A 111,782-nucleotide genomic window follows, 5' to 3' on the forward strand; every position below is an offset into this window, starting at 1 on the left:
AGTTGATCACGTGAGTCGATTACCGCGCTTATCGCTCGATCTCTTTCCCGATCCAGTTCACTAAAAATGGCTCTTGTGGACGATGCCGATGCTGATTTGTCCGTGGAACCGAGAATGGCATTGTCCGCAGAACCTTCGACCGCGGCACGGAACCGATCAACGGCAACTTCCAAGTCGCTCACAATTTTCAAGGCCGCGGTCCGGACATCGCTGTCTGCGGGCGAAATAGCCTTATCCAAGGCGGGTCTCAGCGTATTGGGCTCCAGAAATGATGGTGCTAAATCAGACGATCCGTCCAAAAAGAAAGTGACCGCCGTTATCGTCGCAATTACTGGCATATCATAACTCCAAGCTGGTTCCCAAAGCGACTAAGTCTGCCTTTTCGTACAAAATTTCAGCAACTTCCGGCCAGTAGTCTTCCGGGACTGCTGCCTGCAATTGCCCCTGCAATACCAGCAGGTTATCGCGTTGCGAACGGCGTTCGGTGTCATATCTGTCTGAAACAGCTACCAACTTGGAACGTTTTACAGAGCGGTTGGCGGACAACCGGTTGAATTCTTCAATAAAGGCCGCGTGCGCCTGGATCATCAGTGTTGAATTCGCCTCAATCTCCCGGGCGACCTGAACCAGATCTGAGCCATCATAAGAAGGTATCCGTTCCAACGCGGCTGTGAGCTCAGAATTTATGTCGCCGATCGAACTACTGCGGTCGAACGGGGCACAACTTGAGATGCAACAAAGAGAAGCAGCAGCGGCCAGATTGATAAAATCTCGCCTCGACAGAGAGGCATTGCAGGTAGCTGCCATCGTGTTTCCCCCTGATCTGTGATCCACCTATTTTTAGATCGCGTCCTTTGTTGCCGTGCTCACTGAAGACGGCCCAATCTTCAGAAAACACTCAGGTATTCAATACATCCGCGAGCCATGCTGGATAATGAGCCGCGCAAGACTGCCTAAATCTTAATCGTTCCACAATGACATTTAAATGTTAGGATGTGAGGCACTGCTTTTCAGACAATTTTATCAATAGGGGGGAAATACGATGGCACCTAATCGGCGCGACTTCATGAAAACTGTTCCAGCAATTGGGGCCGCGTTTGCGGTAAGTCCTACTTTTTTGTCGGAAGAAGCAGCAGCACAAACCACATCGACAGCCGCGCCATTAGAAGGCCACTTTCACCCTAAAGGAAAAGCACCGTCCGAGCACACGCTCAAAATCCTGGCCGAAGCGAAAGAAACACTGCCTTTCTCAGACACTCAGGACTTTGACGAAGTTGCCAAGGGTTTCATTGCCCAGATGCCGGAGCCACAGATCATGGCGGATGCGGGGAATGTTGCCTGGGACCGGGGTGCATTTGATTTCATCGACGAGCAAGACGAGTACGACAGTATCCACCCGTCATTGATGCGTATCAGCAAGCTGAACCAGAACTATGGTCTGTACGAGGTAATACCCGGCATCTATCAGGTGCGCGGGTTTGATTTGTCCGACATCTCATTCGTGCGCGGCAAAACGGGTTGGATCGCCATTGACCCACTGGTTTCGGCCGAAACGGCGCGAGCCGCATGGGAATTGTTCTCGGAACACAAAGGCGAAGGGTTGCCGATTACAGCCGTGATCTATTCACATTCCCATGGCGATCACTGGGCAGGAGTTCGCGGCATCGTTTCGCAGGAGGACGTCGATTCCGGGAATGTCGAAATCATTGCTCCGCGCGATTTCATGGAACACACAATTTCCGAAAACGTGTTCGCGGGCAACGCAATGAACCGCCGGCTATTTTACCAATATGGTCTGTTGTTGCCCGTGGCCCCGCATGGGTTCGTCAATCAGGGTCTCGGCAAGCGCGTTTCAGCAGGTGCCACTGGCCTGATCGCGCCAACCCGGATTGTCGAGGACGACATCGAAGAGTTCGAAGTCGACGGCGTGCGGATGATCTTCCAGAACACACCTAACACTGAAGCGCCGTCTGAGATGAATACTTACATCCCAGACATGAAGGCCCTGTGGATGGCAGAAAACGTGACGGCCACGTTGCACAACATTTATACATTGCGCGGCGCGCCGGTACGTGATGCCCTTCGATGGTCAAAATACATCTCTCGTGCCCTGTTCCTGTTCGGGCAAGAGGCAGACGTCATGTTCGCTTCGCACCATTGGCCGCGCTGGGGCAATGACCGCGTGCAGCAGGTTCTGAGAGATCAGCGCGACCTTTATGCCCATATGAATAACCAGACCCTGCATCTGGCCAATCAGGGCGTGACGATTAACCAGATACATCACCACTATGAACCGTCACAGGGTTTGCAGCAGACATGGCATACACGTGGCTATCACGGCTCACCTCAGCACAATTCGCGCGGCGTTGTTCAGCGGTTCCTTGGATTCTGGGATTGCAATCCCGCGACCCTGATACCGTTAGAACCAGAAGCTTCCGCTCCGCTTTACGTCGAGATGATGGGCGGCAAAGATCCAATTATGGCCAAGGGTTTGGAACTGCACAATGCAGGGCAATATTTCGAAGCGTCCGAGATTCTGAACAAACTGTTCCTGTCGGATCCATCAGATCAGGAAGTAAAAGATTTGTTAGCCGACGTTTACGAACAGCTTGGCTACCAGCAAGAGAACCCGGGCCTGCGGAACAGCTTCCTGTCCGGTGCCTATGAACTTCGCTCAGGCATCCCCACCGGTGAAACGGCCGACACGTCCAGCCCAGAGGTGATACGCGCGATGTCGACTGAGCTCTTCCTTGATTTCCTTGCGATCAAGATGGACAGCCGCAAGGCCGAAGGCATCGAGTTTACGATGAACCTCAGCACGCCCGACAATGGTGAGATGTTTGCGATCGAACTGGCCAAGGCAACACTCACAAATGTCGAAGGTTTCGCCTTCGATGAGCCAGATCTGACTCTGACCTTGAACCGATCCGATCTGGAACTTGTTATGACCGGAGAGGCTGATTTTGAGGATTTGCTGGCCGACGGTCGCGCGACGGCTGATGGTGACGTCAGCGTTCTGATCAAACTCGCTGGCGCCATGGTTGAGTTCGATCCTCTGTTCGAAGTTTTGCCTGGCACAAGTACCGGTCCAACTGAGGTAGCAGAGGCCGAGCCGTTGCAGGCAGTGACTGGTCAGGTCGTTATCGAATGATGTTTTGCGCGGGTCCTTTCGGACCCGCGTTACCCACTTTTACACTCCAATACGATTTTGACGATGTAATCCAAAACACCCGAGGAGACTTTGATGGCTGATCTTGTTGTTCTTTCATTTGATGGTGTCGACAGTGCAGATGCTGTTTTGACAAAACTACGACAACTCAAAAAACAGGAATTGATCGACCTGCTGGATGCCTGCGTGGTTGTGCGGCCCGAAGAGGGAGACATACACATTAAGCAGTCAGTGAACATGACCCGAATTGGCGCCAGTACCGGCCTGAGCACCGGTGCAATAGTGGGTATGTTGGCTGGTATTCTTGTTCTCAACCCACTCGCGGGCATGGCCGTGGGCGGTTTGGCTGGGGCGGCAATGGGCGCGCTTGGCGGATCCCTTTCCGACTACGGCATCAATGATGATTTCATCAAAGAACTGGGCGAGACCATCCAGCCAAATTCATCGGCTCTGTTTCTGCTTGTCGCCAAGGCCACACCGGACAAAGTGATCGCCGAGATAGAACAATACGACCCGAAGATACTTCAGACGTCCCTATCGCAGGAACAAGAAGACAAACTCCGCGAAGCGCTCGCCGCTGCGCATAGCCAGTGATTTTTGATAGAGATCGGTTGCCAAGCCAAAGTGTGGACGACCTTCTTGAAATCATAGGGTTTAGGTTGGGAGCACTGCAATATGGTAGGCGAATCCGCGAATTGGCATGGGGAAAACACCGGGCGCGTCGCAGATGCGCTCGTCAAGCTTGGCCAGATCGGTTTCTGGGTTCAGCTGGTTTTTTTGATCATTGTCGTTGTACTGGGCAGCGTTGTCCTTGGCGTTGTCGGAGGTGGCGCAGGCGTGGGCAACGTGTTGTCCTTCTTGGGTTTGATCCTGCCCGCTTTCACCACATTTTGGTGTTGGCATTATTTGTCTTTGGGACGAAAGCTGAAAGAGACTGGAGATGACCCGTCAGCCGCCCGGCTTCAAAGTCGCGTGTGGATCGGCGTTTGGGTCGGAACGATCGGCGCTGTTCTGACAATCGTGTCACTGTTCGGAGCCGCATTTGCGCTTCTGGTCACAATGCTGGCCAACCCTCAAGTCGGCTTGCAGATATCCGCAGCTGAAACTGGTGTCAGCCCCTACACGATTTCGGCGGTCGATGCAGTCAGCATCATGACCCTACTTTTGACGCTAACCGCTGAGTTGCTTGTTGTAGCGATTTCTTTGCGTATCGTTTTCCTGATCTCTCGTTCTTTGGGAGGAGAGGATGCCTGAAACCTCTAATAAGGGAACAGCATTGGAGCGATGATCACCGCGACAGTGCCGGTCAGTATTGTGAGCGGCACACCGAGTTTGAGGAAGTCAGCAAAACTATACCCCCCGGGTGCAACGACCAATGTGACTACAGGTGTTGAGATCGGAGTCGAAAAAGACGCGGATGCAGCGATCAGAACACACAGCGCAACTGGGTATGGCGAAATCCCAAGTGCTTCGGCGGCTGAAATAGCAATCGGCGCAACAAGTACCGCAGAGGCAGTATTGGATAGGACTAAGCCCAATAGGGCCGTTAAAACAAAGATCGCCGCCATGACTGCGCGCGGACTGGCTTCTCCGACAAGGTAAAGCAGTTGGTCAACGATTATGTCCGATCCGCCCGTAGCCTGCAGCGCGTCAGCAAGTGGCAACATCCCGGCGATAAGAACGAGGCTTGGAAGCTTTACGGCGCGATAGGCGTCTTCGGCGGACAGAGTGCGAAGCAAGACTGCCGCTACCGCGGCCATCAGTACTGCAGTAGTTATTGAGACGAGTTCTGAAACCGTCAGGGCAACCATCGTGACCATGATGGCAATCGCAGCCCAAAAACCCTTAGCTGCTGGTGGGACGGATGTCCGCTCATTTGGGAACGACAGAAGCACCAACATATCATGCCTTTCAACCGCACGATCCAAGTCTTCCCATGATCCGGCAAGCATAAGGCGATCGCCTGATTGCAAAACTGTAGTATTGGGGTTTTCGACGGGCTCGCTGTTTCTCACCAGGCCAACTATCTCAATCCCTTTGGTTTCGAACCCGGGTGCATCATGCATTTGTCGACCAATCACAGCAGCTTCGGGGTGGATCAATACATCCGCGAGACCCAACTGATCGATCCAAACAGCGCTTGATTTCTGAAAACCCAAAGTTTTGGCAAACAACGCATTGGTTGATAACTCCGCCAGTGCGTCTTGGGCTCCTCGAATGAAAACTATGTCACCCGGTAGCAGTTCCATACCTTCACGAAACATGGCTGCAAGGTACTTTCCTTTGGCGCCAGGCCTCAGTCGAACGAGTATTGCCGTGCCACTTCCCGTCAGCTTGTCAACGTCCTCTGAGAGTACCTTGCCAGTGACCCTGAAAGTCGCGGAATGTACATCCAATCCAAAGGTTTCCCACATACCTGCAAGCGTCGTTCCGGAAATTGCGAACTCTTGCTCATCAGGGGTAGACTTGGTCTTCAACCGGTAGCGACCCCAAAACAAAACAAACAGGACTGCAACAACCAGAACCGACGCACCGATCAGAAAAAAGGAAAACAAACCGAAAGGTTGGTATCCCTGCGCCACCAACTCATCACTTACGACAAGGTTCGGAGGCGTGGCGATCAGGGTCAGCATGCCACTTATCAACGCGGCATAGGACATTGGCATCAAAAAACGAGCCTTGTCGTTTGCCGTTTCTTGAGCAATTCGCAGAATGACCGGTATGAAAATTGCGACGACGGCTGTAGAGCTCATAACGCTCCCCAGAAGCGCCGTGCTGATCATTATGAGCACCAGCAATCCAGTTTCACCACGACCACCGTGCCGCATGATGGCGTCCCCAACTGCGCGAGCAACGCCGGTTCTATCCAACATTTCGCCCAGCACAAGAAGGCAGGCGACAAGGATCACAACGCTGTTCCCAAAGCCCGATAGGCTCTCCCCAATCGTCAGCGTGCCGCTGAGGGCAAGCGCAAGAACAACTATCAAGGCAACGAAGTCATAGCGAACACGGTTGCTTGCCATCAGCACACCCGCGACGGCGATCAGAGCGAACACAAATCCGGCTTCATTCGTCATTATTTTACCCCCTTCAAACGATAGGGCGTCTATTCATGCGTGCAAATTTCAGGTGGTCGCGTCAGCCATATCCACGCCTGCTTCCCGCAGCAGTTCAAACTTCACAGCCGTTGCACTGACCTGTCGATAAAAGGCAATCAGCTGCCGCGTTGGGCCCTGAAGACGTGTCAAACCTACGGTGGCGGCGACGACTGTGCCGACATCCGTATTGCCTTCCAGGACCTGCCAACCGCCCACGACAAGAACACCCACCGTCCCGGCTCCGTTAATGGCGCTGAGTACAAATTTCGAAGACAGCTTCCAGACGAATATCCGGGAGCGGGTATCGTAGATCTCGTCAAATTTAGGAGTGATCTCCGTGGCCGAGCGATCAGGGTCAACAAGCCAGTTTGTGGCTTTGCGTAATGTGTGAACTCTGTCTGACACAAGGGAGTTTACACGCGTCTGGACGAGAAGAACGATAAACACCTGAGGGATAATCATACCGATTGCAATCAGCCCCAGAGAGGGTTGATTGGCTGCAATATATCCAACAATCACAACGAGGGTTCCGGCTTGTACGATGGGTTCAGACAAGGCGCTACCGGAGAACTTTCCTACTTGTTCCGCTTCGGCCGACACCATTGTTGCTTTGGCACCATAGGCAACTTTCTCGGAACCCTCTGGGTTTTCGCGAGACAGATTGCAAATACGCTTGCGCAGCTTGCGGATCATGTCCTCGCCAAGGACGCTCGAAAGATACCCCAGCACCCATTTCAGCGCGAGGCTGAGGGTTATCACCGCGCCCATAGCAGCACCAAGCCACAGCAAGCCTCCGGGGCTTATGTTCTTTTCGGTCAGACCGTTCACGATTTCCTTCTGGTAGTTCAGTGGAAACGCCGCCAGAGCGGCAATGGCCAGAGACAGCAAGATGTTGACCACCTGACGATGTCCCGTTGTTCTCAAGATAGATTTGTAAAATTCGATCACTCGATCCCCCAAAATCCAAGAGCACCTTTGCTTGAAGGTGCGGGTGCATTGTTGTGACTGCACCCTAACACTCAATCCAATCTGAATATAAATCTACCTTTTCTCCGGCCTAAGCGACTACGTTTGTGACGCTCGGCTTCAGGAGTAAACAGATGAGTGCAACACATACAGTGGGAATTGAGAGTGGCCGCTGAAGTCCAATCCTGGAGCAGCGTAGCTGCATTAAATAGTCGAGAGATCTCGAGCACGATTTGTAGGATTAGCCGAATTTCAGGTTGACCAAAATCTGAGATTAGTACGAACGTCGGCTCTTGATCAGCTGCAACGTAGCATGTGATTACACTTTGTATGTCCGGTTTGGGCCGTTGTCACACATCCCGACAAACTGACTTATCGGAAGCTTTGTCCGCATCTCGGAAGTCACCATGCTTGGAATTGAAGGTCTGGTTTGGGCTGGATGCGGGCCTATGCATTGATAGTGCGGATGGACGCAAAGTCCGCAAAGAGGTCATTCTCTGAATTCTGCTGAACAGCAGCATTGAGCTCAAAGCGGACACAATGGTATCAGTTTCCAAGAAAAATTGAGGTGCCGTAAATCAGCGTTACACTTACTCGTGCAAGCCGGCCAAACGCAGAGACGCGCAGTCTTTCTCCAATCGTACTATATCAGAGAAAAGCTGAGTTTTCGCCCAATCCGATATGGAAAATTGAGGACGGTTTTTCATCACATTCCGTGCTTCATCGCGAGCGGCCTCAAGGTTCTCCGACTCTACATGGACGAGTACGAGGTCGAGGTGACCAAAGCCTTCTACCCTTTGACCATATCCGGTGACAGCTTCCTTGGCTTCCTCGTATTGACCGTCAAGTCAAAGGACTAAACCCAGAACGCCTGCATACCAACCTGGGTAGTGAGGGTTCAAGGTAGTGGCTTGCCGCGCCACGCGGATAGCTTCTTTTGCCTGTCCATTGAATGCGAATGTAATCGACAACCTTGCAGCCAAATCTGCATGGTTTGGATTTAGCTCCAGTGCTTCATTGAACTTCTCTATAGCCGACACAAGCTTGCCATCTATTGCATCCGCGAAACCTGCAATTGCGTAAGCCTCTGGGTTATAGCTGTCTATTTCCAGAGCACGCCGAACGCATTCACGTGCCTCTGCCAGCTCAGCACTTCGGTCTGTTACAAAGCCGCGCCTTGCTTCGACAATACAAATGAACCCCAAATTACAATGTGGCGCAGAGCAGTTAGGATCAAGAGAAATTGCCTTTTGCGCAAACCGGTGAGCGTCGGCCTGTGCTTCCTTTTTTATTCTGCGCGAAGCCTCCACGGCTTGCAATTGAGCAGTTCAGGCATCCAGATTTTTAGCCCCCGAACCTCTGAAACGGGCCATCTCACCCACCAAGAGCTCGACTTGAAGCTCGGTTGCTATCCTGAGGGCAATTTCATCTTGAACTTCGAATACGTCTTCTATGAGGCGATCATACCGGTCTGCCCAAATGTGCATTCCGGACTTCGCATCGATTTGCTGAGCAGTAATCCGCACACGATTACCGTTTTGGCGAACACTTCCCTCGAGAACAAGATCGACGCCCTGTTCCAGTCCGACCTATTTCACGTCCACCGAGCGCCCTTTGTAGACGAAAGCAGAATTGCGCGCGACGACCAGTAAGTTCGGCAGTTTTGACAGAGTGGTGATGACCTCTTCGGTAATGCCATCGGCAAAAAATTCCTGATCGGGGTCAGAAGAAAGACGGTCAAAGGGTAGGACACCGATCAGCAATGACTTCGAGTGAATAGCCGGCGTCAAGCGCGGTGGAGCGAAGCCAGGTGGCGACCATTGGAATACTTCAACTGGCGACGACGCGTTCTTAAACTGCCGTGCTCCAGCGCGGTGAAATTGCTCAGCGAGCCTCTCGCCAAGGCTGCGATAGACTACGTTGGAAATTAACACGGCCTCTTCGTTGGAAGCTTCTTGTAACCGAGCGGCAATATTGATGCCATCTCCGAAAATATCTTCTTCGTCGAATACGACATCTCCCAAATGAACACCTACTCGCAGCTTAAGTGAAGACTGAGCTGACACTTGGCTTTGTAGATCGAGGGCGCATCGCACAGCGTTCGAGACCGAGTTAAACTCGACTATCCATCCATCGCCCATCCTCTTTACGATATTGCCGCGATGATCACTAACCAATGGATCGAATAACTCTCGACGCAGGACACGGAGTTCGCTGAGAGTTTTGTACTCATCCGCCTTTATCTGGCCCGAGTAGTTTACTACGTTGGCCGAAAGTACTGCGGAAAGTCTACGGTCTCCGCCACGTCGGGGGTGATTTTAGTGTCCAGCAAGTTCCTCTGCGCCTCGACGCGCTGGCGCGCGTCCTTGAGGCCGAAAGAGGGATAGGAGCCCAAGGTCATCTCACGCTGCTTACCATCGACCCTGTAGCGCCAGACCCATTTCTTGCCGCCTTTCGGGTGAACGATCAGCGTCAAGCCACCGCCATCTGCCAGCTTGATCTTTTGTCGCCGGATTTCGCGGCCTTGATTTGTTTGTCAGTCAGTTTGGTCATCTTGCATACTTTCTCACTGGCGAACCCCACACAGACCCCCACAATGGGACCTCTGGCAGAGCCCGAGTTTCCTTGGGGGTGAGAAAGACTGGCACGTCAAAGGCCTTGTTTACAAAGCCGTGTGACTGCGAGTGAATTCGAACTGAGGAGAAAAATGGTGGAGCCTAGGGGAGTCGAACCCCTGACCTCTTGCATGCCATGCAAGCGCTCTCCCAACTGAGCTAAGGCCCCTTCCAAGTACTGCCGAAGCAGTGGGCGGACGTTTATGAGACAGCGCGCACGAGTGCAAGAGCAAATTTTGAATTTTGCGAAAAACTAGGCGCCGTCTCTCGCAACGAAAAAGGGCGACCACTGGCCGCCCCCGTATCGGATCAGTTTTCGTCTTCCGACGACATGTCCTTGATGTCGTCCAGCGAAACATCATCATTGCTGTCGTCGTCATCATCCAGCAGATCGTCATCCAGATCGACGTCGACATTGTCGTCATCATCCAGAACCAGATCATCCTCGGATGCGTTTTCGCGCGCTTTCTTGGTTGCCGCATCTTCGGCATCGGCGGCGATCATCCGGCTCTTGCCGGTTTCAAGTTCCACGATCTCGCCCGTGTAGGGGCTGACGATCGGGTCTTTGTTCAGGTCATAAAACCGCTTACCGGTGGTCGGACAAACGCGCTTTACGCCCCATTCTTCCTTGGGCATGTCAAATCCCCTTGATATCAGGTGAGTCGTCTAAAAGATTCAGTTCACCTGCCACAGGCGGCGGGTGCTGTCAAAGCCTTTGCGCGGAAGAGGACGGGATATGGGGGAACACGCTTTGCCGGGCAGGCCGCCAGTGCCGCTGACGCTGCGCAAATCCTCGCGGGCGCGACGGATCAGTCTGCGGATTTCCCAATTGGACGGACGAGTTACCCTGACTTATCCAAACGGCGTGCCCGAAGTCGAGGCGTTGAACTTCGCGCGTAGCAAGGAAGATTGGATCCGCCAGAATCTGGCGGGCCAGCCCGAGAGGGAGGACGTTCGCGTCGGCGGCCTGATCCCTGTCGAAGGCGTTGAACGCCGAATCGTCCCGGCAACCCGACGGCGCGTTCAGTTGGGCGCGGACACGGTGGCCGTCCCAGCAGGGGCTGAGGGGCGTCGATTGGCCCGCTTCCTCAAAGAACTTGCGCGGGATCGTTTGAGCGAGGCCTGTGATGACTACGCCGCCATTCTGGGCCGGTCCTACACGACCCTGTCACTGCGGGACACGCGGTCGCGCTGGGGGTCCTGCAGTTCCCACGGGGGGCTGATGTTCTCGTGGCGCTTGATTCTCGCCCCGCCTGAAGTTCTGCACTATGTCGCTGCGCATGAGGTGGCGCATCTGGCCGAGATGAACCACTCGCCGGCCTTCTGGGCACAGGTGGAGCGTATATTCGGCCCATATGATACCCCGCGTCGCTGGCTTAGGGACAATGGAGCCGTGTTGCATCGCTTCCGATTTGACTCACCAGCGAGTTGACGTCACCGAATTTTGTGATCACATGAGGGCATGATAACGACACGGCCCACGGACTCGAGTATCGCAACGCATGATCGGGTCTATCGCACCCTGAGATCGCGCATCCTGCACGGAGAGATTGCGCCGGGCGAGGCTTTGACCCTCAGGGGAATCGGCAAGGAATTTGACGTCTCGATGACGCCGGCGCGCGAAGCGGTGCGCCGGTTGGCGGCTGAGGGGGCTTTGTTTCTCTCCTCGTCGGGGCGCGTCTCGACGCCTGAGCTGACAAATGACCGGATTGAAGAGCTGGCAGCCCTGAGGGCGCTGTTGGAGGTTGAGTTGGCCAGCCGTGCTTTGCCTCGCGCGCACATGGCGCTGATCGACCGGTTGCAGAGCATCAATATGAACGTCGCCGAGATGGTGACCAAGCGCGATGCAGTGGGCTATATCCGGACAAACCTGGAATTTCACCGAACGCTCTATCTGCGCGCTCAGGCGCCTGCGATGTTGGCCATGGCGGAAACCGTTTGGCTACAGCTTGGGCCGACCATGCGTGCGCTTTATGGCCGTTTGCGGCGAACAGAGCCGCCGCATTACCATAAGCTGATCATCGCTGCGTTGAAAGCGGGGGACGAGCCGGGCCTGCGCCTCGCGGTTCGCTCGGACGTGACGCAGGGCTTGCGGTTGCTGGTCAGTTAGATCGCTTTGCGTTGATTTGAATCGAAATACGCTGCCTCTTCCTAAGGTCGAACGCGCATTTCGATGGCCTTGCTTCAGGTAAACGCAAAACGCTTTAGGCGGCCAATTGCCGAACGGCCTTTTTGGCTGTCGCTCTGATCGGTCGTTCTGGTTTGCTGGCGCGGACTGCGCTACGCTAAGGCAAATCACAAACCAGAGCAGATTTCAGCCATGATCAATAGACGCAGTTTTTCACTCGGCCTCGGTGCGGCATTTTTGGCGGCGTGCAGTGATGCGACCACTCCGGCGCGCGCGCCTGCATCCAGAATGCAGCCTGTTTCCAATGCGGGCTATGATGCCTGGGTGGCAGGTTTCAAATCCCGCGCTTCTTCGCAGGGCATCTCACAATCCACGCTGAACCGCGCGTTTCAGGGGGCAGGGTATCTGCCCGGCGTGATCGAACGGGACCGCAATCAGGTCGAGTTCAAACGCTCGCTTGAGGACTATCTGGCCATCGCCGCCTCGGATGAGCGGATCAGCACCGGCAAACAGATGCTGCAACGCCACAACGGCGTTCTGTCGCAGATTGAGGCGCAATACGGCGTCGACAAAGAGGTCGTTGTGGCCGTCTGGGGGCTGGAAAGCCGCTATGGCGCGCGCCGCGGTGATGTGCCGGTGATATCGGCAACCTCGACCTTGGCCTATGACGGGCGGCGCGGTGCGTTTTTCGAAAAGCAACTGATCGCGGCCTTGCAGATCATTCAAGCGGGCGACACATCGGCGGACAACATGACCGGCAGCTGGGCTGGCGCGATGGGGCATACGCAGTTCATTCCGACCTCGTATCTGGCCTATGCGGTCGATTTCACCGGCGATGGGCGGCGCGATATCTGGTCCGAGGATCCGTCGGACTCACTGGCTTCAACTGCTGCCTATCTGTCGCGCGCTGGTTGGGTGCGGGGTCAGCCCTGGGGCGGAGAGGTCGGTACCGTTTCCGGAACGCCCGTTGCGGTCTTGCAGCCTCAGGTGCCGGGGCCAAAGATCGCCGTGTTCCGCAATTTCAACGTGATCAAGCGCTACAATAACTCGGACAGCTATGCGATCGGCGTGGGCCATCTTTCCGACAGGATCGCCGGCGGCGCGCCGTTCAAGGCGTCGTTTGGGCCGGATGAAACAGGGCTCACGCTGGAAGATCGTAAAGAGCTGCAACGCCGCCTGACCTCGGCCGGGTTCGATACCGAAGGCGCGGACGGGGTGATCGGCAAGAAATCTGAGGCTGCGATCAGCGGCTATCAGCGCGCCAATGGTCTGCCGGTCACCGGCAAGCCTTCGGTTGAGCTGTTGCGCCGGTTGGGCGGCTGACGGTTTACGCCGCCAGCCCTTTTAAGCCGATATCCAGGAACTTCTGACGGCGGTCCTTGATCAGAGCCGCCGCATCCTTACCGTCCAGCTCTTTCAGCATGGCGCCGATGGCGGCACGGACCGATTCAATCGCGGCCGGACGATCCCGATGCGCCCCGCCTTTGGGCTCGGTGATGATGCGGTCGCAAACACCTAGCTTGTAAAGGTCCTGCGCGGTCAGGCGCAGCGCCTCAGCGGCCTCGCGCATCTTCTCGGCATCTTTCCACAGGATCGAGGCGCAGCCTTCGGGTGAGATCACCGAATAGACCGAATGCTCCAGCATCGCGACGCGGTTCGCGGTGGCAAAGGCCACAGCCCCGCCAGAGCCACCTTCGCCGATGATGACCGAAACCAGAGGCACGCCGATTTTCAGACACATCTCGGTCGACCGGGCAATCGCTTCGGACTGACCGCGTTCCTCAGCACCCTTGCCGGGATAGGCCCCGGCGGTGTCAATCAGGGTCACGACCGGTAGACCAAATCGCCCGGCCATCTCCATCAGGCGGACGGCTTTGCGGTATCCTTCGGGGCGGGCCATGCCGAAATTCCGTTCGATGCGCGATTTGGTATCCGAACCTTTTTCATGCCCGATCACCATCACCGGCTGGTCGTTGAACCGGGCCAGCCCGCCTATCACCGCCAGATCGTCGGCAAAGTTGCGATCTCCGGCCAGCGGAGTGAACTCGGTGAACAGTTCCTTCACATAGTCCTGACAATGGGGCCGTTCGGGGTGGCGGGCGACCTGACATTTCCGCCAGGGGGTCAGATCGGCATACAGCTCATCCAGCAGCTTGGCGGCCTTGGCGTCCAGAGCCGAGGCTTCTTCGGCCACATCCATCTCTTCATTGGCGCGGGCCAGGGCGCGCAGCTCTTCTGCTTTGCCTTCGATCTCGGCCAGCGGTTTTTCGAAATCCAGATACTGGGTCATGACGCCTCTCAACGCGGAAGTTCCCTGCTATATGACGTGTGGTCGCTTGGGATGCAACTCAGCAAGATTTGTGAGAGGCGATTATGCGACCACGATTGGGCAGAGAGAAGGAAGGGATGCCAAATGGCAACCAGTTACGAGGACCGCATCCTGCGGGTGCTGACCTATATCCACGATCACCCCGATGGGGATCTGTCACTGGATGCGCTGGCCGATGTCGCCGCGATGTCGCGGTTTCATTGGCACCGCGTTTTCCGCGCATTGACGGGCGAGACCTGCGCCCAAGCGGTGCGTCGTATACGGCTGCACCGTGCTGCGGTCCAACTGGTCCGGTCAGACAGCTCGGTGTCGCAGGTTGCGCATTCCGTTGGCTACCCCAACCCGAACTCTTTCATCCGGGCCTTTACCGAGGCCTATGGCAACAGTCCTGCCGCCTTCCGCAAGGCCGGTCAGTTTCTGCCAGCCCATCCAAACTTCAAAACCGGAGGATATCCGATGCATCCCGTGACCACCCGAACCGAACCCGCCCGCCGCGTGATCGCCTTGCCGCACAAAGGCGCATATTCCGAAATTGGCAAAAGCTTTGAAGCGTTCGGCGCACTGTGCGAATCCCGTCAGCTTTGGCCGCAGGTTGGCCCTGTGCTTGGTATCTACTTTGACAGCCCGGATGAGGTGCCAGAGGATCAGTTGCGCAGCTATGCCGGGGCCGAATTCCGTGGGGAAGGTACCCCCGATGGGATGGAGGACGTGCAGATCTCCGGGGGAAAGACGGCGGTGTTAACTTACAAGGGACCCTATTCTGGCTTGGAGGCCGCCTACCACAGTCTTTTTGGAAACTGGCTGCCTGAATCAGGGCAAGAGCCCGCAGATCGACCCTGCTACGAGATCTACCTCAACGATCCGCGCGACACTGCGCCCGAGGATCTGTTGACCGAGATTTGCCTGCCCCTGAAGTGATCAGCTCGGCCACAACACCGGATAGAGCGAGGCCACTAGCAGGGCCGCCATTGTCCAGTTAAACACCACCAACCGGCGCGGATTCGTCAGGACCCGCGCCATTTGTTGCCCCAGAACCGTCCAGGTACTGACTGAGGGCAAGTTGACCGCTCCGAACACAAGCGCAACGATGATGATGACATTGAGGGTCTGACTCGGTGCATAAGCCGTTGTCGCGGTCAACGCCATCGCCCAGGCCTTTGGGTTGACCCATTGAAAGGCGGCGGCCTGCAGAAAGCTCATCGGCGTCCCCACATCCGCGCCTTTCTCGGCCGGTGCGGCATGCGCGATCTTCCACGCCAGATACAGCAGGTAAATGACCGAGGCGACTTTCAGCATCGTGTAGCTGGCTGGATATTGGTTGAACATCTGCACCAGACCCGCGCCAACAAGCAGAACCATGAATGTAAAGCCAAGACCGATCCCCAGCATATGCGGGATCGTGCGGCGAAAGCCGAAATTGGCGCCAGATGCCATCAGCATCAGGTTGTTCGGTCCCGGTGTAATGGACGAGACGAAGGCAAAGGCGATCAGGGCCAGAAGGATGTCGTAGGTCATGCGGGGGATATTTACCCCAAATGGTGCAAATGAAATTGCGTTATTGTGCGTGAATGATCTAGTTTGACAACTAATGACTAAATTGGATCGAATAAACCGCGAAATATTGCGTGAACTCTCATCGGATGGGCGCATTAGTAATCTTGAGCTTGCGGATCGTGTCGGGCTATCTCCCTCGGCCTGTTTGCGCCGCGTGCAAGAGTTGGAGAAGGCCGGAGTCATCACCGGATACCGCGCTGTTCTGGACCCGACCGCGCTGGGTAAGGGTTTTGTCGCCTATATCGGCGTTGGTCTGGGAGAGCATACAAAGGCAGCTCAGGAAGGCTTTGAACGGGCCTTGCAACGCGCGCCCGAAGTGGTTGAATGCCACAATATCACCGGTACAATAGAATATCTGTTGCGCGTGGAATGCGCGGACCTTCCTTCGTACAAGATTTTTCACACCGATGTGCTGGGAACACTGCCCCATGTCACTTCGATCACGTCATATGTGGTCATGGGTTCGCCCAAGGATTTGCGGAGTTGATCGAAGGTTTACTTCTTATTGGACGGGAATTTGACTCTATTTCCGCAAAATGCTTCGGTGCGGCCTGACAGATATCATTTGGGGGAGGCGACATGTTTTCGCGACTAGCAATAATCTCAACCCTTGCGGTTCTCTCAGGCACGGCAAGCTTTGCGGCGGAAACTGCAGAGCTTGCTCCGGTCCAGACCGATGTGAAGCCGGGCTTGAACGTGGTCTATGCTGAAGCGCCGAAAAAGATCAAAAGCCTTGAGCAGGCACGGGAATTGATCGACACGATCGGTGTTGCCGCGGACCCGGTGCCCGCATTTGATTTTCGCGATACCGAGGATGGTGACCCGGTCATGACGGCCTCCCAGCCTTACAACGTCGCGGCGGAGATCACCGGGCTGATCAGGATTGATGAACCAGGCACGTACCAGTTTGAGGTTTATTCAAACGATGGTGCGGAAACAAAGTTGGGGGGCCAGACCATCGGGTACTTTGATGGGGCGCAACCTTGTGAAGGCAACGGTGTTACCGAAGTCGAGATTCCCGAGGCGGGGTGGTACGAGCTTACCACTTTGTACTTTCAGAAGGGCGGGAGCTCTTGCCTTATGATGAAATGGGGCAAGGACGGTCAGGATCTCGAATGGGTCCCGAACGATATCTTCGGACATAACTGAACCAGAACAAGGCACCGTTTTGGTGCCTTGATCCGATTTGGTTTAGCCGTTCGCTGCGATCAATTCGGATTGCGCCACGATGACCTCGGCCTGTTTGATCGACGCGATGTCTACCAGACGGCCTTTGTAGACTGTCGCGCCTTCGCCATTGGCTTTGGCCTGTTCCATCGCGGCCAGAATTTCGCGCGCCTCCGAGACCGCCTCGTCCGATGGGGTGAAGACCTGATTGGCCAGTGCGATCTGCTTGGGGTGGATCGCCCATTTGCCAACCATACCCAAAGTGGCCGAGCGTTTGGCCTGTGCGATATAGCCCTCATCGTCGCTGAAGTCCCCAAAGGGTCCATCGACCGGCAGAACGCCATGGGTGCGGCACGCGGCGACGATGGCCGCTTGCGCCCAATGCCACGGGTCTGACCAATGCTTCTCGCCTTCGCGCAGCATGTAGTAGTTCTCTTGCGTACCTCCGATTCCGGTGGTTTGCATGCCCATGGAAGCGGCGAAATCCGCTGCACCCAAGCTCATCGCCTGCATCCGGGGCGATGAGGCTGCAATTTCCTCGACATGGGCAATACCCGCAGCGGATTCGATGATCACTTCAAACGAGATCGGCTTGCTCCGACCCTTGGCGCGCTCAATCGCGGTGACCAGAGCGTCCACGGCATAGACATCCGCCGCGCAGCCGACCTTGGGAATCATGATCTGGTCAAGGCGATCTCCGGCCTGTTCCAGAACGTCCACCACATCGCGATACCAATAGGGCGTATCCAGCCCGTTGATCCGAACGGACATGTATTTGTTGCCCCAATCGACGGAGTTCAGTGCTTCGATGACATTGGCGCGGGCGACGTCCTTGTCAGAGGGTGCAACCGAATCCTCAAGATCCAGGTTGATCACATCCGCAGCAGAGGCCGCCATCTTCGGGAACAGCTTGGTGTTCGAGCCGGGGCCGAACAACTGGCAACGGTTTGGCCGCGCCGGAGCGGCGGGTTGGATGCGGAAACTCATCGGGACCTCGCAAGAGTAATGAAGTTACGTTTTGGTTCTCGTTCGGGATATTAAATTGCGCAATGCGGCGCAAGGGTCATTGTGCAGATGCGGCAATGCGTGCGCAGCATTTCTTGTGCAAGGCACAGTTTGCGAGTGCTTAAAGATTGTTCAGTTTAAAAACTTCGAAGAATTTTGCGATCAGGCGTCAAAATGCGCGAAAAAATATTGGTGAGGGGATGTATGTAGTGAAAATTCGCGAAACGCTCGTTCACGTGGTTCTTTAGTTTGGCGCGGAATCAAAGGAGTGCGACGCAATGATCGAGACACCGTATCTGTTGTTTTTGGGCGATGCGCCTGACCAGTTGGCCGCCAAAGTTGCTATCGGCATCCGTGATTGGCGTCCGGAAAACGCTGTAGGCCAGTACCGTATGGAGGGCTGCAAGGCCGATCTGGGTATGACCGACATGACTTTGGCCGAGGCCAAAGAGGCCGGTGCAAAGACGCTGGTGATCGGTGTTGCCAACCGCGGCGGCGTGATCAGCGAGGCCTGGAAAACCGTTCTGATCGAGGCGCTCGAAATGGGCTATGACATCGCGTCGGGCCTGCACAACCTTTTGCGGGACGAAGGCGATCTGGTCGCGGCCGCCCAGACCCACGGCTGCACCCTGCACGATGTGCGCGTGCCGACCGTTGGATACCCCATCGCAAACGGCAAAAAACGCAGCGGCAAGCGTTGCCTGGCTGTTGGCACCGATTGCTCGGCGGGCAAGATGTATACGGCGATGTCGATGGATGCCGAGATGCGCAAGCGCGGCTTGAAGTCCACTTTCCGCGCCACCGGTCAGACCGGTATTCTGATCACCGGCCAAGGTGTTCCGCTCGACGCGGTTGTTGCGGATTTCATGGCGGGTGCGGTCGAGTACTTGACGCCTGACAATGACGATGATCACTGGGATCACATTGAGGGGCAGGGCTCTTTGTATCACGTGTCCTATTCGGGCGTCACCATGGCGCTGGTCCATGGCGGTCAGCCCGATGCGCTGATCCTGTGCCATGAGCCGACACGGTCCCATATGCGCGGCCTGCCCGAGTATTCGCTGCCGACGCTGCAGCAGCTGCGCGACACGGCTCTGCCTCTGGCACGGGTTGGTAATCCGGCCTGTCAGGTTGCCGGCATCTCGGTCAACACTCAGCACCTGAGCGAGGACGAGGCCAAGGCCTATCTGGCCAAGGTCGAGGAAGAGATGGGCCTGCCCACTACCGACCCTTACCGCTTTGGTGCTGGAAAACTGGTGGATGCTATTTCCGCTCTGTGATCAAAGAAACCCGCCGGAAGATCGCCTCCGGCGGGCGCGTTTTTGAAAAGATGAAGGAGCAGGTGCGTGCAGTTTGAGGTCTCTCGTGATGTGTTTCGGCTGGCGCAGGTGTTTACCATCTCGCGCGGGTCGCGAACCGAAGCAAAGGTTCTGACGGTTCGAATTTCAGACGGAACCCATCAGGGCTGGGGCGAATGCGTGCCCTACGCGCGCTATGATGAGACGCTTGAGTCGGTCGAGACTGAAATCGCGGCGCTGCCTGCCGAGTTCACCCGGCAATCGCTGATGGAGCTGCTGCCTGCCGGTGCCGCTCGGAACGCGGTAGACTGCGCTCTTTGGGATTTGGAGTGCAAGCGCGCGGGCAAGCGCGCCTGGGACCTGGCCGGTCTGCCGGTTCCGGGGCCTGAAATCACCGCCTTTACCCTGTCTTTGGCGACGCCCGAGGCGATGCAGAAGCAGGCGGCAGAAAACGCGCAACGGCCGCTTTTGAAGATCAAGCTGGGTACTCCGGACGACATGCCCCGGTTGGAGGCCGTGCGCGCGGGCGCGCCGAAATCCAAGATTATTGTCGACGCCAACGAAGGTTGGTCGGCTGAGGTCTATGCGGATTTGGCACCTCATCTGGTGCGGCTGGGCGTAGAACTGGTCGAGCAACCCTTGCCTGCAGGTGAGGATGACGCGCTGATTGGCATGGAGCGTCCGGTACCTGTCTGCGCGGACGAATCCTGTCATGACCGGACCAGCCTGCCCAAATTGAAGGGCAAATATGATGTGGTGAACATCAAGCTCGACAAGACCGGTGGTCTGACTGAGGCCTTGCTGCTGCGCGAGGCGGCGTTGGCTGAGGGCTACAAGGTTATGGTCGGCTGCATGGTCGGCAGCTCGCTGGCCATGGCCCCTGCGACATTGCTGGCACAGGGTGCGATGGTGACAGACCTTGACGGCCCGCTTCTGTTGGCCGAAGACCGCACCAACCCGCTGATTTTTGACGACGCCGGAGTGCATCCGCCTAGCGTGGACCTCTGGGGCTGAGGAGAGTGACATGACCCGCACCGTTTACGTGAATGGCGAATACCTGCCCGAAACCGAGGCCAAGGTATCCATTTTTGACCGTGGTTTCCTGATGGCAGATGCTGTCTATGAGGTGACCAGCGTTCTGGATGGCAAGCTGATCGACTTTGAAGGCCACGCGGTGCGCCTGAAACGTTCTTTGGACGAGCTGCAGATGGCTGAGCCTTGCACCAAGGATGAACTGCTGGAGATCCACCGCAAGCTGGTCGAGTTGAACGGGATCGACGAAGGTCTGGTCTATCTGCAGGTCTCACGCGGCAGCGATGGGGACCGGGATTTTGTGTTCCCCTCCGCCGACACCAAGCCGACGCTGGTTCTGTTCACGCAAAACAAGCCTGGTCTGGCGGATAGTCCTGCGGCGCAAAAGGGCGCCAAGATCATCTCGATCGAGGATATCCGCTGGGGGCGTCGTGACATTAAGACCGTGCAACTGCTCTACCCGTCGATGGGCAAGATGATGGCCAAGGCTGCCGGGTGTGATGATGCGTGGATGATCGAAGACGGTCACGTCACCGAGGGCACCAGTAACAACGCCTATTTCGTGAAGAACGGCAAGATCGTCACCCGTCCGCTGTCGAATGACATCCTGCACGGCATTACCCGCAAGGCTGTTCTGCGCATGGCTGCCGAGGCGCAGATGGAGGTCGAGGAACGTCTGTTCACCATCGACGAGGCGAAAGAGGCGGACGAGGCTTTCACCACCTCGGCCAGCGCGTTTGTCATGCCGGTGGTTGAGATCGATGGCGTGTCGTTGGGCGATGGCACCCCCGGCCCAATCGCCAAACGCCTTCGCGAGATCTATCTGGATGAAAGCCGCAAAGCGGCCATTTAAGCGCCAGATCAGCCTAGTTTGAAATGCTATGGAAGTAGCCATTTTGGTTGGCCGCAAAATAGGACAACCAAACCGACCGGAACCTTAGTGTCGCTTTAGTTGTTGTTCAGGTTTCCGACCCGATCCACGATTTTTGCACAGTCTTTTCGGCTCTGACGCGCGCATGACGCGTTCAGACGTGCGATGACATTCGCAATTGCAGACGGGTAGAGGATCGACGTCTCGGCAACGATCGCCTCGAACAGGGCCTGATACTGTCGGTGATTGTTCACGCTGTAGTAGAAGGCACGCGGAAGATAGGCCCTTAGTTCATCCTGAAGTTCCTTGTCGCCTTCGAATTGATCGGGCAGTTCACGGCCAGCCAGAGGAAAGTCCTGAGGCTCTTCCCCCGGCGTCACATCGAAATGCAGATAGGCGTTTTCGACATAGCGCGGCAGTAGCTTACCGAAGCTTGGGTTCTCACGGCGGCAGGTGACCGTCTGGGCCAGACCACCGAATTTGTAGAACTCTTCATTAACCCATTCAGAATCCCGATATGCGATGACCGTGAAGTCCAACGACACAGGGCCGCTTGCGGATTCCGTGCCGGTCCCGATTTCAGCGGCCAAAGTGCCGACATATTCTGTACCTGCAGCATTCAGCGCGACGTCGCCCAAGCCAAAGACTTCGATCGCCTTTAGTGACCAGTTTGGACTGTTGGCCGCCCACTCGGATGGTTTGGCTTCATACTCTGCCTTGGGGGCCTTTATGTCGGGCAGGACACTGCGCATAAGGCCACAGCCCGTCGAAACTTCGGAGGCGTAGCCGTCGTGAATGATTAGGCGCGGGTGAACGCGATCCTTGACCTGAGTAGTGTAGCCGCGTGCCTCCAACTGATCGAAGCCCTCCCTCGTATGCACGATACGCAATTCCGACTGTGGATTGAACAGGACGAGCTTGTCATCGTCGGCTTCTTCAATCTGGAACGAGAACCCGATCCCCACTTCAGCCTCTGAGGTGCAAGCCAGATCTCGGCATCCGGTGTAGGAATGGTGGGTCACCACATCTGTAGTGTCACGGTCGCTAAAGGCACCGTTAGAAAGCTCACCCTCCAGCACCACGACACGGATCCCGTTATGCGTTGTACCTGCTAGATACCCGGACCGTCCCGGCGTAGGTTCAAGATTGTAGACGATCGTCATGCCGGGCAAGAAGGTGGCCACCCTGTTGGCCTCTTTCTCCGCGCCAGAGTAGCTTTTCCGACCTCTGGGTTCATTGTTGCCGATATTGGACAGCGCAAATGTCCCACCCACGACCCAGCGCCCTCCCTCCGGGATACCGTTCGAGGTTGTTTGGGCAAAACCAGCTGAGGCTAAGCAGGTTAGAGCGAGGGCATAAACTGTATTTTTCATCATCGAAAGTCTCATTTCTATCGGAAATTTTGCGCCATTTCGTCCAATGAGCCGCCAAAAGTGGATGCAAAAACGTCGAGATCGGCTTGATCAATTTCCGCAGGCTGCGCGTGCATCGTTTCGGCTAGGGATTCGAGGCTCAGAAGGGTGCCGAACTCTTGGTCAGGATAGTGAATCCTAAGCTCAAGGTAGATCGTTTTGAGTTCGGTCAGGAAGGCCGAAAACTCGCTTTGACAGGTATTAGCGTCGACACTCCGCAGGCTGCGTGCGCAGTCGGTGGACATGTAAGCCTGTGTGAACCGCGTGGTCAGCGTGGTCAGCTGGTCATTGCGAAACGTATTCAGCGCATCGCGTTTCGATGCCACTTCGATCCGGTTGTCCACCATGGCAATTAGAAACTGAGCGAAGAACACGATTACAAGGCCTGAAAGAACGGCTTTGAAGGTGATCTCGACCAGGCTTTGAACAAGCGACTCTTTCTTTCCGGTCCAGAACGACATGTCCGACCCCTTTGCCAAGACAGGTTTTCATCACGCAGCAACGTTATTCTGGGCGTGACGATTGGGACCCAGGTTCAGCAGAGCTGATATCTTGGGTTGCAGGCTGACGCCGGGGCCGTTGATACAGCCGTTAATGCAATTGCAGCCATTAAAACCACTGCAAAACACGTGCAAAAATTCCACGTCATTTGACGCTCCATAACACATTAAACAATATAACAAAGTTATCGGAAACCGCTCGATTCGTCAATTTTGGCAGGATTTGAGGGGTGTGTGCCGCACTGATCCGCCTTCAAATCTGGATATGTCCGCCTTGCATAGCGGCTAGACCGTAACTGGCGTTGTCGGCCACGCGGCCCTTTCCTATCTGCTCGCTGTATCCAAAAGGAACACAAAATTTGCCGGGGAATACGCCTCGGTCTGAAAGGAAAGAAAATGGCACATACTGCAACACTCACCCCCTCGACCTTCAATTTCGGCGCACGCGTTTCCGCACTTATTGAACGCATCAAAGTCGCGCGGGCTCGGGCTGCCGAATACCAGCGGACCTACTCCGAACTGCAGCGGCTCAGCAATCGCGAGCTGGACGATATCGGAGTCCGTCGCTGCGATATCGCTGATATTGCGCACAAGCACGCTTACTGCGCCTGACCTACCCCACCACTCACACGCGAAGAGGCGTCCTTTTGGGCGTCTCTTTTGCGTTTGATGGGCTGCACATCCACGCGCCACTTGCAACGCGGGCCACAAAGCTGTAGAGCGCCCCGGTGGCATTGCGTCCACGAGAATCAAAACCAAGAAACGCCGTGTTTGTCCCATCACGCTTCGGGGGTCACATCCGGCTTAGGAGAAGCGATATGAAACTGAACGAATTGCGCGATAACCCAGGCGCCGCACCGAAACGGACCCGCGTTGGCCGTGGTCCGGGCTCCGGCAAGGGTAAAATGGGTGGCCGTGGTATCAAAGGTCAGAAATCCCGTTCGGGTGTGGCCATCAACGGCTACGAAGGCGGCCAGATGCCGCTGTACCAACGTCTTCCCAAGCGTGGCTTCAACAAGCCGAACCGTAAGGAATTCGCCGTTATCAACCTGGGCCTGATCCAGAAATTCGTTGACGCCGGCAAGCTGGACGCCAAAGCTGCGATCACCGAGGACGCTCTGGTCGCCTCGGGTCTGGTTCGTCGCAAGCTGGACGGTATCCGCGTTCTGGCCAAAGGCGAGGTTAGCGCCAAGCTGAACCTAGAAGTGACAGGTGCTTCGAAAGCTGCTGTTGAGGCAGTTGAAAAAGCGGGCGGCTCACTGACGGTCACAAAAGCTGCTGCGGCAGAGTAAGCGCTTGTGAGCGGGCGAAGACCCGCTTACATAGAGCACTAAGTTTTCCCAGACGCCGCCCGAGCCGGAAAACGGTTCTGGGCGGTGTTTTCATAAGAGAGACCGATTTATGGTATCAGCAGCAGAACAAATGGCAGCCAACACAAGCTGGTCTGCCCTTGGCAAAGCCACCGATCTGCGCAACCGCATCCTGTTCACACTGGGTTTGTTGATCGTTTATCGCCTTGGCACCTTCATTCCGGTGCCGGGAATCGACGGACAAGCGCTGCGTGAATTCATGGAGCAAGCGGGGCAAGGCATCGGCGGCATGGTTTCGATGTTCACCGGCGGGGCGCTGGGTCGAATGGGTATCTTTGCCCTCGGCATCATGCCCTACATCTCGGCCTCGATCATCGTGCAGCTGCTGACATCCATGGTTCCCGCGCTCGAGCAACTCAAGAAAGAGGGCGAGCAGGGCCGCAAGAAGATCAACCAATATACCCGTTTCGGGACTGTGGCGTTGGCCACCGTGCAGGCCTATGGTCTGGCCGTTTCGCTGGAATCAGGTGATCTGGCGACCGATCCGGGCCTATTCTTCCGCATGTCGACCATGATCACTCTGGTCGGCGGTACCATGTTCCTGATGTGGCTGGGTGAGCAGATCACTGCGCGCGGCATCGGCAACGGTATCTCTCTGATCATCTTCGTCGGCATCATCGCCGAGGTTCCGGCCGCTCTGGCTCAGTTCTTTGCCTCGGGTCGTTCGGGCGCAATCAGCCCGGCCGTGATCGTTGGTGTGATCCTGATGGTCATCGTCGTGATCACCTTTGTGGTGTTCATGGAACGGGCCTTGCGCAAGATCCACATTCAATACCCGCGCCGTCAGGCCGGTATGAAGGTTTACGAAGGCGGCTCGAGCCACCTGCCGGTCAAGGTCAACCCGTCGGGCGTTATCCCCGCTATCTTTGCCAGCTCGCTGCTGTTGCTGCCGGTGACGATCTCGACCTTCTCGTCGGGTGCGGCCAACGGTCCGGTCATGTCGTGGCTGCTGGCGAACTTTGGTCCGGGACAGCCGCTCTATCTGCTGTTCTTCGCGTCGATGATCGTGTTCTTCGCGTATTTCTATACGTTCAACGTATCTTTCAAACCGGATGACGTGGCCGACAACCTGAAAAAGCAGAACGGTTTTGTGCCCGGCATCCGCCCCGGCAAGAAAACCGCCGAGTATCTCGAATACGTGGTCAATCGCGTTCTGGTGCTGGGTTCTGCCTATCTCGCGCTGGTCTGTCTGCTGCCTGAAATCGTTCGGAACCAGTTTGCCATCCCGTTCTACTTCGGTGGCACCTCGGTTCTGATTATCGTCTCTGTAACCATGGACACGATCCAACAGGTTCAGAGCCACCTGCTGGCGCACCAATATGAAGGGCTGATCGAAAAGTCCCAATTGCGCGGCAAAGGCAAGAAACGCGGCAGAAAGGGAGCTGCTCGTCGATGAATATCATTCTGCTTGGCCCCCCGGGTGCCGGTAAAGGTACCCAGGCGCGTCATCTGGTCGAAACACGCGGTATGGTGCAGCTTAGCACTGGTGATATGCTGCGCGAGGCCAAGGATAGCGGCACCGAGATGGGCAACCGTGTGGCCGAGGTTATGGCCAAAGGGCAGCTTGTGACCGATGAGATCGTGATCGGTCTGATCCGTGAAAAGCTGGACGCAGGTGCAGAGGGCGGTTTCATCTTTGACGGCTTCCCGCGCACATTGGCACAGGCCGACGCGCTGGGTGAGTTGCTGGACAGCACCGGCAACAGCCTGGATGCCGTGATCGAGATGGAAGTCGACGATGCCGCTCTGGTCGAACGGATCACCGCGCGTTCGACATGTGGCGGCTGTGGCGAGGTCTACAACGACATCACCAAGCCGATTCCCGCAGACGGCAAATGCTCCAATTGCGGCAAAGAGAATGACTTCAAGCGCCGCGCGGATGACAATGAGGAAAGCCTCAAGACCCGCTTGATGGAGTACTACAAGAAAACCTCGCCGCTGATCGGCTACTATTATGCCAAGGGTCAACTGACCAAGATCAACGGACTGGGCGAAATCGAAGAGGTTCAGGGCGCAATCGAAGCTGCCCTAAGGTAACACATCTTGACAATTGAATGCGTGCGTTTGACGAGGTATCACTTCGGCCAACGCGCGCATTTTTTGTTGGGAGATAGCAATGAGCCTATCGCTTAAATTGCTCGCGATGACGTCCGCTCTGACTATGGCAGCAATCGGTGCTTGTGCAGAACAGACGCCGGTGACCATCGACAACTTTGTCCGTGCGGCGACAGATATCGAATTTCGGAAGTATCTGGCGCAGTCGGGCAGCGTCAACACGCTGTTTCACGTGCGCGAGCCTACACCGTTGGATATGCAACCGACGATCCGCATGAACCGGGATACGCTTTACAGCATGGCGGTGGTTGATATTTCGGACGGCGCTTTGCTGACCTTGCCGGAGACCGGGGATCGCTATGTCTCGGTTCAGGTTGTCAATCAGGATCACTACGTCAACGACGTGTTCCTTGGCGGTGGAACTTATGAGCTGACGGTCGAGCAGTTCGATACACCCTACGTTGCGCTGTTGTTTCGGTACCTCGTCGACTCGGAGGACCCCGCAGACATAGCCGCAGTGACCGCATTGCAGGATTGGGTCACGCTGCAGGCCAATTCCGCGCGTCCCTTTGACGAAGCGCATTACGACAAGGATGCGTTTGAAGAGGTGTTGAGCGCCGTGTTGGAGCTGGCGCGTTTCTCACCTGACAGCACCGGCACATTCGGCTCGAAAGAGGCGGTTGACCCTGTGCGCCACCTGCTGGGAACAGCTTTCGGCTGGGGCGGTCTGCCAGAGGCGCAGGCCTTCTATCTGAACGTCGAACCGGGGCTGGAACTGGGGGCGTACAAGCTGGAAGTTCCCGCCGAGGTTCCGGTTGGCGCGTTCTGGTCGGTCAGCCTGTATAACGCGGCGGGGTTCTTTGAAGAGAACGATCTGGGTGTCTATGTGATCAACTCGGTGATGGGCGACAGTAACCCGGATGGGTCGATGACGGTTCATTTCGGTGGTTGCGACGACGGCCGTGTGAATTGCCTACCGATCATGGAGGGCTGGAATTACTCCGTGCGTCTCTACCAACCCGCGCCCGAAGTGATTGACGGGACCTGGACCTTCCCCGAAATCGAGCCTGCGGAGTGAATTCGGGATCAATATGCGATCTGCGCTTGACGCGCGGGTCGCGCGACACTAATTGACGCTATCTCGGAAGAGAATCGAATTGTGCGCGGGTACTCCGTTCACATGATCATATCATAAAATGCTGAGCCCTCTGGCGACACTGCCACGGTTAGGCGTTGTGAAAAAAGGTTCTGGAGTTACGGAACCGCAACGAAAAGGAAAGTGACACGTGGCACGTATTGCCGGCGTAAACATCCCGACTGCAAAGCGGGTACCAATCGCCCTCACCTATATCACCGGAATCGGCAACACCTCGGCCAAAGCGATCTGCGAAGCCGTGGGCATTGAAGCGACCCGTCGCGTCAACGAACTGTCCGACGCCGAAGTTCTGAAAATCCGCGAATTCATCGACGAAAACTTCACCGTCGAAGGTGACCTGCGTCGTGAAGTTCAAATGAACGTCAAGCGCCTGATGGACCTGGGCTGCTACCGCGGTCTGCGTCACCGCCGCAACCTGCCGGTTCGCGGTCAGCGTACCCACACCAACGCTCGTACCCGCAAAGGCCCCGCAAAGGCCATCGCTGGTAAGAAGAAATAAGGGAGGGTCTGACTGATGGCACGTGATAAGACTCGCGTTAAGCGCAAAGAGCGTAAGAACATCGCATCGGGCGTCGCCCATGTGAACTCGACCTTCAACAACACCAAGATCCTGATCTCGGACGTGCAGGGCAACGCGATTTCGTGGTCGTCTGCCGGTACCATGGGCTTCAAAGGATCGCGGAAATCGACACCCTACGCCGCTCAGATGGCTGCAGAAGATGCAGGCAAAAAGGCGCAGGAACATGGCGTCAAGACGCTGGAAGTCGAAGTTCAGGGTCCCGGTTCGGGTCGTGAATCGGCTCTGCGCGCGCTGGCTGCCGTGGGCTTCAACATCACGTCGATCCGCGACGTGACGCCGATCGCTCACAACGGTTGCCGCCCGCCGAAGCGCCGCCGCGTCTAAGCGATTTTGAATTTGGCTGGGGCTGTGTTTTTGCACGGCCCCAGCACGTCATTTTGAACCTCGGGCGTCTGCACCTTGTTGGTCATGGGGCGCGGACAGGAATGGAGGGATTACATGATCCACAAGAATTGGGCAGAATTGATCAAGCCGACCCAGCTGGACGGCAAGCCGGGCAACGACCCTGCGCGTCAGGCAACTCTGGTTGCTGAACCGCTGGAGCGTGGCTTTGGTCTGACACTGGGCAACGCGCTGCGCCGCGTTCTGATGAGCTCGCTGCAAGGTGCGGCCATCACCAGCGTTCAAATCGACAACGTCCTGCACGAGTTCTCGAGCGTGGCGGGCGTGCGTGAAGACGTCACCGACATCATCCTGAACCTCAAAGGCGTGTCGCTGCGCATGGAAGTCGAAGGCCCCAAGCGCCTGTCGATCAATGCCAAGGGCCCCGCGGTTGTCACCGCTGGTGACATCAGCGAAAGCGCTGGCATCGAGGTTCTGAACCGCGATCACGTCATCTGCCACCTTGATGATGGTGCCGACCTGTTCATGGAGCTGACCGTCAACACTGGCAAGGGTTATGTTTCGGCTGAGAAGAACAAGCCCGAAGATGCACCCATCGGCCTGATCCCGATCGATGCGATCTACTCGCCGGTCAAAAAGGTTGCCTATGACGTTCAGCCGACCCGTGAAGGGCAGGTTCTGGACTATGACAAGCTGACCCTGAAGATCGAAACCGATGGTTCGATCACGCCGGAAGACGCGCTGGCCTATGCCGCTCGTATCCTGCAAGACCAGCTGTCGATCTTCGTAAACTTCGACGAGCCGGAATCGGCTGGCCGCCAGGACGAGGACGATGGTCTGGAGTTCAACCCGCTGCTGCTAAAGAAAGTCGACGAGCTGGAACTGTCGGTCCGTTCGGCAAACTGCCTGAAGAACGACAACATCGTTTACATCGGCGACCTGATCCAGAAGACCGAAGCCGAGATGCTGCGCACCCCGAACTTCGGCCGCAAGTCGCTGAACGAGATCAAAGAAGTGCTGTCCGGCATGGGTTTGCACCTCGGCATGGATGTCGAGGATTGGCCGCCCGACAACATCGAAGATCTGGCGAAGAAATTCGAAGACGCGTTTTAAGCGCGTCTTCCCCAATGCCCGGGCGTCCGGGGACTGTATGGGCACTTCCGCCCCAAGGAGAGCCGGTGACACGCATCGCCGGCCAGACAAAGCAAAACGCAATATAGGAACTGAAAAATGCGTCACGCACGTGGTTACCGCCGCCTGAACCGTACTCATGAGCACCGCAAGGCTCTGTTTGCAAACATGGCTGGCTCGCTCATCGAGCATGAGCAAATCAAAACAACTCTGCCCAAGGCAAAAGAACTGCGCCCGATCATCGAAAAGCTGGTCACTCTGGGCAAGCGCGGCGACCTGCACGCACGCCGTCAGGCCGCAGCACAGCTGAAAGAAGACAAAGACGTCGCAAAGCTGTTCGAAGTTCTGGGCCCCCGCTATGCCGAGCGTCAGGGCGGTTATGTCCGTATCCTGAAAGCTGGCTTCCGCTATGGCGACATGGCGCCGATGGCGATCATCGAATTCGTTGATCGTGACGTTGACGCCAAAGGCGCGGCTGACAAAGCTCGCGTTGCAGCCGAAGAGGCCGCAGAAGAATAAGAAAGCCAACAGCTTTCAAAAAAGAACCCCGTGTCCTCGACGCGGGGTTTTTTGTTTTGCGGAGTTACAAACTAGTTTGCATCGGCACGACCAGGATGGGCTTTCTCACACAGCGACAAGCTTACCGTCTTGCAATTCAAGCCTGTCCGGGGCCAGCGCATCGCGAAATGCAGGAGAATGGCTGACCAGAAGGATAGCCTGAGGCAGAGATTGCAGGATTTCGAGCAACCGCGCCTCGTTCTTGGTGTCCAGCGCATTGGTTGGCTCATCCAGCAGCAGGGCCTGCGGCTCCATCGCCAGAACAGTTGCCAGCGTGATCAGACGCTTTTCGCCGCCTGACAGTTTATGCGTGGTCCGTTCCTTTAGGTGCATGAGGTCGAGGTCGCCCAAAACGCGATCCACGATCGCAAGCGCCTCATCCCGCGTTTTGCCGAGGTTCAGCGGACCAAAGGCAATGTCTTCAGCCACGGTGGGGCAGAACAGCTGGTCGTCGGGGTCCTGAAAGACAAGACCGATATGGCGGCGGACGTCGTGGAAATCGGCCTCGGCCTGTCGTGTTTTGCCAAAGACGGTCACCGTACCCGAAGACGGCCGTTGCAGCCCAAGTGTGATACGTAGGAGAGTGGATTTGCCGGACCCGTTCGGACCGGTCAGAGACAGGCGTTGCCCGGCCTCCAGCTGTAGGCTTGCCCCATTCAGAACCGGGTCCTGTCCGTGGTAGGCAAAGCAGATGTCGTGTAACGCGATAAGTGTCATGCGAATTCCACAATCATCAGGGCAAGGCAGAGGGCCCCTAGCCCGGCAGCAAAGACAATATCTCGGCGTGTCAGGGTAAAGTCCTGCAGCAACAGCATCTTGCCCGAAAACCCCCGGCATTTCATCGCGCCGAGGATACGCTCGGACCGTTCGATGGCCCGGACCAGCATCATCCCAACCAGATAGCCAAAACTGCGATAGGTGTGCCAGTTGGTACCGGGGCGGAAGCCTCGGACTTTCATGGCTGAGCGGAGGCGTTGATATTCCTCATGCAGGACGTCGATGTAGCGGATTGTGAACATAAGAAGATGCACCAGTGTTTCCGGGCAGCGCAACCGGTGCAGGGCGTGGCCCAACGTAACAGGCTCCATCGTGCCGACCAGAACCATCACGGTCAGGATCACGGCATTCGCGGTCAGCGCGATTTCAACGGCTTTCCAGAGCCCCTGCCAGCTGGCCGGAAACCCCCAGATGGTAAACATCGGGTCGCCGGGCATGGTGAAGGGCAGGAGGACCAGCATGAAGATGATGAAACTGTCCATCATCGCCATCCGCTTGAGCGTTTTGCGCCAAGGCAGTCGGGATAGCACCAGTAGGGCCAGCGCGATCATCAACGCCGCCGCAAGCGCGGGGAGGGAGGATAGGGAGACCACAACGACCGCAAACAAAACGGACATGACGATGCGCACGCGCGGATCAAGCGAGGTGATCAACCCCTGTTGACCGATCGTGCCAGCCTCGGCCAGCGTCCGTTCCTGTGGTCCCAGTACGTGTGCCATCAGCCTGCCAGTTTCCTCCGCGCCGCGAGGTAGAAGCCCAGCCCGAACAGGCCAAAGATGTAACCGATGCCGCCTAGAATGGTCTGTAGGTCGTTATGTTCACGATAGGCGGCGATTTCCCGGCGCAGAGGGCGTATTTCGTCTCGGACGGCTGCTGCAATGGCCTGGCGTTCCTCATCGCTGAGGGAGGCCACGGTGACGCCCTCTGAGGCGGGAGCTGGTGTAGGCGACGCTGCGGGCGTGTTCTGGACGGCAACGCCCATGATCTTGGCGACGTCCTCGGCGGGCATGGTGACCTCGGCCACGTGACCGGCGCCAAGGTCGGCAAAGAAGGTATGGGCGACGGGTGTTGTGGGCGTGTAGATGAAGAACCCGTCTGCGTCGGTCGTGGCCCGGCCCAGCTCGACCCCGTTTGGATCGGTTACGACAACCTCGGTATCGGTCGCCATGGTGCCGTTGGAGAAGCCAATTTCCCCTTCGATCGCATCGCCGGATGCAAAGACCCCGGCAATCACCTTGTGGGCCAGCGCGGGCAGAGGGGCTGCGCATAGGGCCAGGATGAGGGCAAGCTGTCTCATGTGGCGGGCCTTGTCAGAAACAATTCGGGTTTGACCTTTCGCGCCAGCAGGACGGCGAAACCTGTCAGGACGGCCTCGATGATCATCACGGGGATATGGGCAAAGAAGACCAGCCTGGCGGCGGGGAGGAATTCGTCCCCGGACAGGGCCAGTGAGATGCCCACCATGACGGTCGTGGCCGCAATGGCAAAGGCGCCGCCTATGCCGCCCCAGATCGCGCCATGAACAGGTGAACCACGCCCAATCAGAGGCCGGAACAGCAGCCCCGCCAGAGCGGCCGGAAAAGCGATGTTAAGCGCGTTGATCCCCAGCACCGTCAGCCCGCCGAAGCCGAAGAAAACGGCTTGAAGGAGCAGACCCACAAACAAGGCCGGGAAGGCAGCCCAGCCGAGCAGAAGCCCGGCTAGACCGTTGAGGATCAGATGCACCGACGACGGCCCGATCGGAACATGGATCAGCGAGGCCACGAAGAAACTGGCCGCCAGCACCCCTGCTGTGGGGATGCGGTCCAGATCCAGCGACCTGAGGCCCATTGCGACCCCACCAGCGGCGGCAACGGCTCCGCCGATGACGACCGGGTTGGACAGGGCTCCGTCGACGATGTGCATCGGGGGTTACTCCATGTCCCAGGCGCGGATCCAAATCACCGCGTCCTGGCTCAGCTCTTTGCCTTCATGTTCGGTTTCAGGACCAGCACCGAGGGCGGCAAAGCCCCAGTAACCAGCTTTCGGCACACCGAAGGAAAAATAGCCATTGGCGTCAGAAATTGCGACAACAGCACCACCCGGCATCGGCGAAACGGTAGGCTCGGACGAGGCTTGGCTGTCAAAGCTGGGCTTGGCGGCCATGTATTCGATCTCGATCTCAGCGCCGGCAACCGGTTCGCCATTTGCCAGAACCTGACCGGTGAAGGTCGAGCCTGCGATGATGTTGTAGGGCTTGTTCAGAGGCACGATCTCGGTCGCCAGACCCGCGGGGTTCATCCAGTCGGTCGGCAGTTCGTTGCGGTTCAGGAACGCCTTCGTGATCTGTTGGATATAGATATCCTCGGCCTCTTCGTAATAGGGCTGAGGCACCGTGACCATCACGTAGTCGCCCGAACGCTTGACCGGAACAGATCCCTGAAAGGCCGCGCCTTCGTTTTCGGGGCTCGAAAACCGGATGGGCTCCAGCGTGTCCAGCAGGTCGGTCTTTTCGCCATTGTGGATCACGTAGAATTCCTGCGGCTTTTCCAGATCCATGACATGGCCGTTTTCAAACGGGTGCCAGAAGATCAGCTTGACCGGCACGTCGCCCGGCGCCTCGATCAGCGTGTCGGTGGTGTATTCCAGCAGAAAATGTGCGTGCGCCATCGCTGGAATCGCCAGCGCAGCCGCAGCCGTGCAAAATAGTTTCTTCACAAGGTCTTTCCTTCGTCCTTCGTGCCAACCCCGGCACGCTTTCTTTTTTGACATCGGGGAGAACGGGACCACGTACCCAAAATGAGGGTATCGGCCCAATGCACACCCCGGCATCGGTGACACACCCCTTCCGAGGGTGCATGTCCGGCAGGTCTCCTGACTTGCGGGTCAAAGCATGGGGCTGGCCTTCCCGGGTGGAACCCAGTGGCGTGTCAGCCCTGCTCTCCGCCTACAGTTGCGGGGGCAGTTGCGGCATTGGGTGGATTTGAATTCCCCGCACCGCATTCCCTTTTCTCCGGGCGAACCCGGAACCGGACATGAAGACGCTGATGACAGAGATTCCCATTACCGGTCAATCTCTATTTAAGACTGTAGCGATAACATCTTTTCGATAGGATCGGATGTTCCCGTTCCAACCGCTGGGTATTGAAGGCACGCGTGCAAGCGACGACCAGAGAATGCGCGCGTTTACAACGCAATCTGGACATCAGAATCAGATGGATGCATCCTGTGCGGCGTCAGACTCCGGCGTAGCGCGCTTGTGTTCGGCGCCCCATTCCCCACAAGCCCCGGAGGCCCCATGTCTGAGATCAAACAAGGCGACACAGTTCGCATCCACTATACCGGCACGCTGTTGGACGAGACCGTCTTTGACAGCTCGGACGGGCGCGATCCGTTAGAGTTTGTTGTCGGTTCGGGCCAGATCATACCCGGCCTGGACAGCGCGATGCCAGGACTGGCGGTTGGCGACAAGAAGCGGGTCGAGATTGCCTGTGTCGACGCCTATGGCCCGATCAACCCGGCGATGCGGCAGGACATCCCGCGTGAGGGCATTCCGGATGACATCCCACTAGAGCCGGGAACCCAGTTGCAGATGCAGACCCCCGATGGTCAGGCGCTGCCGGTAACGGTTGTCGAGGCGAACGAGGCCACGGTGACGCTGGACGCCAATCACCCGCTGGCTGGTCAGGACCTGATTTTCGATATCGAGGTTGTCTCGGTGAACTGAAGGCTTGGGGTTTTAGCCCCAAAGCCCGTCAAGCGCTGCGCGGACCTGCGGTTGCGTGAAGAACACGAACAACACCAGCAATGTGGTCAGCGTCAAAAGCAGAACACGGGCGCGGGGGCTTAGGAACCCCGTTTTCCGTCTGGTCTGGGTGCCACGCGTATTGCTGGCAAGGATCTGGTCGGTTTTGCTCATGCCCATATCCCTGACGCCGAAAGATGGTCAAATCTTGGCGGCGTCTGGGAAAGATATGGTCACATGAAATCCGGCTGTGGCATTCCAAGCACGTGGAAACCGCCATCCACCCGGATGATCTCACCCGAGGTGCACGCCCCCGCGTCCGAGGTCAGGTAAACCGCTGTGCCGCCAACGGCCTCCAGCGTAGCGTTCGAGCGCATGGGCGCATTCTGGTCGCAGAATTTGTATGTCTTTCGCGCACCGCCAATTGCAGCCCCGGCCAGGGTCTTCATCGGGCCGGGCGAAATCGCGTTCACGCGGATGCCCTCGGGGCCGAGATCGTTGGCCAGATACCGTGTCGCCGATTCCAGCGCGGCTTTGGCAACGCCCATAACGTTGTAATTCGGAACTACACGATTCGAGCCTTGGTAGGTCAGCGTCAGCAGTGAGCCACCATTGTCCTTCATAAGCGGATAGGCGCGTCGGGCGACCTCGATGAACGAGTAGGCCGACACATCCATCGAGTGCTTGAAATTGGCCCGCGTGGTGTTCAGAAACCGGCCCGTCAGCTCGTTCTTGTCCGAATAGGCGATTGCGTGGACGACAAAGTCGATGGTGGGCCAGCGTTCGCCCAATTCGCCAAAAGCACGATCCAGCGAGGCGTCATCGGTGACATCCGCATCCACCATGAAGTCGCTGCCGAGGCTTTCGGCTAATGGCTGCAGACGCTTCCCGAACGCGTCGCCCTGATAGGTGAAAGCCAGCTCAGCCCCTGCTTCATGCATCGCTTTCGAGATACCCCAGGCAATCGACCGGTCATTGGCGACACCCATGATCAGGCCGCGTTTCCCTTTTAGAACTTCCGACATCTCGTTCACCCGTTATACTTTGACAGGATCATGGATCCGTTCGTGCCGCCAAAGCCGAAGCTGTTGGTCATGACCGAATCCAAACCTGCATTTTCAACCACTTGAGTTGCAATTTCACCGGGCTGGATGCCTTCGGCTAGTGTGTCGACATTGATCGACGGCGTTATGAAATCATTGTCCAGCATGAGCAGGCAGAAGATCGCCTCCAGCGCGCCGGCCGCGCCTTGTGCGTGCCCGGTCATCGACTTGGTGGATGAGATCGGCGGCACGTTGCCTTCGCCGAAGATGCGACGCACGGCTTCAACTTCGCCCACATCTCCGACCGGGGTCGAGGTGCCGTGCGCGTTGATGTAACCAACCTTGCGGCCTTCGGGCAGGGTCGACAAAGCCAGACGCATCGCGCGCTCTCCGCCTTCGCCGGACGGGGCCACCATGTCATGACCGTCCGAGGTTGCGGCATAGCCGGTCACCTCGGCGTAGATCTTGGCACCGCGCGCCAGCGCATGGTCCAGATCCTCAAGCACTACGATGCCGCCGCCACCCGAGATCACGAAGCCGTCGCGGTCCTGATCGAACGCGCGCGAGGCTTTCTGCGGAGTGTCGTTATACTTGGACGACATCGCGCCCATCGCGTCGAAAAGGCAGGACAGGGTCCAGTCCAGCTCTTCTCCGCCGCCTGCGAACATTACGTCCTGTTTGCCCAGCATGATCTGTTCCGCGGCGTTGCCGATGCAATGCAGCGAGGTCGAACAGGCCGAAGTGATCGAGTAGTTGATACCTTTGATTTTGTAGGCGGTGGCAAGGTTCGCGGAAATCGTGGAACACATGCATTTCGGCACGGCAAAAGGCCCGATCCGCTTGGTGGCGCCGTTTTTCAGTACCGTCTGATGCGCGGTCAGCATTGCACTGGTGGACGGTCCGCCGGATCCGGCAACCAACCCGGTGCGCGGATTGACGACCTGTTCCTCGGTCAGCCCGGAATCGGCAATCGCCTGTCCCATCGCGATATGCGCGTAGGCCGCACCTGGCCCCATGAAGCGCAGGGTACGTTTGTCCACGTGCTCGGACACGTCGATCTTGAGCGACCCGGCGATCTGGCTTCGAAAGCCATGTTCGACCATCTGCTCATTGGCCTCGATGCCGGACTTACCTGCTTTGAGCGAGGCGAGAACCTCTTCGGCATTGTTCCCGATCGAGGAGACGATCCCCAAACCGGTGACGACGACGCGACGCATATGCGTTCTCCTGTGTTCCGTTCCTGTTGGCGTAATGTCCGCTGGCGTCAGCTTTCGGACAGTGCAACCTTCATATCTTTGACTTGGTAAATTACTTCACCATCCGCTTCGACACGGCCATCCGCGACCCCCATGGTCAGACGGCGTGTTTGTACGGCTTTGGTAAAATCAACATAATAGGTCAGCATCTTACGGTCCGGGCGGACCATGCCGGTCAGTTTGACTTCGCCCACGCCCAGGGCGTAGCCGCGCCCCTGCCAGCCGCGCCAGCCCAGGTTGAAGCCCGTCAGCTGCCACAGGCCATCCAAACCCAAGCAGCCCGGCATGATCGGGTTGCCGGGGAAATGGCAGTCAAAGAACCAAAGATCAGGCGTGATGTCGAATTCCGCGACAACATGGCCTTTGCCATGTGCACCTCCGTCACCTGAAACATCGGTGATCCGGTCCATCATCAGCATCGGAGGGGCAGGCAATTGCGCATTGCCGGGGCCAAAAAGTTCGCCTCGCGCGCATTTCAGCAGATCCTCTTTGTCAAAACTGCTTGGGAATTGGGCCATTCTTGCCGCCTCTTCTGCCTTGGGTCTGTTCATTACATTTGGCCTCACCTAGCACCCGTATGCAAGGTCCTGCAAGAGCAGTGGCCGGATGATGTTGCGACCTAGCGGTCTTTGCGAATGAATTTCATTTGAAATTGGCATCCCTGCGCCCCTATATATATAAGCAGCAAAAATGGGTATCGGATTCATGACACCTCAGAGCCGTAAGATAGCTACAGACTGGTTGGAGAGCGCCGGATTGCGCCCGACGCGACAGCGTGTTGCGCTGGCCGAGTTGCTTGTGGGCGATGGTCGTCACCGGCATGTCACAGCGGAAAGCCTGTTTGACTCCGCGAAGACCAAGGGCGACGCGGTGTCGCTTGCGACGGTCTACAATACGCTTCGCGCGTTCTGCGATGCGGGCGTGCTGCAAGAGATCACGGTGGATGGGTCGAAAAGCTATTTTGACACCAACACCCATGATCACCCGCATTTCTATTGGGAAGATGAAAGCCGGCTGAGTGACGCTCCGTCCGAAGAGTTGGTGATCCAGCGCCTCCCGAAGGCGCCGGAAGGGGTCGAGATCGCCTCGGTCGATGTGGTTATCCGTCTTCGCAAGAAACCTTAGTTCTGGCCTCGGACTAACGTATCAAACAGGATACGTTCCGCTGACGCCAATGTGGCTTCGACGGGGCCGGTTCCGTGGCGCGCCAAGACGACAGGCTCAGCAGCGTCCTTGTCTAGGATCGGCAGGCGGGTCAGCGTTCGATTGTCGTAACTCATCGAATTGTTTGGGCTGGCATAGCTGATTGCGATTCCTTCCCCATGGGCTGCGAGGCTGCGCTGAATCTCAAGCGTAGCGGCCCTGTGGGCGACCGTTGGGTTCAAGCCTTTGCGCCGAAACAAGTTCAGGACATGCTGCGCGGACAGCCCCTCTTTTGACAGGATCAGGGGTTCCTGTTCCAGATCGGCCAAAGTCACATTGTGGGCTTTTGCAAGCGGGTGATCAGGTGGGACCAGAGCGTGCGGGACACTGTCGAACAGCTCTTGCCGGGTATACCCTGCATCCATGCCAAGGTCATATGTGATCGCGATATCCGTCTGGCCGTTGATCAGACCGTCCAGCAACCCCTCGAAACTATCCACCTGATAGGTGATGGTCACATCGGGCAGGGCAGTTTGCAGAGAGCGCAAGGCAGAGGCCAGATGAAACGGCGCCAGGTCAATGAAACAGCCCAACCGCAGGTGTGAAGACCCGTGCGGCGCGTCTGTCGGATTTTCGATCTGTGCGGCAGAGTGCAACAGCTTTTCCGCCTGTTCGATGAAAAGGCGGCCCTGAGGGGTTGTGGTCATCGCTGCTCCCCGTCGACGCATGAACAGCGGATATCCCAGAAGCGACTCAACCCGCGTCAGGGCCGTTGACAGGGCAGGTTGCGACACGTTCAGCGCATGGGCTGCGGCAGACAAGCTGCCATGGCGGCCTATGGCGCAGCCATATTCGTATTGGCGCAGCGAGATATATAACATCATGTTAATTATTACTTCGAAAGATATGATTTGAACAGATGGCTTTGTTGTCCTTTAAACGGGTCAAGCACAAGGAGACCGACATGCCACACCCTCTTGTTTCTCAGGACATGATCGACACCTATCAGACCGACGGGGTAGTCCTGATCAAAGGGCTTTTTGCCGATCACGTGGATGCGTTGCGCGACGGGGTTGCCGCCAATATGGCCGAGCCGGGACCCTATGCGTCGGACAATAAAAAGGAAGGGCAGACCGGGCTGTTCTTTGATGATTACTGCAACTGGACCCGTATTCCGCAGTTCCGCGAGGTGATCGAGACTTCTCCGGCAGCTGAGGTCGCAGCTGACCTGATGCAGTCGAAAACCGTGCAGATGTTTCACGACCATGTGCTGGTGAAAGAGCCAGGCACCTCGATGGCGACGCCCTGGCATCAGGACGGGCCGTATTACTTTGTCGAAGGGCAGCAGACGATCAGCTTCTGGTCGCCTTTGGATCCGGTGAAACAGGCCACCCTGCGCTGTGTTGCGGGATCGCACAGGTGGGAGAAAGAGGTGCTGCCGACCCGCTGGGTCAGCGAAGAGGGGTTCTTTGCTGATGAAGGCCAGTACATCCCGGTACCCGACCCGGATGCGGAAGGGATGAAAGTGGTCGAATTCGAAATGGAGCCCGGTGACGCGGTCGCGTTCAACTACCGCACCCTGCATGGGGCGCGAGGGAATCACTCGGACAGTCGTCGCCGGGCGTTTTCACTAAGGCTGGTCGGGGATGATGCGCGCTATGTCGAGCGTCCGGGCCGCACGTCGCCTCCGTTTCCGGGGCATGATATGGTGCCGGGGCAGCGGTTGCGGGAAGACTGGTTCCCGATGCTGCTGCCGCGATAGGGGGCTCTGCCCCTGCCGCCTGCGGCGCCTCCCCCGGGATATTTTCGGCCAGATGAAGAGCGGATCAGAACCACTGGCCGGGTTCGATCAATCCCAGATCGAGCAATTGGCGCGATGTCCATTCGAACGAGACGGAATTGTGCCAACGGAAACTCGAGATATCGAAGGCTGAACCTGCGTTGCTTTTTAGGGCTTTTGCCGCCCGGAATGAGCAGATCGCGGCCGTCAGATTGTGGTGCCACGGGCATGCATAGGTGTTGTATTCGGCCTCGTTGAACGTGTGGTCGGGCTGCAGTATCAGGTCTTTGCGGGTCTTGAATAGGGCGATTCTGTCGATGCGACGGCGTTCATAGGGGATGTGATCTTCAAACCGCCAGCGCAAGCCGCCGGACATGTCCAATTGACGCTCGACTGGTCGGCCGGTGGCGTCATGGCGGGTGTGGGCATAGTAACCGGTGCTGTCCAGCATGGCCTGGTCAGGGGCTACGCCGTTCGGGAACTGGCTCAGATCACCGGCATAGAGGTCGATCACGTGGCACAACATTGCGTTTCGGCGTTCCTCGGTGTGGAAGGCCAGCAATTCCCCTATGCTGCGTGTTTCGCAGAAAGGGTAGAACAGGTATTCAGCGTTGTAGCAGTAATACATCCAGACGCCGGGTGCGGCTTTCGTGATGCGAATGATCGCGTCGAACACCATTGTCCGGGGCGCGCATCTGAACGTCACGCGATGTATCCGCGCGGACAGGTCCTCGCTGAGGGTGAATTCGGCGGGCATGAAAGCCACGACGGACTTGAAGCCGAGGCCTAGATGGTGGTGCAGCGTGCTTTCGACCTCGGTCTCGTCTTCGGCGAAAATCAGGGCCACGGGGCCTTTGGACAGGGCGGATTGGCCTGAATTCAGAAGGCTGTCGAGGGATTCGTACTGCATCGCCGGTTTTCATTCGCGTCTTGCTGGAAAGTTTCGCCAAATTCGGGTAATTGCGCCGGCATTGCAAGCGGCGTTCGAAGCATATAGATGACGCCGATCCAGCGACTGCAAAGGCCCGATCCATGTCTGAACCCAAAAAGCTGTTTATCAAGACCTATGGCTGTCAGATGAATGTCTATGACAGCGAGCGTATGGCCGAGACCTTGGGCGGGCAGGGATATGTCGAGACCAAGTCGCCAGACGATGCAGACATGATCCTGCTGAACACCTGCCATATTCGAGAAAAGGCCGCCGAAAAGGTTTATTCCGAACTTGGCCGGTTTAAGGGTTTGAAGGCGGAAAAGCCCGACCTCAAGATCGGGGTGGCGGGCTGTGTTGCGCAGGCCGAGGGTGAAGAGATCATGCGCCGTCAGCCTCTGGTCGATCTGGTGGTCGGACCACAAAGCTATCACCGTTTGCCGGAGATGGAGGCCAAGACTCGTGAAGGTGCCAAAGCTCTGGACACGGATTTCCCCGAAGAGGACAAGTTCGAAAAGCTTAAGAACCGTCCCAAAGCCAAACGCGGCCCAACGGCGTTTTTGACGGTACAGGAGGGTTGCGACAAGTTCTGCGCTTTCTGCGTTGTGCCATATACCCGCGGGGCCGAGGTCAGCCGCCCGGCCGACCGCATCATTCGTGAAGCGCAGGATCTGGTCGAACGCGGCGTGCGCGAGATCACTCTGCTGGGTCAGAACGTCAACGCCTATCACGGTGCCGGCCCCAATGGAGACATGACGCTGGCTGGGCTTATCTGGGAATTGAACAAGGTCGACGGGCTGGAGCGTATCCGTTTCACCACCTCGCATCCCAATGACATGGCAGATGATCTGATTGAGGCGCATGGTACCTGTGAAAAGTTGATGCCCTACCTACACTTGCCGGTGCAGGCAGGGTCGGACCGGATCCTCAAGCGGATGAACCGCAGCCATACGGCGGACAGCTATTTGCGCCTGATCGAGCGTATCCGCGCTGCGCGTCCGGATATCGTGATGTCGGGGGATTTCATCGTCGGCTTCCCGGAAGAAACCGAAGAGGATTTCCAGGCGACTTTGGATTTGGTTGAGCAGGTCAAATACGGCTATGCCTACTCGTTCAAGTACTCGACCCGTCCGGGGACTCCGGCGGCGGAACGCGCCCAGGTTGACCCGGCGGCGGCGGATGACCGCTTACAACGCTTGCAAGCTCTGATCACCAAGCATCAGCGCGAGATTCAAGATTCCATGGTCGGTCGCACTGTCGGCGTTCTGTTTGAGAAACCCGGGCGGCTCGAAGGGCAAATGGTTGGAAAATCGGACTATCTTCACTCGGTGCACGTGGTTGGGTCTGACCTGAACGTGGGAGACCTGCGGAAGGTGCGTATCGTGAAGTCTGGCGCGAACTCTTTGGCCGGGGAACTGTTGCAATAAGGTGGTTCTTTGCGGGCACGTCGTGCCAGTACGAATATATCTAAAATTTACCCTTGATTTATGAATTGGAACTATGTTCCGAGAGGAGCCAAGTTTTCTGATGGGCCTCGACCGCGTGCGGAAGGTTTGTTTTTGCCGATCACGAAAGTGGCGTCGATGGAGGGTATTGAGTGGTGGTTCTGAAGTGCAAAGGTCTCTGGTCTGTGTCGGTCGCAACTTTAGTGGCTTTTGGGGCCAGCGCGACTTGGGCGAGCGATCAAACGGGGGACATATCTGATCCCGAAGTGATCAGCGACAAGCGCTTCAGCGACGATGTCAGTGCCTTCTATCTCGGTGTGACGGCAGGGTATGGCGGTGGGGGCGATGATCGGTTCGGTCTGACCACGCCAACCGATACTTTCGCAATCGGCGATCAGGACATCAGCGGAACCTATGGCGGTGTGCGTGGCGGCTGGCGGGGTGTCCTGCCGGCTCGGGGCGGTCGTGACTATGTTTATGGATTTGAGCTGGGATATGATTTCGGATCGCTGGACGACAGTGTTTCCACTGTAGTCGGCTCTGAGACGGTTCAAGGCGGGTCAGAAGTCTCGGATATTGTCACCTTGCGGTTTCGGAATGGCCTAACCAACCGCAGCGGGCGAATCCTTTACTTCGTCAGTGTCGGTTACCTTTGGGGTGACGTAGAGACCACAAACAGTATTTCGTCCACCACTGGCACACAGTCATTTGAAACTTCGGATCGCCGCAACGGGTTCTCGCTCAGCATTGGTGCGGAACATTATCTGACGGAAGACTGGTCGATCACAGGTGAGTTTGAATATGTCCAGTTCGATTCCAAGGATATTGAATTCTCTTCGGGTTTTTCGACAAAATCCACACCGAACTATCGCGGTCTGAGGTTCGGTTTGAACTACAAGTTCTAAACCGGGGCAAAGCGCCCGATCGGCGCTTTTGTCATCGCCGAGCGAATTTTTGAAACTGTGGCTTGCACCTGGTCCGAGTTCTTGTCTACGCTCAAGGTGAAACGCCAAGACAGGAGAACGGATTGGCCATCGGTGCCCTTACCCCACCGCAAAATGAGATGCCCCAGCGCGAGGCATTTGTAGAATTCCCCGACAACCGCTTGTTGATTGATTTATGTGGCGAATATGACCGCAACCTGACCGAGATCGAACAGAAGCTCTCGGTCCAGATTGTGCGCCGCGGCAATCAGTTGGTGGTGATGGGCGAAGAGGATTCGCAGAAAAACGCTATCGAGGTTTTGCAAGCCCTCTACACCCGTCTGGAAGGCGGGCGCGAGGTTGAAGCCGCCGATGTGGACCGGGAGCTGCGCATGGGCGGCTCAGAACAGGGGACTGGCAGTCGGGACGGCGACCAGCTTGAGATGTTCAAGGGTGGTACCGTTGAAATCAAGACCCGCAAAAAGCTGGTCGAACCCCGCACGGATGCGCAAAAAGCCTATGTGCAGTCGCTTTTCCAGAATGAACTGGCCTTCGGAATCGGCCCGGCGGGTACCGGTAAGACATATTTGGCCGTTGCCGTTGGCGTGTCGATGTTCATCGGTGGCCATGTGGACCGCATCATCCTCAGCCGTCCTGCGGTCGAGGCCGGGGAAAAGCTGGGTTATCTGCCGGGCGACATGAAGGACAAGGTCGATCCGTATATGCAGCCGCTCTATGACGCGCTGAACGACTTTTTGCCCGGAAAACAGCTCGCAAAACTGATCGAGGAAAAGCGAATCGAGATCGCTCCGCTGGCGTTCATGCGAGGGCGGACGTTGGCCAATGCTTTTGTGGTGCTGGATGAGGCGCAGAACGCGACGACCATGCAGATGAAGATGTTCCTGACCCGTCTGGGCGAGGGTAGCCGTATGGTTATCACGGGTGACCGGTCTCAGGTCGATTTGCCGCGTGGGGTTCAATCTGGGCTGGCAGATGCCGAACGGCTGCTGAAAACGATCCCGAATATCAGCTTCAACTACTTTACTTCGAAAGATGTGGTGCGGCATCCGCTTGTCGCCGCAATCATCGAAGCGTATGAGGCCGATTCAGGGCGCGAGACAGGATAACTCAAGGTCCAACGTCAGGCTTTGAGGCGACAGGATGAATCTTGAACTCACCGTGGAAGACGACCGCTGGCAGGGGCTGGAGCCTCTGTCTTCGCGCGCGGTTGAAGCGGTTCTGCACCATTGTGGGCTGGATCCGGATTTGTGTGAGGTCAGCCTGCTGGCCTGCGATGACACCCGAATTGCGGAACTGAACGCCGAGTTCCGGGAAAAACCAACACCGACGAACGTTCTGAGCTGGCCCGCCGAAGACCTCGCAGCGGATGTCGCAGGTGAAACCCCCGAACTGCCGGAACCCGATTTTACCGGCGAAATTGCCCTCGGGGACATTGCGATCTCATACGAGACTTGCGCGCGCGAGGCGGCTGAGGCGGGCAAATCCATGTCTGATCACGTGACGCATCTGATCGTTCACGGAACGTTGCATTTGCTGGGGTATGATCACATTCGTGACCCCGATGCGACCTTGATGGAAGGGATTGAGGTCAAGATACTTGGCAAACTGGGTATCAATGACCCATATAATAGGTGAAGCGGGTTATTTCACCCGATCAATTGGAAGAGGACAATGGGCGATACAGACGGCAGTTCTAGGGCGGCGCAAAGCGCGCAGTCTGAGAATTTGGACATTGAAGAGAAAAGCGGTTTCTTTTCGCGGATTATGGATGCCATCTCAGGGGCCGAAGAGGAGCAAAGCGCTCCGGTCAACGGGCATGAAATAGCCGACAATCAACATCGCGGCATGGTTAACCTGCGTCGCAAGCGGGTTGAGGATGTCGCCATTCCGACCGTTGAAATCGTCTCGGTTCCCTCAACGATTTCCAAGGATGAACTGGCTCAGGTCTTTCGCGAAAGCGGCCTGTCGCGGATACCCGTGTATGAAGGTACGCTGGATACGCCGCTGGGTTTTGTCCACCTAAAGGACTTTGCTCTAACCCATGGGTTCAATGGTGGCGGAGCCGAGTTCGACCTGACCTCGATGCTGCGCACGCTGCTGTTTGTGCCGCCCTCGATGCCTATCGGTGTTTTGCTGACCAAGATGCAGACCGAACGCCGTCACATGGCGTTGGTGATCGATGAATATGGCGGCGTTGACGGATTGTTAACCATCGAAGACCTGATTGAGCAGGTCGTCGGCGAAATCGCCGATGAGCATGACGCGCATGAAGATCAGCTTTGGCTGCAGGAAAAGCCGGGTTGCTACGTCGTTCAGGCCCGCGTTCCGCTTGAGGATTTTGAGGCCGAGATCGGACGTTCTCTGACCAGCCACGAGGATGTGGACGAGGAAGAGATCGAAACTCTGGGCGGTCTAGTCTTCATGCTGTCGGGTCGTGTTCCGGCGCGGGGTGAGGTTGTACTGCATCCCGAAGGCCCGGAGTTCGAGGTGATCGATGCCGACCCGCGCCGCATCAAGCGTCTGCGCGTCATGTTGCCGGACGTCGCTGCATGATCCCTGTCCGGGGTTGGCCTTTCTGGCTTAGACTTGGTGCCGCAGCTGCCTTGGGGGCGCTGGGCGCTTATGGCTTGGCGCCGTTTGGCTACTGGCCGCTGACGCTGATTGCGCTGACCCTAATTCCCGCGTTCTTTCTCGCCTGTGAAACCCGCGCGCGGGCCGCGTGGTTGGGCTGGGCCTTTGCCACCGGCTACTTCGCCCATGCGCTGAGTTGGATCATCGAGCCTTTCCAAGTGGACGCCGAGCGCCATGCGTGGATGGCTCCGTTTGCGCTGGTCTTCATGGCTGGCGGACTGGCGTTGTTCTGGGCAGTGGCATTCTGGGCGGCGCGGCGGGTTGAAGCTCCGGCCGCGCGGCAGGCTGTGTCGCTGGCCCTGACATTGTCGCTGGCTGAGTTTGGACGCGGTTATCTTCTGACCGGCTTCCCCTGGGCCGGGGTTGCGCAGGTCTGGGTCGACACACCGGTTGCGCAAATTTTGTCTTTGGTTGGTCCCTATGGGCTGGCTGCGCTGACCTTCGCGGTAACGTTTTCGCTTGGGGCTGCGATGGCGCAACCTGTGGCTCTCCGCTCGCTTTTGGTTCCGGTCGTTGCGTTCGCAGGTGCCACGGTTCTTGCCGTGGTCTACGCTTCCGGCAGACCGACCATTGAATATGGCGAAAATACTGTCCGATTGATCCAGCCAAATGCGCCTCAGCATCAGAAATGGGATCCTGCATACGCGCCCCTTTTCTTCGCTCGGCAGATCGAATTCACCGCGGCAGAGCCACGTCCCGACCTGATCGTCTGGCCCGAGACTGCAATTCCGGCGTGGCTCAGCAGCGCCGATCCTTATCTTGAGGCCGCCACGGATGCAGCTCAGGGCGTTCCGGTTATTCTGGGCATTCAGCGAGGGGACGGCCCTCGCATCTACAACTCGATGATCTATCTCGATGAGAACGGGCAGCAGACGGGTCTTTATGACAAGCACCATCTGGCCCCGTTTGGCGAATATGTCCCGTTCGGAAACCTGATGGCCCGTTTCGGTATTCACGGCATGGCCACAACGGCTGGTCATGGATTCAGTTCGGGGCCGGGGCCTGCAGTGATGCAGGCGGGCAAGCTGGGGCAGGCGCTGCCGCTGATCTGCTACGAAGCCGTCTTTCCCCAAGACGTAAACGGCGCGCCGGAACGCGCCGATTTCATCTTGCAGATCACCAATGATGCGTGGTTCGGAACCCGTTCCGGCCCTTACCAGCATCTTGCCCAGGCCCAGATGCGGGCGATTGAGCAGGGGCTGCCACTTATGCGGTCCGCCAATACCGGCATTTCGGGGATGATCGACCCTTTGGGGCGGATTACCGCATCGCTTCCTTTGGGGCAGGCCGGGTTTGTGGACGCCGATCTGCCGTTGCCTCTTGCGCCGACGATTTATTCCCGCATGGGGGACCTGCCCGTGTTCGGGGTCTTTCTCTTGTTGGCCGTGTTGCTATGGCGCATGCCGCGGCCGCGCAGCGCCTAGTTTCCGATTGACGCCATTTCGCAAGGCGCGTATGCCCTTGGTGCCTGTCACAACGGCTTCCTGGCGTGGCAGAGGAACTTCAATGGAGCACATTTATGTCCCGACAGAACTACACTTTTACTTCGGAATCGGTTTCCGAAGGGCACCCGGATAAGGTCTGTGACCGGATTTCGGACGCCGTACTCGACGCATTTCTGAATGAAGAACCCGAAGCGCGCGTGGCGTGCGAAACCTTTGCTACGACCGATCGGGTCGTCATCGGTGGCGAAGTAGGTCTGTCTGATCAGGAAAAGCTGCACGACTATATGGGCCGCATCGACGAGATCGCGCGCGCCTGTATCAAGGATATTGGTTACGAGCAGGACAAGTTTCACCACGAAACAGTCGAAGTGACGAACCTGCTGCACGAACAGTCCGCTCATATCGCTCAAGGCGTTGATGCCTCGGGTGATAAGGATGAGGGTGCGGGCGATCAGGGCATAATGTTTGGCTATGCCACCACGGAAACCCCTGCGCTGATGCCGGCCCCGATCCAGTATTCGCACGCGATCCTCCGTCGTCTGGCTGAAGTGCGTAAAAACGGCAGCGAGCCTGCTTTGGGCCCGGACGCGAAATCGCAGCTGTCCGTTGTTTACCGCGATGGCAAGCCGGTTGGCGTCAGCTCGATCGTTCTGTCCACGCAGCATCTGGATGAAGCGCTGACCTCGGACGACATCCGTGCGATCGTCGAGCCCTACATCACCGAAACCCTGCCCGAAGGATGGCTGAGCGCTGATACCGAATGGCACGTGAACCCGACCGGTAAGTTCGTGATCGGAGGCCCAGACGGAGATGCGGGCCTGACCGGCCGCAAGATCATCGTCGACACCTATGGCGGCGCGGCCCCTCATGGCGGCGGGGCGTTCTCGGGCAAAGACCCAACCAAGGTGGACCGCTCGGCAGCTTATGCCGCGCGCTACCTAGCCAAGAACGTGGTCGCCGCCGGCATGGCAGAACGCTGCACCATCCAGCTGAGCTATGCGATTGGCGTCTCTAAACCGCTGTCGATCTACGCCGACACCCATGGAACCGGCCAGATCGCGGACGCCGTGATCGAAAAAGCTGTTGGTCAGGTCATGGATCTGACGCCGCGCGGCATTCGTGAGCATCTGCAACTGAACAAGCCGATCTATCAGCGCACCGCAGCTTACGGTCATTTCGGCCGTGAACCCGCTGCCGATGGCGGCTTCAGCTGGGAACGCACTGATCTCATCGACGCCCTAAAGGCGGCGGTCTGATCCAAGACAAAAGGGGCGCGTCTCGCAGGATGCGCCCTTTCTCTTTTTCGAGATGCTCCGAGGGTCAGCCCCTTGTCACAAGACGCGCGCCACAGTAAGGGCACCGCCATGAGCAACCAGACACCCCAACGCCCCCGCAGAAACTTCTATGGCCGCTTCAAGGGCAAAACCCTGAAGCAAAGCCAGAAGACGTATCTGAACGAAGACCTCGATGCCCTGTCCCCCGGTGCTGTCGATTGGGAGACGAACCCCGAACGCCACCCGCTGGACCTCGACGCGCTGTTTGGCGGCAAGGATGTCTGGCTTGAAGTTGGCTTTGGCGGTGGTGAACATCTGGTGCATCAGGCATCGAACAACCCCGATATCGGGATCATCGGGGCCGAGCCATACATCAACGGCGTTGCCATGCTGCTTGGTAAGATCCGTCAGGCTGGGGTCGAGAACCTTGCCGTGCATCCCGGCGATGCGCGCGACCTGTTCGATGTGCTGCCCGAGGCCAGCATTTCACGCGCCTTCCTGCTTTATCCCGACCCGTGGCCCAAAACACGCCACCATCGCCGCCGTTTCGTGACGCCCGAGCATCTTGAGCCTCTGGCTCGTGTCCTGAAGTCCGGCTCGATCTTCCGCGTGGCCACAGACATTCCCGATTATGTACGCCAGACGCTTGAGGAAGTACCTCGCGCTGGTTTCGAATGGTTGGCTGAACGCCCTGCCGATTGGCGCGAGCCTTGGGGCGACTGGATCTCGACCCGCTATGAACAAAAAGCCCTGCGGGAAGGGCGGACACCGCACTATCTGACCTTCCGCCGGACGGAAGCCTGACCCGTTTCAAATTTCTGTAATCCTGCACGCTATGCTAGGCTGTGCGCGTTACGCGTTTTCAGCATAGCTTATTTCAAGGATTACGATGTCTGATATTCGGATTACCAACTGCCACACGCATCTGTTTCACTCGCGCCATGTGCCCGAGGACTATCCCTATCCGGCGCTCAAACCGTTCAAGAAGATGCCATGGTTGATCAAGGCTCTGGCTTTTGGTGCCAGACTGATCGGCCAGCTCGGCGTCGCCGATAAACTGGATCGGCTCTATCGCTTTCAGCAGGAGACGGATGAAGGCAGCCAGCGTGAGATTCTGGATAACCTGCAGCGACATTACCCCAGCAATACCCGCTTTGTCGTTTTGCCGATGGATCTGTCGGCCTTTGGCTTCGGCGCGCCTGAGGTGCCCCTGCGCGACCAGCACGACGAACTGGCGCAGTTGGCCACTGACCCTGAGGTTGGCACCTCGGTGATTCCCTTCGCAACGATCGACCCGCGGGCTGATCCCAATGCCACAGAGCTGTGGCGCGCCATTGACGATCTGAGGTTTCGGGGGGTCAAGCTCTATCCTCGTTTGGGATTTGCACCGAATGACCCGGCTCTGATGCAGCATGTCTATCCGCGGTTGCAGGATGAGAACCTGCCTGTGATGTCGCATTGTTCGCGTGGCGGGGTTCAGGGGCGGTATCTTTCCGACTATTGGGCTGACCGCTATACAGAGCCTGAGGCGTTTATTCCGGTGATGCGGGCCTTTCCTGACCTTCGGATCTGTCTGGCACATTTTGGTGGGCAGCGAGACTGGCATGCCTACGTCAATCCCGATCACAGCGACCCTTTGGACGATGCATTCAACCGGAATTGGCTGAGATCCATCCGCACGATGATCGGCAGCGGAGACCACGATGGCCTGTGGACGGATATCTCCTACACTCTTTTCCAATTCGAAGACTATGCGCCGTTCCTGCGTTTGTTCTTGATGGGCGAAGATAAAGAAAGCGAACGCCTGCGGTCGCGCGTTTTGTTCGGCTCAGACTACTACATAACCCGGCAACAGGCATTGTCGGAAAAGGCGGTCTGTATCCGGTTGCGCAACGTTCTGGGCGAAGAGATCTTTCGCCAAATCGCCGAGGAAAACCCGGCAAAATGGCTGGGAGAGAGCTGAGAGGCACCCATCCCCTCATTGCCGCTGGACCAACTGGTCCCAATTCGCTAATCGGCATGGACTGATAGCGAAAACAGGAGCCCCCATGTCCGGACACGGCACGCCCATCCCGATGACCTCGCATCCCAGCGGCCCGTTGAACGGAACGGCTGAGGTGCCCGGCGACAAGTCGATCTCGCATCGGTCGCTGATCCTTGGCGCGATGGCGGTTGGGGAAACCAAAATCTCGGGCCTGCTTGAGGGCGAGGATGTTCTGGACACTGCCAAGGCCATGCGCGCATTTGGGGCCGAGGTGACGGACCATGGCGGCGGTGAATGGACAGTGCATGGCGTGGGTGTAGGCGGCTTTGCCGAACCCGATCAGGTGATCGACTGCGGCAACTCGGGCACTGGCGTGCGGTTGATCATGGGCGCGATGGCAACCTCTCCGATTACGGCGACCTTTACGGGTGATGCCAGTCTGAACAAGCGCCCGATGGCGCGGGTTACCGATCCGCTTGCGCTGTTCGGCGCGCAGTCGGTTGGCCGTTCGGGCGGGCGCCTGCCGATGACCATCGTGGGCGCGGCGGATCCGACCCCGGTCCGCTACGAGGTTCCGGTTCCTTCGGCGCAGGTGAAATCAGCCGTTCTGCTGGCGGGGCTGAACGCCCCCGGCAAGACTATTGTTGTCGAGAAAGAAGCCACCCGTGACCACTCGGAACGGATGCTGGCCGGTTTCGGGGCCGAGATCACGGTTGAAGATACGGATGAGGGCCGCGTGATCACGCTGACCGGTCGACCCGAGCTGAAACCTCAGGTGATTGCCGTGCCGCGTGACCCGTCGAGCGCAGCTTTCCCGGTTTGCGCGGCGCTGATCACCCCCGGTTCGGACGTGCTGGTGCCGGGCATCGGTCTGAACCCGACCCGCGCAGGCCTCTTCACTACTCTGCGTGAGATGGGCGCGGACCTGACCTATGAAAACGAACGCGAAGAGGGCGGTGAGCCCGTTGCCGATCTGCGTGCCAAATACTCGCCCAACATGAAGGGGATCGAGGTCCCGGCCGAGCGCGCAGCCTCGATGATCGACGAATACCCGGTTCTGTCTGTGGTGGCGGCAAATGCGACCGGTACTACGATGATGGGCGGCGTGAAAGAGCTGCGCGTCAAGGAAAGCGACCGGATCGACGCGATGGCGCGCGGCTTGCGGGCCAACGGCTTGACCGTGAATGAAGGCGACGATTGGTGGTCGGTCGAAGGGCTGGGCATCGGCAACGTCCCCGGCGGCGGCACCTGCGAAAGCTTTCTGGACCACCGGATCGCGATGTCCTTCATGGTGATGGGCATGGGTGCGAAAAAGCCCGTCTCGGTCGATGATGGCGGCCCGATTGCAACCTCGTTCCCGATCTTCGAGCCGCTGATGGCCTCGCTGGGTGCCAAGGTCGAACGGACATGAGCTTTACCGTCGCCATTGATGGCCCAGCGGCGGCGGGCAAGGGGACGATCTCAAAAGGCGTCGCGGCGCATTTCGGGTTTGCGCATCTGGATACGGGGCTGTTGTATCGAGCGGTAGGACGGCGCGTGTTGGATGGGGTTGATCCCGTCGCGGCGGCCCAAGCTCTGACCGCAGAGGAACTGGAGCAAGGCGATCTGCGCACGGCTGAGATCGCGCAGGCGGCGTCAAAAGTTGCGGTCATCCCTGAGGTACGGGCCGCGCTGGTCGATTTCCAACGCGCCTTTGCCCGACGTTCGGATGGGGCCGTATTGGATGGGCGCGATATCGGGACGGTGATCTGCCCCGAGGCTGAGGTAAAGTTGTTCGTCACCGCCAGCGCGGAGGTGCGGGCTGAACGCCGGTTTTTGGAACTTAGCGCCAAAGGGTCTGATGTAACGCGTGATCAGGTCCTGGCCGATGTGCGCGAACGGGATGCGCGCGATGCGGAGCGTAGTACCGCCCCCATGAAACCCGCCGAAGACGCCGTTCTGCTGGACACGTCCGAACTGAGCATCGACGACGCTCTGGCAACGGCCATCGACATCATCAGACAAAAAAGACCCGCAGCGTAACTGCGGGCCGTTGTCTGAGCGGATCAGAGTTCGCCGACGGCGATGCTCTTGATGTTTGCCCACTGGTCATCAGCGGTTTTGGCAGTGCCAACCACGTCTTTTAGAAACGCGGCGCGGGTTTCTGCGTTCAGGAACAGGAACAATTTGCCGTCCACGATCAGGTATTGATCCGGGTCACCGTCAAACTTCTTGCCGACCGAAACTCCGAATGAGCAGAAGCCGCCGTGCTGGGGTAGGTAGGCTGCTGGGTTAGCCTCAAAGGCCTCGCGGTTTTCGGCCGTGGTGAAGTAGTAGGACGCGCCATCATAGGTGGCCGAGTGGGTGGCAAAACCCTCGACCGGGTTGCCGCTGTTGACCAGCGCGACCAGATCCACCCCATGCGCAGCAAGCGGCGCACCAGCCGCCGAGATGCCTTTGGAGACATTGATTTCATCCGCAGCAAAGGCCGGGACCGACAGGGCAAGCGCAGCAACAAAAGCAGTGAAGACGAGCGATTTCATTTGGGTCATCCTTTCATTTTCATATCCGGGCTGAGGTATCCCTCCGCCGATGTGACAAAGTTAGGACAGGTGTTTTGTACGCGTAATCGCAGATAAGCCATGAAGCTGTGCAGATCGTTCAAACATCTGGATTACACGCAAAAACACTTCACACAGCTTTGTTTGGCCAGTGACCCGGTTGATTTCTAAGGTAGGGGGGCAACTATGGGAGCGGCCTCATGATCCGACTAGCTGTGATTTTGTTCCTCATCGCCGGCAGCGTGAGCGCGCAACAGGCCGAACCGCCCGTACCTGAGGGCGAACCTCCGATGACATATGAGCGGTTGGGCGGGATCCTCTTTGCGCTTGATCCGGAGACGCAGCCCAGCGGGCCAGGGTTCCAGATCACCATTGCGGATGTGCCGGTTCTGGTGATCACCGATGTAGTGGCCGATCGAATGCGCGCTATGGTGCCTATCAGCAGCACGGCAGATCTGTCTGTGGAGGATCTGCAACGGATGATGCAGGCCAATTTCGACAGCACGCTGGACGCGCGCTATGCGATTGCCAACGGAACCCTTTGGGCCGTGTTCATCCATCCTCTGTCGCCGCTGAAAAAGGATCAGCTGATCTCGGGCCTGGCGCAGACAGTGAACATCGCAAACACCTATGGCACTCTTTATTCGGGCGGAGCGGCTGAGTTCGGAGGGGGTGACAGCGGCGATCTGCAGCGTGCGCTGATCGACGATCTTTTGAAAAAGGGCGAGGAAATCTGAAATCGGAATGTGACCGCGTTTCAATTTGACACAGCTCGGCGTAGCCGGATTTTTGGCGCTATCAATTTGGGGCCAAAAGACCAAGTGAAACCCATTAAGTATCTGCTCAAGAAGGGTAAAATAGCCACATCGACAGGGCCCTAGCCAGATGTAACAAAACTGTTATGCTCCCCACACAAGCAATAAAGGGAAGGCCGCCGGAAACCTCCAAAAAAGGGGGAAGTGGCCACAAAATTCCCTAAGCCAACAGGGACAGACAAACATGACCAAACGTTTGCGCAAAATCACCATCGTGGGTGGTGGGACCGCGGGCTGGATGACCGCGTTGATTTTGGAGATGGTGCTGTCGCGCACCTCCGCGCCCAAGGATCGCCCACGTATCTGCCTGATCGAAAGCCCCAATATATCGACCGTCGGTGTGGGCGAGGCAACCGTTCCCAGAATGCCGGTCACACTCAGGCAGGCGGGTATTTCCGAGCGGGACTTCTTTCGCGAAACCAATGCCTCATTCAAGCTGGGCGTGAAGTTCTGCAATTGGAACAAGGACGCCAAGGGCAATCGCATCGACTATGTGAACCCGTTTGCCCATGGTCAGATGCTGGAGGGGTTGGAGACGGCCGAATATTTCCTGCGTTTTGGCAACGGGGATCGGGATTTCACCCAGTCCATTTCGCCGCATGATGATCTGGGTCGGATGTGCAAAGGCGCTCGGCCCTTGGGGGCACCGGAATTCGAGCAGCGCTTTGGTTACGCGTATCACCTGGACGCCGTGAAGTTCGCGGGCATGCTGACCAAGGTCTGCACCAAGCGCGGTGTTGAGCATATTCAGGATGAGGTGCAATCGGTCGAGCTGGATGAGCAGGGCAATGTCAGTCACCTGATGCTCGAGCGCAAAGGCCGTCATGACATCGAAATGGTCATTGACTGCACAGGGTTCCGTGGTCTGATCATCAATCAGGCTCTGGGTGAACCCTTCATGGATTACTCGGACTATCTGCCGAATGACCGGGCCATGGCGTTGCAGATTGAACATCCGGATACGGAAAAGATTGAAAGCCTGACCCGCTCAACCGCGCTTGGGGCGGGGTGGACATGGCGCGTGCCACTCTTCAACCGAGTCGGCACGGGCTATGTGTTTTCGTCTGCGCACCGGACGGATGATCAGGCAGCAGATGAATATCTTGAGTGGCTGGGCGACAGCGGCAAGGGTCTGACGCCGCGCGTGATCCCGATGCGCGTTGGGCGCGTGCGGAACGCATGGGTCAAGAACTGCGTGGCGATCGGTCTGTCTGGCGGGTTCATCGAGCCTCTGGAAAGCACCGCGATCCACATGATCGACCATGCCGTGCGCTGGTTTGCCGAGCATCTGCCGACGCAGGACATCGAACCAGCCTTGCGGAAGCGTTACAACCGGCAGATGGACAAGCTCTATAACGAGGTGTTGGAGTTCATCTGTCTGCACTACCGCCTTGGTAACCGCACCGATGATCAATACTGGATCGACGCGCGGACCGAAATGAAACTACCTGACCGGTTGGCCGAGAACCTTGAACTTTGGCAGCATCGCTTGCCGATGGAACATGACATTGAGTTCGTCTCATTGTTCGATCACCGCGTCTACCAGACGGTTCTGTTGGGCAAACAGGTCTATGATACGGGCTATGGCGAAGGCATCCGCGACCGTCTGCGTCCATTGAAGAAACCGATCTGGTTCCATTGGTGGAAGGGCGCGCGCATGCACCTCAATGAGATTCTGCAAACAATGCCGGATCACAAAACGCTTCTGCGCGATATTCGGGGTGAGTTGAAGAAGCCAGCTTTTGGCAAGGCGGCTGCAGTCAAGCCCACTGTGGCCACGCCGGGCGCAAAGCCTGCTCCGGTTGTGGTTCAGAACATGCCGAACCTGGCCGAAATCCAAAGCGGTGCGAAGGACCTGCAATTGTTCTAGGGCGCTTAGGCATGGGCAGAGTATTCTTCGACACCCGTTGCGGTGCCGAGATTTAGGCTTTGCCCTTGCGTATCTGGCTGAAACAGCCTATACGCGCGCTGTCTGAACAAGGGCGGTTAACGTCCGGATGACGTATCTGAGCAGGGCCGGGTTACCTCGGCCCTTTGTGTTTGTGTAGTCAGATGCGCCCCGGATCACGCCCCAGGACATCATGAAACAAGACCGGCGGAAACAACCGCTCGGCCAGAAAAAACGTATGTAAAGGAAAACAACGCCACATGGCTAACGCATCCATGGAGGAATTCGAAGCCCTCCTGAATGAAAGCTTCGAAATGGACACACCCGAAGAGGGTTCTGTTGTCAAAGGTAAGGTTCTGGCGATCGAAGCCGGCCAAGCCATCATCGACGTAGGCTACAAAATGGAAGGCCGCGTTGATCTGAAAGAATTCGCAAATCCCGGCGAAGCCCCTGAAATCGCTGTAGGCGACGAGGTCGAAGTTTACCTGCGCGCCGCAGAAAACGCCCGTGGCGAAGCTGTCATCTCGCGTGAGATGGCCCGCCGTGAAGAGGCATGGGACCGTCTGGAAAAAGCATATGCCGACGACCAGCGCGTCGAAGGTGCAATCTTCGGTCGCGTCAAAGGCGGCTTCACCGTCGATCTGGGTGGCGCAGTTGCGTTCCTTCCCGGCTCGCAGGTTGACGTTCGCCCCGTGCGCGACGCTGGCCCTCTGATGGGTCTGAAGCAGCCGTTCCAGATTCTGAAAATGGACCGGCGCCGTGGCAACATCGTTGTGTCGCGCCGCGCAATCCTGGAAGAATCGCGTGCCGAACAGCGTGCCGAAGTTATCGGCAACCTGTCCGAAGGTCAGACCGTCGAGGGTGTTGTCAAAAACATCACCGAATACGGTGCATTTGTTGACCTGGGCGGCGTTGACGGCCTGTTGCACGTCACCGACATGGCATGGCGCCGTGTGAACCACCCGTCCGAGATCCTGACGATCGGCGAAACCATCAAGGTTCAGGTCATCAAGATCAACAAAGAGACCCACCGCATCAGCCTGGGCATGAAGCAGCTGCAAGAAGATCCGTGGGATCTGGTTGCTGCGAAGTACCCGCTGGGCTCGGTCCATCAGGGTCGCGTCACCAACATCACCGACTACGGCGCGTTCGTCGAGCTGGAAGCTGGTGTCGAAGGTCTGGTGCACGTCTCCGAGATGTCCTGGACCAAGAAAAACGTCCACCCCGGCAAGATCGTTTCGACCAGCCAGGAAGTCGACGTCATGGTTCTGGAAATCGACGGCGCCAAGCGCCGCGTGTCTCTGGGCCTGAAGCAGACTCAGCGCAACCCATGGGAAGTGTTTGCAGAAACACACCCCGAGGGCACCGAGGTCGAAGGCGAAGTCAAGAATATCACCGAATTCGGTCTGTTCATTGGCCTCGAAGGCGACATCGACGGCATGGTTCACCTGTCCGACCTGTCCTGGGACGAGCGCGGCGAGGATGCGATCCAGAACTACCGCAAAGGCGACATGGTTTCGGCCGTTGTCTCGGAAGTTGACGTCGAAAAAGAGCGTATCTCGCTGTCGATCAAAGCCCTGGGCGGTGACAAGTTCGCCGAAGCCGTGGGCGGCGTGAAGCGTGGCTCGGTCATCACCGTTGAAGTCACCGCGATCGAAGATGGCGGCATCGAGGTCGAATACGAAGGCATGAAATCGTTCATCCGTCGTTCGGACCTGAGCCGTGACCGCGCCGAGCAGCGTCCTGAGCGCTTTAACACCGGCGACAAGGTCGACGTCCGCGTCACCAATGTCGATAGCAAGACCCGCCGTCTGGGTCTGTCGATCAAGGCACGCGAGATCGCCGAAGAGAAAGAGGCCGTGGAACAGTACGGTTCCTCCGACTCGGGCGCATCGCTGGGCGATATCCTGGGTGCAGCGCTGAAATCCGGCGACTAAACCCGGTCTCTGACCCGATACAATTCAACGGCCCCGAACATCTGTGCGGGGCCGTTTTTGTTGCGAATCAACAAGTTCCAAAATTGGGCGCTAAAATGTACATACTATGTGCATGAACGGGATTTTGGGTGTTCAAGCTAAAAATCATGCGAGTTTGCCCGAAATAGCAGCTTCTACACACAGAGTTTACGTTCCCCCGAACCGGGTTTTTTTCTATACTGTCCAGAACACTAGAGATGGTAAACCGGTCGCCTGGGAGGGTAGCGCGCATGATCCGTTCTGAATTGATTCAAAAAATTGCTGATGAAAACCCGCATTTGTATCAACGCGATGTCGAGCGGATTGTGAATACAGTTTTCGAGGAAGTCACCGATGCGATGTCGCGTGGCGACCGGGTCGAGCTTCGCGGATTTGGCGCGTTCTCGGTGAAAAAGCGCGACGCCCGCGTGGGTCGCAATCCGCGCACCGGCGAAACTGTGCAGGTCGAAGAAAAATGTGTGCCGTTTTTCAAGACGGGTAAGTTGCTTAGGGACCGATTGAACGGTAAAGCCTGACCTTATGATGCGCTACATTCGATATGCTTTCCTGGGGGCACTGGGGATCATCTTGGTCTCGGTTTCCCTTGCTAACGTAGAATCCGTTGAACTCAAGCTGATGCCCGACCCTCTGGCCGAGCTGCTGGGTTTCAACCTGTCCACTTCTCTACCGCTGTTTCTGGTGGTGCTGGGCGGCGTTGTGGCCGGTCTGGTCATCGGGTTCCTGTGGGAATGGATGCGCGAGCATAAGCATCGTCGTGATGCGACCGTCAAAAAAGGCGAAGTTCGCAAGCTTGAGCGCGAGGTCAAGAAGCTCAAGAAAAAGCAGAATGAAGGCAAGGACGAGGTTCTCGCCATTCTGGATGAGGCAAGCTGAGCCAAAGCAATGCCTGATGTGTCTGTCAAAATCTGCGGTTTGACCGCCCCTGATCACGTGCGCGCTGCGGTTGATGCAGGCGCGCGGTATCTGGGGTTCAACTTCTTCGCCAAATCCCCCCGTTATGTCTCGCCCCAGCAGGCCGCCAAGTTGGCGACCCATGTACCGGCGGGCGTGGCCAAGGTGGCGTTGGTGGTGAATGCCCCGGATGAGGTGCTGGACGACATCACGCAGAATGCTCCGTTCGATATCCTGCAGCTGCATGGGGGCGAGTCGATTGAACGCGTGCAGCAGATCAAAGACCGGTATGGCTTGCCTGTGATGAAGGTGATCGGGGTGGCCGATGAGGCTGACCTTGCCGCCATTGATGCGTTCAGTGAAGTGGCGGATCAGCTGTTGATTGACGCCAAGCCGCCAAAGAATGCCGTTTTGCCCGGCGGCAACGGCTTGGCTTTTGACTGGCGTCTGTTGGCAGGGCGCAAATACTGGCGCAAGCCGTGGATGCTGGCCGGTGGCTTGACACCTGACAATGTGGCCGAGGCGATCCGCATGACTGGCGCGCGTCAGGTTGATGTCGCATCCGGCGTCGAAAGCGCGCCGGGGGTGAAAGATGCCGCCCTAATGAAGGCATTTATCGACGCGACGCAGTGATCTGATCTCGTATTCGCGCCGTATCTCTCGACGGAGGGGTACAAAACATGCTGGCGGCAATAGGCGGCGTTTCTCTGAAACACTGGTACAACGCGCCAGAGTTTTTCTGGCGAGCAAGGCAGGCCTTGCGGCAAGCGCGGGGCGATCCGCTATGCCTGCATGCGGCGACTTTCCGTCAAGACGGTCTCTATTTCTCGCTCAGCGTCTGGCACGATATCGAGGCGATGCTGACCTTCGCCCAATCAGGCCCGCACCGTCGCCTGATGCTGGAGGCGAACCGCTTGGCGGATGTGAACCAGTTCCACCATTTCCCTTGCATAGGGATCCCAACGGTTGAGCAAGCGCTTGAGCTTTGGCGGCATCATACCTTGGCTGCCGAATGAGGCGTTTTGCCCATGGCAAAACCTGCCGCTACCTCCTATGAACAACGGATACGACGCGGGAGACTTCCATGGCCAACGATCTTTTCAATTCCTTCATGTCCGGCCCTGATGAACAGGGGCGTTTTGGCATTTTCGGTGGGCGTTTTGTCAGCGAGACGCTGATGCCGCTGATCCTGTCGCTGGAAGAGGAATATGACAAAGCCAAAGATGATCCGACGTTTTGGGCCGAGATGGACGACCTCTGGGCAAACTATGTGGGCCGCCCGTCGCCTCTGTACTACGCCGAGCGCCTGACCGAGCATCTGGGCGGGGCGAAGATTTACCTCAAACGTGATGAGCTGAACCACACCGGCGCGCACAAGATCAACAATGTGTTGGGCCAGATCATTCTGGCGCGTCGCATGGGCAAGACCCGGATCATCGCGGAAACCGGGGCAGGGCAGCATGGCGTGGCCACCGCCACCGTCTGTGCCAAATTCGGCCTGAAATGTATCGTCTATATGGGGGCCCATGACGTGCAGCGTCAGGCTCCGAACGTGTTCCGCATGCGTCTGCTGGGGGCCGAGGTGATTCCCGTAACCTCAGGCCGTGGGACACTGAAAGACGCGATGAACGACGCGCTGCGCGACTGGGTGACCAATGTGCGCGACACGTTCTACTGCATCGGCACTGTAGCCGGTCCGCATCCCTATCCGGCGATGGTGCGAGACTTCCAGTCGATCATCGGCAAGGAAGCCAAAGAACAGATGATGAAGGCCGAGGGCCGTCTGCCTGACACGATCATCGCCGCAATCGGTGGTGGGTCGAACGCGATGGGTCTGTTCTACCCCTTCCTCGACGACAAGGACGTCAACATCATCGGCGTCGAAGCAGGTGGCAAAGGCGTGAACGAGAAGATGGAGCATTGCGCCTCACTGACCGGTGGTCGTCCGGGTGTGTTGCATGGCAACCGGACCTATCTGCTGCAGGACGATGACGGCCAGATCCTCGAAGGCTATTCGATCTCGGCCGGTCTGGATTATCCGGGCATCGGGCCTGAGCATTCCTGGCTGAACGATATCGGTCGTGCGAACTATGTCGCCATCACTGACAAAGAGGCGCTTGAGGCGTTCCAACTGTGCTGTGCCACCGAAGGCATCATCCCGGCGCTGGAGCCCAGCCACGCACTGGCCCACGTGATGAAGATTGCACCGGATCTGCCGAAGGATCACCTGATCTGCATGAATATGTGCGGACGTGGCGACAAGGACGTGCAGACTGTCGCCAAGTACCTGAACTTCGACATGTCGGACACCGAAGGCCGCACGGCGGACTAATATTCGGTCAAGTTGATGGAACCGGCCCCCAGAAAGGGCCGGTTTTTCTCTAGCCCTCTTTTAGGACGGTTTCGAAACCCTCGAACTGCGGCGGGCCCATCAAGGCGGATTGGGTCTTGCTGTTGCCTGCATTCTTATGCGCGTCGCGGAACTGTTCCGACTTGGTCCAGGCTTCGAAATCTGCGTGGCTATCCCAAATCACATGGCTGGAATACAGGCGATATCCGTCGCCTTCAGGCCCTTTGAGTAGGCGGAATTCCTGAAACCCTTTCAGCTCGTTCAGACGGCTCTGGCGTTCCTTCCAGATGTTTTCAAAATCGGCCTAACTGCCGGGCCGGACCTTGAAACGGTTCATTGCTATAAAGCTCATGGTATTCCCATTCTGTCTTGATTCAGGCTGGCGAAACGAAATGTCGGCTGGCTGTTGGTATAGAGAGTATTCCCCGCCCGCCGTCAAATGGCGCGCGCTGCGTGTTGGCGCAAGATGTCCAGCGGCACGATCTCAAGTGCGCGCTGATGCGTGGCTTCAAGATGGACCTTGGGCGCACAGCCTTCGTCATGCGCCTGAAGGAAGCGACCGGCGCAAAGACACCAGCTGTCCCCGGGGTTGAGGCCCGGAAAGTTGAACTCGGGTCGAGGGGTGCTGAGGTCGTTGCCAACGTATTTCGAATAAGCCAGAAACTCAGCCGTCATGACGGCGCAGACAGTGTGGCTGCCCTGATCCTCGATGCAGGTGTTGCAGGCCCCATCCCGGAAGAACCCGGTCAACGGGTCTTTCGAGCAATCGGCAAGGACGCCGCCGAGAACATTGATGCTGTCTTCTTTCTGCATGAGGCTCACCTTACAGGCTTTGCGCGATACTGCGGAACATTTCGACATTCTGTTCGTTGACGCCCGGATCACGGAATTTGCGATCCGCACCGGTCGTCATGATCAGAACGCCACGAGGCTGGTCGAAATACATATATTGCCCATAGACCCCACGGGCCAGAAATTCTCCTTCATGCGCACCAACGGGGATCCACCACTGATAGCCGTAGCCGATCTTTCCCGGCTCGGTCGGGGCGCTGGGCCAGGTCGATTCCTTGATCCACTCTGAGGGCACCAGCTGCTCGCCGTCATGCTCTCCGCCCTGCAGGATCACTTGGCCAAAGCGCGCGAAGTCGCGCGTGGTGAAGTTCAGACCACCCAGCACAAAAGCCACGCCTGCCCCGTCGGTGACATAGTATCCATCGCGTTCCAGCCCCAGGGGCTGCACGATCTTCTCGGTCATCAGCTCCGTGACGCTGCGCCCGGTGGCGCCACGGATCACCATGCCGATGACATGGGTGTCGATCGACACATATTGCCAGCTCTCCCCGGGTTCGATGAAGCTGTCCTCTAGCGCGATGGTGAAATCATCCAATTCGCCCCCGAGGGCCAAAACACGGCCCATCCGGTTGATGTCAGAGTTCGGGTCAAAATAGTCCTCGTCAAAGACAACCCCGCTGGCCATGTTCAGCACGTTGCGGATCGAGGCGGTCTCATAGGCGCTGCCGGTCAGGTTGGGCGCGTATTTCACCACCGGATCGTCAAGCGATGTGATCGCGCCTTCGTCCAGCAGAATCCCCAGAAGCGCCGAAAGATAGCTTTTGGCCACCGACCAGGAGATTCGGCGATCGTCGGGACCCGTCCCCATATAGTATTCTTCGAACCGGATCTGGCCGTCCTGCATCACCAGAAGCGAGGTCACGGCGCGATCCTCGATCCAGTCATCGGTCCCTTCGGGCAGGTCAAAACCGGGGCCGTAAGGCAGCTCCCATGTTGGGCCGTTGCCTCGAGGCAGATTGGCGGTCAGGAAAGCCTCGTCCATGTGAGAGAAGTTCTGGACGATCTTCTCTTCGGAAAACAAAGAGTTCACGGCCAATAGACGTTGAATCTCTTCGCGCTTCCAGACGCCGACAACCACTGCGGCCAGGGCCAGTGCCAGAGTGATCCGCAACACCCATTTGAACAGAGCTTTCATGAAATGCCTCCCTCTCCGTTGATATAGGAGCGCGAGACGCCGCATTCCGCAATCAAGACCTTACGGCACCAAGGGCGCAGGCTATTTGAACTTGTCCAAGAGCTTTTGCATGGCCGAGCGGTTGTCGTCTTCGGGCACAGGCTTCGCCTCAGGTTTTGGGGCCGTTTTTTCGGGCTTTGGCGAGGTGGAAGAGCGGGGCGGCGCAGTACGCAAAGCCACCGCATTCATGAACTTGCCGCCGTCACCATCCGCAAGATGGCCCGCGCCGTCTGCAACGCCGCGCAGTACGTCTTCCAGCCAGTCCCCATCGGCTTTGGCAAAGTCACCCAGAACATAGGGCGAGACCATCTCTTTCCGTCCGGGATGCCCGATGCCCAAACGCACCCGATCATAGGCCGGACTGATATGCTCATGAATGGATCGCAGCCCATTATGCCCTGCATGACCACCGCCCGCCTTGACCCGCACTTTGCCGGGCGCAAGGTCCAGCTCGTCATGGAAAACGATCACGTCAGTCGAGTCGAGCTTGTAGAACCGCATCGCCTCGCCCACGGATTGACCCGAGCGATTCATGAAAGTCTGCGGCTTGATCAGAAGCACCTTTTCGTGCCCAAGACGCCCTTCAGCAATCTCGGCCTGAAACTTGGATTTCCAAGGGCCGAAACCGTGATCTTCGGCAATCCGGTCCAGCGCCATGAAGCCGATATTGTGCCGGTTGCGGGTATATTTCGATCCCGGGTTCCCCAATCCGACAAATAGCTTCATGACTAAATCCTCTTTCGCATGCCTTCAGCGCAGAGGGGTGATGGCATGAAATGGCATCCGTTTTCCAGCCCGGTGTCAAAAGAAAACGGGGCCCGATGTTGGGCCCCGTTTCACAATCCGACAATTCGAATTCGGATTTATTCTTCAGCTTCTTCCTGGCCGACGACTTCTACTTCGTCCGCGGCCACTTCTTCGCCTTCTTCGTCGTCACTGGTCGACAGACCGGTCGGTGCCGAAACGTTGGCGATCACGAAGTCACGGTCGATGGTCGGCTTGGTGCCTGCGGGCAGGTCTACCGACGAGATAGTGACAACGTCGTTGATCTCCATGCCTGTCAGATCAACGGTGATCTTCTCAGGAATGTCGCCAGCGGTGCACATCAGTTCGACTTCCGGACGGACAACGGTCAGAACGCCGCCCTTCTTGATGCCGGGGGCCGCTTCTTCGTTGACGAACTCAACCGGGATGAACAGCGCGATCTTGGTGGTCCGACGCAGGCGCATCAGGTCCAGGTGGGTCGGCAGGTCTTTGACGACGTCACGCTGCACGTCGCGGCAGATGACGCGTACGTCTTCGTGGCCTTCAACCTTCAGGTTCCACAGGGTCGACTTGAACCGGCCTGCTTTCAGGCGCTTGAACAGTTCATTGAACGGGATCTTGATTGCCAGCGGATCTTTGTCGCCACCAAAAACAACGCCCGGAACCATGCCTTCGCGGCGGGTCTGACGAGCGGCGCCCTTGCCTGTCCCCGTCCGTTCCAGAGCTACGAGATCAGGAATCTCTCCAGCCATGATATATTCTCCAATGTTAGGGCGGGCATCCTCCAAGGCTGTATGCCCGCGTGAAGCCGCGTCCTTATCTTGTTTCTTGCGGTTTGGAAAGCGGTATTTTGCGAGGTGCTGCCTCGCGCTCCGAGGTACTTTCAAACAGAAGAAGATGCGAAGCGTCCGTTGCTTCGTCTGCTCAAAAAATACCCCGGGGGGGTCGCCCCTTCAGGGGCGGCGGGGGCAGCGCCCCCTAGGCCGGTTCAGCTTTGCCAGCGCCCGCCGAAATCTTCGGGTACAAGTAGGTTATGGCGACCCAGATCTGCAACGTTGCGCTCGCCGCACAGGGCCATCGTGGTATCAAGCTCCTTCTGAATGACGTCCAAGGCGGTCGTCACGCCGGATTGACCCATCGCGCCTAGCCCGTAGACGAAAGCACGCCCGATATAGGTGCCCTTTGCCCCCAGTGCCAAAGCCTTTAGGACGTCCTGACCCGAGCGGATGCCGCTGTCCAGATGCACTTCGACATCGCCGCCGACCGCGTCCATGATCTCGGGCAGCATGCGAATTGAACTCAGCGCTCCATCCAGTTGGCGGCCGCCGTGATTCGACACAATAATAGCGTCCGCGCCGAGTTTGGCGGCCATCTTGGCATCTTCGGCGTCGAGTATGCCTTTCAGAATCACTTTGCCGCCCCATTGCTCCATCAGCTTTTCGACCTTTGTCCAGTCGAGGCTGGGGTCGAATTGCTCAGCCGTCCACGCGCCCAGCGATGAGGCGTCAGAGATACCTTCGACATGGCCAACGATGTTGCCAAACTCACGCCGCTTGGCTTGCAGCATTTCGATTCCCCACGACCATTTCGTCATCAGGTTGGCGATGGTTTTGGGTGTGAGTTTCGGCGGGGCAGAAAGGCCGTTCTTCAGGTCTTTGTGGCGTTGACCCAGAATCTGCAGATCCAGCGTAATCACGAGTGCAGAGCATTTTGCATCCTTGGCCCGCTGGATCAGGCGGCTGACGTAGTCTTCGTCCTTCATCGTGTAGAGCTGAAACCAAAACGGTTTGTTTGTGTATTCCGCCACATCTTCGATTGAGTTGATCGACATTGTGGAAAGAGTGAAAGGAACGCCGAATTCCTTGGCTGCTTTGGCTGCCTTCATTTCCCCGTCGGCGTGTTGCATGCCGGTCAAGCCGACAGGGGCAAGCGCAACCGGAAGCGCCACGTCCTCTCCAATCATCTGCGACGCGGTCGACCGGCCCGCCATATCCACGGCCACTCTTTGGCGCAGGCGGATTTTCTCGAAATCCGAGCTGTTTTCGCGAAAGGTCTGCTCGGTCCAGCTGCCGCTTTCGGCGTAGTCGTAGAACATGCGCGGCACTCGGCGTTCGTAGATCCGGCGCAGGTCTTCAATCGTCGTAATCACGGGCATGTTCGGGAACCTTCCTTGAATTGTCCCGAACTGTGTAACCGGCCAGAGGGCAGGTTCGCAACGCTATCGCGCAATCAAAAAACGCGGCTGTTCCAGGTCAGCCGCGTCTTAAAAGCAACCTGATCGTCGGGGTTTACGCAGAATGGGCACCATCCGCGAGGGACTTCACGAAATCCAGCACCTCGGCCACTGGCTTGCCCGCGCCGATCTGGCTGACGATAGCCGAGCCAACAACCGCCCCATCCGCGACCGAGGCGATGGCTTGCGATTTCTCGGGCGTGTTGATGCCAAAGCCAACGATGACAGGCAGGTCGGTGGCGGATTTGATCCGGGCGACCTCCGGGCCGACATTGGTGGCCTGCGCCTCCGCCGCTCCGGTGATTCCGGTGATCGAGACGTAATAAACAAAGCCCGAGGTGTTCTGCAGCACGCGCGGCAGGCGTTTGTCGTCGGTGGTTGGTGTCGCGAGGCGGATGAAGTTCAGACCTGCGGCTTGTGCGGGCAGGCAAAGCTCCTCGTCTTCTTCGGGCGGCAAGTCGACGACGATCAGCCCGTCGATGCCCGCAGCTTTGGCATCTTCCAGAAACGCGTCAACGCCGCGACTGTAGATCGGATTGTAGTAGCCCATCAAAACAATCGGGGTTGTGTCATCTGTTTCCCGGAATGTGCGCGCCAGATCCAGCGTGCGCTGCAGGGTCATACCGCCATCCAACGCGCGCTGACCTGCAAGCTGGATCGTCGGCCCATCCGCCATCGGGTCGGTGAAGGGCAGGCCAAGCTCGATCACATCCACGCCCGCACCCGGCAATCCTTTGACAACCTCAAGCGAGGTCTCATAGTCCGGGTCGCCTGCCATCACATAGGCGACAAAGGCCTTTTTCCCCTCGGCTTTCAGAGCGGCAAACTTGGCGTCGATACGGGTCATGGCATGTCCTTGCAGTCAGGTTCGGACCTGATGTGCAGAAAGTTTTGCCGAAAATCAATCCCGCCTGAGCTGCAAAGCGTCAGAACGCGAAGTGATAGCGGAAAAGCAGGGCGTTGACGCCCGGATTATCCTGTTGCGTGCTGGCGTTGGATTTGTGGGTGATCGCCAGCGACACCTTGTTGCCGTTGTCCAGTGTGTAACCCACCCCAAGAAGACTGCGGATCTGAAAGCTGCCACCCAGATCGTTCAGCTCGTCGGCTTCGGAAAAGTAGCCTGGCATAACGCTGCCTTCCAGAAACCAGCGGTCGTTCAGAGAATAGAGGCCAACCAGACCCGCGCCGATATGGGTATCGCCCGCTTCGTCGATCGAAAGGGCTGCGCCCCACCCAACGCTGAACCGGGTGGCCTGATGAAGCGGACGGTGCTGGTATTCCAGAGCGATAAGCGCATGATCATCCGAGTCGCTGTCCGAGAAATCTGCGAAACCAGCCCCTAGAATAATGGACTGGGCATGCGCCATGCCGGCGCTTATGGCCAGAACAGCCGAAAAAGCGAGGAGTTTCTTCATAGGAACATTTCCGTTTGGTCTTCGATGTTCCTTTTCACGTGCTTATTCCAATGGTCTCTTTTCAATGCGCCCGCGAACACAACAGAGGAACAAATCCGTGAATCCAGCGTGAGGGTGAAGGGCGCTCTCCGGCCACATTGGCTTGCGCATTCACCCTGACCCGCCTAGAAGCAGCCGCGAAAAGCATCAGGAGACCGTCATGGGCTTTAAAATGGGAATCGTGGGTTTGCCGAATGTGGGCAAGTCAACCCTCTTCAACGCGCTGACCAAAACCGCAGCCGCTCAGGCCGCGAATTTCCCGTTCTGCACCATCGAGCCCAATGTGGGCGACGTGGCTGTGCCTGATGACCGGTTGGACAAACTTGCGGCGATTGCGGCCTCGAAGCAGATCATCCCGACGCGGATGACCTTTGTGGATATCGCCGGTCTGGTGAAGGGGGCCTCGAAAGGGGAAGGGCTGGGCAACCAGTTTCTGGCCAATATCCGCGAGACTGACGCCATCGCCCATGTTCTGCGCTGTTTCGAAGACGGTGATGTGACCCATGTGGACGGCCGGGTCGATCCGGTTGCCGATGCTGACACGATCGAGACCGAGCTGATGCTGGCTGATCTGGAAAGCATCGAAAAGCGCCGCGCCAATCTGGTGCGCAAGCTGAAAGGCAATGACAAAGAGGCGCAGCAGCAGGACCGTCTGCTGTCAGAGGCGCAGGAGATGCTGGAAAACGGCAAGCCCGCGCGTCTTGTTGAGGTCTCGGACGAAGACGCCAAGGCGTGGAAGATGCTGCAACTTCTGACGACAAAACCGGTTCTCTACGTCTGCAATGTGTCCGAGGAAGAAGCCGCCGAGGGTAACGAATACTCGGCCAAAGTCGCCGAAATGGCCGCCGCGCAGGGGAACGCGCACGTCATCATCAGCGCCAAGATCGAAGAAGAGATCAGCCTGCTGGAAGAGGACGAAGCCGAGATGTTCCTAAGCGAAATGGGTCTGGAAGAACCCGGCCTCGATCGTCTGATCCGCGCCGGTTACGATCTGCTCAAGTTGGAAACCTATTTCACCGTCGGCCCGAAAGAGGCCCGCGCTTGGACTATCCGCACCGGCACCGCAGCGCCGCAGGCAGCAGGCGTCATACACGGTGACTTCGAGAAAGGCTTCATCCGCGCCGAGACCATCGCCTATGACGACTACATCGCCGCCAACGGCGAACAGGGTGCGAAAGAGGCAGGCAAGATGCGGGCTGAGGGTAAGGGCTACATCGTCAAGGACGGCGATGTGATGCATTTCTTGTTCAATACTTGAGCATCAGCACCTTCACTACTCGAATGCTTGAGTGCCATTGAACGAGCATCTGAGCCACTACCGCTTTTAGCCCTAAACGGTCCTTCTGTTCGGCTTCCATCGCTCAAACCTATTGTACCTTACAACGCACCAGCATGAGGCGATGTATCCAAATACTCTAAGACTGCGGAGTGGTCATGCCAGGATGTTTACCGATACGGAGTTACGTCAATCTTTGTCGCTGGGTTCAAATCATCGTTCGGGTCAGTAAAGACGCCTTCTGGAAAGGACACTGACATGGGCCGATCTGTCGTGTCCATGCAAAGCATGTGATTGTTGTCCCCGTCACCCAGGTTGGCCAGCGCGAGCGGCTTCACTTCACGACGGGTCCCATCGGGTGCCTCGACGGTGATAGTGTATAGATCGCGTTCTGCCTCACCTGGTTCGCTGCCATCCTTCAGCGTCACACCCCCTTCCCACGTTACACGGATCGCCTGAACGACGCCTTCGGTCGGGCAGAGGCTACCCCTTACGCGACGCGGGCCCAAAGTGCCGACTAATGTCCAGTCCTCCACGACTTCGGCCAAAACAATCGATGGTCCGTCTTCTAAGGGTATCACCGATGCATTAGCTCCCTGAAAATCAAGCATGCCGTCGATCGAATGCAAATGCCCGATAACGTCAACCCTAGCCGGTGGGTCGATTTCGGCGGGTCCCAATTGCCCTATCAAAAGAACCGTGCGCAACTCACCTGGGTCTGTAGCTGGGAGAACGGACGCGCAGTGCATCTTCCCCGACGCGCCTGACCGAGTTGTGACTTTAAAATCCCCGGCCTGCATAGTCGCGATGTCTATCTCAGTAGAAAAGATCACTGGCATTCCGGTGTTGCCCTCAGACCCCCTGCAAATCACATTTGAGACGCGTGGAAGTGCGTCAAGCCCGTGGAAGGCCGAGAGGAGTTTGGCGGATTGTCCGTTCGCTTCTCTAGGCAGGCCAGCATCTGGCGTCGTATCAATGAGGTCGCGATTGGATATGTTGTCAGTCCACGACCCCGGTCCATACATAGTGAACCAAACAACTCCGGCGCTGATTGCCACCGTTACACCTAGCAAGCCGGCGATGATGGTCCGCTTCGAAATGCCCTTGATCACACAAGTTACCTCTGCAAGTTGTGGGTCGAGGATTCAATTCTTACCGTAAGCTTCATGTCCAAAGAAGAAGAGTCTGGTAAGAAACCACAAGCGTAGCGAAGCAAGCTCAATGGGTAGCGAGAATTTACTCGTCTAAGCTTCAGCTGGGCAGAACCATCGTCAATAGCGTCGACCGTATCTACACAACTGAACGGCCTGAAAATGGCAGCTTCGTCCGCGCTATTGATTTTCAATACAAGCCCGGCGCAGGGCAGGTTCGTGCCACCGAACGGAGTTGCCAAGTGTATCAATTATCCTGCCAAGTTGGCGAACTACTGGAACACCGAGACTCCGGGCGTGAATTTGCCTTTTCGGATCATGTTGACCAGTTCAATCCCATTAAAAGCGGATGCCGCAAGGGTAAATAACTGGAGACCCAATGTTGGTTTTCTATTTCCAGAGAGAAGAGCAAACAGCCAAACCGAGGGATCAAACACCTTTCCCTCCATTCTTGTCTCACGCATCTGCCTGTATCAAATCACTAGCCTTCTCTCCGATCATGATGGCGGGCGCATTGGTGTTACCACTGACGATTTCCGGCATGATTGAGCAGTCGGCCACACGCAGGTCTGCTATACCATGTACTTTTAGTTTTGCATCTACGACCGATGCTTCGGTGCTTCCCATCGCGCAAGTGCCGGTTGGATGATAAATGGATGCGGTGTTTGATCTTACCCAGTCCAGCGTGCCTTCATAGTCGTCGCAACTCAGCTGAGCCGTAGGTCGAAATTCCTCTGAAATCTTCGAGGCCAAAGGATTATGCTTGGCTATTCTGCGCGCGATGTTCACCCCGTCAACAATGGTTCGGCAATCCGTTTCAGTGGACAGATAGTTCGGTATAATTTTGACATATTTAGATGGATCCGGGCCGTTCAAGCGTAGCTCCCCCCGGCTTTCAGGGCGCAGTTGGCAGACCGACATGGTGAAGGCTGAGAACGGATGAACACCCTCGCCAGGGCTGTCGGCGGACCAAGGCTGAACGTGGAATTGAATGTCGGGCGTCTCTACATCCTCGCGGGTTTTCATGAACCCGGTGGCAAGACTGGCGGCCATGGTCATAGGACCAGCACGGAACAGTGCGTATTTCAGGGCGATACGCGCCTGATTGAACAGGCTGCGGACTTCATCATTCAGTGTCGGTTCATTGCATTTGAACACTAATCGAGCCTGCAAGTGGTCCTGCAGTCCTTTGCCAACACCAGGCAAGGCGTGCAGGGGTTCGATACCGTTTTCCTTCAGGTGGTCTGGGTCTCCGATCCCTGAAAGCATCAGGATTTGCGGCGAGTTTATCGCTCCGCCGGACAGAATGATTTCGCGCCGGACGGTCAGAGTTTTCTCTGTTCCAGAGCGATCCCGGTACACCAGGCCGGTTGCTTTCTTTCCCTCCAGAACCACGCGCGTTACGAGCGCATTTGTAATGATGTTTAGGTTTTGTCGATCCCGAATGGGTTTCAGATAGGCAACGGCTGCACTGCACCGGCGGCCATTGCGGGTGGTTAGTTGAAAATACCCCACCCCCTCTTGTTCCGCGCCGTTGTAATCGGGGTTGAACGGATAGCCCGCCGCCTGCGCTGCGGCCACCCACGCGTCACAGATCGGGCGTTGAATACGCATGTTGGATACGGACAAGGGCCCACCAACGCCATGGAACTCGTCTTCACCTCGCTCTTGGTCTTCGCAGCGCTTGAAAAGGGGCAGGACATCGTCCCAGCCCCAGCCCTCATTGCCCATTTGCCGCCAGCGATCATAGTCCTCTTTCTGCCCACGAACGTAGAGCAAACCGTTCAATGAGGATGACCCGCCCAGTACCTTGCCGCGTGGCCAGTCGATGGATCGACCATTCAGACCAGGATCAGGTTCGGTGCGATAACACCAATCGACCGATGGGTTGTGCATGGTTTTGAAGTAGCCAACGGGGATGTGAATCCATGGGTTTGTATCGCGGCCACCTGCCTCAAGTAGCGCAACGGTCGTGTTAGGATTAGCGCTCAGCCGGTTGGCAATGACGCAGCCCGAAGACCCGGCGCCCACAACCGCATAATCCACTTCCATGACTGCCTCCTCCTCACGCCGTCGAAAAAACTCTATGCAAGATGTAAGAAATATACTAGCCTTTTTTGATACAAAACGTCTCAATAATTGCGATCAGGGAGGTAAGCAATGGAGATCGGTAAGAAACTAAGTGGTATTTCGCGGCGGGATTTCTTCCGCGTGGCGGGCCGTTACGGTATGAGTTCGACTCTGCTGGCAGCCGGCGGGTTTGGTGGAGCGATGAGCTTAGCCAACCTGGCGCAAGCCGCTGAATCCACATACGAAAAGCGGTTCTCAAAAGAACCCAAGCACACGCTGAAGTTTGGCGCTTCAGGCTTCAACACTCGCAACCTTCTGATCGAACGTGCCGGGGCCATCGAGTTCGCGCGTGATCTGGAAGAACGCACAGATGGTGAGATTCGGATCGAGTTCATCGGCGACAATCAGATCTGCGGACAACTTAGCTGTGTTGAAAAAACCCAGCAGGGAATCGTCGATATCTACGCCGCCTCGACCCAAAACTCGGCTGGTGGCGCGCCTTATCTGAACGTGTTGGACTACGCCTATATGTTCCCGAGCCGCGCGGCGCAGTACCATTTCTTCTATAGCCCCGCGAGCCAGCGCATTCTCCGCGACCCCCTGGAGAAACGGCATGGGCTGAAGTTCCTGTTTACCCATTGCGAACTGCGCGGCCTGCAAATGGGCTCGACCTTTGCGGACAAGCCCACAGTAACCAAACTGGAAGAGCTGTTCGGCACCAAGAACCGCGTGACCGGCACGCAGTTGGGCCGGATTGCGATGCAGCTCTTGAACCTGAACCCGGTTCCGGTGGCTTGGGAAGAGACACTGGACGCTCTGAAAACAGGCCTGATTGACGGGGCTGAAACTTGGGCCTCTGCGGTGGCTTACGCCAATATGGCGCCGGTGGTCTCGCAATCGGTGAACCTGAAGTTCTTCTGCGGCACCGAGCACACCTCAATGTCGGCCAAGGTCTTCGATAGCCTCGGAGGCGAGTTGCAAGACGCAGTGATGGAGTCTTCCTACTTCACTCAGGCGTTGATCCAAGGTGCGAATGAGGCTGCGTTGTTGAACACAGTTGGCTTCTCAGAGCCGCAGCTTCCCAACACGATCTTTGCCGAAAACGGTGTCCGCCCGGCCTTCTTGCCGGACGATCAGATCAAGCTGGCCGAAGAGATGTGCGCTCCGAACTATAATCCTGAGCCTTGGGCGCAGTGGCGTGAACGCCTGAATAAATGGGCTGGCGGCATCGATACGTATCAGGAAATCTACGACATCGCGCGTGAAATTCCGGCCGATACCCTGCCGGAAAATGTCGAGCCGCGCCGTTGGTGGATGGGCCAAGCCTGATAAGCTGATGTGAACCGGCCCTCAAACGGGCCGGTTCCAAAAAAACACACCGACTGGGAGGACGGGGTACATGTCGTTATGGGCAGACATAGGCGCGATCTTCAGCGCCTTTCTCAGCCAGGATTCGTTCGAGATTCAATCCGCTCTGGAATCTGACGCTGCTTGGGTTCTGGGTGCAGTTGCCTCCGCACTTGGCGGGCTTCTGGTCATGCTGATCTATCGAAAGGTGCCCTTCATAGAACGCCATCTTGAACGATCGGTGATGGTTTATTCCTATCTTGCTATTGCACTAATCATCTTCTGGGGTGTGATCGACCGCTTCGTGTTTAACGACCAAGAGCCATGGTCAACGACCATTCCACCCCTGCTATTTATGGTCATGGCGTGGTTCGGGGCGTCTTACAACGTACGCCTTCGCACGCATCTGAGTTTCAGTGAATTCCGCACCGCGATGCCGAGGGCAGGGCAACTCACTTGCCTCATCCTTGATGCGGTTCTGTGGTTTATTTTCGCGGTGATCGTGATTGTCACCACAACCCGACTGGTCGCCCTGTCTGCGTCAAATTTCCAGATCGTACTGGGTACCGACAACGTCATGCAGTGGTGGTTTCTTTTGGCTGCACCGCTGTCTTTCTTCTTGATGGTTGGACGCGTGTTTCAAAACCTCGCGGATGATCTGCACAATTGGAAAACAGGCGAGCCGCTCATCAAGCAGGCCGTGATCGGAGCAGACTAATGACAGATGGAACCATGGTCACACTGATCTCGCTTGGGGTCACTTTTCTATTCATGCTGGGCGTACCGGTTCTGCTGGTCATCGGCTACTGGGTCATCGGTTGTTCGTTTGTCCTTGGCTTGACGCTCGACAATATGGGCGCCGAGTTGCTGAATGTATTCAACAAAGGTTTCGCCTTGCTGGCGATGCCGCTGTTCATCCTGACAGGAGACTTGATCAACAAATCCGGCATCGCGAGGCGGCTCAGCGACTTCGCCTATGCCTGTCTGGGCTGGATACGCGGCGGATTGGCAATGGCCTCTTTGGGGGCGTGTGGCTTGTTCGCCGCTATCTCGGGCTCGAACTCGGCCACGACGGCCACCATTGGGTCCATGCTGCACCCGGAGATGGTCAAGGGCGGTTACGATGAGCGGTTCAGCGCGGCCACTGCGGCGGCGGGGGGCACGGTGGGGATCATCATTCCGCCGTCGATTATTTTCATCGTCTATGGGTTCCTGATGAACCTGCCGATTTCGGAGCTGTTCGTCGCGGGTATCCTGCCCGGTGCGTTGATGGTTTTTGGTATGCAGTTTGCCTGCTGGATCATCTGTCGAATGAACGGCTGGGGGCATCTGATCCCACTACAACTGAATCGGGTGCTGAAAACCGCGTTCGGCGCATGGCTGGGTTTCTTCGCCATCGGGCTTGTTCTGTGGGGTATCTATACGGGAAAATTCTCCCCGACCGAAGCGGCTGGCGTGACCGTTGGTTTCTGTGTGATCGCCGGGTTGGTCAGCTATCCGATCAACCGGATCATGGGCGCACGAAACGATATTCCGCCGACGGAAAAAAGCTATGCCGAGATGTTCGTGGTCGAAGGTTTTACGATCCCCGAGATCCCCTCAATTGTCATCCGGTCAGCCCAGATCACAGGCATCCTCGCACCGCTAATCGCAATTTCAGTGGTGATGCAGCAAATCCTGTCGCTGCTGGGCGCACAAGAAACCATCGGGAATTTTGTAACCTCAATGGGGGGCTACCACGCGGTTCTGTTTACCTCGATGGTGATCGTCTTCTTCTCGGGGATGGTGCTGGAAAGCCTGCCCGTGACGATCATCCTTGCGCCGATACTCGCGCCAATTGCGGCCTCGGTTGGGATAGATCCGATCCATTTCTCGGTAATCTTCCTGGTGGGCGCGTCTATCGGCTTTATCACTCCGCCCTACGGTTTGAACCTCTATGTGGCATCGGGAGTGACCGGCGTACCCTATTTCCGGCTTTTGCGATACACGGTGCCCTATCTGGTGGCTTTGCTGTCGGTATGGATCTTGGTGTCGCTTGTGCCAGATCTGGCCTTGATCCTGCTGCCAAATAACTAGAATGTTGCGGGATGGCCGAGACGGAAACACAAGACAAAGAAACTCAGATCCCGACCAACCTGCGCCTACTTCTCATCCTTGAAGAGGTGGCGCGGCGCGGGGTCGCCGTCAAACCATCGGACCTAATCGAGACATTGGGACTGGCGAAGCCCACAATCCACCGTCTGCTGCAAACCGCAGAGGCCGAGGGTTTTCTGCAACGAGATCTGGATGGCCGCTCGTTTGGTCCTGGGCGCCGGCTACGGTCGCTTTCGGTCAATACCATGTCTGCCGAACACTTGCGCACTGCGCGTTTGGCAATCTTGCGCAGCGTCGCCGAAAACGTGGGTGAGACCTGCAACTTAGCCATTCCAGACCGGGAAGGGATGATCTACCTCGACCGGGTTGAAACGAAATGGCCGCTGCGCATCCAATTGCCAATCGGTACTCAGGTGCCCTTCCACTGCACAGCTAGCGGCAAAATGTACCTGTCTACCCTTCGTCAGAAGACCTTGGATGGGTTTCTCTCCGCAGGAAATTTACAACCTCAGACCGAACAATCCCTGACGAACCCTAATGCACTACGCGAGGAAATCTGCAGAATCGCTGAAAACGGTTACGCGACAGATGATGAGGAATTCATGGCTGGAATGACGGCCATCGCTGTGCCTATTCGTGATGGTCAAGGTAGATTGGTAGGCACACTTTCGGTACATGCCCCAACCCAACGCCACGACGTCAACAGCCTGCTGTCCTTTCTGAACATCCTGCAAAAAGGAGCAGGCGAGCTTTCGGAAATGCTAGCTAACTGAATTCTGCTCGTGACCATGATCAGAGCTTTCGCCCAATCAGAAAAAAATGATCTTTTTGAGCTGGCTGAAATTGCGAGCGTGTTTGACGCTCTCCCAAGGGATCGTGCGATCTCGGCGAAGGGTTGGTTGAATCGGAAGCGAATGTCTGTGCATCGGGGAATGCTCGCTCGCGAATCAGATGGCAAGCCGTCATAGCCAGTGTCACGTTCCCATTTGCTTGGCACGGCTAGGACGAAGAGTTGGTCTCGAAATCCGAAAACGGTCGTTCAAGTACAAAGTGGGAAGGTCGGCAAAGTCCGTTTCTCTGACATTCAGGTACCATCTCGGGGAGTTTGCCTGCTAGTATTTTGCCTTGCATAGTCGCGCTACGCTGAGATTCCCGTCGTATTACGCGTTTCTGCGCATTGAAAACCCCGCTAGTATTGTTTGTAGCCTGCCGTCCGAGAAACCCTTCCATGATCGAAATCCGAGACCTCCAACTCCTCAGTGCCCTCGCGCGGCATCGGCATTTTGCCAAAGCGGCTGAGGAATGCGGGATTTCCCAGCCTGCCTTCTCGATGCGCATCCGCAATCTTGAAGACCGGCTGGGTGTCTCGATTGTCCGGCGTGCCAACCGGTTTCAGGGTCTGACCGAAGAGGGTGAGATGATCGTCCTGCGCGCGCGGCGCATTCTAGATGATGCCAAGGCGCTGGAGCAGCAGGTGCAGGCCGCAAAGGGTGAGATCACCGGAACGTTGATGCTGGGTGTGATCCCGACCGCCATCGCCTTTACCGGACGACTGACGAAACATTTGCGTAAAGCGCATCCGCGGATCGTAACCCGGATCGAGACCATGTCGGCCTCGGCCATTCAGCATCGGCTGGACGAAGGCAGCCTGGATGCGGGCGTGACCTACGGCGACAGTATCGGCACCGATTTGCGGCAGGTGCAGCCTCTTTACGAGGAAACCTATGTCCTACTGGCCCCTGCGCATATGGTCGAGGACACCGGCCCGATCCCTTGGGCCAAGGTCGCTGATTTCCCCCTCAGCCTGCTGGTTCCGCAGATGCAGAACCGGCGTATTCTGGATCGGATCTTTCTGGATCAGGGGCTGCACCCGGATGTGGTGGCCGAAACCAGCGGCTTTACCGCCTCGATGGTGATGGCACGTGAGGGGTTGGCGGCCACTGTGGTTCCGCGTGTTCTGCTGCGATCTCTGGGCGATCTGAAGGGGGCCAAAGTGCTGCCCTTGATTGACCCCGTGGTCAGCAAACCGATTTGCCTGGCGACCCTGATCCGAGATCCGGAATTGCCAACGGTCGAGGCCCTGAGGGCGGTTGTGACGTCTTTGCGGTGATAAGGTGTCGTTATCGTGCGATTGTGTAAGACGATTTGACGATATCCTCCTCTGATGAGACACGGAGCCTCAATCGGAGGGCATCATGGCACCATTAGATACCAAGCCATCAGGCGCACCCAAGGGCGTTTGGAAGTCAGGTAAAGGCAAAGGGCGGCACACGCCCAAAGGCCGTCAGTTTACAGATGAGGCACAGGCGGAGATTGCGCGCCTGTTGGGGGATCGCCCGCGCCGCCGCGATCTGCTGATCGAATTTCTGCATTTGATTCAGGATGCGCACGGCCATATCAGCGCCGACCACATCGCCGCCTTGGCGGTTGAAATGCGCATCGGTCAGGCAGAGATCTATGAAACTGCGACCTTCTATGCCCATTTCGATGTGGTGAAAGAAGGCGAGACGCCTCCTCCGGTGTTGACGATCCGTGTCTGCGATTCTCTGTCTTGTGAGATGGCCGGTGCGCAGCAATTGCAAAAAGCGCTAGAAGATGGGCTGGACCCCGCCGAGGTTCGTGTTGTCCGCGCCCCTTGCATGGGCCGCTGTGACACCGCTCCGGTGCTTGAGATTGGCCACAACCACATCGACCACGCGACCCCCGAAAAGGTGCAGGCCGCAATTGCAGCGGGTGACACCCATGCGCATCTGCCTGACTATGAAACCTTCGCTACCTATGAGGCCGAAGGTGGCTACGCCAAGCTGAAAGAGCTGCGCGACGGCGGCGATTGGGAGAAGGTGCAGGAAGACGTTCTGTCCTCGGGCCTGCGCGGTCTGGGCGGTGCTGGCTTCCCGTCGGGCAAGAAATGGGGCTTTGTTCGCATGAATGAAGGTCCGCGCTATCTGGCTGTCAACGGCGATGAGGGCGAGCCCGGCACATTCAAAGACCGCTACTATCTTGAGCGCACGCCGCATGTGTTCCTGGAAGGCATGCTCATCGCAGCATGGGCGGGTGAGGCCGAGACCTGCTTTATCTACATGCGCGACGAATACCCGGCCGTTCTTGAAATCCTGCGCCGTGAAATCGCCGCGCTGGAGCAGGCCGGAATTGTCGAAGAAGGTTACATCGACCTGCGCCGGGGAGCTGGTGCCTACATCTGCGGTGAAGAATCCGCGATGATCGAGTCAATCGAAGGCAAGAAGGGCCTGCCACGCCACCGCCCTCCGTTCGTGGCGCAGGTTGGGGTCTTCAATCGTCCAACTTTGGTGCACAATGTCGAGACGCTGTATTGGGTCTCGAAAATCTGCCGCGAAGGGCCGCAAATCCTGAGTTCGGTCGAAAAGAATGGCCGCAAGGGCCTGCGCAGCTACTCGATCTCGGGTCGCGTTGCGAAGCCGGGTGTTTACCTGCTGCCCGCTGGCTCGACCATTTTGGACGTGATTCAGGCTGCCGGTGGCATGGCCGAAGGTCAGACCTTTAAGGCGTATCAGCCGGGTGGTCCGTCCTCGGGCCTGCTGCCTGCGTCGATGGATGATATCCCGCTGGATTTCGACACGCTGCAACCGCATGGCACCTTTATCGGCTCGGCCGCCGTGGTGGTTCTTTCCGATCAGGACACCGCTCGCGACGCGGCGCTGAACATGCTGCGGTTCTTCGAAGACGAGAGCTGCGGTCAATGTACGCCCTGTCGTGCCGGCTGCGAAAAGGCGGTCAAGCTGATGCAAGCCGACAAGTGGGACACCGATCTGCTGGAAGATCTGTGTCAGGTCATGGGTGATGCTTCGATCTGCGGTCTGGGGCAGGCGGCCCCGAACCCGATCCGCCTTGTCATGAAACATTTCGCTGACGAAATCTGAAGGGAGACAGAGCCATGCTAGACGCAAGCCCAACCAAGACCGTCACCTTCAACCTGAACGGCGAAGATGTCACAGTGCCCGAAGGCTGGACCATCTGGGAAGCCGCCAAGGGCCAGGGGTTCACCATCCCGCATCTGTGCCACAAACCGCAGCCGGGTTATCGCCCGGACGGCAACTGCCGCGCCTGTATGGTCGAGGTGGAAGGCGAGCGCACGCTGGTCGCCTCGTGTATTCGCCCCGCCGCAGACGGTATGGTGGTGAAGACCGACAGCGACCGGGCTGAGAAATCGCGTGCCATGGTTATGGAACTGCTGGTCGCCGATCAGCCGGAAGAGGCGCACGACACCTCCAGCCATTTCTGGGACATGGCCAAGCTGAACGATGTCAGCGACAGCCGTTTCCCGGCGAAAGAGGCCGAGAAGATCCCTTTGCTGGATGACAGCCACGTCGCGATGCGCGTCAATCTGGACGCCTGCATCAACTGTAACCTCTGCGTCCGCGCCTGCCGCGAAGTGCAGGTGAATGACGTGATCGGCATGGCCGGTCGTGGTCATACAGCGCAGGTGGTGTTCGACCAGAACGACCCGATGGGCGATTCAACCTGTGTGGCCTGTGGTGAGTGCGTTCAGGCTTGCCCCACCGGCGCGCTGATGCCCGCCACCGTGCTGGACGACCAGCAGAAGGGCGACAGCAAGGACTACGACTCTGAGACCGAAAGCGTCTGCCCGTTCTGCGGTGTGGGCTGCAAAGTCTCGCTAAAGGTCAAGGACGGCAGGGTCAAATATGTCGAGGGCATCAACGGTCCCGCCAACGAAGGCCGTTTGTGTGTCAAAGGCCGTTTTGGTTTCGACTATATCCACCACCCGCACCGCCTGACCACGCCGTTGATCCGTCGTGAGGACGCGCCCGAAAAGGGTCTGAACGTCGATCCGGGCAACCTGTCGACCCATTTCCGCGAAGCGACCTGGGAAGAGGCGATGGATCTGGCCGCCACCAAGCTGATGGCACTGCGCGAAGAAGACCCGCGCAGCGTTGCAGGCTTTGGCTCGGCCAAATGCACCAACGAAGAAGCCTACCTGTTCCAGAAGTTCATCCGTCAGGGCTTCCGCCACAATAACGTCGATCACTGCACCCGTCTGTGCCACGCCTCGTCGGTTGCGGCCCTGATCGAGAACGTGGGCTCGGGCGCGGTGACCGCGACCTTCAACGAGATCGAAAACGCGGATGTGGCGATCATCATCGGCTCGAACCCGATCGAGAACCACCCCGTTGCGGCGACTTATTTCAAGCAGTTCGCCAAACGCGGCGGCAAGCTGATCGTGATGGACCCGCGCGGCGTCGGCATGCGCAAGTTCGCCGACGAAATGCTGCAGTTCCGTCCAGGCGCCGATGTCTCGATGCTCAACGCGATCATGAACGTGATCGTCGAGGAAGAGCTCTATGACAGCCAGTATATCCACCGCTGGACCGAGAACTGGGAAGCTGAGAAAGAGCATCTGCGCCAGTTCACGCCCGAAGCAATGTCGCCCATATGTGGTATCGAGCCTGAGCAGCTGCGCCGCGTCGCGCGCACCTTTGCGCAGGCCAAGGCGGGTTTGATCTTCTGGGGTATGGGCGTTAGCCAGCACATCCACGGCACTGACAACTCTCGTTGCCTGATCAGTCTTGCGCTGATGACCGGCAATGTGGGTAAACCCGGTGCTGGTCTGCACCCGCTGCGGGGTCAGAATAACGTGCAGGGGGCCTCAGACGCGGGTCTGATCCCGATGTTCCTGCCGGACTACCAGTCGGTCATGGACGATGACATCCGCGCCAAGTTCAACAATGTGTGGAATGACGACCGTGACTTCTCGAACGAGAAGGGCCTGACCGTCACCGAGATCATTGACCAAGCCTATGCGGGCAACATCAAGGGGATGTATATCCAGGGCGAAAACCCGGCCATGTCCGACCCCGATGTTGGCCACGCCCGCGACGCTCTGGCCAAGTTGGAGCTGATGATTGTGCAGGATATCTTCCTCACGGAAACGGCGAACTATGCCGATATCATCCTGCCTGCCTCGGCGCTCTATGAGAAGAACGGCACCGTGTCGAACACCAACCGTCAGGTCCAGCGTGTGCGTCCGGCCGTGACCCCTCCGGGTGAGGCGCGGGAGGATTGGAAGATCACCGTTGAGCTTGGGCAGCGCATTGGGCTGAACTGGGACTACACCGACGTGTCGCAGGTGTTCAACGAGATGAAGTTGACGATGAACTCGCTCAACAACATCACGTGGGAGCGTCTGGAAACCGAGACCATCACCTATCCGTCCCTGTCCGAGACAGACCCGGGTCAGGCGATCGTTTTCGGCGATGGCTTCCCACGTGCGGACGGCAAGGCCCGTTTCACTCCGGCCAGCGTCATACCGCCGGATGAGGCCCCGGATGACGAGTATCCGATGATCGCCACCACCGGCCGTCAGCTGGAGCATTGGCACACTGGGTCGATGACACGTCGCGCCAAGGTATTGGACGCGGTTGAGCCTGAGGCGAACTGCTCGATGAATCCGCGGACGCTGAAACTGATGGGGATTGAACCGGGCGAGATGATCCGCTTGACCACGCGTCGTGGCTCCATCGAGATCATGGTGCGCGCCGACCGTGCGATTGCCGAAGATATGGTGTTCATCCCGTTTGCCTATGTCGAGGCTGCGGCGAATATCCTGACCAACTCGGCCATCGACCCCTATGGCAAAATCCCCGAGTTCAAGTTCTCGGCAATCCGGGTCGAAAAGATCGAAGACGCCATCGCGGCAGAGTAAACTCCGTTCCAGACGCTCGGAAAAGGCGGCCCATTGGGTCGCCTTTTTCGCGTCTTGACAGCGGCTTACACGCGGCCAACCCTGTCACCGTCATTCATGATGGAGTTGCCGATGCCCCGCCGTTTCGTCGATTTGTCCGTTCCGCTGGAAACCGGGATCGTGTCGGACCCGCCGATCATGCTGCCTGAGATCGAGTACATGACCCATGACCAGACTGCAGAGCAGGTCATGTCGTTCTTTCCCGGCCTGCAAAAGGATGACCTACCTGGCGGAGAGGGTTGGGCTATCGAGCGATTGCAAATCGCGACCCATAACGGGACCCATCTAGACGCGCCCTATCATCATCATTCCACAATGGACAAAGGTGAGCGGGCGATCACCATCGATGAGGTGCCGCTGGAGTGGTGCATGAATCCCGGCGTTAAACTAGATTTTCGCGATTTCGAGGATGGTTACGTGGTCACAGCAGCGGATGTCGAAGCCGAGCTGAAACGGATCGGCCATACGCTGAAACCGTTGGATATCGTGGTCGTCAACACCTCTGCCGGGACGCAATATGGCCAGCCCGACTATCTGATGAAGGGCTGCGGTATGGGGCGCGAAGCAACCCTTTATCTGACCGAACGCGGCGTACGCGTCACAGGCACGGATGCCTGGAGTTGGGACGCGCCCTTCCCGTTGACCGCACAGGAATATGCTGAAACCAAAGATGCCTCGATCATCTGGGAGGGGCACCGCGCCTCGATGGAGATCGGCTATTGCCACATGGAGAAGCTAGCCAATCTCGAAACTTTGCCCGCGACGGGGTTTGAGATTTCTTGTTTTCCCTTCAAGATCAAAGGCGCGTCGGCCGGGTTCATCCGCGCCGTCGCGATCTTTGAGGACCCCGAGGAGTGAAAATCACAAAGATGTCGCAAGATACACAACCCCTTGGCGGCCATGATGGTCCGTATGATGCACCGATCGAAATCCACGGCTTTGCCTTGCAGCCGGACTGGATCGACTACAACGGGCATATGAACGTCGGCTATTATGGCGTGGCGTTCGACATGGCCTTTGAACGTTTGCTGGTCGATCATCTGGGTCTGGGTGAGCCACAGGTCGCCGCGATGGGGCAGGGGCCTTATGTGCTGCAGTCGCATATGCAGTTCCTGCGTGAGGTCACTCCGGACATGACGATCCACTTTCGGTTTCGGCTGTTGGATGCAGATCAGAAACGAGGGCACTATTTCGGGCAGATGGTCTCAATGCCGGATGAAAAGGTGTGTGCCACGCAAGAGGTGCTGTTCATGAATGTCAGCCACGAGACGGGGCGGTCTGCGCCTTATGCGGATTGGGCGGTCAGGCGGCTGGCGCGGATGGTCTCCGATCACAAGGCGCTTCCTCTGGCACCGGAAATCGGCCAACCGATTGGTATTCGCCGAAAGTAGCCTTTTAGTAGTCGCGCTCGAAAAACAGCCCGATCCCGGTTTCTCCGCGCCCATCAACAGTGCCCCGGACAGTGAAGCTGTCCGTGACGTCCAGGTTCAGGTTCACCTCGGTATCGCCGTCTGTGTTGACGGTGAAGTCCGTGTAAAGATTGTCCCCAAGATATGCTCCTGCTCCAAAGCGACCCGCGCCGCCTTCGGTCGCACCGATATCCACCGTGTCAACACCGGTCGAGTCCCGCAGGCCCTTGGTCGCATCGCCGCCGGCCCCGCTAAGTTGTGCCAGAGAGGCCGCCATCTGTGCGATGACAAAAGGTGAGAGTTCCGAGAACCTGTTGCCAAACAACAGCATGGCCAGCGCCTCTTCGGTCGGGCGTTCGGGATCTGAGAAAACATTGACTTCGGGCGAATCCAGAGGCCCGGCGATCTCGATCGTGGCGGTTCCGTCAGAAGTGCTGCTCGAAGATTCGAACTCGATATAGGGCGTCAGGTCCCCTTGCAGCGTGACGATCCCTTTGGTCAGGGTTAGCCTGCGCCCCAGAATGTCCAGATTACCGCGCAGCAGTTCGATCTGGCCCGAAGGGACAACCGATGTTGTGGTGCCACCGATTGAGATGTTCCCACCCAGTTCCGCGTTCACGCCGCGCCCTCTTACAAAGACGGCTTTTGGGGCCAGCAGACTGATATCCAGCGCAATGCGCGAGTTGCTTTTGCTTTGCTCTTCCTTGGGGATCAGTTGCGCCCGTTCGCGGGTGACATAGCCCAGGCGGCTTTCGTTGATATGCTGTATTTCGGGGATCGGAGCTGCGCCGACGGCGCCCGATGCGGCGGCGAGGTTGATGTTAGTTTCACCAAATGTGATCTGCCCCGCCAGGTTGCTATTGCCTGTCAGAGCGCCCGCCAGCACGATCTGACCGTTCAGCGTGGTCTCGTAGAGCAGCTGGTCGGTCAGCACGAGGTTGTTCAACGTCGTTGTGATCTGCGCGTTAAACGGCGGGGTCAGGTCGACGGGTCCGCTGACGGTGAACCCCCCACCCGCGCGCATAGCCCCGTTCATCGATATCGTGGCGCGGCCTTGGGCCAGATCGACCGACCCGCCAATCCCAGTGATCGTTTGCCCTGCAGTCGGTATCGCAAAGGACGTGCCCGAGGTTGTGATCGTCCCCGACAGAGCCTCCAGCCCGGGTTGACCCTTGAGCGCCAGGTTGTATCGGGCTGAGCCTTCAATCTTGTTAGGCGTGATGAATGCATTGGCGATACCCAGATTGATCCCACCTTGGGCAGTTACATCTGCCAGACCCGTACCCTCATCGAACGTTCCGGACAGCTCGGTGCTGAGATCCGCGGGGCCTGTCGCGTTTGAGGAGATCGTCCAGACTCCATTGTCGCGTTTCGCAGTGCCTTCGGCCGTCACTGTGCCGGGGAAGTCCGGTACAAAGCGTTCGATCCGGTTGAACTTGGCGTCGTAGTCCAGATCTGCCGAGCCATCCGTCTCAACCGTTCCGGCAACGTTCAGATATGAGCTGTCAGGTCCTTGCAAACGTGTAGTGCCTTCGAGCCCCGACTGAGTAGGCGCGACGTTGCCATCCAATTTCAAAGGACCAGACAACGTAGTGGATAGGCGGCTGAGGTCATCCAACATCGCCGAAAAGTTCAGCCCGCCTGATTCACGATCAAGCTGGCCCGAGGCATTGGCTGTGAGTGCGGTCCCGTTCAGCCGGAACGTGCGGATGTTCATGCCTGCGTCGGTGTTTGCAGCATCCACATTCAGAGTCGTGCGACCCGAGATCAGTGCATCCAATTGGTCGATCCCAGTGCGGATGTCATTGGCCTCGGCCGTGCCCTGCACATCGAACAGCTTGCTGCCCATCGCGCCTTTGCCTTGCAGATCCGCCATCACAGACCCCGCCAGGTCGCGCCCGGCAAGGCCAGAGAACAGCGATAGGTCCGGCACGCTCGCCTTGGCTTGTCCGTCGACGGCCAAATCGCCGGTGGGATCTGTGATCGTCGCAGCGGCTTCGGCCGTCAGAGCGCGCCCGTTGATCGTGGCCTGACGAATCTCGATCTGCTCTTGCGACAGTGCACCATCGAACTCGATTGAGGTCTGACCAGCCAGAAGCGGATCCAAATCATCCATCCCTGTCTTGATATCCCGCGCCGTCACGCTGGCCGTGCCGTCAAACTCCAGCGTCTGGACTGTGCCTTTGCCGTTCAGACTGGCCTGCACCGACCCACCCAGATCTCGCTTGGCGAGACCCGAGAAAACGGACAAATCGCGCGCGCTGACCGTTGCTTGCCCGTCAATGGACAGGTTCCCATCGGGTGTCGTCACGGTGCCTGCCGCCTGTGCCCGGGCGGCATCTGCGATCAATGTGAAGTCCCGGATTGTCACGCCGTCCGAGCCGCGTTTTGCGTCCAGTGTGATCGTGGTCTCGCCCGCAATCACCGGATCGATGTCGTCTCGACCCGTGGACAGATCGCTGCCTTTGACGGTGACTTTCCCGTCAAAACTGCGCTCCAGCGGAGAGCCGCTGCCTGCCACGGTGGCCGAGACTTCTCCGCCGAGGTCAAGCTTGGCCAGATCCGAGAACCGCGAAAGGTCGGAGGCGTCAAGCTTCGCCGAACCGTCGATGTTCAGGCCGCTGGTCAGCCCGCTGATCAGCGCGTCGAGATCAAGTGTGTAGTCCGCCCCGATCAACTCAAACCCGGATAGGTTCAGCGTCTCGTCGCTGCCATATTCAAACACGCCGTCCAGCGTGATCCGGTCGCCAATCGCGGTGTTCAGGGCGGGGTCGGACAGATCCAGACCGTCAAGCGCGGCTTGCAGATCACCATCCACGCTTAGGGCATCCCCCTGTTCCAATCTCCCTTGAGCCGCAATTTGTGCGCGCCGCAGGCTGATCTGGTCTGTGGTCAGCCCATTGGCTGTCAGGCTCAGGTCCCACAGATTGCCGTTCTGCTGGTCGAACAGGGCCGAGATTTGCGCGGCCTCAATCGACGTCCCGCCGCCCGAGACGGGCAGGACCACCTTGTCGCCCTCAGGTGGGGTAATGCGACCCTGCAGAGCGGCCAGTTGCAAGGTGCCGCCCGAGGCTAGCTCTAACTGACCTTCCAGTTTCAGCGCCTGAGACGTGAATTCCAGATCACTGATGTTCAGCGCGCCTTCCGGCTGGGTCTGGCCATCGACAAAAAGTCGCGTTTCGGTGCCAAAGAATACATCCATATCGCTGGCGACAAAGGGCGTCAGGTCACCGCCCAGATCGGCGGTGAACGCGATCCCATCCGCTGCACCGCTTTCGGCGGCACGCAGACGCACCTGACCCGACACACGCGGCTGGTTGCCACTGCTCAGGCTGATATCTGCGGTGAAGTCCGTCACCGGGCCAGAGCCTTTGGCCGTCAAACCAATAGGTGGGCTGTCGGGGATTTTCAACGCGGTTGAGATGAGGCCGCCCGAGGCCTCGACAACGCTCAAATCCAGGTCAATTTGGCTACTGGAATTCTGGAAACTGGCTTTGAGGGTGATTTCGTCTCCGGCACGGTCCAGACGGGTGATGTCGAGGCTGGTATCCAATGTTCCATCAGCCAGCGACAGGTTGCCGGTGACGTTCAGGTCAGCGGCGACGCCGATCAAGGGCTCGCCCAAGGCCAGCTCATCAATCCGAAGCTCTCCGATTTCGATGGCAACGGGCAGTTCGGGCAGCTGGAACGGTGTGGTCTCGGCCGAAGGGGGCGGGGCCTCCTTGGTCGTGGTGCCAGGGGCACGGGCGATGTCGATTTCCTGTGCGGTCAACGCGTTGACCGAGAACCGCCCCCGGATCAGCGCCAGACGGTTCCAGTCTAGTTCCGCATCCCTGATGGTCAGCCAGACGCCTTCATCATCGGCCACCGTGATCTCGGCAATGGTGGCGCGGGAGCTCAGCGCGCCTTGCAGACCTTTGACGGTGACGTTCTGGTCATCCCCCGACAGCGTATCCTGCAGGAACCGCTCGATCATGCTGCCGCCTACGTCCTCTTGGGCGTGCAGGGCTGGGGGCACACAGATCAGCGTGCCGATCAGCAGCGGATATGCGAGGTAGCGTTTCAAAATGCCTGTCCAATCCCGATATAGAATTGCAGCCCGTTGCCGGTATCGCCCTGAACCGGGTAGGCCAGATCGAAGCGTAGTGGTCCGAATCCCCCCAGATCATAGCGCACACCCAGACCGGCACCGGCGTGATTCTCTGCATCGCTGCCAATGAACGAAGATGTATCCACGGTACCGTAGTCGTAGAACCCGACCAGCGACAGGCTTTCGGTGATTTTGCCGCGTACCTCGCCGGAAAAGCCCAGAAACGATTTGCCGCCTGCGATGCCGGTTCCCACCGGAATACCGAGGCTTTCAAACGGCTGCCCGCGTACGGTTCCCGCGCCGCCCGAGAAGAACAGGAAGTCCGGCGTTACCCCATCCGCTGATGGGCCAATGACAGACCCGATTTGAACGCGCCCGGCCAAGACCAGTTTTCCGCCAGTACCCAGACTGGTGTAGGCCCGTCCGTCTCCGAAGAGGCGAATGCCACTTTCGGTTCCGGAGAGCCCGGCGAAGGGGGTGGCCTGCGCGTCCAGATAAAACCCGCGTGTCGCACTGATCTTGCTATCGCGCTCGTCCCATTCTGACCGAAAGGGGATTATGAAGTATCGGAATTTTCGCCCATCTCCGTAGGCGTCATCGGCATCGGACCACTGAAAACCGACAGACGCTTCGGCATAGAGCCTGTCTGAAAACGTGCGCCGCGCACCATAGGCCAGTGAGGCGACGGTGACGTTGTAGTTTTCCGTGTTGCGTCGCTCTAGCAGAGCGTTCCAGAACGTATTGTCGTCGGGTCCTAGTCGGTCGGGTTGGTCCAGTCTTAAACCGATCCGCCCGTCCAAATCCTCGGCCCCGCCAATGTTGCGCAGGGCGGCTTCAAATCGTAGCCGCTCGGCCCGGCGAAAAACGTTACGGTGAGTCCATGTGGCCGTCACATCCAACCCATCGCGAGAGGCCAGTTCGACCCCGAAGGTCAGGCGGCGTTTGGGCAGGTCTTCGAAGGTGGCATCGAAATCCAGTGTGCCGTCGGGGTTGGGGGTTTCGCGCTCTGTAATCGAGACAACGCTGAAGGTACCGGTCCGGCGCAGGCGCGTCCCGACTTTCTGGATTTTGGCGGGAGAGTAGACCTCACCGCTTGGGAAGCCTGCGATATCTTCGATGGAACGGTGTTTGACGTCAGTGTTGCCCTTGATGAACATTCTGCCGAAAGTCAGGCGACGCCCCGGGTCCAGATCAATCTGTGCGTCCAGTTGGGCCTGCGCATGGCGGGCGATGATGGTTTGGTTCGCAAGTTCTGCCTTTGCGTGACCAGCGTCTCTCCACCCCTGCACCCCGGCCGAGGTTGCCTGTTGGATTGCCCCTGTAGTGGCCAGTTTGCCCGGCGCGAACTCTTCCGGCAGGACGGTGTCCGGGGCGACGGGCTGTACGATTGCCTTTCCGAACCGAAAGCTTGGGCCAGTTTCGACGGTGATCACGGCGCGGTTAATTTGTGCGGGAACGCTCAGGGTACTGAGGTCTGCCGCTTCTTTGCCGTCCAGTTTGATACTGACCACGGGGCTGAAATAGCCCTCGTCGTACAGAATCTGAACAATGGTGCGGTAGTCGGACAGGGCAGCTGAGAGGATTTCCAGAGGTGTGTCCAGACCACGGGAGTCGGCGGTCGTGACGGACGAAGTCTCCTCAATGCGTTCTCTTAACTCTTTTGAGGCCCCTGGTGCGACAAGACTGGTTTCAAGGGCCATAAGGCCGGTTGGGGCCAAAGCTGTCATAGCGGCCAAAAGCCAACCCGTCAGACGGCGTTGCGGTCTGCTGCCCTGCATCAAATGGCTCCAACTGCCTCAACTCGAATACTATTCGACCGCGCTGTCGGATCGCGGTCGATTAAATTCATGTTAGAGCATTTGAGGCCGTTCAGGAAAAGGCTTTTGATGTGTGGCTAGTGAATAAGGTCCGCAGTTGTGTTGCGTCAGGGTCGACGGCTTGGGGCGGTTCCCGCCCGGTTTGGTCGCATCATAGATGCACCCAACCCGGTTGGGCCAGGCAGCGCGCGGGGCGCGCTGCGGTTGCGACGGGTCAGGCGGCGGTCATCAAACGGGCGACGTCCAGCATACGCGCGGAGAAGCCCCATTCATTGTCGTACCAGCCAAAGACGCGGACCTGGTTCGCGCCGACCATGCGGGTCTCTGGCCCGGCGATGACCAGCGACTCGGGGCGGGCGCGCAGATCGGAGGAGACCAGCGGCATATCGGTCCACCCCAGAACCGGCGACGCGTTGATGCGATCGCGCAGGGCCTTGTCGAAGGTCTCTGCGTCAAAGCTGTGGTCCAGTGTGACGATTAGATCGATGGCCGAAACACTGGCCGTTGGCACCCGTACCGCCGCGCCTGAGATGCGCCCGGCCAAATGCGGTAGTACGACATCGATCAAGTGAATCGCGCTTGACGTGGTTGGGACCATCGACAGCGCACCTGCGCGCGAGCGGGCAAGGTCACCGCGCGGGGCATCCACCATCGGTTGGCTGTTAGTATAGCAGTGGATCGTCGTCATGTGGCCCGTGGTGATCCCGCCGATGTCATCCAGAACCCGGACCAGAGGCGCCAGCCCGTTGGTGGTGCAGGACGCGTTCGAGACGACATGAGCGCCGCCCAATTGATCCTCATTGGCGCCAAGGACCACGGTCACCTCGGCGGCGGGAGAGGGGCCGGAGATCAGCACTTTGCCCGCCCCGGCGGCCAATCCGCGTCGTGCCACGTCGGATGTCCGCGCGATGCCGGTGCAGTCCAGCAGGACATCCACGCCAGACAGGTCGATATTTGCAAGATCCGAGCTGTGGGTCATGGGGATGGCCTGCCCATCCACGACCAGTGCGCTGTTTCCCTCAGAGACCTCTCCGACATAGGGGCCGAAGGTGCTGTCGTATTTGAACAGGTAAGCACAGGTTGCCAGCGGTGCGATGTCGTTGATCAGCACCAACTCAATATCCGATCCTTGCGGCAAGGCCAGAACCTGCCGCAGGATCGTGCGGCCAATACGGCCGAATCCATTGATCGCGAGTTTCATGCGCAAGCTATGGCAGGCGTCTTAGGCGACCTCAATGAAAGTATTGTACCAATTTCAGTTGCAGCTAACCTGCGAGAAAAACTGGCCCGAGATGTTCTGATACATGCTGGCCACGATGGGCCTGCAGCCGGTGGCCTGCTGAATTGCAGCAATGGCCTGCAGGGTCCGCAGGCGCGGTGGTGGGCCAAACGGGTTGAGGTTGTTGTTGTCCCGCGTGGCGCGGTAGATCACCGGCTCTTCGGCGACTTGGGTCACCGCCCATGTGCGGCTGAGAACCACGACGGACTTGGTCTCTTCCTTGGCGATGGCAGGGGCGCTTGGCGCGACGGTCAAAGTGGCAACCGCGGCCAGGGCCAAAAGGGGCAGGCGCAGGGTCATAATGCAAACTCCTACATTCAAATGAGAATTTCCCTGATTTCACCAGATTTAGTCGCTGCTGTGAACCCTTTCGGGTCAAATTCGCAGAACCTTTGCGCGTTTCAGGCGCTCAATTTTGATTTTCTGAAGGTGCAACCGCTCGGGGCTTGGCCCGGCCCGCGCTGGGGTATATCCTTGAGGACAAATTGATTTCAGTCATGTGAGGCACAGATGAAAGCCCGGATTTCTTTGGTTTTGGCAGCTGTAATTCTGACGGTTGGGGCGGTTCAGGCCAAGCCTTTGTCACGGATTATTGCGGAAATGGGCCTCAGCCCGCAGGATTTCGAAGTGCTCAGCGCGGCCTCGACCGCGTTGTTGACCAGCGGCGCTCCGGCCGTTGGGCAAGAGCGAGCATGGACCAATGACGCGACCGGTTCGAAAGGCACCGTGCGTATCGCTGCGGTACAGGGGAATTGTGTTTCGTTACAGCATTCCGTTGAACCGGGCGGAGATGAGCAGAACCGGCAGATTCGAACGCGCAGGTGCAAGGACGCCAGTGGGAACTGGTTGCTGACGCCCTGATTCGCTTCAATAGCCCCTGCCTCGGTCGATCTCATGCAGCAGCGGCTGGCCCGAGGATAGCCGTTCGAAATTCCTGGCCACATCTGCAAGCGCATCCCCCAGATGCCAGCCCGAGACATGGGGCGTGATCGTCACGCAAGGATGCTGCCAAAGAGGACTGTCCTGCGGTAAAGGCTCCTGAGAAGTGACATCCAGAACGGCATGGCCGGGTGTGCCTGCGTCCAATGCAACGATCAATGCGGTCTCGTCAATCAGATCGCCGCGCCCTGCGTTCAGCAGATAGCTGCCGGGCTTCATCGCCGCTAATATGTCGGCACCAAACAGTCCAACGGTTTGCGGGGTCGAGGGTAGAATGGCGCAGACGTAGTCACACTGACCAAGCAGTTCGGGCAGGGCATCTTGACCGTGTAGGCAGGTCACGCCGTCAATTTGCTTGGGTGACCGGCTCCATCCCATGACCTGAAAGCCAAGGCCGTTCAGCATGAGGGCCGTGCGCGTACCGATAGTGCCAAGACCCAGTACACCGACCTTTGTGTCTGACGTGATGCGCGGCGCTTTTGGCGACCATTCAGACTGGCGCTGGGCGGCTTCGTAGTCTCCCAAATGGCGCTGGGCGCGGAGGATATGGGCCAGAAACCACTCGGCGATTTCTTGTGCCGGGGCGTCTGGCCTCAGGCGTGCGACGCGGATATGATCGGACAATTTTGGGTTGCCTACGATGGTTTCCACGCCAGCGCCCAGTTTCTGCACCAGTTTGAGGTTGGGCAGGCGCTCAAGATGCGCATCCTGTAGCGTGCTGACCGCCACCATGGTGATTTCGGTCGGATCTCCGATCGTGTCCGGGGTGCGGACATCAGCGTCGGGCGACTGGTGCAGGACCTCTTTGGCCAAATCCGCATCGCTGATCCAGTTGGACAGGCCGGTTTCGATCAAAAGTGCCATGGGTGCCTCATGTATTGGAAATAGATGGAGGTGACGTTCCGTCACGGAACTGGACAGGGTCCGGGCAGCTAAGCCATTCTTCAGGCGAAGGTAAAGCCCGAACCGATGGGCAACGGAGGAGCGTTCATGAACATGTCATTCGGCTTGCGCGAGGAAAACCGCGCCCTTTTGCAGCGCGTCGCAGATATGATTCGCGATGAGATCATGCCGCTGGAAGAGGAATATCAGGTCGAAATCGGCAAGGGAGACCGTTGGCAGTACACCGACCGTCAGGCGGAAATTCTTGAGGGGTTGAAAGCCAAGGCCAAAGCGGACGGGCTGTGGAACTTTTGGCTGACCGACAGCGAAAAAGGTTTTGGTCTCACAACGGTCGAATACGCTTATTTTGCCGAAGAGATGGGCAAGACGCCCCTTGGGGCCGAGGTATTCAACTGCTCGGCCCCCGACACCGGAAACATGGAGGTGTTCGAGCGTTACGGCACCGAGAAGATGAAAGAGCAGTGGCTGAAGCCTCTGCTCGAAGGCCAGATTCGCTCGGCCTATTTGATGACCGAGCCGGACGTGGCCTCTTCTGACGCGACAAATGTGTCAATGTCCTGTGTGCGAGACGGGGATGACTATGTTCTCAATGGTGAGAAATGGTGGTCCTCGGGTGCGGGCGATCCACGCTGTAAGGTTTACATCGTGATGGTCAAAACAGGGGGCGCGGATCAGGCGAAGCATCAGCGCCAGTCCATGGTTGTGGTGCCAGCTGATGCACCAGGGATCGAGGTCCTGCGGCCGATGGAAGTCTATGGCCACGACGATGCACCCCATGGGCATATGCACATCCGGTTCACCAACGTCCGCATCCCCGCCGAAAACATCCTGCTTGGTGAAGGGCGCGGGTTCGAAATCGCGCAAGGTCGGTTGGGACCGGGTCGCATTCACCACTGCATGCGCGCGATCGGGCAGGCCGAAAGCGCGCTTGAGCAGATGTGCAAACGGTCGCTGCAGCGTGAGGCGTTCGGCAAGAAGCTGGCGCAGCTTGGGGCCAATTACGACATCATCGCCGAATGCCGGATGGAGATTGAAATGGCCCGCCTGCTGTGCCTGAAAGCAGCGTGGTACATGGATCAGGGTGACGCGCGGGCGGCGGCGCCATGGATCAGCCAGATCAAGGTGATCGCGCCTCAAGTCGCGCTGAAAGTGATTGACGAAGCGGTGCAGATGTTCGGGGCGCAGGGGATCAGTCAGGATACCCCGCTGGCCAATGCCTGGACCCATGTCCGCACATTGCGCCTCGCCGATGGGCCGGACGCGGTTCATCGCCGTCAGGTCGCGCGTGCGGAGCTTAGGAAATACACTCAGGAGAAGGTCTGACGCCCAGGATGGCTACCTATGATTTCGAAGATCTCTCCTATTTTCATCAGCGAGAGGACGGGGCTTTTGTCGGCAATGATCCGGCGCGCGGTCCCTGGTCGGCGGAGCATTGTCACGCAGGGCCGGTGAGCGGCCTGATCGTACGCGCGGCTGAAACCGAGATCGGGCCCGAGAAGATGCTGACTCGCTTGACCGTTGATCTGCTGCGCCCTTTGCCCCTTGCCGGGCTGCGCGTGGCGGCTGAGACCACGCGCCATACCAGAACGCTCGGGACCACACGAGTGACGGTGCATGATCTGGACGACACCCTGTGCGCAACCGCAACCACGATGCATGTGGTGCGCCGGGACTTGGGCGATGTGCCCAATGTCGAAACGCGGCCATTGCGGTTCGAAGATGCGGTCGAAGGCCCTTTCCCGATCGGAGAGGTGCGCCATGACCTGCCCGGTTTCGCACATTTTAGCGATATCAGATACGGGGCGGGGGACAGGCACGGAGTAGGGCCGAAAACCGTGTGGATGCGGACCCCGAACCTGTTGGAGGGCGAGGTGCAATCCCCCATCCAATCGCTCTGTGCCTTGGGGGATTGCGGCAATGGAATCTCATGGAATGCCCCAACGGCTGAGATGGGGTTCATGAACACCGATCTGACCATCAACATCCACCGGGAGCCCACCTCGGACTGGTTGGCCTCTCAATCCATTTCGCATTGGCAGCCCTCGGGGATCGGGATGTCTCAGTCGGTGCTGCATGATAGGCAGGGACCCGTTGGGACAGCCCTGCAAACGATCGTTCTTTTCCCGCCCAAGTGATCGGTCGGCCAGTTTCTGCATCGAGACCGTAAATCGCATTGCCGATGCGTACTTCGACGCCTATCTTGCCCTTATGCGATGGTTGTTCCCATTCTTGACCTGCTGCCTACCGATCCCGGCCTTGGCCCACCCACATGTCTTTATTGACACGGGGTTGGAGTTCATCGTGGACGAAGCCGGACAACTAACCCATGTCCGCGTGACCTGGGCCTATGATGAGCTGTTCTCCCTGCTACAGTTGGAGGACATGAGGTTGGATCAGGATGGCGACGGCGCGCTGACCGAAAGTGAGCAGCAGTTCCTGACCGGTTTTGATGCGCAATGGATGGAAGGCTACAACGGCGATCTGGTTGTGACCGCTGCCGGTGCCCCGGTTGCCTTGTCCGGCCCCTTGGAGCCGCATGCCACGACCGAGGATGGTCGCATCGTCACCACTCATCTGCGCGCCGTCGAGGGCGGTTCTGTCCCGGCCGAAGCGATTTCGGCAAAGGCCTTCGATGAAACCTATTACACCGCCTACGACGTCACCCGCCCTGTCATCGTGTCCGGCCCGGCAACTTGTCTGCTCGAACGGATTGATCCGGATATCGACGGCCAATTGGCGCAGATGCAGGCCTTTCTGCTGACCCTCGATGCAGAATACGATCTTGAGGAAAACGATATCCCGCTTGTCGGCGAAAGCTTTGCGACCGAGATTTTGATTTCATGTCCAAATACCTGATTGTTCCCGTTGCCATCGCCTGTGGCCTGCTTTTGTGGTTCTGGGGCAGCGGCGGGTTTGACAGCCTTGCTGCCTGGGCGGCTGGCGAACAGCGAGAATTTCAGAATCAGATCGCGCGTGCCCTTCGGGCGGCCCGAGCCGAACAACCTCAGGCCGTGGCAACTCTGCTGACAGTTTGTTTCGCCTACGGGTTCTTTCATGCCATTGGTCCGGGGCACGGCAAGGTCCTGATCGGAGGCTACGGTCTGGGCCGTCAGGTCGCCTTCTGGCGCTTGTCGGCGATCAGCGTGCTGTCGAGCCTCGGGCAGGCCGTAACAGCAGTTGTTCTGGTCTATGCTGGGGTGCTGATTTTCCAGTTGTCACGTGAGACGCTTGTGGGCACGACCGAGCAGGTTATGGCGCCGATTAGTTATGCTGCCATCGCGGCCATTGGTTTGTGGCTGGTTTTTCGCGGGATGCGCAGCTTCGCGCGACGGTCCCGCAGCGATGCCGCGCAGGGGAATTCTCACGAGCATGGGCATCACCACAACCACCACCATGAGGAACACGAGCACCACCATCATCACCATGATGACGTTTGCTCGGATTGCGGCCATCGCCATGGCCCTAGCGCGGAAGAGGTCGCCAATGTCGGGTCACTGCGTGAGGCGCTCGTGCTGATCGCGGGCATCGCTGCGCGCCCCTGTACTGGGGCATTGTTCGTGCTGATCCTGACCTGGCAGATGGGAATCGCCATGGTCGGAATTGCCGGAGCTTTCGCGATGGCGCTGGGCACCGCGACTGTCACAACGCTGGTCGGCTGGACGTCCTTTGGCCTGCGGGGTGGGTTGCTTGCCTCGGCCTCGGCCACCCGATTTGCGTCGATACTGGCCCCGACCATCGAACTGGTGGCAGGGCTTGTGATTGTCGTGATTGCAAGCGGTCTGTTGTTGCGCGCGATTTAAAGCGATCTAGAAAACCGGATCAGGATAGCCAACCCGCGCCAGATACAGCCCTTGCGGCGGGCAAACCGGCCCGCAGGCGGCGCGATCTTCGGCCTCTAGCGCGTCGCGCACATCCTCGGGCGACCACGTCCCCGCGCCAACACGTTCAAGCGTTCCCACAAAGCTGCGCACCTGATTGTGCAGGAATGACCGAGCGCGCACGTGAAAATGCACCTCGGGGCCAGAGAAGCCCTGCACCTGCTCCACCCGCAACTCATCCAGAGTTTTCACCGGACTAGCCGCCTGACAGATTGAGGATCGGAAAGTGGTGAAATCATGCCGCCCGATCAACATATTCGCGCCCGCCTGCATAGCCTCGACATCCAACTGATGGTTGATCTGCCAAACCTGCCCTTTGTCATGGGTCGCAGGCGCGCGGCGTATTAGAATGCGGAACAGGTATTGACGTTCAGCCGCCGTAAAACGCGCGTGCCAGTCATCATCGACCCGAGCAGCCTGTACAATCGCCACCGGCTGCGGCTTGAGGTGATAGTTCAACGCCTCGGACAGGCGGAACGGATCCCACTCCTTGACCAGATCGCAATGCGCCACTTGCCCCAGCGCATGCACACCCGCATCGGTGCGCCCTGCGGCAGCAATGGTGTGATCGCCCGGCTGGATGCGGGATAGGGCGTGCTCAATGGCCCCTTGCACCGAGGGCAGCTCTTTCTGGCGTTGCCATCCGGCAAACGGCTCCCCTTGGTATTCGACTTTCAAAGCATATCTGGGCATGGGCCGCTGGTAGCGCGCGACGCGCAAACGGGCAAGGGGGCGAAAGCGCTGGCATGTCCGGCAGCGGCTACCTATCTTGGGCGAAACGATTATTGCGGGGCGACAATTTGGTCATCTCATCCCTGGCAGACAGTCTTGTGCGCGGCGTCGAATCCATCGGCGACAGCGTGTCCGAGACGTTTTTCGAGCCTGTCATCCGTCTGGGCGTCACCGGTCTGGCGCGCTCAGGCAAGACGGTTTTCATCACGTCGCTGGTGGCAAACCTGCTGGACCGGGGCCGCATGAGCGGCCTGGTTGCGCAGCAAGAGGGGCGCATCAACGCGGCCTACTTGCAACCGCAGCCAGACGACACGGTCCCGCGGTTCGACTACGAATCTCACCTCTCCGACCTCACAGGCCCACAACCGCACTGGCCCGAAAGCACACGCGCCGTGTCCGAGCTGCGCCTGTCGTTCAAGGCGCGACCGGCCGGATTGCTGGCAGGGCTTCAGGGACCGCGCACCGTTCATCTGGACATCGTGGACTATCCCGGCGAGTGGCTTCTGGACCTCGCGCTGCTGGACAAATCCTACGCGGACTGGTCGCAGGAGACGCTGTCGCGCATCGTAAACCGTCCCGAGGCGGCCGAGTTTCTGGCGCAGGCTCGTGGCACCGATCTGACGGCAACGCATGACGAGCCGACCGCGCAGGCTCTGGCCGCTGCGTTCACGACCTATCTGAACACCGCGCGGGACGCTGGTTTCTACGACTGCACGCCGGGTCGTTTTTTGTTGCCGGGCGATCTGGCAGGCTCTCCGGTTCTGACTTTTGCGCCTTTGCCTGTGTCCGAACCCTCGCGCCGTCGCACCCTGCAGCGCGAGATGGAGCGGCGCTATGAGGCTTATAAATCTCAAGTGGTGAAGCCCTTCTTCCGCGATCATTTCTCACGCATCGACCGTCAGGTTGTGCTGGTCGATGCGTTGGGCGCAATCCACAAAGGCCCGCAAGCGGTCGAGGATATGCGCCGCGCCATGGGCGATATCCTCTCGGCCTTCCGTCCGGGGCGCAACGCGTGGCTCAGCCAGTTGTTGCTGGGCAAACGGGTTGAACGCATTCTGTTTGCAGCCACCAAAGCCGACCATCTGCACCACACGCAACACCCGCGCCTGACCGCGATCATGGAGGCCCTGACCCGTGAAGCACGGGATCGGGCGAGCTTCGCTGGTGCTGAAACGGCAGCCCTGTCGCTGGCCTCGCTGCGCGCCACGACCGAAGAAATGCGCAACCACAACGGAACGGAATTGCCCTGCGTTCGGGGAACACTATTGAACAGTGGCAAACAAGCTGCCTTCTACCCCGGAGAGCTGCCGAATGATCCATCCCATCTGCTCGGCCCGGCCCGGAACGGGGCCGAGGCGTGGCTTGGCGATGATTATGGTTTCATGGCTTTCGCCCCGGCCCAGTTGACGCTACGCCCGGGCGACGGCCCGCCGCATATCCGGTTGGACCGCGCCGCGCAGTTCCTGATCGGAGACCGGCTGTGACGGTTACCCTCCGCCCCGCCCGCAGCACCGATGCCGGTGCAACCGGGGAAATCTTGCACGGGTTTTCGCGTGAGAATGACTGGATTCCCGACCTCCACAGTTGCGCTGAGACCATCGCATTTTGCGGCCGTATGATTGATCAAAGCTGGGTTACAGTCGCTGAGGTCTCGGACACAGTGGTTGGATTTTTGGCCCTGAACGGAACGGATGTGCATTCCCTGTACTTGACGCCTGCTGCGCGCGGGCAGGGGATCGGCAAGCGGTTGCTCGATCATGCGAAGGCGCAGCACTCGCGGCTGACGCTGTTTGCATTTCAGGCCAACACCGGCGCTTGCAGGTTCTATGAACGCAACGGCTTTGCCGAGGTCGCCCGAAGCGACGGGGCGGACAACGATGAAAACCTGCCTGACATCAAATATGTCTGGCGTAGTGAAGGGGCAGAGAATGGCTAAAGGCCCGGTCCTGATCGACCTCGAAACAGATGAGCCCGCCGCCGACGTGGCCAAGGCCCCTCCGGTGCCCGATCTGGCGGTACCTCAAGGGCAGGCTATGCAAAGCGCGGCGCGATTTGCCGCCCGCAAACCCTCAGCCTTGGCGCGTTGGTTCTGGGGGTTGGCGCTGGCGGTAGTCGGGGCTGCGATTTCGGTCGCCGCATGGGATTTCGCGACCTCGCTGATCGCACGCGCGCCCATTCTGGGCTGGGTTGTCACCGGTTTGATCGCAGCTTTGGTCCTTGTTGCGCTGATCATCGCCGTCCGGGAACTGGCTGCAATTGGCCGCCTGTCCCGCGTTGACGGATTGCGCCGCGCAGCGGATGAGGCCTTGGCGGATGCTGATCTGACCAAGGCGCGGGCGGTCACAACCCACTTGATTGCATTCTACAAGGGCCGGGATGAGACCAAATGGGGCCGTGATCGGCTGTCCGAGCGAATGTCAGAACAATTCGACGCCGCTGGTCTTTTGGCTTTGGCCGAGGATGAGCTGCTGGCCCCCTTGGACGCCGCCGCCAGTCGCGAAGTTGAGGCAGCTGCCCGCCAGGTCGCCACGGTCACGGCCTTGGTACCTTTGGCCTTGGCGGATGTGGTCACGGCCCTTGCGGCGTCACTGCGAATGATCCGACGGGTGGCCGAGATCTATGGCGGGCGGGCCGGGTTTCTGGGCAGCTGGCGCCTGACGCGCGCCGTTTTCGTGCATCTGGTGGCGACCGGTGCGGTGGCCGTCGGTGACGATCTGCTGGAGCCTGTTCTGGGTGGATCGGTCCTCAGCAAATTGTCGCGCCGCTTTGGTGAAGGTTTGGTGAACGGTGCCCTCAGCGCCCGCGTCGGAGTGGCCGCGATGGAAGTGTGTCGACCCTTGCCTTTCTCAGATCGTCACAAGCCGTCGGTCCGCACAATGATCAAAAGGGCGTTGCAGGGGCTGTTCAGTAAGACTTGATCTGACGCAAAGCGGTATGGCACGCCATTCGTCACAGTGAATGTGACAGAAAGCGAGCCATGACAGATCACGGTCACAGCCAGCAGGAAATCGAACAGAGAATTAGCGACCCGCCCGGGCGGGGCGTTTTGCGTGACATCGTGTATGGGGGCATAGACGGGTCGGTCACCACATTTGCGATCGTTGCTGGTGTTGCCGGTGCCGGGTTGTCGTCATTCGTAATTGTCGCTCTGGGCTTGGCAAATGTACTGGCTGACGGGTTTTCGATGGCCGTTGGCAACTATTCAGGCACCAAGGCCGAACTGGACAATATCAAGCGCATTCGAGCAATCGAACAGCGTCACATCGCGCTCTACCCAGATGGCGAACGCGATGAGGTGCGCGAGATCCTTGCGCAGAAAGGTTTGTCTGGGCAGGTGTTGGAAGATGCGACAGAGGCTATCACCGCGGACCGCGAAAACTGGATCAACCTGATGATCGAGGGCGAATACGGGCTTGGCAGCGTCGATCCGCATCCGGTGAAGGCAGCGATGGCCACGTTTCTAGCCTTTCTGGTAGCCGGGATGGTTCCTCTGCTGCCGTTTCTGCTGGCTCTGGACAACGCTTTCACTCTCTCTGTCTGTATGACGATGGGGGTGTTTTTTGCCATCGGAGCGCTGAAAAGCCGGTGGTCGCTGACTCCGTGGTGGCGCTCGGGTCTGGAGACGTTTGCCATCGGCGGTGCGGCGGCCATGATTGCCTATTTCGTGGGGTCGTTGTTTCACCCTTAGCCCAATGATGTAGCGCTATTCGTCGCATGGGGCGGAGCCTCTGGACCATCGGGCATGGGCGGCTTATAAGCGCCCCCATGTATAACCGGATGGCCATCATTATTCGAATTATATCCCCGGCGCTCTGACCCTCTGAGACGCCGGGCAAAGGTGTTTGAGACTTCGCACCGACCGCTTCGATCCTAGTACGACCAGATCATCCAAAGGACGCCCCCAATGTGCGCCGACACGATCCAGACACCTGACTACAAAGACACGCTGAACCTGCCCAAGACCGAATTCCCTATGCGCGCCGGATTGCCCAAGCGCGAACCTGCATGGCTGGAGCGTTGGGAAAAGATTGGCGTATATGACCGCCTGCGCGAGAAAGAGGGCCGCACGCCCTTTACCCTGCACGATGGCCCACCCTACGCGAACGGCCACCTGCATATCGGCCACGCGCTGAACAAGACCATTAAGGATATGATCGTGCGGTCCCATCAGATGATGGGCTTCGACGTGCGCTATGTGCCCGGTTGGGATTGTCACGGTCTGCCCATCGAGTGGAAGATCGAGGAACAGTACCGCAAGAAGGGCAAGAACAAGGACGAGGTGAACATCGTCGACTTCCGTCAGGAGTGCCGCAAGTTCGCCGAAGGCTGGATCGACATCCAGCGCGAAGAGTTCAAGCGCCTGGGCATCACCGGCAACTGGCCCGATCCCTACATCACCATGGACTACCATGCCGAGGCCGTGATTGCGGATGAGTTCATGAAGTTCTTGATGAACGGTACGCTCTATCAGGGCTCAAAACCCGTTATGTGGTCGCCCATCGAGAAGACCGCGCTGGCCGAGGCCGAGGTCGAGTATCACGACAAGGAAAGCTTCACCATCTGGGTGAAGTTCAAGGTCGTGAATGCGGGCGATTTGGATAACGCATTTGTTGTAATCTGGACCACGACCCCTTGGACCATGCCGTCTAACAAGGCGGTCGTCTATGGCAAGGACATCTCATACGGCCTCTACGAAGTCATCGGCGCGCCCGAGGAATGCTGGGCCGCTGCGGGTGACAAATTCCTGCTGGCTGACAATCTGGCCGCCGACGTGCTGGGCCGTGCGCGTCTGAATGACGACCAGTGGACGCGTGTCCGCGATGTGACCGGTGATGAGCTGGCAGGTGTGCAACTGACACACCCGCTGGCCGGGGCCGAAGGCGGCAATGGCGAATGGGATGACATCCGCGACTTCCGCGCCGCTGAGTTCGTGACCGATACCGAAGGCACCGGCTTTGTCCACTGTGCGCCGTCGCACGGGATGGAGGAATTCGAACTCTATCGCGATCTGGGCATGCTTGAGCAGGTCATTACTTACAATGTGATGGACGACGGCTCGTTCCGCGCCGATCTGCCGTTCTTTGGTGGCAAATACATCCTGTCCCGCAAGGGTGGCGAGGGTGACGCGAACAAAGCTGTCATCGACAAGCTGGTCGAAGTCGGAGGGCTACTGGCGCGTGGCAAGATCAAGCACAGCTATCCGCATTCGTGGCGCTCGAAGGCTCCGATCATCTATCGGAACACGCCACAGTGGTTTGCATCCGTTGACCGCAAGCTGGACGATGGCATGGGTGAGATGGGCGACACCATCCGCGAACGCGCCCTGCGATCGATTGATGAACTGGTGAAATGGACGCCGCAGACCGGTCGTAACCGCCTGTATTCCATGATCGAAGCGCGCCCGGACTGGGTTCTGTCGCGCCAGCGCGCCTGGGGTGTGCCGCTGACCTGCTTTACCAAGAAAGGCGCTCTGCCCACCGACGCGGATTACCTGCTGCGCAACGAAGACCTCAACGCGCGCATCAAGGCGGCGTTTGAGAAGGACGGCGCGGATATCTGGTACACTGAAGGCTTCAAAGAGCAGGTGCTGGACGGCATCGCCAACCCTGAGGACTACGATCAGGTGTTCGACGTGCTGGACGTTTGGTTCGACTCGGGCTCAACCCATGCTTTCGTTCTGCGTGACCGTGAGGATGGCACCGATGACGGCATTGCGGACGTCTACATGGAAGGCACCGACCAGCACCGAGGTTGGTTCCATTCGTCGATGCTGCAGGCCTGCGGGACCAAAGGCCGTGCGCCCTTCCGCAACGTGGTAACCCATGGCTTCACGCTGGATGCCAAGGGCAACAAGATGTCCAAATCGCTGGGCAACACCATCGTGCCGGAAGAGGTCGTCAAGCAATACGGCGCCGATATCCTGCGCCTCTGGGTGGCTCAAACCGACTATACCGCCGACCAGCGGATTGGGCCGGAAATCCTGAAGGGCACCGCCGACAGCTATCGCCGTCTGCGTAACACCATGCGTTTCATGCTGGGATCATTGGCCGACTTCAACGAGGCCGACCGCGTGTCGCCCGAGGATATGCCGCGTCTGGAGCGTTGGGTCCTCAGCCGCCTGGCCGATCTAGATAACCAAGTCCGCAAGGGCTATGCAGAGTTCGACTTTCAGGGCGTGTTCAGCGCGGTCTTCACCTTTGCCACGGTTGATTTGTCGTCCTTCTACTTCGACGTTCGCAAGGACGCGCTGTATTGCGACGGTGACAGCCTGCGTCGCCGCGCGGCGCGCACCGTGTTGGATATCCTGTTCCACCGCCTGACCACATGGCTGGCGCCGGTTCTGGTGTTCACCATGGAAGAGGTCTGGTTGGAGCGGTTCCCCGGCGACGACAGTTCGGTTCATCTGGTGGATTTCCCGGAAACACCGGCTGATTGGCGTGATGCCGGGTTGGAAGAGGCTGTTGCCAAGGTCCGCCGTGTTCGCCGCGCCGTGACCGCTGCGCTGGAGGTTCAGCGTCAGGACAAAGTGATTGGGTCTAGCCTCGAGGCTGCTCCGATCGTGCATGTCGAAGATCAGGACACAGTTGCGCTGCTGGCGACTTTTGATGTGGATGATCTTTGCATCACCTCGGGCCTGACAGTCTCCGAGGATCCGGCCCCGGCCGAAGCCTTCCGTGTGCCCGAGATTGAGGGCGTGGGTGTAGTTTTTGAGAAGGCGGAAGGCGACAAATGCCAACGCTGCTGGAAGATTCTGCCCGACGTGGGACGGCATGGTCATGCGGGCGTTTGTGGGCGTTGTGATGAAGCGCTGAGCCAAAGCACCTCGTGAGTGTGGTGGGCGGGGTCTTTTGCGAGGCTCTGCCTCGCGCTCCGAGGTATTTTTGAACAGAAGAAGAGGCGGGCGCGGCGCGTTATGGGTTGCGCTTTGCCTGTAAAGGCTGGCAGCCTTCGGTCATGCCGATGATTGCGATACAGACCCGGTTTGGGTGTCTTGGGGTTGAGGAACAGGACGGGGCGATCACGCGTCTTGTCTGGGATGGCGTGAGCGACGGGTCTGAGACGCCATTGTTGCGTGAAGCGGCGGCTCAGTTGACGGCCTATGATGAGGGGCGGCTTGAGCGGTTCGATCTGCCTTATCATATTTCAGGGTCTGAGTTTCAGCGTCAGGTCTGTGATTTGATGTACGCGATCCCGCTTGGTGAAACCCGCACTTATGGGGATATCGCCAGGGAACTGGGTCAGCCGCCTCAGCCGGTGGGGCAGGCATGTGGGGCGAACCCGATCCCTGTCATCATTCCGTGCCATCGTGTTCTTGCGGCCAATGGGTTGGGCGGGTTCTCGGGCGACGGCGGGGTTGAGACCAAAGTGGCCCTGTTGCTGCACGAAAAGGCGGCGGGTCTGTTGATCTGATCGGTGAAAACCTGTTGCATTCCAACGTTTCGAGCCTCACCTTGTTTCAAAAGGAGATTTCGAAGGATCCCACTGAATGACCGACCAAGCAGAACGCGCCGCAGAAAAGAAAGCCATCATTGACCGACTGATGTCGCTGGAGGCGCAGGAACTGGCCACGGCCCAGGCGCATTACGACGCCTTTTTGAAAGATGCCCAACTGGATGACCGAGAAGGGCATGACAAGGATGATATCGCAGCCTCGCGCGAGAATGCGGACCTTGCTGCGGCGTTCGACGCACCGGTACACGCGCATCACGCCAAGATAGACGTGATCGAGAACACCAATTTCGGTATCACTGATACGGTTCAGCCCGGCGCGGTCATCAAGTTCAACAATCGCCGTTTTGTTGTCTGCGTCTCGACCACTCGCTTCGATGTGGACGGCAAGACCTATATGGGTATCTCAACCCAGAGCCCGATTTATCTGGCCATGATTGGCTTGCAGGCGGGCGACGTCTTCACCCATAACGGGACCGAGTTTGAGGTTCAGGACGTTTTGTAATCGGCGCTTTTGCGTTGCGGAATGATCTGCTGCGCAATGCCTGCGAAGACCAGATACAGGCTGGTCACAACCAGCCCCCAATGCGCCCAGCTTTCCGGGTGGAAATCTACCCAGGCTGCCCAACCGGCAAAGAAGGTCCAGGCCAGTGCCATGGGCAGGGTCACGCTGCGCCAGCGCTCGGTGCGAACGGGGTGGACGAATTTCAGAGGCAGGAACATGGCGACGGCCAGAAGGGTTACCAAAACGAGGCTGACCCAGAAGTTTGGCTCGAGCGCGAAGATCACGATGACAAACATGTTCCAGCATCCGGGAAAGCCGGAGAACGAGTTGTCTTTGGTCTTCATCCGCGTGTCGGCAAAGTACATGGCGCTGGCGAATGTGATGACGATGATCGCAAACCATCCTGTCCAGCCATCCATCAAGCCGGATTTGAACAGTGCATAGGCCGGTATGAACACATAGGTCAGGTAGTCGATGATGAGATCCAACAGGACACCATCAAACTCGGGCGCATTTTTCTTGACGTGATAATGGCGGGCCAAGGGGCCGTCGATGCCGTCGACGATGAAGGACACCACAAGCCACAGATACATCAGGCTCCATTCTTCATCCACGGCCGCCAGCATGGCGAGCATTGCGAAAACGGCTCCGGTTGCGGTGAAAAGATGAACGGCAAGCGCTTTGAATCTAAGTGTCATGCCCGTGTCATGAAGGATGTGAGGGGCAGATGCAAAGCAAAAAGACAGTTTGGTTGCAAGGACATTGAGGATGCCGTGCTTTTGGACCTCAGGCCTTTGGATGGGCGCGGTTATAGACCTCCATCAGGCGGGCGGTGTCGACGGCCGTATAGGTCTGGGTAGTGGATAGCGAGGCGTGGCCCAGAAGCTCTTGAATAGCGCGCAGATCCCCACCCGCTGAGAGCAGATGCGTGGCAAAACTATGCCGCATGGCATGGGGCGTTGCGGTCGCGGGCAGGCCGAGCTGCATGCGGGCCTTAGACATGACCTCTTGGATCGCGCGGGGATTGAGCGCTCCACCCCGGACACCGCGAAACAGGGCAAGGTTGTCTGATTTCAGGTGCGGGCAGAGTTGGAGATAGTGGTCCACCGCTTCGCGGGCGGCAGGAAGGACAGGGACGATCCTTTCTTTGTCGCCTTTGCCTGTAATGCGCAGGGTTGCCGGCAGGGGGGCATCTGCACCGGTCAGAGACAGCGCCTCGGAAATGCGCAATCCGCAGCCGTACAGCAGCGTGACAACAGCCACATCACGGGCTGAGATCCAGTCATTGCTGGATTGCAACTCGACCGTTTCGATCATGGCGCGGGCTGCGTCCTCGGCCAGAGGGCGCGGGAGTTTTTTGGTGAATTTTGGCGCGCGGGTCGAAAGGACGGCAGTGGGTTCGAAGCCTTCACGCTCGGCCAGCCAGCGGTAGAAGCTTTTGACGGCTGACAGTTTTCGCGCCAGAGAGCGCGCGCCCACACCGCTTTGGCGCTGATCGGCCATCCATGCGCGCATGTCCGAGACGGTGATGCGTTCGAGCGCGGCGATGCCCTGACGGTCTCCGTGGTAGAGGGTCATGAAGGAGAGGAAATCGGTGACGTCCCCGCGATATGCGGTTTGGGTGTTCTGAGACCGTCCCGCCAGTGCGCCCAGGCTCTCCAACCAGTGTTGGAGGGCGTCTCGGCAAGCTGGCGAGATCAGGCTCACGACAGCCAGTGGCGCATTGAGCGTTCGAACACGCCAGCAAAAAACGACAACAGATCGGTGCCAAGTTGCGGCGTGAAGTGCCTCGGGTCCGAGGCCCCCATGACAATCAGACCGGGCAGGCGACCGGATCCGAGATCTAGCTTCAGGCAAGCTTCGGACCTGAGTTGAGCGGCAAGAGTGCCAAATACCCGTTGGTTGGGCTTCTGAATTTCGCGCAAGATTACGTCGCGCGCGGGACCGCCGCGATCATAGGTTAGGTATTGGTCGACAAAACCCGGTTCGACGACGGTCAGCGTGCCGCCCAGTTTGTCGATGGCGGGATCGTCCATAAGGGCGGTGGTTTCCAAAACCAGTGTGATGCGTTGGACCCGCAGGATTTCGGCAACATCCTCGCCAAGCACGCGCAGGAAGTTTTCGAACTCAACCGGTTCTAGAAGACGCAGAATGGCGCGGTGGACTTGGTTGGTCCCGGCCAGGTTTTCGTAGGCTGCGGCGATGACGGACCGGTGCGTGTCTTCCAAACGGTCCAGTCTGGCTTCGAGCCGTTGCATGGCGATGCCGCGCAGGTCGATGACGTTGTCGCCTCGGGCCTGTTCATTGGCGTCTACCAGTGCCTGCATCAGATCTTTATCATCCAGCAAAGCATCAGGCTTGGCCAGAATTGCGGCTCGGAGGTTGTCCTCGAGTTTTGGGTTGCTGCTCATATCCCGTCCGGTCGTTTTTTTGTTTTGGCGGTTTATAGCACGCCCAACCGGACTTGCCTTGGAAAAAATGCACGCATGAGTGGATTTCATTTTGCGCTGTGTCCGAAGCGCTCCCGCCTGTTTGGCGCCGATCAGAGATCAGCCCCGCACAGTTGGGCCGGGCGCGACGCCTGACGGCATCGCGCGGGCGTGCATTGGATCAGAGGATTTTCTGACCGGTCTTGGCCCAGTCGGCCAGGAAGGTTTCTAGGCCTTTGTCCGTCAACGGGTGGTCAGCCAGCTTCTTGATCACGCCCGGAGGGGCGGTGATCACGTCGGCACCAATGCGCGCGCTGTCGGTCACGTGGTTCACGGTACGGATCGAGGCGGCGAGGATTTCGGTCTCAAACCCGTAGTTGTCATAGACCTGACGGATATCGGCGATCAGATCCATGCCGTCGAGGTTGATGTCGTCCAAACGGCCAATGAAGGGCGAGATGAAGGTCGCGCCTGCCTTGGCGGCCAGAAGGGCCTGATTGGTTGAGAAACACAGCGTCACATTGACCATCTGGCCTTCGTCGCTAAGGGTTTTGCAGGTTTTCAGGCCGGCCCATGTCAGCGGTACTTTGACCGCAATGTTCGGCGCGATCTTGGCCAACTTGCGGCCTTCGGCGATCATGTCATCGGCCTCGGTGGCGACAACTTCGGCGGAGACGGGGCCGTCGACCAGATCACAGATCTCTTTAGTGACTTCCAGAATGTCGCGGCCTGATTTCAGGATCAGCGAAGGGTTGGTGGTGACGCCGTCCACCATGCCCAAGTCGTTCAGTTCGGCAATGGCGTCGATCTCGGCGGTGTCTACGAAGAATTTCATGCGGGCAGTCCTTTGATGGGTTGGCCTTGGTCGCGGATGGCTTTACCTCAAAGAGACCCCTGCTGGAACCCCCTGCATAGGATATGCTGTGAGCGCTAACGGATTTTTCGACGAAGGAGAGCTGGTTGCAGTGCTGACAACCCAGCCGCTGGACCGGACGTTGGACTACAAAGCGCCCGAGGGCGGGTGCTTTCTGGGTGCGTTTGTCGAGGTGCCATTGGGGCCGCGCAAGGTGCTGGGCGTGGTCTGGGGGCCGGGGCAGGGCGGGTTCGATTTGACCAAAGCACGGTCCGTGATCCGGGTGCTTGAAGTTGCGCCCATGCGCGAAGAGATGCGGGTGTTTCTGGGAAAGGTGGCGGACTACACGCTGACACCGATGCCTGCGATGCTTCGTCTTGCGACCCGCGCGCCGGGCTTGGGGGATCCGCCCTCGATGCGCAAAGTCTACCGGTTGGGTGCGTCTGAACCGGATCGGATGACCGATGCCCGCACCCGGGTGCTCGAGGTGTTGAAAGAATATGGCGGGCTGGCCTTCACCTTAAAGGAATTGGCCGAGCAGGCCGGGGTAACCACCTCTGTCGTCAAAGGGTTGGTCAAACTGGCCGCTGTTCGGGAAGAGGACAGTCCACGCGATCTACCCTATCCTCATCTCGATCCCGAGTTGCCCGGCAAATACCTGACCGAGGATCAGGCGGCAGCCGTGGCGCGACTGCAGGCTGGCCAGCGGACCGGCACCTACGGCACAACGCTGCTGAAAGGTGTGACCGGTTCGGGCAAGACCGAGGTCTACCTGGAGGCCGTCGCCGAAGCGCTGCGCATGGGACGCCAAGCGCTGGTTCTGCTGCCCGAGATTGCGCTGACGGCCGAATTCCTGACCCGCGTCGAGGCCCGGTTTGGTGCCCGCCCAGCCGAGTGGCACTCAGGGGCTACGATGACCGAGCGTCGCCGGGTTTGGCGGATGGTCGGGCAGGGTGATGCGCAACTGGTGGTGGGCGCGCGCTCGGCCCTGTTCCTGCCATTCCGTGATTTGGGCTTGGTTGTGGTCGATGAGGAACACGACACCTCATATAAACAGGAAGACGGCGTGCACTATAGCGCGCGAGACATGGCGGTTCTGCGCTCGGCCATTTGCGGCGGGCGAGTGATTCTGGCTAGCGCGACGCCCTCGTTGGAAAGCTGGGCCAATGCCGAGGCGGGCAAGTATGAGCGGCTGGATCTGACCTCACGCTTCGGGGCGGCGGTGCTGCCCGAGATGAAACCGATCGACATGCGCGCCGAGCAGATGCAGCCAGGGACGTGGATTTCCCCGTCCTTGCGGCAGGCGGTGCAGCAACGGATCGAAAAGGGTGAACAATCACTACTGTTCATCAACCGCCGGGGCTATGCACCGGTTACTTTGTGCCGAGCCTGTGGGGAGCAGATCGCCTGCGATCACTGCGACGCGCGGATGGTGGAGCACCGGTTCCTCAAGCGCCTGATGTGCCATCAATGCGGCGAGACCAAGCCGATGCCCGAGGCATGCCCCTCTTGCGGGGTCGAAGGGAAACTGGCCCCGGTCGGGCCGGGGATCGAACGGCTGGCGGAAGAGGCCGAGGCGACCTTCCCCGAGGCCAAGATCGCGATGCTCAGCTCCGACCTGTTCGGCTCGGCCCGTGCGCTGAAGGCCAAGATTGAAGAGATCGCCGAAGGGGATGCAGATATCGTCATCGGCACGCAACTGGTGGCCAAGGGGCATAATTTTCCCAAACTGACGCTGGTGGGGGTGATTGATGCCGATCTCAGCCTGCATGGAGCGGATTTGCGCGCGGCAGAGCGGACGTTTCAATTGATGCGGCAGGTGGCCGGACGTGCGGGGCGCGCAGACAAGCCGGGGCAGGCGCTGTTGCAAACGTTTCAGCCCGAGCATCCGGTCATCCGCGCCATTCTGTCGGGTGATGAGGAAGGCTTCTGGAAAGCCGAAGCAGCCGGTCGCCAAGCCGCTGGTGTGCCGCCCTACGGGCGCATGGCGGGGATCGTGCTGTCTGGCCCCGAGGTCGCTCCGGTCTTTGATATCGGCAACGCGATGGCGCGTAATGATGCGCCGTTGCGCGAGATTGGCGCTCAGGTCTTTGGTCCGGCCCCTGCGCCGATTGCCCGCATCCGGGGCAGGCATCGAGTACGCCTTTTGGTCAAGGCCCCCAAGGGTGCGCCCATTCAGGACGCCATCGCCCGCTGGATCGCGCCTCTGCGCCTGAAAGGGGATATCCGCCTGACCGTCGATATCGACCCGCAGAACTTCTACTAACCTCTGCATAGGCGCAGAGCGGATGTGCGCCGGGATCTCTCCTCTCGCCAAAGCGCAAAAATCGGCGTAGAGGGAGTCGCATGTTGAAACCAATGCCACTTTCCGAGGCGCAAAGCCTGCCGTTTTGGCGGCGCCCGATCACGCTGCTGTTCATGATGGCGCTGACTATGCCCATTGCGTTCAATGGGTGGAGCGCGCTTTTGAACAACTTTGTCATCGAAGTGGCGAATTTCGATGGCGCAGATATTGGCTTGTTGCACACTGTGCGGGAAATACCGGGTTTTCTGGCCGTCGGTGTGATCGCTGTGATCATCTTTGTGCGGGAGCAGGTGCTGGCCATGATCTCGCTGATGATGCTGGGCGTGGCGACGGCGGTGACTGCATGGTTCCCAAGCCTTGGTGGGCTGCTATTCGTAACGCTCTTTAGCTCGATCGGCTTTCACTACTACGAGACGGTCAACCAGTCGCTGCAGTTGCAATGGATTCCAAAGGACCGCGCGCCGCAGATTCTGGGATGGCTTGTGGCGATGGGCTCGGCTGCGACGGCAGTGGTCTATGGGCTGATCGTCCTGACATGGGATCGGTTCGACCTGTCCTACAACTTCGTCTTCATGATGGCGGGCGGTGCGACGGCGCTTTTGGCTCTGTTTTGCCTGCTGGCCTATCCGCAATTCGACGCGCCGACGCCGCAGACCAAAAAGCTGATCCTGCGCAAACGCTACTGGCTGTATTACGCGCTCCAATTCATGGCGGGCGCGCGCCGTCAGATCTTTGTGGTGTTTGCTGGCTTCATGATGGTCGAGAAATTCGGGTTCGAGGTGCACGAACTCACCAGCCTGTATCTGATCAACCTCGTGATCAATATGGCCGCGGCTCCGATGCTGGGCAAAGCGGTTTCCAAATTTGGT

Annotated in this window: 112 protein-coding genes, 1 tRNA gene and 2 riboswitches (2 of these 115 running past the window's edge); of the genes, 67 read left to right on the forward strand and 46 right to left on the reverse strand. The window is 58.1% G+C overall.

The genetic code is table 11. The annotated features are described in order from the left end of the window. Both ACRZ95_RS06535 and ACRZ95_RS06540 read right to left on the reverse strand, forming a co-directional pair. A protein-coding gene (locus ACRZ95_RS06535) for a hypothetical protein (RefSeq protein WP_170644150.1) crosses the window boundary here: on the reverse strand, positions 1 to 338 show its 5' portion. 49 nt of this gene lie to the left of the window's left edge; 338 of the gene's 387 nt are visible here — the first part of the coding sequence; the start codon lies at positions 336 to 338; its stop codon lies off the left edge, out of view. A 1-nt stretch (position 339) separates the two neighbouring features. Beyond that, on the reverse strand, positions 340 to 807 hold the full coding sequence (locus ACRZ95_RS06540; RefSeq protein ID WP_170644148.1) for a hypothetical protein: 468 nt from the start codon (positions 805 to 807) through the stop codon (positions 340 to 342). A gap of 259 nt (positions 808 to 1,066) precedes the next feature. Here ACRZ95_RS06540 and ACRZ95_RS06545 point away from each other — a divergent pair, with 259 nt between their 5' ends. The 3 genes from ACRZ95_RS06545 to ACRZ95_RS06555 all read left to right on the forward strand — a co-directional run bounded on the left by ACRZ95_RS06545 (position 1,067) and on the right by ACRZ95_RS06555 (position 4,423). Then, entirely contained in the window at positions 1,067 to 3,151 is a 2,085-nt protein-coding gene (locus tag ACRZ95_RS06545; protein WP_425085755.1) for an alkyl/aryl-sulfatase, read from the forward strand. A 93-nt stretch (positions 3,152 to 3,244) separates the two neighbouring features. Next, positions 3,245 to 3,763, forward strand: coding sequence for a DUF1269 domain-containing protein (locus ACRZ95_RS06550; protein ID WP_058284048.1), 519 nt, complete (start codon positions 3,245 to 3,247; stop codon positions 3,761 to 3,763). Between the two features lie 81 nt (positions 3,764 to 3,844). Beyond that, the gene (locus ACRZ95_RS06555) at positions 3,845 to 4,423 is read left to right on the forward strand and encodes a DUF3611 family protein (RefSeq protein WP_170644144.1); all 579 of its coding nucleotides are present in this window, start codon (positions 3,845 to 3,847) and stop codon (positions 4,421 to 4,423) included. Between the two features lie 5 nt (positions 4,424 to 4,428). Here the strand turns inward: ACRZ95_RS06555 and ACRZ95_RS06560 are convergent, their stop codons facing one another. From ACRZ95_RS06560 to ACRZ95_RS06590, 7 genes are all read right to left on the reverse strand, one after another. Next, the gene (locus ACRZ95_RS06560) at positions 4,429 to 6,246 is read right to left on the reverse strand and encodes an SLC13 family permease (protein ID WP_170644142.1); all 1,818 of its coding nucleotides are present in this window, start codon (positions 6,244 to 6,246) and stop codon (positions 4,429 to 4,431) included. 48 nt (positions 6,247 to 6,294) lie between these two features. After that, entirely contained in the window at positions 6,295 to 7,167 is an 873-nt protein-coding gene (locus tag ACRZ95_RS06565) for an ABC transporter ATP-binding protein (RefSeq protein ID WP_480554701.1), read from the reverse strand. 914 nt (positions 7,168 to 8,081) lie between these two features. Further along, positions 8,082 to 8,543 (reverse strand): tetratricopeptide repeat protein, encoded by a 462-nt coding sequence (locus ACRZ95_RS06570; protein WP_480554773.1) that lies wholly within the window; start codon positions 8,541 to 8,543, stop codon positions 8,082 to 8,084. A gap of 279 nt (positions 8,544 to 8,822) precedes the next feature. Further along, positions 8,823 to 9,476 (reverse strand): adenylate/guanylate cyclase domain-containing protein, encoded by a 654-nt coding sequence (locus ACRZ95_RS06575; RefSeq protein WP_480554775.1) that lies wholly within the window; start codon positions 9,474 to 9,476, stop codon positions 8,823 to 8,825. Positions 9,477 to 9,493: 17 nt separating this feature from the next. Beyond that, positions 9,494 to 9,748, reverse strand: a complete 255-nt coding sequence (locus ACRZ95_RS06580) for an Arm DNA-binding domain-containing protein (RefSeq protein WP_480554777.1) — start codon at positions 9,746 to 9,748, stop codon at positions 9,494 to 9,496. Positions 9,749 to 9,941: 193 nt separating this feature from the next. Then, positions 9,942 to 10,017 (reverse strand) — tRNA-Ala (locus tag ACRZ95_RS06585). A 140-nt stretch (positions 10,018 to 10,157) separates the two neighbouring features. Then, the gene (locus tag ACRZ95_RS06590) at positions 10,158 to 10,484 is read right to left on the reverse strand and encodes a TIGR02300 family protein (RefSeq protein ID WP_170640531.1); all 327 of its coding nucleotides are present in this window, start codon (positions 10,482 to 10,484) and stop codon (positions 10,158 to 10,160) included. Between the two features lie 100 nt (positions 10,485 to 10,584). On the opposite strand from ACRZ95_RS06590, the gene ACRZ95_RS06595 reads away from it, so the two are divergent. The 3 genes from ACRZ95_RS06595 (at position 10,585) to ACRZ95_RS06605 (ending at position 13,299) form a co-directional block, all read left to right on the forward strand. After that, positions 10,585 to 11,280, forward strand: a complete 696-nt coding sequence (locus tag ACRZ95_RS06595; protein WP_170676896.1) for a YgjP family zinc-dependent metalloprotease — start codon at positions 10,585 to 10,587, stop codon at positions 11,278 to 11,280. 30 nt (positions 11,281 to 11,310) lie between these two features. Further along, a complete protein-coding gene (locus ACRZ95_RS06600; protein ID WP_170676898.1) occupies positions 11,311 to 11,958 on the forward strand; it encodes a GntR family transcriptional regulator in 648 nt (215 codons plus the stop codon). 210 nt (positions 11,959 to 12,168) lie between these two features. Further along, a complete protein-coding gene (locus ACRZ95_RS06605) occupies positions 12,169 to 13,299 on the forward strand; it encodes a lytic murein transglycosylase (RefSeq protein WP_170676900.1) in 1,131 nt (376 codons plus the stop codon). A 4-nt stretch (positions 13,300 to 13,303) separates the two neighbouring features. Here the strand turns inward: ACRZ95_RS06605 and ACRZ95_RS06610 are convergent, their stop codons facing one another. After that, complete coding sequence (locus tag ACRZ95_RS06610; protein WP_170676902.1) at positions 13,304 to 14,266, reverse strand: acetyl-CoA carboxylase carboxyltransferase subunit alpha; 963 nt, start codon at positions 14,264 to 14,266, stop codon at positions 13,304 to 13,306. Positions 14,267 to 14,389: 123 nt separating this feature from the next. On the opposite strand from ACRZ95_RS06610, the gene ACRZ95_RS06615 reads away from it, so the two are divergent. Continuing rightward, positions 14,390 to 15,223, forward strand: coding sequence for an AraC family transcriptional regulator (locus ACRZ95_RS06615; RefSeq protein ID WP_170676904.1), 834 nt, complete (start codon positions 14,390 to 14,392; stop codon positions 15,221 to 15,223). On the opposite strand, the gene ACRZ95_RS06620 is transcribed toward ACRZ95_RS06615, so the two are convergent. Continuing rightward, positions 15,224 to 15,820, reverse strand: coding sequence for a LysE family translocator (locus tag ACRZ95_RS06620; RefSeq protein WP_170676906.1), 597 nt, complete (start codon positions 15,818 to 15,820; stop codon positions 15,224 to 15,226). A 73-nt stretch (positions 15,821 to 15,893) separates the two neighbouring features. On the opposite strand from ACRZ95_RS06620, the gene ACRZ95_RS06625 reads away from it, so the two are divergent. Continuing rightward, the gene (locus ACRZ95_RS06625) at positions 15,894 to 16,346 is read left to right on the forward strand and encodes an Lrp/AsnC family transcriptional regulator (protein WP_170676908.1); all 453 of its coding nucleotides are present in this window, start codon (positions 15,894 to 15,896) and stop codon (positions 16,344 to 16,346) included. Positions 16,347 to 16,438: 92 nt separating this feature from the next. Further along, positions 16,439 to 17,008 carry a PA14 domain-containing protein gene (locus ACRZ95_RS06630; RefSeq protein WP_170676910.1) on the forward strand — a complete coding sequence of 190 codons (570 nt, stop codon included), beginning with the start codon at positions 16,439 to 16,441 and terminating at the stop codon, positions 17,006 to 17,008. A 42-nt stretch (positions 17,009 to 17,050) separates the two neighbouring features. On the opposite strand, the gene ACRZ95_RS06635 is transcribed toward ACRZ95_RS06630, so the two are convergent. After that, positions 17,051 to 18,013 carry an L-malyl-CoA/beta-methylmalyl-CoA lyase gene (locus tag ACRZ95_RS06635; protein ID WP_170676912.1) on the reverse strand — a complete coding sequence of 321 codons (963 nt, stop codon included), beginning with the start codon at positions 18,011 to 18,013 and terminating at the stop codon, positions 17,051 to 17,053. Positions 18,014 to 18,309: 296 nt separating this feature from the next. On the opposite strand from ACRZ95_RS06635, the gene dgcN reads away from it, so the two are divergent. The 3 genes from dgcN (at position 18,310) to ACRZ95_RS06650 (ending at position 21,214) form a co-directional block, all read left to right on the forward strand. After that, positions 18,310 to 19,311 carry an N-acetyltransferase DgcN gene (gene dgcN, locus ACRZ95_RS06640; protein ID WP_170676914.1) on the forward strand — a complete coding sequence of 334 codons (1,002 nt, stop codon included), beginning with the start codon at positions 18,310 to 18,312 and terminating at the stop codon, positions 19,309 to 19,311. A 66-nt stretch (positions 19,312 to 19,377) separates the two neighbouring features. Continuing rightward, positions 19,378 to 20,343, forward strand: a complete 966-nt coding sequence (gene dgcA, locus ACRZ95_RS06645; protein ID WP_170676916.1) for an N-acetyl-D-Glu racemase DgcA — start codon at positions 19,378 to 19,380, stop codon at positions 20,341 to 20,343. A gap of 10 nt (positions 20,344 to 20,353) precedes the next feature. Continuing rightward, on the forward strand, positions 20,354 to 21,214 hold the full coding sequence (locus ACRZ95_RS06650; RefSeq protein WP_170676918.1) for a D-amino-acid transaminase: 861 nt from the start codon (positions 20,354 to 20,356) through the stop codon (positions 21,212 to 21,214). A 95-nt stretch (positions 21,215 to 21,309) separates the two neighbouring features. On the opposite strand, the gene ACRZ95_RS06655 is transcribed toward ACRZ95_RS06650, so the two are convergent. Further along, positions 21,310 to 22,608, reverse strand: coding sequence for a hypothetical protein (locus tag ACRZ95_RS06655; protein WP_170676920.1), 1,299 nt, complete (start codon positions 22,606 to 22,608; stop codon positions 21,310 to 21,312). Positions 22,609 to 22,622: 14 nt separating this feature from the next. Then, positions 22,623 to 23,105, reverse strand: coding sequence for a hypothetical protein (locus ACRZ95_RS06660; RefSeq protein WP_170676922.1), 483 nt, complete (start codon positions 23,103 to 23,105; stop codon positions 22,623 to 22,625). A gap of 435 nt (positions 23,106 to 23,540) precedes the next feature. Between ACRZ95_RS06660 and ACRZ95_RS06665 the strand changes: the two genes are divergently transcribed. The 9 genes from ACRZ95_RS06665 to rplQ all read left to right on the forward strand — a co-directional run bounded on the left by ACRZ95_RS06665 (position 23,541) and on the right by rplQ (position 30,297). Beyond that, positions 23,541 to 23,756: a DUF1127 domain-containing protein gene (locus tag ACRZ95_RS06665; protein WP_170472137.1), complete on the forward strand. Its 216-nt coding sequence runs from the start codon at positions 23,541 to 23,543 to the stop codon at positions 23,754 to 23,756. Positions 23,757 to 23,962: 206 nt separating this feature from the next. Further along, complete coding sequence (rplO, locus tag ACRZ95_RS06670; RefSeq protein WP_170377635.1) at positions 23,963 to 24,436, forward strand: 50S ribosomal protein L15; 474 nt, start codon at positions 23,963 to 23,965, stop codon at positions 24,434 to 24,436. A 109-nt stretch (positions 24,437 to 24,545) separates the two neighbouring features. After that, positions 24,546 to 25,910, forward strand: coding sequence for a preprotein translocase subunit SecY (gene secY, locus ACRZ95_RS06675; RefSeq protein ID WP_170555668.1), 1,365 nt, complete (start codon positions 24,546 to 24,548; stop codon positions 25,908 to 25,910). After that, positions 25,907 to 26,551 carry an adenylate kinase gene (locus ACRZ95_RS06680; RefSeq protein ID WP_170377639.1) on the forward strand — a complete coding sequence of 215 codons (645 nt, stop codon included), beginning with the start codon at positions 25,907 to 25,909 and terminating at the stop codon, positions 26,549 to 26,551. Before secY ends, ACRZ95_RS06680 begins: the two co-directional genes overlap by 4 nt. 79 nt (positions 26,552 to 26,630) lie before the next feature. Beyond that, a complete protein-coding gene (locus ACRZ95_RS06685) occupies positions 26,631 to 27,647 on the forward strand; it encodes a DUF1254 domain-containing protein (RefSeq protein WP_480554705.1) in 1,017 nt (338 codons plus the stop codon). A 208-nt stretch (positions 27,648 to 27,855) separates the two neighbouring features. Then, positions 27,856 to 28,224, forward strand: a complete 369-nt coding sequence (gene rpsM, locus ACRZ95_RS06690) for a 30S ribosomal protein S13 (protein WP_170377641.1) — start codon at positions 27,856 to 27,858, stop codon at positions 28,222 to 28,224. Between the two features lie 15 nt (positions 28,225 to 28,239). After that, positions 28,240 to 28,629: a 30S ribosomal protein S11 gene (gene rpsK, locus ACRZ95_RS06695; RefSeq protein ID WP_008757289.1), complete on the forward strand. Its 390-nt coding sequence runs from the start codon at positions 28,240 to 28,242 to the stop codon at positions 28,627 to 28,629. 114 nt (positions 28,630 to 28,743) lie between these two features. Continuing rightward, positions 28,744 to 29,760, forward strand: coding sequence for a DNA-directed RNA polymerase subunit alpha (locus ACRZ95_RS06700; RefSeq protein WP_170377644.1), 1,017 nt, complete (start codon positions 28,744 to 28,746; stop codon positions 29,758 to 29,760). Between the two features lie 117 nt (positions 29,761 to 29,877). Beyond that, positions 29,878 to 30,297: a 50S ribosomal protein L17 gene (rplQ, locus tag ACRZ95_RS06705; RefSeq protein WP_170334079.1), complete on the forward strand. Its 420-nt coding sequence runs from the start codon at positions 29,878 to 29,880 to the stop codon at positions 30,295 to 30,297. Positions 30,298 to 30,402: 105 nt separating this feature from the next. Here the strand turns inward: rplQ and ACRZ95_RS06710 are convergent, their stop codons facing one another. Genes ACRZ95_RS06710 through ACRZ95_RS06730 form a run of 5 tightly spaced genes read right to left on the reverse strand, consistent with a single transcriptional unit; the run spans position 30,403 to position 33,810 of the window. Further along, positions 30,403 to 31,053, reverse strand: a complete 651-nt coding sequence (locus tag ACRZ95_RS06710) for an ABC transporter ATP-binding protein (RefSeq protein WP_170676926.1) — start codon at positions 31,051 to 31,053, stop codon at positions 30,403 to 30,405. Then, positions 31,050 to 31,832, reverse strand: a complete 783-nt coding sequence (cbiQ, locus tag ACRZ95_RS06715; protein WP_170676928.1) for a cobalt ECF transporter T component CbiQ — start codon at positions 31,830 to 31,832, stop codon at positions 31,050 to 31,052. Before cbiQ ends, ACRZ95_RS06710 begins: the two co-directional genes overlap by 4 nt. Continuing rightward, a complete protein-coding gene (locus tag ACRZ95_RS06720) occupies positions 31,832 to 32,410 on the reverse strand; it encodes a cobalt ABC transporter permease (RefSeq protein ID WP_170472128.1) in 579 nt (192 codons plus the stop codon). The genes cbiQ and ACRZ95_RS06720 overlap by 1 nt, the downstream gene beginning before the upstream one ends. Next, entirely contained in the window at positions 32,407 to 33,018 is a 612-nt protein-coding gene (gene cbiM / locus ACRZ95_RS06725) for a cobalt transporter CbiM (RefSeq protein WP_170676930.1), read from the reverse strand. The genes ACRZ95_RS06720 and cbiM overlap by 4 nt, the downstream gene beginning before the upstream one ends. Positions 33,019 to 33,024: 6 nt before the next feature. Then, entirely contained in the window at positions 33,025 to 33,810 is a 786-nt protein-coding gene (locus ACRZ95_RS06730) for a DUF4198 domain-containing protein (RefSeq protein WP_480554708.1), read from the reverse strand. A 129-nt stretch (positions 33,811 to 33,939) separates the two neighbouring features. Continuing rightward, positions 33,940 to 34,141, reverse strand: a riboswitch (cobalamin riboswitch). Between the two features lie 249 nt (positions 34,142 to 34,390). On the opposite strand from ACRZ95_RS06730, the gene ACRZ95_RS06735 reads away from it, so the two are divergent. Continuing rightward, a complete protein-coding gene (locus tag ACRZ95_RS06735) occupies positions 34,391 to 34,819 on the forward strand; it encodes an FKBP-type peptidyl-prolyl cis-trans isomerase (RefSeq protein ID WP_170377657.1) in 429 nt (142 codons plus the stop codon). Between the two features lie 12 nt (positions 34,820 to 34,831). On the opposite strand, the gene ACRZ95_RS06740 is transcribed toward ACRZ95_RS06735, so the two are convergent. From ACRZ95_RS06740 to fabA, 4 genes are read right to left on the reverse strand one after another with little or no spacing between them, the layout of a single operon-like run. Continuing rightward, on the reverse strand, positions 34,832 to 35,011 hold the full coding sequence (locus ACRZ95_RS06740; RefSeq protein WP_170377659.1) for a hypothetical protein: 180 nt from the start codon (positions 35,009 to 35,011) through the stop codon (positions 34,832 to 34,834). Positions 35,012 to 35,070: 59 nt separating this feature from the next. Then, complete coding sequence (locus tag ACRZ95_RS06745) at positions 35,071 to 35,862, reverse strand: enoyl-ACP reductase FabI (RefSeq protein ID WP_170377661.1); 792 nt, start codon at positions 35,860 to 35,862, stop codon at positions 35,071 to 35,073. A 5-nt stretch (positions 35,863 to 35,867) separates the two neighbouring features. Continuing rightward, a complete protein-coding gene (gene fabB / locus ACRZ95_RS06750; RefSeq protein WP_170477712.1) occupies positions 35,868 to 37,097 on the reverse strand; it encodes a beta-ketoacyl-ACP synthase I in 1,230 nt (409 codons plus the stop codon). Positions 37,098 to 37,144: 47 nt separating this feature from the next. Continuing rightward, a complete protein-coding gene (fabA, locus tag ACRZ95_RS06755) occupies positions 37,145 to 37,654 on the reverse strand; it encodes a bifunctional 3-hydroxydecanoyl-ACP dehydratase/trans-2-decenoyl-ACP isomerase (RefSeq protein ID WP_170378117.1) in 510 nt (169 codons plus the stop codon). 187 nt (positions 37,655 to 37,841) lie between these two features. Between fabA and irrA the strand changes: the two genes are divergently transcribed. Next, positions 37,842 to 38,261, forward strand: a complete 420-nt coding sequence (gene irrA / locus ACRZ95_RS06760) for an iron response transcriptional regulator IrrA (RefSeq protein ID WP_170677289.1) — start codon at positions 37,842 to 37,844, stop codon at positions 38,259 to 38,261. Here irrA and ACRZ95_RS06765 read toward each other — a convergent pair. Then, complete coding sequence (locus ACRZ95_RS06765; RefSeq protein WP_480554710.1) at positions 38,258 to 39,163, reverse strand: LysR family transcriptional regulator; 906 nt, start codon at positions 39,161 to 39,163, stop codon at positions 38,258 to 38,260. The genes irrA and ACRZ95_RS06765 overlap by 4 nt on opposite strands. Positions 39,164 to 39,243: 80 nt before the next feature. Between ACRZ95_RS06765 and ACRZ95_RS06770 the strand changes: the two genes are divergently transcribed. Beyond that, positions 39,244 to 40,041 carry a phytanoyl-CoA dioxygenase family protein gene (locus ACRZ95_RS06770; protein ID WP_170676934.1) on the forward strand — a complete coding sequence of 266 codons (798 nt, stop codon included), beginning with the start codon at positions 39,244 to 39,246 and terminating at the stop codon, positions 40,039 to 40,041. 64 nt (positions 40,042 to 40,105) lie between these two features. Here ACRZ95_RS06770 and ACRZ95_RS06775 read toward each other — a convergent pair whose 3' ends face one another. After that, positions 40,106 to 40,969, reverse strand: a complete 864-nt coding sequence (locus ACRZ95_RS06775; protein WP_170676936.1) for a hypothetical protein — start codon at positions 40,967 to 40,969, stop codon at positions 40,106 to 40,108. Positions 40,970 to 41,091: 122 nt separating this feature from the next. Here ACRZ95_RS06775 and miaB point away from each other — a divergent pair, with 122 nt between their 5' ends. The 11 genes from miaB (at position 41,092) to cmk (ending at position 52,732) form a co-directional block, all read left to right on the forward strand. Then, a complete protein-coding gene (gene miaB, locus ACRZ95_RS06780; protein ID WP_170676937.1) occupies positions 41,092 to 42,414 on the forward strand; it encodes a tRNA (N6-isopentenyl adenosine(37)-C2)-methylthiotransferase MiaB in 1,323 nt (440 codons plus the stop codon). A 170-nt stretch (positions 42,415 to 42,584) separates the two neighbouring features. Continuing rightward, positions 42,585 to 43,337 (forward strand): outer membrane protein, encoded by a 753-nt coding sequence (locus ACRZ95_RS06785; RefSeq protein ID WP_170377673.1) that lies wholly within the window; start codon positions 42,585 to 42,587, stop codon positions 43,335 to 43,337. 122 nt (positions 43,338 to 43,459) lie between these two features. Continuing rightward, positions 43,460 to 44,482 carry a PhoH family protein gene (locus tag ACRZ95_RS06790; RefSeq protein WP_170676938.1) on the forward strand — a complete coding sequence of 341 codons (1,023 nt, stop codon included), beginning with the start codon at positions 43,460 to 43,462 and terminating at the stop codon, positions 44,480 to 44,482. A gap of 34 nt (positions 44,483 to 44,516) precedes the next feature. Continuing rightward, a complete protein-coding gene (ybeY, locus tag ACRZ95_RS06795; RefSeq protein WP_170676942.1) occupies positions 44,517 to 45,011 on the forward strand; it encodes an rRNA maturation RNase YbeY in 495 nt (164 codons plus the stop codon). 36 nt (positions 45,012 to 45,047) lie between these two features. Continuing rightward, positions 45,048 to 45,929 (forward strand): hemolysin family protein, encoded by an 882-nt coding sequence (locus ACRZ95_RS06800; RefSeq protein ID WP_170640489.1) that lies wholly within the window; start codon positions 45,048 to 45,050, stop codon positions 45,927 to 45,929. Beyond that, positions 45,926 to 47,431, forward strand: coding sequence for an apolipoprotein N-acyltransferase (gene lnt / locus ACRZ95_RS06805; RefSeq protein ID WP_170676944.1), 1,506 nt, complete (start codon positions 45,926 to 45,928; stop codon positions 47,429 to 47,431). The genes ACRZ95_RS06800 and lnt overlap by 4 nt, the downstream gene beginning before the upstream one ends. Before the next feature lie 41 nt (positions 47,432 to 47,472). Next, positions 47,473 to 47,521: riboswitch (SAM-SAH riboswitch) on the forward strand. A 5-nt stretch (positions 47,522 to 47,526) separates the two neighbouring features. Beyond that, positions 47,527 to 48,708 (forward strand): methionine adenosyltransferase, encoded by a 1,182-nt coding sequence (gene metK / locus ACRZ95_RS06810; protein ID WP_170555632.1) that lies wholly within the window; start codon positions 47,527 to 47,529, stop codon positions 48,706 to 48,708. 108 nt (positions 48,709 to 48,816) lie between these two features. Then, positions 48,817 to 49,530, forward strand: a complete 714-nt coding sequence (gene trmB / locus ACRZ95_RS06815; RefSeq protein ID WP_170555630.1) for a tRNA (guanine(46)-N(7))-methyltransferase TrmB — start codon at positions 48,817 to 48,819, stop codon at positions 49,528 to 49,530. Between the two features lie 85 nt (positions 49,531 to 49,615). Then, the gene (locus tag ACRZ95_RS06820; RefSeq protein ID WP_170676946.1) at positions 49,616 to 50,689 is read left to right on the forward strand and encodes an amidohydrolase family protein; all 1,074 of its coding nucleotides are present in this window, start codon (positions 49,616 to 49,618) and stop codon (positions 50,687 to 50,689) included. An 85-nt stretch (positions 50,690 to 50,774) separates the two neighbouring features. Continuing rightward, positions 50,775 to 52,121 carry a 3-phosphoshikimate 1-carboxyvinyltransferase gene (aroA, locus tag ACRZ95_RS06825; protein ID WP_170676948.1) on the forward strand — a complete coding sequence of 449 codons (1,347 nt, stop codon included), beginning with the start codon at positions 50,775 to 50,777 and terminating at the stop codon, positions 52,119 to 52,121. Beyond that, positions 52,118 to 52,732, forward strand: a complete 615-nt coding sequence (cmk, locus tag ACRZ95_RS06830) for a (d)CMP kinase (RefSeq protein ID WP_170676950.1) — start codon at positions 52,118 to 52,120, stop codon at positions 52,730 to 52,732. Before aroA ends, cmk begins: the two co-directional genes overlap by 4 nt. A gap of 23 nt (positions 52,733 to 52,755) precedes the next feature. Here the strand turns inward: cmk and ACRZ95_RS06835 are convergent, their stop codons facing one another. After that, positions 52,756 to 53,232: a YHS domain-containing (seleno)protein gene (locus tag ACRZ95_RS06835; protein WP_170676952.1), complete on the reverse strand. Its 477-nt coding sequence runs from the start codon at positions 53,230 to 53,232 to the stop codon at positions 52,756 to 52,758. A gap of 218 nt (positions 53,233 to 53,450) precedes the next feature. Between ACRZ95_RS06835 and ACRZ95_RS06840 the strand changes: the two genes are divergently transcribed. The 8 genes from ACRZ95_RS06840 (at position 53,451) to trpB (ending at position 61,152) form a co-directional block, all read left to right on the forward strand. Further along, on the forward strand, positions 53,451 to 53,987 hold the full coding sequence (locus tag ACRZ95_RS06840; RefSeq protein WP_170676954.1) for a hypothetical protein: 537 nt from the start codon (positions 53,451 to 53,453) through the stop codon (positions 53,985 to 53,987). Between the two features lie 262 nt (positions 53,988 to 54,249). After that, on the forward strand, positions 54,250 to 55,935 hold the full coding sequence (locus tag ACRZ95_RS06845; RefSeq protein WP_170676956.1) for a tryptophan halogenase family protein: 1,686 nt from the start codon (positions 54,250 to 54,252) through the stop codon (positions 55,933 to 55,935). Between the two features lie 278 nt (positions 55,936 to 56,213). Beyond that, positions 56,214 to 57,890, forward strand: a complete 1,677-nt coding sequence (gene rpsA / locus ACRZ95_RS06850) for a 30S ribosomal protein S1 (protein ID WP_170377709.1) — start codon at positions 56,214 to 56,216, stop codon at positions 57,888 to 57,890. A 269-nt stretch (positions 57,891 to 58,159) separates the two neighbouring features. Then, a complete protein-coding gene (gene ihfB, locus ACRZ95_RS06855; RefSeq protein WP_008758048.1) occupies positions 58,160 to 58,444 on the forward strand; it encodes an integration host factor subunit beta in 285 nt (94 codons plus the stop codon). Positions 58,445 to 58,451: 7 nt separating this feature from the next. Further along, the gene (locus ACRZ95_RS06860) at positions 58,452 to 58,802 is read left to right on the forward strand and encodes a lipopolysaccharide assembly protein LapA domain-containing protein (protein ID WP_170378121.1); all 351 of its coding nucleotides are present in this window, start codon (positions 58,452 to 58,454) and stop codon (positions 58,800 to 58,802) included. Between the two features lie 9 nt (positions 58,803 to 58,811). Then, a complete protein-coding gene (locus ACRZ95_RS06865; protein ID WP_170555615.1) occupies positions 58,812 to 59,453 on the forward strand; it encodes a phosphoribosylanthranilate isomerase in 642 nt (213 codons plus the stop codon). Between the two features lie 47 nt (positions 59,454 to 59,500). Continuing rightward, entirely contained in the window at positions 59,501 to 59,836 is a 336-nt protein-coding gene (locus ACRZ95_RS06870; protein ID WP_170639260.1) for a hypothetical protein, read from the forward strand. A gap of 68 nt (positions 59,837 to 59,904) precedes the next feature. Further along, on the forward strand, positions 59,905 to 61,152 hold the full coding sequence (gene trpB, locus ACRZ95_RS06875) for a tryptophan synthase subunit beta (RefSeq protein ID WP_170676958.1): 1,248 nt from the start codon (positions 59,905 to 59,907) through the stop codon (positions 61,150 to 61,152). Between the two features lie 49 nt (positions 61,153 to 61,201). Here the strand turns inward: trpB and ACRZ95_RS06880 are convergent, their stop codons facing one another. From ACRZ95_RS06880 to ACRZ95_RS06915, 8 genes are all read right to left on the reverse strand, one after another. Beyond that, positions 61,202 to 61,459, reverse strand: a complete 258-nt coding sequence (locus ACRZ95_RS06880) for an antibiotic biosynthesis monooxygenase family protein (protein ID WP_480554779.1) — start codon at positions 61,457 to 61,459, stop codon at positions 61,202 to 61,204. A 146-nt stretch (positions 61,460 to 61,605) separates the two neighbouring features. Then, positions 61,606 to 61,983, reverse strand: coding sequence for a DUF2237 family protein (locus tag ACRZ95_RS06885; RefSeq protein ID WP_170676960.1), 378 nt, complete (start codon positions 61,981 to 61,983; stop codon positions 61,606 to 61,608). Between the two features lie 10 nt (positions 61,984 to 61,993). Then, a complete protein-coding gene (locus tag ACRZ95_RS06890) occupies positions 61,994 to 63,157 on the reverse strand; it encodes a serine hydrolase domain-containing protein (RefSeq protein ID WP_170676961.1) in 1,164 nt (387 codons plus the stop codon). Positions 63,158 to 63,238: 81 nt separating this feature from the next. After that, the gene (pth, locus tag ACRZ95_RS06895) at positions 63,239 to 63,922 is read right to left on the reverse strand and encodes an aminoacyl-tRNA hydrolase (protein WP_170676963.1); all 684 of its coding nucleotides are present in this window, start codon (positions 63,920 to 63,922) and stop codon (positions 63,239 to 63,241) included. A gap of 137 nt (positions 63,923 to 64,059) precedes the next feature. Then, the gene (locus ACRZ95_RS06900; RefSeq protein ID WP_170472082.1) at positions 64,060 to 64,713 is read right to left on the reverse strand and encodes a 50S ribosomal protein L25/general stress protein Ctc; all 654 of its coding nucleotides are present in this window, start codon (positions 64,711 to 64,713) and stop codon (positions 64,060 to 64,062) included. A gap of 236 nt (positions 64,714 to 64,949) precedes the next feature. After that, positions 64,950 to 66,116, reverse strand: a complete 1,167-nt coding sequence (locus ACRZ95_RS06905) for an alpha-hydroxy acid oxidase (RefSeq protein ID WP_170676965.1) — start codon at positions 66,114 to 66,116, stop codon at positions 64,950 to 64,952. Positions 66,117 to 66,249: 133 nt separating this feature from the next. Further along, positions 66,250 to 67,041 carry a tryptophan synthase subunit alpha gene (trpA, locus tag ACRZ95_RS06910; protein WP_170477633.1) on the reverse strand — a complete coding sequence of 264 codons (792 nt, stop codon included), beginning with the start codon at positions 67,039 to 67,041 and terminating at the stop codon, positions 66,250 to 66,252. A 79-nt stretch (positions 67,042 to 67,120) separates the two neighbouring features. After that, the gene (locus tag ACRZ95_RS06915; RefSeq protein WP_170676967.1) at positions 67,121 to 67,609 is read right to left on the reverse strand and encodes an acyloxyacyl hydrolase; all 489 of its coding nucleotides are present in this window, start codon (positions 67,607 to 67,609) and stop codon (positions 67,121 to 67,123) included. Between the two features lie 199 nt (positions 67,610 to 67,808). On the opposite strand from ACRZ95_RS06915, the gene ychF reads away from it, so the two are divergent. Continuing rightward, positions 67,809 to 68,906, forward strand: a complete 1,098-nt coding sequence (ychF, locus tag ACRZ95_RS06920) for a redox-regulated ATPase YchF (RefSeq protein WP_170676968.1) — start codon at positions 67,809 to 67,811, stop codon at positions 68,904 to 68,906. A 188-nt stretch (positions 68,907 to 69,094) separates the two neighbouring features. Here the strand turns inward: ychF and ACRZ95_RS06925 are convergent, their stop codons facing one another. After that, positions 69,095 to 70,036: a hypothetical protein gene (locus tag ACRZ95_RS06925; protein WP_480554716.1), complete on the reverse strand. Its 942-nt coding sequence runs from the start codon at positions 70,034 to 70,036 to the stop codon at positions 69,095 to 69,097. A gap of 495 nt (positions 70,037 to 70,531) precedes the next feature. Next, on the reverse strand, positions 70,532 to 72,127 hold the full coding sequence (locus ACRZ95_RS06930; protein ID WP_170380878.1) for a GMC family oxidoreductase N-terminal domain-containing protein: 1,596 nt from the start codon (positions 72,125 to 72,127) through the stop codon (positions 70,532 to 70,534). A 108-nt stretch (positions 72,128 to 72,235) separates the two neighbouring features. On the opposite strand from ACRZ95_RS06930, the gene ACRZ95_RS06935 reads away from it, so the two are divergent. From ACRZ95_RS06935 to ACRZ95_RS06975, 9 genes are all read left to right on the forward strand, one after another. Continuing rightward, positions 72,236 to 73,474: a TRAP transporter substrate-binding protein gene (locus tag ACRZ95_RS06935; RefSeq protein WP_170380876.1), complete on the forward strand. Its 1,239-nt coding sequence runs from the start codon at positions 72,236 to 72,238 to the stop codon at positions 73,472 to 73,474. A 70-nt stretch (positions 73,475 to 73,544) separates the two neighbouring features. Then, positions 73,545 to 74,210 carry a TRAP transporter small permease gene (locus ACRZ95_RS06940; RefSeq protein ID WP_170555588.1) on the forward strand — a complete coding sequence of 222 codons (666 nt, stop codon included), beginning with the start codon at positions 73,545 to 73,547 and terminating at the stop codon, positions 74,208 to 74,210. After that, positions 74,210 to 75,568, forward strand: a complete 1,359-nt coding sequence (locus ACRZ95_RS06945) for a TRAP transporter large permease (protein WP_170380872.1) — start codon at positions 74,210 to 74,212, stop codon at positions 75,566 to 75,568. The genes ACRZ95_RS06940 and ACRZ95_RS06945 overlap by 1 nt, the downstream gene beginning before the upstream one ends. A gap of 11 nt (positions 75,569 to 75,579) precedes the next feature. Beyond that, entirely contained in the window at positions 75,580 to 76,359 is a 780-nt protein-coding gene (locus tag ACRZ95_RS06950) for an IclR family transcriptional regulator (protein ID WP_170676972.1), read from the forward strand. 455 nt (positions 76,360 to 76,814) lie between these two features. Continuing rightward, positions 76,815 to 77,696 carry a LysR family transcriptional regulator gene (locus ACRZ95_RS06955; RefSeq protein ID WP_170676975.1) on the forward strand — a complete coding sequence of 294 codons (882 nt, stop codon included), beginning with the start codon at positions 76,815 to 76,817 and terminating at the stop codon, positions 77,694 to 77,696. Positions 77,697 to 77,781: 85 nt separating this feature from the next. Further along, a complete protein-coding gene (locus ACRZ95_RS06960; protein WP_170676977.1) occupies positions 77,782 to 79,485 on the forward strand; it encodes an NAD(P)H-dependent oxidoreductase subunit E in 1,704 nt (567 codons plus the stop codon). Positions 79,486 to 79,499: 14 nt separating this feature from the next. Continuing rightward, positions 79,500 to 82,286: a formate dehydrogenase subunit alpha gene (fdhF, locus tag ACRZ95_RS06965; protein ID WP_170676979.1), complete on the forward strand. Its 2,787-nt coding sequence runs from the start codon at positions 79,500 to 79,502 to the stop codon at positions 82,284 to 82,286. Between the two features lie 111 nt (positions 82,287 to 82,397). Next, positions 82,398 to 83,183: a cyclase family protein gene (locus ACRZ95_RS06970; protein ID WP_170676981.1), complete on the forward strand. Its 786-nt coding sequence runs from the start codon at positions 82,398 to 82,400 to the stop codon at positions 83,181 to 83,183. Further along, complete coding sequence (locus tag ACRZ95_RS06975; RefSeq protein WP_480554719.1) at positions 83,180 to 83,716, forward strand: thioesterase family protein; 537 nt, start codon at positions 83,180 to 83,182, stop codon at positions 83,714 to 83,716. Before ACRZ95_RS06970 ends, ACRZ95_RS06975 begins: the two co-directional genes overlap by 4 nt. A gap of 4 nt (positions 83,717 to 83,720) precedes the next feature. On the opposite strand, the gene ACRZ95_RS06980 is transcribed toward ACRZ95_RS06975, so the two are convergent. From ACRZ95_RS06980 to ACRZ95_RS06995, 4 genes are all read right to left on the reverse strand, one after another. After that, a complete protein-coding gene (locus ACRZ95_RS06980; protein ID WP_480554721.1) occupies positions 83,721 to 87,800 on the reverse strand; it encodes a translocation/assembly module TamB domain-containing protein in 4,080 nt (1,359 codons plus the stop codon). Then, complete coding sequence (locus ACRZ95_RS06985; protein WP_170676983.1) at positions 87,797 to 89,602, reverse strand: BamA/TamA family outer membrane protein; 1,806 nt, start codon at positions 89,600 to 89,602, stop codon at positions 87,797 to 87,799. Before ACRZ95_RS06985 ends, ACRZ95_RS06980 begins: the two co-directional genes overlap by 4 nt. A gap of 253 nt (positions 89,603 to 89,855) precedes the next feature. Then, entirely contained in the window at positions 89,856 to 90,842 is a 987-nt protein-coding gene (locus tag ACRZ95_RS06990) for a glyceraldehyde 3-phosphate dehydrogenase NAD-binding domain-containing protein (protein ID WP_170676986.1), read from the reverse strand. A gap of 54 nt (positions 90,843 to 90,896) precedes the next feature. Beyond that, positions 90,897 to 91,220: a hypothetical protein gene (locus ACRZ95_RS06995; RefSeq protein WP_170472050.1), complete on the reverse strand. Its 324-nt coding sequence runs from the start codon at positions 91,218 to 91,220 to the stop codon at positions 90,897 to 90,899. Between the two features lie 210 nt (positions 91,221 to 91,430). On the opposite strand from ACRZ95_RS06995, the gene ACRZ95_RS07000 reads away from it, so the two are divergent. After that, positions 91,431 to 91,781 (forward strand): hypothetical protein, encoded by a 351-nt coding sequence (locus tag ACRZ95_RS07000; protein ID WP_170676988.1) that lies wholly within the window; start codon positions 91,431 to 91,433, stop codon positions 91,779 to 91,781. Positions 91,782 to 91,787: 6 nt separating this feature from the next. Here the strand turns inward: ACRZ95_RS07000 and ACRZ95_RS07005 are convergent, their stop codons facing one another. Next, the gene (locus ACRZ95_RS07005; RefSeq protein WP_170676990.1) at positions 91,788 to 92,723 is read right to left on the reverse strand and encodes a 2-hydroxyacid dehydrogenase; all 936 of its coding nucleotides are present in this window, start codon (positions 92,721 to 92,723) and stop codon (positions 91,788 to 91,790) included. Positions 92,724 to 92,849: 126 nt separating this feature from the next. On the opposite strand from ACRZ95_RS07005, the gene ACRZ95_RS07010 reads away from it, so the two are divergent. The 4 genes from ACRZ95_RS07010 (at position 92,850) to ACRZ95_RS07025 (ending at position 96,562) form a co-directional block, all read left to right on the forward strand. Further along, positions 92,850 to 94,085, forward strand: coding sequence for an acyl-CoA dehydrogenase family protein (locus tag ACRZ95_RS07010; RefSeq protein WP_170676992.1), 1,236 nt, complete (start codon positions 92,850 to 92,852; stop codon positions 94,083 to 94,085). Positions 94,086 to 94,093: 8 nt separating this feature from the next. Beyond that, on the forward strand, positions 94,094 to 94,897 hold the full coding sequence (locus ACRZ95_RS07015; protein WP_170676994.1) for a thioesterase family protein: 804 nt from the start codon (positions 94,094 to 94,096) through the stop codon (positions 94,895 to 94,897). A gap of 73 nt (positions 94,898 to 94,970) precedes the next feature. After that, positions 94,971 to 95,618 (forward strand): DUF1007 family protein, encoded by a 648-nt coding sequence (locus tag ACRZ95_RS07020; protein WP_170677298.1) that lies wholly within the window; start codon positions 94,971 to 94,973, stop codon positions 95,616 to 95,618. Then, the gene (locus tag ACRZ95_RS07025) at positions 95,603 to 96,562 is read left to right on the forward strand and encodes a HoxN/HupN/NixA family nickel/cobalt transporter (protein WP_170676996.1); all 960 of its coding nucleotides are present in this window, start codon (positions 95,603 to 95,605) and stop codon (positions 96,560 to 96,562) included. Before ACRZ95_RS07020 ends, ACRZ95_RS07025 begins: the two co-directional genes overlap by 16 nt. 6 nt (positions 96,563 to 96,568) lie before the next feature. Here ACRZ95_RS07025 and truA read toward each other — a convergent pair whose 3' ends face one another. After that, positions 96,569 to 97,333 carry a tRNA pseudouridine(38-40) synthase TruA gene (gene truA / locus ACRZ95_RS07030; protein ID WP_170676998.1) on the reverse strand — a complete coding sequence of 255 codons (765 nt, stop codon included), beginning with the start codon at positions 97,331 to 97,333 and terminating at the stop codon, positions 96,569 to 96,571. Positions 97,334 to 97,440: 107 nt separating this feature from the next. Between truA and ACRZ95_RS07035 the strand changes: the two genes are divergently transcribed. From ACRZ95_RS07035 to ACRZ95_RS07065, 7 genes are all read left to right on the forward strand, one after another. After that, positions 97,441 to 98,856, forward strand: a complete 1,416-nt coding sequence (locus tag ACRZ95_RS07035; protein WP_170677000.1) for a YcjX family GTP-binding protein — start codon at positions 97,441 to 97,443, stop codon at positions 98,854 to 98,856. Next, positions 98,853 to 99,308 (forward strand): GNAT family N-acetyltransferase, encoded by a 456-nt coding sequence (locus ACRZ95_RS07040; RefSeq protein WP_170677002.1) that lies wholly within the window; start codon positions 98,853 to 98,855, stop codon positions 99,306 to 99,308. The genes ACRZ95_RS07035 and ACRZ95_RS07040 overlap by 4 nt, the downstream gene beginning before the upstream one ends. Beyond that, positions 99,301 to 100,290, forward strand: a complete 990-nt coding sequence (locus ACRZ95_RS07045) for a YcjF family protein (RefSeq protein ID WP_170677004.1) — start codon at positions 99,301 to 99,303, stop codon at positions 100,288 to 100,290. Before ACRZ95_RS07040 ends, ACRZ95_RS07045 begins: the two co-directional genes overlap by 8 nt. Positions 100,291 to 100,349: 59 nt before the next feature. After that, the gene (locus ACRZ95_RS07050) at positions 100,350 to 101,060 is read left to right on the forward strand and encodes a VIT1/CCC1 transporter family protein (RefSeq protein ID WP_170677006.1); all 711 of its coding nucleotides are present in this window, start codon (positions 100,350 to 100,352) and stop codon (positions 101,058 to 101,060) included. 216 nt (positions 101,061 to 101,276) lie between these two features. Then, entirely contained in the window at positions 101,277 to 104,201 is a 2,925-nt protein-coding gene (gene ileS, locus ACRZ95_RS07055) for an isoleucine--tRNA ligase (protein ID WP_170677009.1), read from the forward strand. 125 nt (positions 104,202 to 104,326) lie between these two features. Beyond that, positions 104,327 to 104,782: a methylated-DNA--[protein]-cysteine S-methyltransferase gene (locus ACRZ95_RS07060; protein ID WP_170677011.1), complete on the forward strand. Its 456-nt coding sequence runs from the start codon at positions 104,327 to 104,329 to the stop codon at positions 104,780 to 104,782. A 76-nt stretch (positions 104,783 to 104,858) separates the two neighbouring features. Next, positions 104,859 to 105,326, forward strand: a complete 468-nt coding sequence (locus tag ACRZ95_RS07065) for a hypothetical protein (protein WP_170377775.1) — start codon at positions 104,859 to 104,861, stop codon at positions 105,324 to 105,326. Here the strand turns inward: ACRZ95_RS07065 and ACRZ95_RS07070 are convergent. The 4 genes from ACRZ95_RS07070 to fsa all read right to left on the reverse strand — a co-directional run bounded on the left by ACRZ95_RS07070 (position 105,311) and on the right by fsa (position 108,590). Further along, the gene (locus ACRZ95_RS07070) at positions 105,311 to 106,024 is read right to left on the reverse strand and encodes a CDP-alcohol phosphatidyltransferase family protein (RefSeq protein WP_170639292.1); all 714 of its coding nucleotides are present in this window, start codon (positions 106,022 to 106,024) and stop codon (positions 105,311 to 105,313) included. The genes ACRZ95_RS07065 and ACRZ95_RS07070 overlap by 16 nt on opposite strands. Positions 106,025 to 106,112: 88 nt before the next feature. After that, complete coding sequence (locus tag ACRZ95_RS07075; RefSeq protein WP_170677013.1) at positions 106,113 to 107,033, reverse strand: tyrosine recombinase XerC; 921 nt, start codon at positions 107,031 to 107,033, stop codon at positions 106,113 to 106,115. After that, positions 107,030 to 107,737, reverse strand: coding sequence for a DUF484 family protein (locus ACRZ95_RS07080; protein ID WP_170677015.1), 708 nt, complete (start codon positions 107,735 to 107,737; stop codon positions 107,030 to 107,032). Before ACRZ95_RS07080 ends, ACRZ95_RS07075 begins: the two co-directional genes overlap by 4 nt. Before the next feature lie 199 nt (positions 107,738 to 107,936). Continuing rightward, entirely contained in the window at positions 107,937 to 108,590 is a 654-nt protein-coding gene (gene fsa, locus ACRZ95_RS07085) for a fructose-6-phosphate aldolase (protein WP_170677017.1), read from the reverse strand. A gap of 88 nt (positions 108,591 to 108,678) precedes the next feature. On the opposite strand from fsa, the gene ACRZ95_RS07090 reads away from it, so the two are divergent. Together ACRZ95_RS07090 and ACRZ95_RS07095 are read left to right on the forward strand one after the other, a co-directional pair. Beyond that, the gene (locus tag ACRZ95_RS07090; protein ID WP_170677019.1) at positions 108,679 to 110,874 is read left to right on the forward strand and encodes a primosomal protein N'; all 2,196 of its coding nucleotides are present in this window, start codon (positions 108,679 to 108,681) and stop codon (positions 110,872 to 110,874) included. An 80-nt stretch (positions 110,875 to 110,954) separates the two neighbouring features. Further along, on the forward strand, positions 110,955 to 111,782 hold the 5' portion of the coding sequence (locus ACRZ95_RS07095; protein WP_170677021.1) for an MFS transporter. It continues 405 nt past the right edge of the window; 828 of the gene's 1,233 nt are visible here — the first part of the coding sequence; its start codon is at positions 110,955 to 110,957; the stop codon falls past the right edge of the window.

The organism is Ruegeria sp. AI3 (genome assembly GCF_056541245.1).

What these genes read in the sequence shown, in the direction of transcription:
- ACRZ95_RS06540 (WP_170644148.1), bottom strand. Translation starts at nt 807, where the DNA reads ATGGCAGCTACCTGCAATGCCTCTCTGTCGAGGCGAGATTTTATCAAT.
- ACRZ95_RS06545 (WP_425085755.1), top strand. Translation starts at nt 1,067, where the DNA reads ATGAAAACTGTTCCAGCAATTGGGGCCGCGTTTGCGGTAAGTCCTACT.
- ACRZ95_RS06550 (WP_058284048.1), top strand. Translation starts at nt 3,245, where the DNA reads ATGGCTGATCTTGTTGTTCTTTCATTTGATGGTGTCGACAGTGCAGAT.
- ACRZ95_RS06555 (WP_170644144.1), top strand. Translation starts at nt 3,845, where the DNA reads ATGGTAGGCGAATCCGCGAATTGGCATGGGGAAAACACCGGGCGCGTC.
- ACRZ95_RS06560 (WP_170644142.1), bottom strand. Translation starts at nt 6,246, where the DNA reads ATGACGAATGAAGCCGGATTTGTGTTCGCTCTGATCGCCGTCGCGGGT.
- ACRZ95_RS06590 (WP_170640531.1), bottom strand. Translation starts at nt 10,484, where the DNA reads ATGCCCAAGGAAGAATGGGGCGTAAAGCGCGTTTGTCCGACCACCGGT.
- ACRZ95_RS06595 (WP_170676896.1), top strand. Translation starts at nt 10,585, where the DNA reads ATGGGGGAACACGCTTTGCCGGGCAGGCCGCCAGTGCCGCTGACGCTG.
- ACRZ95_RS06600 (WP_170676898.1), top strand. Translation starts at nt 11,311, where the DNA reads ATGATAACGACACGGCCCACGGACTCGAGTATCGCAACGCATGATCGG.
- ACRZ95_RS06605 (WP_170676900.1), top strand. Translation starts at nt 12,169, where the DNA reads ATGATCAATAGACGCAGTTTTTCACTCGGCCTCGGTGCGGCATTTTTG.
- ACRZ95_RS06610 (WP_170676902.1), bottom strand. Translation starts at nt 14,266, where the DNA reads ATGACCCAGTATCTGGATTTCGAAAAACCGCTGGCCGAGATCGAAGGC.
- ACRZ95_RS06615 (WP_170676904.1), top strand. Translation starts at nt 14,390, where the DNA reads ATGGCAACCAGTTACGAGGACCGCATCCTGCGGGTGCTGACCTATATC.
- ACRZ95_RS06620 (WP_170676906.1), bottom strand. Translation starts at nt 15,820, where the DNA reads ATGACCTACGACATCCTTCTGGCCCTGATCGCCTTTGCCTTCGTCTCG.
- ACRZ95_RS06625 (WP_170676908.1), top strand. Translation starts at nt 15,894, where the DNA reads ATGACTAAATTGGATCGAATAAACCGCGAAATATTGCGTGAACTCTCA.
- ACRZ95_RS06630 (WP_170676910.1), top strand. Translation starts at nt 16,439, where the DNA reads ATGTTTTCGCGACTAGCAATAATCTCAACCCTTGCGGTTCTCTCAGGC.
- ACRZ95_RS06635 (WP_170676912.1), bottom strand. Translation starts at nt 18,013, where the DNA reads ATGAGTTTCCGCATCCAACCCGCCGCTCCGGCGCGGCCAAACCGTTGC.
- dgcN (WP_170676914.1), top strand. Translation starts at nt 18,310, where the DNA reads ATGATCGAGACACCGTATCTGTTGTTTTTGGGCGATGCGCCTGACCAG.
- ACRZ95_RS06650 (WP_170676918.1), top strand. Translation starts at nt 20,354, where the DNA reads ATGACCCGCACCGTTTACGTGAATGGCGAATACCTGCCCGAAACCGAG.
- ACRZ95_RS06655 (WP_170676920.1), bottom strand. Translation starts at nt 22,608, where the DNA reads ATGATGAAAAATACAGTTTATGCCCTCGCTCTAACCTGCTTAGCCTCA.
- ACRZ95_RS06660 (WP_170676922.1), bottom strand. Translation starts at nt 23,105, where the DNA reads ATGTCGTTCTGGACCGGAAAGAAAGAGTCGCTTGTTCAAAGCCTGGTC.
- ACRZ95_RS06665 (WP_170472137.1), top strand. Translation starts at nt 23,541, where the DNA reads ATGGCACATACTGCAACACTCACCCCCTCGACCTTCAATTTCGGCGCA.
- rplO (WP_170377635.1), top strand. Translation starts at nt 23,963, where the DNA reads ATGAAACTGAACGAATTGCGCGATAACCCAGGCGCCGCACCGAAACGG.
- secY (WP_170555668.1), top strand. Translation starts at nt 24,546, where the DNA reads ATGGTATCAGCAGCAGAACAAATGGCAGCCAACACAAGCTGGTCTGCC.
- ACRZ95_RS06680 (WP_170377639.1), top strand. Translation starts at nt 25,907, where the DNA reads ATGAATATCATTCTGCTTGGCCCCCCGGGTGCCGGTAAAGGTACCCAG.
- ACRZ95_RS06685 (WP_480554705.1), top strand. Translation starts at nt 26,631, where the DNA reads ATGAGCCTATCGCTTAAATTGCTCGCGATGACGTCCGCTCTGACTATG.
- rpsK (WP_008757289.1), top strand. Translation starts at nt 28,240, where the DNA reads ATGGCACGTGATAAGACTCGCGTTAAGCGCAAAGAGCGTAAGAACATC.
- ACRZ95_RS06700 (WP_170377644.1), top strand. Translation starts at nt 28,744, where the DNA reads ATGATCCACAAGAATTGGGCAGAATTGATCAAGCCGACCCAGCTGGAC.
- rplQ (WP_170334079.1), top strand. Translation starts at nt 29,878, where the DNA reads ATGCGTCACGCACGTGGTTACCGCCGCCTGAACCGTACTCATGAGCAC.
- ACRZ95_RS06710 (WP_170676926.1), bottom strand. Translation starts at nt 31,053, where the DNA reads ATGACACTTATCGCGTTACACGACATCTGCTTTGCCTACCACGGACAG.
- cbiQ (WP_170676928.1), bottom strand. Translation starts at nt 31,832, where the DNA reads ATGGCACACGTACTGGGACCACAGGAACGGACGCTGGCCGAGGCTGGC.
- ACRZ95_RS06720 (WP_170472128.1), bottom strand. Translation starts at nt 32,410, where the DNA reads ATGAGACAGCTTGCCCTCATCCTGGCCCTATGCGCAGCCCCTCTGCCC.
- cbiM (WP_170676930.1), bottom strand. Translation starts at nt 33,018, where the DNA reads ATGCACATCGTCGACGGAGCCCTGTCCAACCCGGTCGTCATCGGCGGA.
- ACRZ95_RS06735 (WP_170377657.1), top strand. Translation starts at nt 34,391, where the DNA reads ATGTCTGAGATCAAACAAGGCGACACAGTTCGCATCCACTATACCGGC.
- ACRZ95_RS06740 (WP_170377659.1), bottom strand. Translation starts at nt 35,011, where the DNA reads ATGAGCAAAACCGACCAGATCCTTGCCAGCAATACGCGTGGCACCCAG.
- ACRZ95_RS06745 (WP_170377661.1), bottom strand. Translation starts at nt 35,862, where the DNA reads ATGTCGGAAGTTCTAAAAGGGAAACGCGGCCTGATCATGGGTGTCGCC.
- fabB (WP_170477712.1), bottom strand. Translation starts at nt 37,097, where the DNA reads ATGCGTCGCGTCGTCGTCACCGGTTTGGGGATCGTCTCCTCGATCGGG.
- fabA (WP_170378117.1), bottom strand. Translation starts at nt 37,654, where the DNA reads ATGGCCCAATTCCCAAGCAGTTTTGACAAAGAGGATCTGCTGAAATGC.
- irrA (WP_170677289.1), top strand. Translation starts at nt 37,842, where the DNA reads ATGACACCTCAGAGCCGTAAGATAGCTACAGACTGGTTGGAGAGCGCC.
- ACRZ95_RS06765 (WP_480554710.1), bottom strand. Translation starts at nt 39,163, where the DNA reads ATGATGTTATATATCTCGCTGCGCCAATACGAATATGGCTGCGCCATA.
- ACRZ95_RS06770 (WP_170676934.1), top strand. Translation starts at nt 39,244, where the DNA reads ATGCCACACCCTCTTGTTTCTCAGGACATGATCGACACCTATCAGACC.
- ACRZ95_RS06775 (WP_170676936.1), bottom strand. Translation starts at nt 40,969, where the DNA reads ATGCAGTACGAATCCCTCGACAGCCTTCTGAATTCAGGCCAATCCGCC.
- miaB (WP_170676937.1), top strand. Translation starts at nt 41,092, where the DNA reads ATGTCTGAACCCAAAAAGCTGTTTATCAAGACCTATGGCTGTCAGATG.
- ybeY (WP_170676942.1), top strand. Translation starts at nt 44,517, where the DNA reads ATGAATCTTGAACTCACCGTGGAAGACGACCGCTGGCAGGGGCTGGAG.
- ACRZ95_RS06800 (WP_170640489.1), top strand. Translation starts at nt 45,048, where the DNA reads ATGGGCGATACAGACGGCAGTTCTAGGGCGGCGCAAAGCGCGCAGTCT.
- lnt (WP_170676944.1), top strand. Translation starts at nt 45,926, where the DNA reads ATGATCCCTGTCCGGGGTTGGCCTTTCTGGCTTAGACTTGGTGCCGCA.
- metK (WP_170555632.1), top strand. Translation starts at nt 47,527, where the DNA reads ATGTCCCGACAGAACTACACTTTTACTTCGGAATCGGTTTCCGAAGGG.
- trmB (WP_170555630.1), top strand. Translation starts at nt 48,817, where the DNA reads ATGAGCAACCAGACACCCCAACGCCCCCGCAGAAACTTCTATGGCCGC.
- ACRZ95_RS06820 (WP_170676946.1), top strand. Translation starts at nt 49,616, where the DNA reads ATGTCTGATATTCGGATTACCAACTGCCACACGCATCTGTTTCACTCG.
- aroA (WP_170676948.1), top strand. Translation starts at nt 50,775, where the DNA reads ATGTCCGGACACGGCACGCCCATCCCGATGACCTCGCATCCCAGCGGC.
- cmk (WP_170676950.1), top strand. Translation starts at nt 52,118, where the DNA reads ATGAGCTTTACCGTCGCCATTGATGGCCCAGCGGCGGCGGGCAAGGGG.
- ACRZ95_RS06835 (WP_170676952.1), bottom strand. Translation starts at nt 53,232, where the DNA reads ATGAAATCGCTCGTCTTCACTGCTTTTGTTGCTGCGCTTGCCCTGTCG.
- ACRZ95_RS06840 (WP_170676954.1), top strand. Translation starts at nt 53,451, where the DNA reads ATGATCCGACTAGCTGTGATTTTGTTCCTCATCGCCGGCAGCGTGAGC.
- ACRZ95_RS06845 (WP_170676956.1), top strand. Translation starts at nt 54,250, where the DNA reads ATGACCAAACGTTTGCGCAAAATCACCATCGTGGGTGGTGGGACCGCG.
- rpsA (WP_170377709.1), top strand. Translation starts at nt 56,214, where the DNA reads ATGGCTAACGCATCCATGGAGGAATTCGAAGCCCTCCTGAATGAAAGC.
- ihfB (WP_008758048.1), top strand. Translation starts at nt 58,160, where the DNA reads ATGATCCGTTCTGAATTGATTCAAAAAATTGCTGATGAAAACCCGCAT.
- ACRZ95_RS06860 (WP_170378121.1), top strand. Translation starts at nt 58,452, where the DNA reads ATGCGCTACATTCGATATGCTTTCCTGGGGGCACTGGGGATCATCTTG.
- ACRZ95_RS06865 (WP_170555615.1), top strand. Translation starts at nt 58,812, where the DNA reads ATGCCTGATGTGTCTGTCAAAATCTGCGGTTTGACCGCCCCTGATCAC.
- ACRZ95_RS06870 (WP_170639260.1), top strand. Translation starts at nt 59,501, where the DNA reads ATGCTGGCGGCAATAGGCGGCGTTTCTCTGAAACACTGGTACAACGCG.
- trpB (WP_170676958.1), top strand. Translation starts at nt 59,905, where the DNA reads ATGGCCAACGATCTTTTCAATTCCTTCATGTCCGGCCCTGATGAACAG.
- ACRZ95_RS06885 (WP_170676960.1), bottom strand. Translation starts at nt 61,983, where the DNA reads ATGCAGAAAGAAGACAGCATCAATGTTCTCGGCGGCGTCCTTGCCGAT.
- ACRZ95_RS06890 (WP_170676961.1), bottom strand. Translation starts at nt 63,157, where the DNA reads ATGAAAGCTCTGTTCAAATGGGTGTTGCGGATCACTCTGGCACTGGCC.
- pth (WP_170676963.1), bottom strand. Translation starts at nt 63,922, where the DNA reads ATGAAGCTATTTGTCGGATTGGGGAACCCGGGATCGAAATATACCCGC.
- ACRZ95_RS06900 (WP_170472082.1), bottom strand. Translation starts at nt 64,713, where the DNA reads ATGGCTGGAGAGATTCCTGATCTCGTAGCTCTGGAACGGACGGGGACA.
- ACRZ95_RS06905 (WP_170676965.1), bottom strand. Translation starts at nt 66,116, where the DNA reads ATGCCCGTGATTACGACGATTGAAGACCTGCGCCGGATCTACGAACGC.
- trpA (WP_170477633.1), bottom strand. Translation starts at nt 67,041, where the DNA reads ATGACCCGTATCGACGCCAAGTTTGCCGCTCTGAAAGCCGAGGGGAAA.
- ACRZ95_RS06915 (WP_170676967.1), bottom strand. Translation starts at nt 67,609, where the DNA reads ATGAAGAAACTCCTCGCTTTTTCGGCTGTTCTGGCCATAAGCGCCGGC.
- ychF (WP_170676968.1), top strand. Translation starts at nt 67,809, where the DNA reads ATGGGCTTTAAAATGGGAATCGTGGGTTTGCCGAATGTGGGCAAGTCA.
- ACRZ95_RS06930 (WP_170380878.1), bottom strand. Translation starts at nt 72,127, where the DNA reads ATGGAAGTGGATTATGCGGTTGTGGGCGCCGGGTCTTCGGGCTGCGTC.
- ACRZ95_RS06935 (WP_170380876.1), top strand. Translation starts at nt 72,236, where the DNA reads ATGGAGATCGGTAAGAAACTAAGTGGTATTTCGCGGCGGGATTTCTTC.
- ACRZ95_RS06940 (WP_170555588.1), top strand. Translation starts at nt 73,545, where the DNA reads ATGTCGTTATGGGCAGACATAGGCGCGATCTTCAGCGCCTTTCTCAGC.
- ACRZ95_RS06945 (WP_170380872.1), top strand. Translation starts at nt 74,210, where the DNA reads ATGACAGATGGAACCATGGTCACACTGATCTCGCTTGGGGTCACTTTT.
- ACRZ95_RS06950 (WP_170676972.1), top strand. Translation starts at nt 75,580, where the DNA reads ATGGCCGAGACGGAAACACAAGACAAAGAAACTCAGATCCCGACCAAC.
- ACRZ95_RS06955 (WP_170676975.1), top strand. Translation starts at nt 76,815, where the DNA reads ATGATCGAAATCCGAGACCTCCAACTCCTCAGTGCCCTCGCGCGGCAT.
- ACRZ95_RS06960 (WP_170676977.1), top strand. Translation starts at nt 77,782, where the DNA reads ATGGCACCATTAGATACCAAGCCATCAGGCGCACCCAAGGGCGTTTGG.
- fdhF (WP_170676979.1), top strand. Translation starts at nt 79,500, where the DNA reads ATGCTAGACGCAAGCCCAACCAAGACCGTCACCTTCAACCTGAACGGC.
- ACRZ95_RS06970 (WP_170676981.1), top strand. Translation starts at nt 82,398, where the DNA reads ATGCCCCGCCGTTTCGTCGATTTGTCCGTTCCGCTGGAAACCGGGATC.
- ACRZ95_RS06985 (WP_170676983.1), bottom strand. Translation starts at nt 89,602, where the DNA reads ATGCAGGGCAGCAGACCGCAACGCCGTCTGACGGGTTGGCTTTTGGCC.
- ACRZ95_RS06990 (WP_170676986.1), bottom strand. Translation starts at nt 90,842, where the DNA reads ATGAAACTCGCGATCAATGGATTCGGCCGTATTGGCCGCACGATCCTG.
- ACRZ95_RS06995 (WP_170472050.1), bottom strand. Translation starts at nt 91,220, where the DNA reads ATGACCCTGCGCCTGCCCCTTTTGGCCCTGGCCGCGGTTGCCACTTTG.
- ACRZ95_RS07000 (WP_170676988.1), top strand. Translation starts at nt 91,431, where the DNA reads ATGAAAGCCCGGATTTCTTTGGTTTTGGCAGCTGTAATTCTGACGGTT.
- ACRZ95_RS07005 (WP_170676990.1), bottom strand. Translation starts at nt 92,723, where the DNA reads ATGGCACTTTTGATCGAAACCGGCCTGTCCAACTGGATCAGCGATGCG.
- ACRZ95_RS07010 (WP_170676992.1), top strand. Translation starts at nt 92,850, where the DNA reads ATGAACATGTCATTCGGCTTGCGCGAGGAAAACCGCGCCCTTTTGCAG.
- ACRZ95_RS07015 (WP_170676994.1), top strand. Translation starts at nt 94,094, where the DNA reads ATGGCTACCTATGATTTCGAAGATCTCTCCTATTTTCATCAGCGAGAG.
- ACRZ95_RS07020 (WP_170677298.1), top strand. Translation starts at nt 94,971, where the DNA reads ATGCGATGGTTGTTCCCATTCTTGACCTGCTGCCTACCGATCCCGGCC.
- ACRZ95_RS07025 (WP_170676996.1), top strand. Translation starts at nt 95,603, where the DNA reads ATGTCCAAATACCTGATTGTTCCCGTTGCCATCGCCTGTGGCCTGCTT.
- truA (WP_170676998.1), bottom strand. Translation starts at nt 97,333, where the DNA reads ATGCCCAGATATGCTTTGAAAGTCGAATACCAAGGGGAGCCGTTTGCC.
- ACRZ95_RS07045 (WP_170677004.1), top strand. Translation starts at nt 99,301, where the DNA reads ATGGCTAAAGGCCCGGTCCTGATCGACCTCGAAACAGATGAGCCCGCC.
- ACRZ95_RS07050 (WP_170677006.1), top strand. Translation starts at nt 100,350, where the DNA reads ATGACAGATCACGGTCACAGCCAGCAGGAAATCGAACAGAGAATTAGC.
- ileS (WP_170677009.1), top strand. Translation starts at nt 101,277, where the DNA reads ATGTGCGCCGACACGATCCAGACACCTGACTACAAAGACACGCTGAAC.
- ACRZ95_RS07060 (WP_170677011.1), top strand. Translation starts at nt 104,327, where the DNA reads ATGCCGATGATTGCGATACAGACCCGGTTTGGGTGTCTTGGGGTTGAG.
- ACRZ95_RS07065 (WP_170377775.1), top strand. Translation starts at nt 104,859, where the DNA reads ATGACCGACCAAGCAGAACGCGCCGCAGAAAAGAAAGCCATCATTGAC.
- ACRZ95_RS07070 (WP_170639292.1), bottom strand. Translation starts at nt 106,024, where the DNA reads ATGACACTTAGATTCAAAGCGCTTGCCGTTCATCTTTTCACCGCAACC.
- ACRZ95_RS07080 (WP_170677015.1), bottom strand. Translation starts at nt 107,737, where the DNA reads ATGAGCAGCAACCCAAAACTCGAGGACAACCTCCGAGCCGCAATTCTG.
- fsa (WP_170677017.1), bottom strand. Translation starts at nt 108,590, where the DNA reads ATGAAATTCTTCGTAGACACCGCCGAGATCGACGCCATTGCCGAACTG.